The following is a 115,343-nucleotide window of genomic DNA, read 5'->3' as shown; positions in this document are numbered from 1 at the left end:
CGACGGCGGCAGTCACCGCGCTGGCGAACCGCACAGCTGCGGACGGGTCCAGGATGCCGCTGGTGGCGGTGCTGTGGGGCAAGGAGGCCGAGGGCGTCCGGCCGCTCCTGGCCGGAGCGCCCGCTGTCAGCAGCGCCCACCCCAGTCCATTGTCTGCTTCGCGCGGGTTCTTTGGCTCCCGGCCGTTCAGCCGCGTCAACCAACTGCTGCGGGAACAAGGTGCGCTGGACGTAACCTGGGAACTGCCGCCGTCGCCCTAGCTTAGGCTTGCCTTATGAGCACTGTCCCTGCCGCCACCAGCGCCACCAAGAAGAGCCGCCCCCAGGTCAACCTGAGGGTGCTGCGCAAGGAGCAGCTGTCGCCGCACATGGTCCGGATCGTGGCCGGCGGCGAGGGCTTCAGCGACTTCACGAACAACGGGTTTGTGGACCGGTACGTGAAAATCGTGTTTCCACAGCCCGGCGTCCAGTACCCCTCCCCCCTTGACCTTTGGGCCATCCGCGAAACCATGCCGCGCGAGCAGTGGCCCTTCACCCGCACCTACACGCTGCGTTGGGTGGACCCGGAGGCCCGGGAGCTCGCCATCGACTTCGTGGTCCACGGCGACGAAGGGCTCGCCGGACCGTGGGCGGCCAACGCCCAGCCGGGCGACACGCTCACCTTCACCGGCCCCGGCGGCGCCTTCAACCCCAACCCGGACGCTGACTGGTACCTCTTTGCCGGGGATGAAGCGGCCCTGCCTGCCATCGCTGCCTGCATCGAGTCGCTGCCGGCCGAGGCAACGGGGCTGGCCTTCCTGGAGGTCGGCTCCGAGGCCGATATCCAGCCCATTTCCGCCCCTGCCGGGCTGAACATCACCTGGCTGCCGCGCAACGGGGCACCGGCAGGTTCCGGCGACCTGCTGGTCAGCGCCGTGGCGGACGCCGAGTGGCCGGCCGGTACCGTGGACGTCTTTGCACACGGCGAACGCGGGTACATGAAGGCCTTGCGCGAGGTGTTCTTCAAACAGCGCGGCCTGGAGCGCCGGCAGGTGTCCCTGTCCGGATACTGGGCGCAGGGCCGCGTGGAGGATGTGTTCCAGGCCGAGAAGAAACTGCCGGTCGGCCAGATCTAGGTCCCGCAAGCTGCGGCGCCTGGGTTAGCGGCGCCGGAACCACGCTAGCGGCGGCGGGCCCGGCGGCGCTCGTTGCTGGCCAGGCTGCGGGTGAGTGGACGGGCCAGGACATCGCCCAGGACGATGCCGCCGGCCGTGCCCAGCACGATGGCCCCGGCACTGAGCATCCCTCCGGCGCCGGCCAGGATCTCGGCTTCTTCAACGGTGAGCACGTACATGGAACGGAAAATTGTGAGGCCCGGCAGCAGGATCAGCGCCGCGGGTACAGCGACCACCAGCTGTGGCGCGCCCATCCGCAGGGCCACCACCCTGGCCAGCAGGCCAATGACGACGGCCGCGATGGCCGGTGAGAACCGGTCGCCGATCCCCAGCAAACCGCAGCCGAGCAGCACCAGGTAGCCGGCCACGCCCACGGCCGCCGTGGGCAGCAGCAGCTTCCACGTGGTCTGTTCGGTGATGCCGATGGCCATCACCGCCGCGGCCACGAAGACGACAAGGACCCAGAGATCGTAGGCAGGCGGGAACGTCTGCGTGACGTCAATGCGTTGCAGCCCTGTCAGCTCCCCCACCACGAAGGCAACGGCGATTCCTGCCACGATGGCGCCGAAGGTCAGCAGCGTGGACAGGAACCGTCCCGCCGCCGTCACGGGGAAGCCGTTGATGGCGTCCTGCACGGAGGACACCAGGCGCCCGGTGGGCAGGAGGAGGAGGATGCCGCCCACCACCACGATGGACGGCGAGGCGGTCAATCCGAACTGCCACAGCAGCAGGGCCAGGATGGTGACCACGAACGAGCAACTGGCGGTGATGAAGAAGTCCGGCACCCGCCACCGGCCCAGCTGCCTGGCCAGCAGGCTGATGCCGATGTTGGCCACAAACGCGATGATCGAGGACACCGGACCGCCGCCCAGCACTCCCACGAACACGGCAGCGAAAACACCGAACGCGGCCGTGACCATCCAGCGCGGGTACGGCTTGGGGCTGGTGATGGCCTCATTGAGCCTGCGGATCGCTTCGTCGCGGCCTACGCCGCCGGCCACGATGTCCGTGACCAGCTGGTGCACCTTCGCCAGGCCTGCGTAGTTGTTGGTCCAGGAGCGCACCACGCGCAGCAGTGCGATGGGGGTCTGGTCCTTGGGCGCGTAGTTGATGCCGACGGACTGGTTAGTGATGTCCACCTCGATGTTCTTCAACCCCAGGGCGGCAGTGACGGCAATGATGCTGGTTTCCACTTCCAGGGCGCCGGCACCGTAGCGGAACATGGTCTCCGCGAGGTGAAGGGCGAAGTCCAGGGTCTTGCGGGCGGAGGTGTCCACGCCGCCCACCTGGATGGTGGGGTTGGCATACGGGCTGCCCGCCAGCCGGTCCACGATGCTCAGCGGGGCCGTGGGCGGGTTTTCGCCCTGGACCAGGCGGCGCAGCATGCGCCGGGCAGCGGCGTCCTGCCGGATCTGTGCAGGGGTCAGCGGTTCCGTCTTGGGCAGGCCTTCTGTTTTAGGCCTGGTCCGTGGCCGTTCGGGCCGGTCAGTCATGCCCGCTTCCTCCCTGGACGCGTGGTTGATGCGTGGTTGGTTGTTGGTGCGTGGTGCGCCGGTCAGGCTCCGCGCTTCAGGGGCAGCTTCCCCAGGATGGTACGGGCGGCGCCAGCGGCGGCCCTGGCTACCCGGTTCGCGTGGAAGACTGCGGGCCGCACCGGCAGGACGAAGTCGCCCACCAGCTGGATCACTTCGCCGCCGAATCCCTTCTTGAATTCGTAGCCGCCGTGGCCTTCCTCGTCCTGCCCGGAGATGCCGAAGGTGCCGTAGAAGTTGTAGCGGGGGTACCCCTTCTCCAGCGCGTGCAGCATCATCCCCCAGTACAGGGAGGTTGCACCGTTGAAGTAGATGTAGTCCTGGACGGTGCCGCCGATGACGCACACCACCTCGTCGCCGTAGCAGACGAAGTGGATGGCGGCCACGGTGGCGGTCCCTACGGAGTCGGGGAAGCGTTCGATGTCCTTCAGGCTCCGCTCGTAGCTGTCCACCAGGTCCTGGACCACTTTGAGCCGGTTGACTTTCTTTTTGCTGCCCGTTTCCTCCACCTCGCGGCGGAGGTCGGCCGCGGTGGCCGATTCCTCGGCCAGGCGCTCCGTAATGGATTTGCGGTAGGCCGGAATGTCGATCTTGGCCATCATGAGCTTGGTGAATTCGGGCGACGTGGTGCGGAGCAGGTGCTCGTAGTAGGCGCGTTCGCGGTAGACAAAGCCCTTTTCGTCACCGGCGCGGCTCACGGCGCCGTAAAAATCATCCAGTGTTTCCAGGGTGGCCTGCTCCAGGAAGACGCCGTTCTTTTCGGCTTTCCGGATGGCTTTCCGGGTCCGGTAGCTGGTGCCCATGATCAGTTCCTCGGCGTCCTGGATGCCCACGAGGTTTTTGATGAACATCCAGTTGACGTTCACGAAGTTCATGTCCAGGCCCTGGTGCTGGAATCCAATTCGCTCCAGGTCGGCCACCAGTGGGCGGTTGTCCTCGATGTCTGGGTGCTCCGCGCCGTCGGCGTCCCGGGCGATGTACCGGATGTTGGGCGAGATCCGCAGTTCGGCAGCTTTCCGCCCTGCCGCGTGCTTGCGGAGAAGTTCGACGACGGCACCCACCAGGTTCCGGTCCGTGTAGTCCATGAGGGGGCCCTTGGCGCATTCACAGACGGTGTAGCCCAGCCGGGTGGTGGTGAAGTTGAGCTTTCCGGCGGCCACGAGCTCGCCGTCGCGACGGACCCCGAAGAGCTCCACCTGCTGGCCGCGGGCACGCTGGAAGCGGGCAAAGTCGATGGACTGCAGGAAGCTGTTCTGCGGATGCTTCAGGGCGAAGGCCTCGAAGTCGGCGTCGCTGAGGTTGGCGTATTCAAGCCCGGTAGCGGCGGAAACTGTATTCAAGGGGTGACCTTCTTCTCGACTCTTCGCGGCCTTGGTTGGCCGCACTGTATTGAGGGCGTTTAGGCGGACTGTGTTCGCGGCAGGGGTGGCTTGCCTGCAGGGGTGCGCTGGATTTGCAGCCCTGGTGGCTGCGGTCAGTAGAACTGCTGGCCGGTGCGTGCGGTTTCGATCCGGCGGAACACCTTTTCTCCCCCGTTGGACCAGAGCCGGTGCCGGAGCGGGGACAGCACGTAGTCATGGCAGCCCACAAAGTCGGTGACCGTCTTGGTGAAACTGGTCTTGAACATCCCCATGCCGTACAGGTTGTGGGTCTTGTCCTTGATGCGCGCAGCCGGCGGCGTCCCGCAAAAGTCGTATTCGGTGCAGCCGAGTTCTTGCATCCGCTTGATGGCGGTCCACTGCACCAGGTGCGAATCCCCGTACTGCTTGCGGTTCTGGGTGGAGCCTCCATCCTTGTAGGTGGCCTTGGCACCGTAGTTGATGACGAACGCGCCGACGCTGGGCTTCCCGTCCTCATACGTGAAGAAGAAGTTGCCCTGGCCGCGGTTGCAGAACTCGTCCCAGAACTGTGCGTAGTAGTCGTAGCTGCGGAGGGGCATGGAGCCCTTGGCGTTGACGGTGTTCGCCATCAGGTCGTACAGGGCCCGGTAGGTTTCGGGTCCCGGCTCCTGCCGGACCACCTGGCAGCCCTCCTTCTCGGCCCGCCGGACTGCATTCCTGGCGCGGGAGGAAATGGCTTTGAACACTTCCTCTTCGGTGCCGGAGATGTCCAGCAGGGCGGTGGAGTCGTTGGACTGGATGTTGGGGGCTTTGACCAGCTTGGCCGCCTGCAGCTCCCGCTGCGCATCTCCGGAATCGATGATGTCCGGCTCCACCTTGATGGTGAAAACGTTCAGTTTGCTGCTTCGGACGAAGGCCGCGCACGCTTCGAGGGCGGCCCGCAGGTCCGCCGCGTCCGCCAGGTCAGGACCCTTGATGAGGTACCAAAGCCGTCCCAGGACAGGGAAGCGCTTTTCCAGCACCAGGTTGTAGCTGGAGTTTCCGCCGCCTTCGAGCACCAGGAACCGGACTTTCCAGCCACTGCCGTTCTTGACTGATGCATAGGCGGCCGACTGCAGCATGTTGCCGCCGTTCGGGTTGGCCGTGACGTGCTTGTCCCAGTTCTCAATTTCCTCGGCTGTGGCAAAACGTGCGGTGAATTCTCGCAAGGGGGCCGTGTCCAATCGGGTTTGTGCGCGGTTTCGGTACTTCTGGTTGCGTGCGGACATGCAGCCTCAAGTCTAAAGCCTGACGCGCTCCCGGCTTTTCCCCGACCCCGCCGGCATGGCCAGTCTCACGCTGCCGGACGCCGTCTTGACGGGCCTCGGGGCGTTCAACAAGGGTTGGGGTATGAGGCCGGACGGGGAAGAGACAACCGCTCCTGCGGGCACCGGCAGGCAGCCGTACAGCGCGGGGGTTCAGGTCGCTGCGCTTTTCGGGTTCCTGGTGGCGTCCCTGGTGGTGGCAGCGTTGGGCGGGCTGGCGTCGGCGGCCAACGTCACCGGTTGGTACGCGACTGCGGACAAGGCTCCCTGGTCCCCGCCGAACGGCGTGTTCGGTCCGGTCTGGTCTGTCCTCTACACGGCGATGGCTGTGGCTGCCTGGCTGGTGTGGCGGAAACGGACCAGCCGGACCCGGCCGGCCATGGCGGTCTATGTCCTCCAGTTGGTCCTCAACCTCGCCTGGACCCCTGCATTTTTTGCCCTGTACCCCGCCCTCGGCACGGCAGCCCTGTGGCTGGGACTGGTCGTCATCCTTGCCCTGATCGCCGCCGTCGCTGTGACGGTTTTGTATTTCGGCCCCATCAGCCGGACCGCCGGGCTGCTCCTGCTCCCCTACATTTCATGGCTGGTGTTCGCCGCCAGCCTGAACTGGTGGGCGGCAGCACACAACTAACTGCCGGCCGAACATCGGCTGCGCCCGTCAGCCTGTTCTTCCACCGCGGCGGCCGCTGTCAGCATTCGACGACGTTGACGGCGAGGCCGCCCATGGCGGTTTCCTTGTATTTGTCGCTCATGTCTTTGCCGGTTTCGCGCATGGTGATGATGACTTCGTCGAGGGAAACCCGGTGGGTGCCGTCGCCCCAGAGGGCCATTTTCGCGGCGTTGATCGCTTTCGCGGCGGCGATCGCGTTCCGTTCGATGCACGGGACCTGGACCAGCCCGCCGATCGGGTCACAGGTCAGGCCCAGGTTGTGTTCCATCGCGATTTCGGCCGCGTTTTCCACCTGCGCCGGGGTGCCGCCCATGACCTCCGCCAGGCCGGCGGCGGCCATCGAGGACGCGGACCCGACCTCGCCCTGGCAGCCGACCTCTGCCCCGGAGATCGAGGCCTGTTCCTTGTACAGCACCCCGACCGCGCCGGCGGCGAGCAGGAACCGCACCACCACACCGTCCCGGTCAGCCTGGGTGGCCTGGTCCATGCCGGGGGCGAAGTGCAGCGCGTAGTACAGCACCGCGGGGATGATCCCGGCCGCCCCGTTCGTCGGCGCGGTGACCACCCGCCCGCCGGAAGCGTTCTCCTCGTTCACCGCCAACGCCACCAAGTTAACCCACTCCTGCCAATACCGTGGATCGTGCCGGCCCGCGTCCCAGGCCGCGTCCTGGTCCTCGCTGTTGTCCTGGTCCTCCAGGCCGTCGGCGCATTCCTTCTTCAGCCGGTCGTACCAGTCCGGGGCCCGGCGGCGGACCTTCAACCCGCCCGGCAGCACCCCGTCCCGCTTCAGGGACGTGGCCACGCAGTTTTCCATCACCGACCAGATCTGCAGCAGCCCGGCCCGGATCTCCCCCTCATCCCGGGAGGCCAGCTCGTTCCTGAACATCACATCGGCGATGCCCAGCCCGGTCACCGCGCAGTGCTCCAACAGCTCAGCAGCGGTCCGGAACGGCAACGGCAACTCCTCCTTGGACGCATCCAGTTCCTGCTGCGCGGCATCCTCCCCACCCTCCCGGACGATGAACCCGCCACCGACCGAGAAGAACGTCGCCGCATGCAGCACCTCCCCGCCCGCATCAGAGACGGTGAACGTCATCCCGTTCGTATGCCGCGGCAACACCGTCAACGGCCGCAGCACCATATCCTCCACCCCGTACGGCAACGGCACACCGCCACCGGAAGCCTCCACCGCCCCGGCCAGGTTCAGGACCCCGGTCTCCGCGATCGAAGCCAGCCGCTCCTCCACCTCCGCCGGCAGGATCAACTCCGGATGAAACCCCTCCAACCCCAACAGGATCGCCGTCATCGTCCCATGCCCATGCCCCGTCGCCGCGAGGGACCCATACAAATCCACCCGCAACGACCCCACGGAACCCAGCACCCCGGACCCCACCAACTCCTCGGCAAAAACAGCAGCAGCCCGCATCGGCCCCACAGTATGCGAAGACGACGGACCAATACCGATCGAAAAAAGGTCAAAGACACCAACAGCCATGACGGGTTTTCCTAACTAGAACTGCGTTCTTGGAACTCTGGGTGGTTGGGTGGAGCGGGCAGGACATCCTCTGCGTGCTCGGTCGCGTAGACGCCCGCTAAGCGGACGTGACGCTCCCTTAGACGCACGCTGCCGGATGCCCCGCCCACTCCGAGGACACGGCACCAGAGCGCCGGGGCAGGAAGGCAACGAGCGGGCCGACAACGCTCATGAGTGCCGGGGAAAGAGAAACACGCACGTAGTCCTCACCCACTCGCGTCCTGTAAGACCTGACACTGTCCTCGCACAACCGCAACTTCCGCACGAGGGCCGGCGGAGCCGGACTTTTCGAAAGCGTGCTCCCCACCGTCTCCCTAGCCTCGCAAGCTCGGCCAGGGAACCCTGACGGCGTGGGCCCAACGCACGCGTGAAAATGTCCGGTCCGCCGGTCCCGGAGGTGACCACGGCCGAGCCCCAAGGGACTACTTGAGTCGCTTGTAGAACGGGAGGTCGACGACTTCGAAAGGCTCTGCGTTGCCGCGGAGATCGATGTCCAGGGCCGTGCCGGGTGCCGAGTGTTCGACGTCGACGTAGGCCATGGCGATGGGGTAGCCGAGGGTGGGCGACGGCTGGCCGGAGGTCACTTCGCCGACCGTGGCACCGTCCTTGAGCACGGGGTAGTGCGCGCGGCCGGCGCGGCGGCCCTGGCCTTTGAGCCCCACGAGGCGGCGGCCGGAGGTGCTGCCGGCGCCGGCCGCCTTTTTGGCTGCCAGGGCGGCTTTGCCCACGAAGTCGCCTTCCTTGGAGAGTGCGACGACGGGACCCAGGCGGGCGGCGAACGGGTCACCCTGCAGGGACAGTTCGTTGCCGTACAGTGGCATCCCTGCCTCGAGCCGGAGGGAGTCGCGGGAGGCGAGGCCGGCGGGGGTCAGTTCCGCTTCGTCGGCGATGGCGATCAGTGCCTGCCACAGCGCGGCGGCATCGTGGTTGTCCACAAAGATTTCGAACCCGTCCTCGCCGGTGTATCCGGTACGGGCGAGCAGGAGCTCCTTGCCCGCCCCGCTTACCAGGAAGGGAACCTCGACGGCGGCGTAGTACTTCAGTGCCGTCACCAGGGGGTGCTGGGCGGCCGGAACCAGGCGGAGCAGGAGTTCCTGGGCCTTGGGCCCCTGCACCGCGACCAGGGAGGTCCGCGCCGAAGCATCATCAACCACCACATCGAACCCTGCGGCACGCTCCTGCAGTGCTGCAGCCACCACGGCGGCATTGCCGGCATTGGGCACCACCAGGAAGACGTCGGTGCCGTCCTGCGAAGCGGGACGCCGATAGGTGATGAGGTCGTCGATGATCCCGCCGTCCTCATTGCAGATCAGCGAGTACTTGGCCTTGCCCACCGCCATGGCGGAGATCTTCCCCACCAGGGCGTAGTCCAGGAACGCGCCGGCGTCCCGTCCGGTCACCCAGACCTCGCCCATGTGGGAGAGGTCGAACAGGCCTGCAGCCTTGCGGACCGCGTGGTGTTCGGCCAGCTCGGAGCTGTACTTGAGCGGCATCTGCCAGCCACCGAAGTCGGTGAACGACGCGCCCAGCTTCTTGTGCTCGTCGTACAACGCTGTGTATTTCTCAGTCATGGCGGCAGGCCTCAGTTCTCGAACTCGGAGAGCGGCGGGCAGGAGCAGATCAGGTTACGGTCTCCGGCGGCGCCGTCGATCCGGCCCACCGGCGGGAAATACTTGTCCTGCTTGTGGTGGGCGGGGAACGCGGCCTGCTCGCGCGGGTAGGCACGGTCCCAGTCGGAGCTGACGACGGCGGCGGCAGTGTGGGGTGCGCGGCGCAGCGGTGAGTCGGCAACGGCAAAGTCCCCGTTGGCCACCTGGTCGATTTCCTCGCGGATCGTGATCATCGCCTCGATGAAGCGATCGATCTCGGCCAGGTCCTCGGACTCGGTGGGCTCCACCATCAGGGTTCCTGCGACCGGGAATGCCAGGGTGGGGGCGTGGAAGCCGAAGTCGATAAGGCGCTTGGCCACGTCCTCGGCGGTCACACCGGTGCGGGCGGTGAGTTCACGCAGGTCCAGGATGCACTCGTGCGCCACCAGGCCGCCCTCGCCGGTGTAGAGAACCGGGTAAAACTCGTTCAGCCTCGCGGCCACGTAGTTGGCTGCGAGGAGCGCGGACTTGGTGGCCTCGGTCAGGCCCTCGCCGCCCATCAGCTTCACGTACGCCCAGGAGATCGGCAGCACACCGGCGGAACCGAACCGGGACGCCGAGATCGCCACCCCGTGGCCTTCCTCATGGGCGGCCTTGTTGGCGTCGCCCGGCATGAATGGTGCCAGGTGTGCCTTGGCTGCGACCGGGCCCACGCCGGGTCCGCCGCCGCCGTGCGGGATGCAGAAGGTCTTGTGCAGGTTCAGGTGCGAGACGTCGCCGCCGAACTTGCCCGGCTGGGCCAGCCCGACGAGCGCGTTCAGGTTGGCGCCGTCGATGTATACCTGGCCGCCGGCGGCGTGGATGGCGTCGCACACGTCGCGGACGTCGCCGTCGTACACGCCGTGGGTGGAGGGGTAGGTGATCATGATGCAGGACAGGGCGTCCTTGTTCGCTTCGATCTTGGCCGTCAGGTCCTCGTGGTCGATGGTGCCGTCCGCTGCGGTGGCTACAACGACCACCTTCATCCCTGCCAGGACCGCGGAAGCAGCATTCGTGCCGTGGGCCGAGGCCGGGATCAGGCAGACGTTGCGCTGCTGATCGCCGCGGGAGTGGTGGTAGCCGCGGATCGCCAGCAGGCCTGCGAGCTCACCCTGGGATCCGGCGTTGGGCTGGATGGAAACCTGGTCGTACCCGGTAATGGCCGTCAGGTCCGCTTCCAGGTCGGCGATCAGTTCGCGCCAGCCAGCGGTCTGGGAGTCCGGGGCGAACGGGTGGATGGAGGCGAACTCCGGCCAGGAAATGGCCTCCATCTCGGCGGTGGCGTTCAGCTTCATGGTGCACGACCCCAGCGGGATCATGGTGCGGTCCAGGGCGAGGTCACGGTCGGAGAGCTTCCGGATGTAGCGCAGCAGCTGCGTCTCGGACCGGTGCGTGTTGAACACCGGGTGCTGCAGGTAGCCGGAGGAGCGCTCAACGGCGGCCTCCAGCCCGAAGCCCTCGCCCCCAGCAATGGAGGCGCCGAAGATGTCGGCAACCTGGGCGACGACGGCCGCCGTCGTGGTTTCATCGAGCGAGATGCCCACGGTGTCGGCGTCGACGCCGCGCAGGTTGATGCCCCGCGCTTCAGCGTCGGCAACGATGCCCGCGGCGCGCCCGGGGACGCGGACGGTTAGGGTGTCGAAGAAGCTCCCATGCAGGACCTCCACACCGGCTGCTGCCAGCGACGCCGCCAGCACCCGGGCATGGCCGTGAGTCGTTTCCGCAATGGCCTTCAGCCCGTCCGGGCCGTGGTACAGGGCGTACATGGAGGCGACGATGGCCAGCAGCGCCTGCGCCGTGCAGATGTTGGACGTGGCCTTCTCGCGGCGGATGTGCTGCTCGCGGGTCTGCAGCGCCAGGCGGTAGGCAGGAACGCCTGCGTCGTCCTTGGACACGCCCACCAGCCGGCCGGGCAGCGAACGCTCCAGCCCCTTGCGGACAGCCATGTAGGCGGCGTGCGGGCCGCCGAAGAACAGCGGCACACCGAAGCGCTGGGCGGAGCCGACGGCGATGTCCGCCCCCTGCTCGCCCGGAGGGGTGATCAGGGTCAGGGCCAGCAGGTCTGCGGCCACGGTGACCAGGGCGCCGCGTTCCTTTGCGGCGGCAATGACGCCGGACTGGTCCCATACCCGGCCGGAGGCGCCGGGCTGCTGGAGCACGATGCCGTTGATGTCGCCCTCCGGCAGGCCCTGGGAAAGGTCCGCCACTTCAACGTCGAAGCCCAGTGCCTCGGCGCGGCCCCTGACGATGGCGATGGTCTGCGGGAGGACGTCGATGTCCAGGACGGTCTTGCCATCCGCAGCGGGCTTGGCCTTGTTGGCACGGCGCATCAGCAGGACGGCCTCGGCGACGGCAGTTGCTTCATCCAGCAGCGAGGCGTTGGCGATAGGCAGGCCAACCAGGTCCTGCACCATGGTCTGGAAGTTCAGCAGGGCCTCAAGCCGGCCCTGGGAAATCTCAGGCTGGTAAGGCGTGTACGCGGTGTACCAGGCCGGGGACTCGAGGATGTTGCGGCGAATCACCGGCGGAGTGACGGTGTCGAAGTACCCCTGGCCGATCAACTGGACGGCGGTCTTGTTCTTGCCGGCGAGCTTGCGCAACTCCGTGAGGACCTCAACCTCGCTGAGGGCGTCCTGGAGGCGGAGGGCGGTTTCCTGGCGGATGACCTTGGGAACGGCCGTGTCCACCAGGGAGTCGACGGTGTCGTAGCCCACGGCTTTGAGCATGGTTTCGACGTCGGCCTGGCGGCGCGCGCCGATATGGCGGTCTACGAAGGTGGTGGAGGCTGGGGTAACCGACACGAAGGAACTCCATTTACTCAGGCGGCGCAGGGTGCGCCACAGCTATTCGGGTTCCTCCCCGCTCTGTATTGGACCTGAGAGTTTCCGCGTTGCCTGCCTGGCAGGACCCGCTTGCACCGTCGGTGAGCACAACAGTTCTTCCACTTCCCAAGGGAGGAAGGACAACTGCCTGCTGCTTTCCAGAGGCGCCTCGCCGCGGCGGTACAGGGGCCTGCGAGATTCCTGGGGAGGATTTGCTCCTACGGCGCCTGCCTGTACTTCCGGCAGAACTCTCCCGCCGCAGATCAAAGGCTATTAACTTGTTGGGTCATGACGGCCGGTGGCGGCCCTCACAACTCTCCATTGTCCTACGCCGCCGCCCCTCCCGGCAAATGGCAAATCCTACCTGCGGAGCCGCTCCAGGGCGGCGAGGAGTTCCTCCACGTCAGCGGCCGCTCCCCCCGCCGGAGCGGGCGCCACCGACAGCATGGCGTTGAAGTACAGGCCGTCACCCATATAGAGGACTGCCTTCGCCAGCCCCGGACCAACATCAGCCGCAATTTCGTCCAGCCATCGCTGCTGGATGGCCGCGAACCGGCGCCGCGTCTCTTCATGCGCCACCTCGGCAAGCCTTGTGGCGGCAACGATGGCCCTGTCCAGCGGAGTGTCTGCCCACACCGAGGAACGGATGAAGTAAGCGGCGGCGCCTTCGCCGGCTGAGGCCATGGCGTCGGCATCCTCCCGGGCCAGGCCGTCCAGCCGGTCCAGCAGAACGGCGATGAGCGCTTCCTTGTTGGGAAAGTGGTAGAGCAGGCCGCCCTTGGACACGCCGGCCTTCCGGGCGACGGCGTCAAGGGTGGCGGCGCGCTCCCCCACCTCGATCAACAGGGACTCGAAGGCATCAAGGACCGCTTCGCGGGCTACAGGCTTTCGGGGCATGCCTTCCATCATGCCCTTCCCACGGCGGTATGACGGAACCGGAAGGAGTTTTAAACTATACCGTCTGGACGGTATAGTTATTCCATGACGACTTCCACCAGCCCCGCGCCCTCACGCACGGACGGGAACGCCCCGCGGCAGCTGTGGCGCGACTGGGTGGCGCTGGGGCTGCTGATGTTTCCCGTACTCCTGGTGGCCGTGGACAACACGGCGCTGACATTCGCGCTGCCTGCCATCGCCCGCGCCCTGGAACCGTCCGGCGTGCAGCTGCTGTGGATCGTGGACGCCTATCCCCTGGTGCTGGCCGGCCTGCTGGTATCCATGGGAAGCTTCGGCGACCGGATTGGCCGGCGGCGGCTCCTGGTCATCGGCAGCATCGGTTTCGCCGCACTCTCGGCCGCCACCGCCTTCGCACCGACGCCGGAGTGGCTGATCGCCGGCCGCGCAGCCCTGGGCTTCTTCGGGGCCATGCTGATGCCGTCCACGCTGTCGCTGATCCGCAACATCTTTCCCGAGCCCAACCGCCGGCGGCTGGCAGTCGCCATCTGGGCTGCGGGATTCTCCGGCGGCGCCGCCCTCGGGCCGATTGCCGGCGGCTGGCTGGTGGAGCAATTCTGGTGGGGCGCGGTCTTCCTTGTAGCGGTACCCCTCATGGTTCCCCTGCTGGCGCTGGGGCCGGCCCTGATCCCGGAGTCCAGGGATCCCTCCCCGGGGAAGGTGGACATCCCGAGCATCCTGCTCTCCATGCTGGTCATGGTGCCCGTGGTGTACGGCATCAAGGCCGTCGCCACGGAGGGGCCGGGCGCAGCAGGGCTGGGGGCAATTGCCTTTGGCCTGGCCATGGGAGCCGTGTTCGTGCAGCGGCAGCTGCGCCTGGAGCACCCGCTGCTGGACATGTCCCTGTTCCGCAACAGGGTGTTCAGCATGGCCATAACCGCCAACATCCTGGCCCTGTTTTCCTTCAACGGGTTCATCCTGTTCCTCGCCCAGCACCTGCAGCTCCTCGAAGGAATGAGCCCCTCCGGGGCGGGAGTTGCCATGGTCCCCGCGCTGGCGGCCACAGTGGTGGCCGGCCTGGTGGTGGTGCCGCTGGTCCGCAAGGTCCGGCCCGGGTACGTGGTGGCTGCGGGGCTGGCGTTCAGCGCCGCCGGCTACAGCATGGTGACGTTCGGAAACCACGACGGCGGCCCGTCGCTGCTGCTGGCAGCCCTCCTGGTCCTGGCGCTGGGCGTGGGCACGGCGGAGACCATCTCCAACGACCTCATCCTGGGCGCCGCCCCGCCGGCGAAGTCGGGGGCGGCCGCGGCAATTTCCGAAACGGGCTACGAGGTGGGTTCCCTGCTGGGGACAGCCGTCCTGGGATCCATTTTGACCGCCTCCTACCAGCAGAACCTTCGGCTGCCTGCGGGGCTGGAGGGCATACTGCCCGGGCCCACCTTGCACAACGCCGGGGAGACACTGGCGGGCGCCGTGGAGGCGGCCAACCTGCTGCCGCCACCGCTTGCCGGCGCCCTCAGGGACGCCGCCGCTGCAGCGTTCGACTCGGGGGTGCACGTGACCGCGGCAATTGGGCTGGTACTGATGGCGACGGCGGCAGTCCTCGCGGCCGTCGTGCTGCGAAAAGTGCCAAAAGCGGCGTAGCGGACGCCCGCGGGAGTCCAGAAACGGACCGCCGGGCAGGCAAAAGCGCCCGGCGTCGAGGAGGAATACCTCGCCGCCGGGCGCTCCGTGAAACAACCGCTACTTTGAGTCTGCAGCCGTGACCTTGGCAGTGGGCTTCATGTTTTCCGCCTGCACCATCCAGGCGAACTGCTCCAGCCGGGCGATGAATTCGTGCAGGAGGTCCGCGGAGGTGGGGTCCTCCTCATCCACTTCGTCATGAACCTTGCGCATGGTGCCCACGGCAGCCTCCATGGCAGCGACGATCCGCTCGATGGCATCTTCAGTGCTGATCAGCCCTTCAGGGAACTGGGCCAGGCTGGTGGTTTCGGCAACGGTGGAGCTGCGGCCGTCCGGAAGCGCATGCAGGGCGCGCATCCGCTCGGCGGTATCGTCGGCGAACTGGCGGGCAGCGTCCACGATTTCATCCAGCTGCAGGTGGAGGTCGCGGAAGTTGGTGCCCACGATGTTCCAGTGCGCCTGCTTGCCCTGGACGTGGAGCTCGATCAGGTCCGCAAGGACAGCCTGCAGGTTGTTGGTCAATGTCGGTGAAGCTTTCATGCATCCTCCTCAAGTGGTCCAATACGCCCGACGCTACCAGCCGCGGACACCGCGGCGGCAGGCCTTCAGGCAATTCATCAGCGAGCTTACTAATTTCGAAAACGAGTCACAAACGAATGTGATTCATATTGCGTCTTGCATCACACGGTCGGCGCCCCCATACTAAATGAACGCCATTCATATAGTGACTTCCGTCTCACAGCCTTCCCAGAAAGTGGTGCCATGACAGAGACAATCCGCACCAGTACGGCCAAACCCGGCCCGCACGCCCATGCCCCATCCGCGGACGGCGTCGGCGACAAGGGTCTCAAGGGTGGGCAGCTCGGGCTCCTCGCCGTCGTCGTCCTGGGCATTTCGACCATTGCCCCCGCCTACACCCTCACCAGCGCGCTGGGTCCCACCGTCAATGAAGCCGGCCTCCAGCTGCCCGTCATCTTCCTGATCGGGTTCATCCCCATGATTCTGGTCTCGCTCGCCTACCGGGAACTCAACGCCGACTCCCCGGACAGCGGCACTACTTTCACCTGGGTGACCAAGGCCTTCGGGCCCTGGGTCGGCTGGATGGGCGGCTGGGGCCTGCTGGCGGCCAACATCATCGTGCTGTCCAACCTCGCCGGCGTCGCCGTCGACTTCTTCTACCTTTTCCTGTCCCAGCTCACCGGCTCCCCGGAGCTCGCAGACCTGGCGGACAACAAGGCCCTGAACGTCATCACCTGCTTCGTCTTCGTGGCGCTGGCCGTCTGGGTCAGCTACCGCGGCCTGCACACCACCAAGCTGGTGCAGTACAGCCTGGTGGGCTTCCAACTGCTGGTCCTCGGCCTGTTCGTGGGTATGGCGTTTGCCAACTGGTCCACCTCGGAAACGGCCATCCCGTTCAGCTGGGACTGGTTCGACGTCACCAAGATCGAAACCTTCGGCCAGGTTGCCGCCGGCATCTCCCTGTCGATCTTCGTCTACTGGGGCTGGGACGTCTGCCTCACCGTCAATGAGGAGACGGCCAACGGCAAGAAGACCGCCGGCGTGGCAGGCACCCTGACGGCCGTCATCGTCCTTGCCATCTACCTCCTGGTCAGCATCGCCACCATGATGTTCGCCGGCGTCGGAGATACCGGCAACGGCCTGAACAACGCCGAAAACCACGAGAACATCTTCACCGCGTTGGCCTCCCCCATCATGGGCCCCTTCGCCATCCTGATGTCCCTCGCCGTGCTCTCCAGCTCTGCCGCCTCCCTCCAGTCCACCTTCATGTCGCCGTCGCGGAGTCTGCTGGCCATGGCCCACTACGGTGCCCTGCCGAAGCCGTTCAGCCGGATCAGCAGGAAGTTCGCGACGCCGGGCTTCGCCACCATCGCTGCCGGGATCATCTCGGCGGGGTTCTACGCCGTAATGCACGTGGTCAGCGAGAACGTCCTGAACGACACCATCCTGGCCCTGGGCCTGATGATCTGCTTCTACTACGGCCTGACCGCACTCGCCTGCACCTGGTACTTCCGCCACAGCCTCTTCAACAGCGCACGCCACTTCCTGTTCCGGCTGGTGTGCCCGGTGGTCGGTGGCGTGGGCCTGTTCGTAGTGTTCTTCAAGACCGCCATGGACAGCCTGGCTCCGGAGTTCGGCAGCGGCTCGGAGGTCTTCGGCGTGGGCCTGGTGTTCATCCTGGGCGTCGGCATCCTGGCGCTGGGCGCCGTCGTCATGCTGGTCCTGTCCCGCACCCACCCCGGCTTCTTCCGCGGTGAAACCCTGAAGCGGGACACCCCCGCCCTGGTGGTTCCGGAGTAAGCCCCTTAGGAAAGGTGCCGTGCCCCTGATGGGGCGCGGCACCTTTTTTGTTTACGACGACGGATGGGTCACCAGAAGTGCGCCACGTCTATGACCAGCCGGGAGCCGGAGCCGGGACCGTCCAGGGTGAAGACCCGGAACGGAAGGCGGGCCCGAACGCCCAGGCCCAGGCTTGTGTATCCTTCAAAGCTTCCTGCGGAGACTACCTGGCGGAAGGTCTGGTAGCCGGAAACGTTGCTGAGTTCATTCCTGTCCGCGGGGCTGTAGGTGGCGTTGCCGTTCTCGTCATAGGAGGGCGCCTTGATGCTGATGTGCAGGCGCGCACCGCCCCGCACCGGAACGGGAAGCCCCGAGCCCTCCTGCTCGATCCGCGGCACATACTGCACGGTATAGGCGACCGCAGGGCCGTTGAGGTCCACCACCAGCCGGTCGAAACAGTAGTGCTGCCCCGTGCGGACATTGGTAACGGATGCGGTACCGGTGTCCTGCCCGGATTTTGCCAGCGAGCCCCAGGTGAGCCCGCAGTAGGGAGCCGCCGAGGCAGGTCCCTGGACCACGATTCCCAGCCCTACAGCCAGCAGGACGGCTGCGAGCCAGATGGAGAACTTTTTCATTGCTGTGCCATCCAGGATTCAAAGCCATTGGATGATTCCAGCGTAGGAGTGTTCCTTGCCGGAGACGAGGGGTCATTTTGATAACGACGGCGGCCGGAGATAGATAGCGCAGGACCAAAAAGCGCCGGCCACCCGAGGGGTGGCCGGCGCCGGGAAAACCAGGAAGTAGTTTTTAGCCTTCGCAGTCGCGGCAGTACTTCAGGCCGTTCTTTTCACGGGCAACCTGCGACCGGTGGCGGACCAGGAAGCACGACGAGCAGGTGAACTCGTCGGACTGCTCGGGAACCACAATGACGGTCAGTTCCTCGTTGGACAGGTCGGCGCCGGGCAGGTCGATACCTTCAGCGGTGTCGTTTTCGTCGACATCGATAACCGCGGTCTGCGCGTTGCCGCTCCGTGATGCCTGGAGGGCCTCGAGAGAGTCAGCGGGCGACTCTTCTTCCTGCTTGCGTGGAGCATCGTAATCGGTAGCCATAGCGTGTTCACTTTCGTTGCTGCGCAGCGCCATTTCAGGCACCTCAGTGAAGCAGTTTAGGGCATTACCACGCTAGTGGCGCAATAGTGTGTTTAACCAGACATCGTGCTGGTTTCGGGTGCTGCCAGCGCATGCTCGGAGCGGGCCTGCTCCGCGCCTGCGGACACCCCGCTCAAGGCCGGCAGCCAGCCCCAGCGGGTGGCGTCAGCCATGGCGCCGCCGGCCAGGGACTCGGAGTCATACGTGAACGTGTCCAGCAGCCAATCGCGGAGCCGGATGAGCAGGGTAGCCGTCATGCCTGCCAACGTACGCAGCGATTGTTGTGGCCACGTTTCGCGGGGGTCTCCCCCGGATTAACTTCGCTGCCGGCAGTTTCAGGCCGGCGGGGCGGTGCTGCTGCGCAGGACGAGTTCGGGCTCCACCACCAGCGTCTGCGGTCCCTCCGCACCGTCCAGTGCCCTGAGCATCAGGTCCATGCAACGCCGGCCCAGTTCTTCGAAGTCCTGCCGGACCACCGTCAAGGGCGGGCTGAAGTAGCCGGCTTCGGGCTGGTCGTCGAAGCCCACCACGGAGACGTCCTCCGGCACCTTGATTCCTGCCTCATTCAACGCCCGCAGGACCCCCAGGGCCATCTGGTCGTTGCCTACAAACAGCGCAGTGGCACGGGGGCTGGCTGCCACCTTGCGGCCTATCTCATAACCGCTGCCGGCGCTCCAGTCACCCTCGATCATGAGATCGGCGTCGAGGCCGGCCGCGTCCAGGGCGCCCCGCCAGCCATCGGCACGGGCCACCGCGTCGATCCAGTCCTGGGGCCCCGCCACGTGCCCGATACGGACGTGCCCCTGCCCGATGAGGTGCCGCACCGCCAGTTCCGCCCCACGGCGCTGGTCCACCTTGACCCCGCCAACGGCGTCAGTGCCTGTGGTCCCCACGGCCACCACAGGCACTCCGATAGGCAGTTCCGCGAGGGCGGCCGGCATCTCCAGGTGCGGAACGATCACCACGATGCCTTCCACCGACTGGTCCAGGAAGTGCCGGACGGCGGCCAGGATCGCATCGCGGTTGACCTCCCGCAAGGCAGCGACGCTGACGAAGTACCCAGCGTCCCGCGCGGCGCGTTCCACCCCGAGCAGGGTGTTGGCAGGCCCGTACTGCGACAGTTCACTGGCCAGGACCCCGATGGTCTGCGAGCGCCGGGTGACCAGGCTTCGGGCAGCGGAGTTGCGGCGGTACCCCAGCTGGGCAATCGCCGCCTCCACTTTCTCCCGGGTCCCCGCGCTCACATTCGGGTGGCAGTTGACCACCCGTGACACGGTCTGGTGCGAGACCCCGGCCAGCTCCGCCACATCCTCAAGCCTCGGCCGCCGCACCATTTCCGGTCAGATCCCCCCGGCCAGCTTGTAGTAGGCCGCGTTCCAGTTCAGGTCCTTCTTGAACTGGCGGATGGTGGTGCCTTCGTCGATGGTGAGCAGCTCCGTCTTGGCGATTTCGGCGAAGTCCTCGAACACGTCCATGCCCACCTGGGTGGAGAGGACGGTGTGGTGGGCGGCGCCGGCGGTCAGCCAGGCGGCGGCCGAGGTGGCGAAGTCGGGCTTGGGCTCCCACAGGGCGCGGGCCACGGGCAGGTTGGGCAGCGGCTGGTCAAGGGGGACGACGTCGACGGCGTTGGCCACCAGGCGGAAGCGGTCCCGCATGTCGGACAGGGCGACGACGACGCCCGGGGAGGCATCGGCGTCGAACACCAGGCGGACCGGGTCTTCCTTGCCGCCGATGCCCAGCGGGTGGATTTCCAGCCGCGGCTTCTGCGCGGTCAGGGAGGGGCAGACTTCCAGCATGTGGGCGCCGAGGATCTTCTCGGACCCCGGCTCCAGGTGGTAGGTGTAGTCCTCCATCAGCGATGCGCCACCGGGCAGGCCGGCGCCCATCACCTTGGCGGCGCGGACCAGGATGGCGGTCTTCCAGTCACCCTCGGCGCCGAAGCCGTAGCCGGCAGCCATGAGCCGCTGCACCGCCAGGCCGGGCAGCTGGCGGAGCGCACCAAGATCCTCGAAGGACGTGGTGAACGCCGCGGAGCCATTGGCTTCCAGGAAGGACCGCAGCCCCAGTTCAATCCGGGCCCCGTACCGCAGCGATTCATGCCGTGCCGCGCCTGCGCGGAGCTCCGGCACCACGTCATACAGGTCCTCGTACTCCGCCACCAGGGCGTCGACGTCGGACTCTGCAGCGCCGTGCACGGCGTCGGCGAGTTCGTTGACGGACCAGGTATTGACCGCGACGCCGAAGCGCAGCTCGGCCTCGGTCTTGTCACCTTCGGTGACGGCGACGTTGCGCATGTTGTCGCCAAAGCGGGTCAGCTTCAGCGTGCGGACGGCCGCCCAGCCCGCGGCGGCACGCTGCCAGGACCCCACCTGGCGGCCGACCTCGGGGTTGGAGACGTGCCCGACGACGGTCTTCCGGGCAATGCCCAGGCGGGACTGGATGTACCCGAACTCGCGGTCGCCGTGGGCGGCCTGGTTCAGGTTCATGAAGTCGAAGTCGATGTCCGCCCACGGCAGGTCCCGGTTGGCCTGCGTGTGCAGGTGCAACAGGGGCTTGCGCAGCAGGTCAAGTCCCTGGATCCACATCTTGGCCGGGCTGAAGGTGTGCATCCAGGCCGTCACGCCGATCACGGAATCATCCGAGTTCGCCTCCAGCGCGGTGCGGCGGATGGCGTCGGAATCGGTGAGGACCGGCTTCCACACGATCCGCACGGGCACCGCGGAAGATGCGTTGAGCTGGTTGGCGATCTCCTGTGACTGGGCGGCCACCTGCTTGAGGACCTCCTCGCCGTAAAGGTGCTGGCTGCCGGTGAGGAACCAGACCTCGTAGCCGTCGAGGGAGGTGTTTGCTGCGGTGCTCATAAATTCTCCTGGGAAAGTTTGGGGGCCCTATTGGCCGTAAACGTTCTGGTAGCGGGCGTAGAGGGAGTCGATGTGGTCCTGTTTGATGGGCAGGGGTTCGCCGAGTTGCCGGGAAATATGGACGGTACGGGCCACTTCCTCGCACATGACGGCGGCCTTCACGGCGGACCGGGCGTCCTTGCCGATGGTGAAGGGGCCATGGTTCTGCATCAGGACGGCAGGCGAATTGGAGTTCTTCAGCGTCTCCACGATGCCGTGGCCGATCGAGTCATCACCGATCAGCGCGAACGGTCCCACCGGAATCTCGCCGCCGAACTCGTCACCCATCATGGTCAGCACGCACGGGATGGCTTCTCCCCTGGCGGCCCAGGCGGTGGCGTAGGTGGAGTGGGTGTGCACTACCCCGCCCACGTCGGGCATGTGCCGGTACACGTAGGCGTGGGCGGCCGTGTCGGAGGACGGTGACAGGGGCGGGTTGCCCCAATCGACGGTCCCGCCGCCACCGACGTTGGTGCCCCGCACCGGGGTGCCGTGCAGGTCGGTGACAATCATCTGCTCCGGAGTCAGGTCCTGGTAGGAGACGCCGGAGGGCTTGATGACCATGAGGTCGGTCCCGGGTACGCGGGCTGAAACGTTGCCCGCGGTCCAGACCACCAGTTCGTACCGGGTCAGCTCGGCGTGCAGCGCGCACACTTCCTCACGGATCCGGGCAATGGTTTGCAGGATCGCCGGGGTTACACCGGTGCCGGCGGTCATGCGGACACCTCCACAGCGGGTGCCGGCGGGTTGCCGGTGCCCGGCAGGTCAGTCCGTGCCGCTTTGCGCTGGATGGCCTTGAGCCGGTGCATGACGTCGTTGCTGCCGCGGCCGAAGTAGTCGTGCAGCGCCTTGTACTCCTGGAACAGTTCGTCGTAGGCGGCCACGTTTTCCGGTATCGGGGTGTACACCTCTCCGGGTTCGGCACCCATGGCGGCGGCAGCTTCGCGGATGTCCGCGTAGGCGCCCGCGGCCACGGCGGCGTGGATGGCCGAGCCCAGCGCCGGGCCCTGCTCCGAGCCGATGGTGGACAGCTGCAGGCCGGTGGCGTCCGCGTAGATCTGCATAAGGAGTTTGTTCTTGAGCAGGCCGCCGGCCACGATGAATTCCTTGACCGGGACGCCGGCGTCGCGGAAGGCGTCCACGATGGTGCGGGTCCCGAAAGCCGTGGCTTCAAGCAGCGCCCGGTATGTGTCCTCGGGCCTGGTGGCCAAGGTCTGGCCCACCACAATCCCGGAGAGCTCGTGGTCCACCAGGACTGAGCGGTTGCCCGAGTGCCAGTCGAGGGCGATCAGGCCGTGCTCCCCGATGGCCTGCCGCGACGCGAGTTCGGTGAGGTATTCGTGGATGCCCAGGCCCGCATCCCTGGCAGCCTGGTGGTATTCGGGCGGCACGCCGTACTTGGTGAACCAGCCAAAGATGTCCCCGACGCCGGACTGTCCGGCCTCGTAGCCCCAAAGGCCCGGCACGATGCCGCCGTCCACTGCCCCGCACATCCCGGGCACTTCGCGCAGTTCCGTGCCGTTCATGACGTGGCAGGTGGAGGTGCCCATGATAGCCACCAGCTGGCCGGAGTCCACTGCTTTGGCAGCCGGGGCCGTGACGTGCGCGTCAACGTTTCCCACGGCCACGGCGATGCCCTCCGGCAGTCCGGTCCAGGCAGCAGCCTCGGCGGTAAGGGTGCCTGCGGCATCCCCCAGCCGCCCGATGGTGTGCTCCAGCTTGGAGCTGACGAAGTCTTTGAAGTCCGGGTTCAGGGCAGCAAGGAAGTCCTCGGACGGATACCGGCCGTCCTGGTAAATCCCCTTGTAACCCGCCGTGCAGGCGTTGCGGACGTACCGCCCGCACAGCTGCCAGACGATCCAGTCCGCCGCCTCAACCCAGTGGTCCATGGCGGCGTAGGCTTCCGGGTCCTCTTCCAGCAGTTGCAGGCCCTTGGCGAACTCCCACTCGGAGGAGATCAGCCCCCCATAGCGCGGAAGCCAGTCCTCACCCCGGTCGGCGGCGAGCTTGTTAATCCGGTCAGCCTGCCCCTGCGCCGCGTGGTGGCGCCAGAGCTTCACATAGGCATGCGGCCGGGTGGCGAAGCCCGGCAGTTCGTTCAGGGGGGTGCCGTCGGCCTTGACGGGCACCATGGTGCAGGCGGTGAAGTCCGTGGCAATGCCCACGACGGCGGCAGGGTCGATCCCTGCGTCAGCCACCGCGGCGGGGACAGCCCTGCGCAGGACTTCCCGGTAGTCGTTGGGCACCTGGAGTGCCCATTCGCCGGGAAGCCTTGAGGCGTGTCCATCGGATTCCGCGCCCGCTGTATCTTCGGGCAGGGAATCGGTGACCACCGCATGCGGGTACTCGTGGACAGCGCTGCCGAGTTCCCTGCCGTCGCGGACCCGCACCACCACGGCGCGGCCGGACAGGGTCCCGTAGTCCACCCCGATGACGTACTGGTCAGCGCGGGGGTCGGAGCTGGATGTGGACAAAGTCTCTGGCATGGGTTTGCCTCCGTCCGGGAGGCGGGCGGCCTCTTTACCGGGTTTGTAGGGGTTGGGGTCAAGCTGTTTTGCTGCAGCAAGTGTGAACGCTAACAACGAAGAAGTCAATGGACTCGAAAAAGTTGCGAAAATTCCCCTTCGCGCTCTTGTTAGCGTTCACAAAGCAGTCTATATTGAACCGACACATCAACAATGTGGCCAGGACCAGGGAGCTTCGGTGCTGCCTGTCCAACAACACTTCGCGGCAATGCTGCCGCGGAAGGAGAAAATGGTGAGAATCAAAAAACTCATGGGCGCGGTGGCCCTTGTCCTCGCCCTGACGGTGGGCGCCACCGGCTGTGGCTCCCGCGGCGGAGCCGCCACCGAATCCGGCAGTGCCGCCAAGCCCAGCGATTCACTGGTCGGGATCTCGATGCCCACCCAGACCTCCGAACGGTGGATTGCCGATGGCGCCAACGTGGAGAAGTCGCTGAAGGATCTTGGCTACAAGACGGACCTCCAGTTCGCCAATGACGACATCCCCACCCAGGTGTCGCAGATCGAAAACATGCTGACCAAGGGCGCCAAGGCCCTGATCATCGCCGCCATTGACGGCACCACCCTGACTGACGTCCTGGCCAAGGCCAAGGACCAGAACGTCAAGGTCATCGCGTACGACCGCCTGATCAACGGCACCCCGAACGTGGACTACTACACCACGTTCGACAACTACACCGTGGGCGTGCAGCAGGCCACCTCACTGCTGACCGGCCTGGGCCTCCTGGACGCCAGCGGCAAGAAGGTTGACGGCAAGGGCCCCTTCAACATCGAGCTTTTCGCCGGCAGCCCCGACGACAACAACGCCAACTTCTTCTGGAGCGGCGCCATGGACACCCTGAAGCCGTACATGGATGCCGGCACCCTGAAGGTCCCCAGCGGCCAGACCAAGTTTGAGCAGGCCGCGATCCTCCGCTGGCAGGCACCGGTGGCACAGAAGCGCATGGAGGACATCATCACCTCCGCCTACAGCTCGGGCACCAAGCTGAACGGCGTCCTCTCCCCGTACGACGGCCTGTCCATCGGCATCATTTCCGCCCTCACCAGCACCGGCGGCTACGCCAAGGGCAGCCTGCCGGTGGTCACCGGCCAGGATGCCGAAAAGGGCTCCGTCAAGTCCATCGTCGCCGGCGAGCAGTACTCCACCATCTTCAAGGACACCCGCCAACTCGGCGCGCAGGCCGTCAAGATGGTTGACGCCGTCCTCAAGGGCCAGGAGCCGGAAACCAATGACACCAAGACCTACAACAACAAGGTCAAGGTTGTCCCGGCGTTCCTGCTGAAGTCCGTGATCATCACCAAGGACAACTACAAGAAGGAACTGATCGACTCGGGTTACTACACCGACGCCGACGTCAAGTAGTCAGCGTCCGGGGTTGTGGCCCGGCTTCCGTCCCGGGCCACAGCCCCACCCGCGCCCTCCTGCAGCAGCAGGAAGGCAAGCTCCGAACAGTCAGTGGGAATTGACGATGAACACACCCATTCTTCAAATGCGAGGAATCACCAAGACGTTCCCCGGCGTCAAAGCGCTGCAGGACGTCACCCTGGATGTGAACCGTGGCGAGGTCCACGCCATCTGCGGGGAAAACGGAGCCGGCAAATCAACACTCATGAAAGTGTTGTCCGGCGTCTATGCACACAACACCTTCGACGGTGAGATCCTCTTCGAAAACGAACCCTGCAACTTCTCCAGCATCTCGGACAGCGAAAAACGCGGAATCGTCATCATCCACCAGGAACTGGCCCTCAGCCCGTACCTGTCGATTGCCGAGAACATCTACCTTGGCAACGAACAAGCCACCAACGGGTGGGTGGACTGGCGCAAGACCAACCTGGAGGCAGCCAAGCTGCTGGCCCGGGTAGGCCTCGACGAGAACCCTGTCACCCCTGTACAGCACATCAGCGTGGGCAAACAGCAACTGGTGGAAATCGCCAAGGCGCTGTCCAAGGAAGTGAAGCTGCTCATCCTGGACGAGCCCACGGCCGCCCTCAACGACGAGGATTCCAGCCACCTGCTGGACCTGATCCTCCACCTGAAGGGCCAGGGCGTCACCAGCATCATCATCAGCCACAAGCTCAATGAGATCCGCAAGGTCGCTGACGCCGTCACCATCATCCGCGACGGCAAAACTATTGAGACCCTGCGTCTTGACGAAGGCCAGATCACGCAGGAACGGATCATCCGCGGCATGGTGGGCCGGGACCTGGAGAGCCTGTACCCGGACCGCGAGCCGCACATTGGCGAGGAAGTCCTGCGCATCGAGGACTGGTCGGTTCGCCATCCCCAGGACCACACGCGCATGGTGGTCAACAACGCCAACCTGCACGTCCGGAAGGGCGAGGTGGTGGGACTGGCCGGGCTGATGGGCGCCGGACGCACCGAGCTTGCCATGAGCGTCTTCGGGCGCACGTACGGAACCGCCACGTCAGGCAAGGTCTACAAGTACGGCGAGGAAATCAACACTGCCACGGTGTCCGACGCCATCAGGAACGGCATTGCCTACGCCACCGAAGACCGCAAGCACTACGGCCTGAACCTCATCGAGGACATCAAGCGGAACGTCTCCCTGGCGGCGCTGCGCAAGCTCGCCAAACGCGGCTTCGTGGACAAAAACCAGGAAACCGTGGTGGCCAACGGCTACCGGAAGAGCATGAACATCAAGGCTCCGTCAGTGGCGGCCATTACCGGAAAACTCTCCGGTGGCAACCAGCAAAAGGTGGTGCTGAGCAAGTGGATGTTCTCCGATCCGGACGTGCTCATCCTCGATGAACCCACCCGGGGGATCGACGTCGGCGCCAAATACGAGATCTACACGATCATCGCGAAACTCGCGGCCGAAGGAAAAGCCGTCATCGTAATCTCCTCGGAGCTGCCTGAGCTGCTGGGCATCTGCGACCGCATCTACACGCTGGCCGCCGGCCACATCACAGGTGAAGTCCCCATTGCCGAGGCCACCCAGGAAACCCTGATGCACTACATGACCAAAGAGAAGGAATAGCGACATGTCCGCCCTCAGAGAATCGCTCGGATTCCTCACGAGCCAACTGCGCCAGGTGGGCATCTTCGTTGCCCTGATCCTGATTGTCCTGCTGTTCCAGGGACTGACCGGCGGGATCCTGCTGGAACCGCAGAACGTCACCAACCTGGTGGTCCAGAACAGCTACATCCTGATCCTGGCCATCGGCATGGTCATGGTGATCATCGCCGGCCACATCGACCTTTCGGTCGGCTCCGTGGCCGGGTTCATCGGCGCCGTTGCCGGCGTCATGATCGTCCACTGGGGCTGGCCGTGGTGGGCCGCCATCCCCGCCTGCCTGCTGGTCGGTGCCCTGGTGGGTGCCTGGCAGGGCTACTGGATCGCCTACGTGGGGATTCCGGCCTTCATCGTCACGCTGGCGGGCATGCTGATCTTCCGTGGACTGACCCTTATCACCCTGAAGAACCAGCAGATCACCCCCTTCCCGGCCGAACTTCGTGCCCTCGGCGGCGGCTTCCTTCCCGACCTCACCGGCGGCACCTCCGTGCTGGAGTGGCTCACCGTCATCCTGGGCGTCGGGGCCACGGCCGCGCTGCTGATCCAGGCGCTCAAGGAACGCCGGATCCGCCGGAAGTTCGACCTCGAGAGCGAGCCACTGGTCTGGTTTGTCATCAAGACCGCCTTCACGGCGCTGCTCATGCTCATCATCACGTTCCTGCTGGCGTCCTACCGCGGCACCCCAATTGTCCTGGTGGTCCTGGCCGCCTTGGTGATCGCCTACACGGCCCTCATGAACAACAGTGTCTTCGGGCGGCACACGTACGCCATCGGCGGCAACCTGCACGCGGCTGAACTGTCCGGCATCAAGACCAAGGCCGTGACGTTCCGGCTCTTCGTGAACATGGGCGTGCTGGCCGCGCTGGCGGGCCTCGTCTTCACCGCCCGGCTCAACTCGGCTCAGCCGGCCGGTGGAACCGGCTTCGAACTGGATTCCATCGCCGCGGCCTTCATCGGCGGCGCCGCGGTCACCGGTGGTATCGGAACCGTCGCCGGAGCCATGATCGGCGGACTCATCATGGGCGTCCTCAATAACGGCATGTCCATCCTGGGCCTGGGCACCGACTACCAGCAGCTCATCAAGGGCCTGGTGCTCCTTGTCGCCGTCGGCTTCGACATCTTCAACAAGAACCGCAGCGGTGGCGGCGGCGAAATTGGAAAGCGCTTCAAACTGAAGACCTCCTCTTCGCCCGCACAGGAAAAGCCGGCTCCGGCCAGCGAAGCAGTGGAAGCAGGCGTGAAGTAGGAGGAACCGCCACCTGCGCACCCGAAGGCTCCTGTTGCCCGGACCAAGTCCCGGCAGCGGGAGCCTTCGCTGCGTCCGGCTCCAACACGTGCCGCGCCTGTCTAGGGTGCGGCTGCCAGGCCCGTGGCCAAGTCTGCCGGCGCCCGGCGCCGTCGGCTGAGGAGCATGAAGGGTGCCGCCAGCAGCTGAACCGCACCGCCCAAAGCCAGCGATGCAGGGTAGCCATAAACGTCGGCGGCCCGGCCGAGTACCGGCTGCACCACCACTCCCCCGCTGGAGCCCATGAGCGAGGCGAAGCTGAGGACCGTTGCCCGCTGCTTCGAGGCGATCATGTCGTTGAGGTAGGCCTGGCGCACCGGCGTGCCTGCGGAGGCCACCACGGCCCACAGCGCCAGGAGCACCAATGCCAGCCAAAAGACATTGGTGGCCAGCAGCACCACCAGGACCACCGAGCTGGTGATCGTGGAGGCGATCAGCACAGTGGTGCGGCGGCGGACCAGTTTCCGGACATGGGGTGCCAGCCAGCCGCCCACGACATCCGCACCCGCCACGATGGCCGCCGCCAGGCCGGCTATGGCGTAGGCCTTGGGATCGCCAAAAAGCTGCAGCAGGTAGGGCTGGAGGGCATAGAAAACGTAGAACCCCACGCCTTCGGTGAAGGGGGCAGCCAGCATCATGAACCGCACCGGCGGGTTCCTCAGGCCGCCGTCCACGGACGCCTTCAGGACTGCGCGGGTGGCCCGCAGAGGGTGGGCCGAGCGCTCTGGTGTAAAGCCGACGTCGTGCATCAGCAGGAAGGCCACCACGAACATTGCCACCAGGACGGCGACGCGCAGGAGGAACGGCACGCCCAGGTTGGTGGCCTGGGCGATGACCCCGCCAGCTACTGATCCTGCCAGCATGGCGATGCCGGAAACGATCTGGCCGCGGCCCAGGACGGTTTCCAGGCCGCCGTCGTAACCGGAGAAGTGCAGGGCGTCCACCAGCCAGGCTTCCACTGCCCCGGAGAAGAACGTGAAGCCAAGGCCCAGAAGGGCGGACACCGCGGCCCACCACCAAAACGGCGCGGACAACTGCCACAGCAGGTAGTAGAGGTAGGTGGATCCGGCCAGGGTCACGGTGCCCAGCAGGAACGAGGTACGGCGCCCCCAGCTGTCCGCCACCACGCCCGTCGGCACCTCAAACAGGACCATCCCGGCCGTGAAGAACGCGTTGGCGGCGAACGCCTCCAGGTTGCTCAGCCCGGCATCGAGCAGGAACAGTGTGTTGATCCCCCAAATAAAGGACGCCGCAAGGGTGTTCCCCAACGTCAGCGTCAGGTAGACGGTCTGGATTTTGCGAGCTGCAGCATTCACCTGACGGCGCCCCTCGGGATTCTTCCTGCCCGGACGGGATCAGGACGGGCTGAAATTCGGGGGCACCGGATCGTGCCGCAAGTACTGCCGGCGGAACCGTCCGGTACCGGCGGTCAGTGCCCGCAGTTCCACGGCATACCGCAGGAGTTCCTGGTCCGGAACCTCCGCGCTGATCTCCGTGAGCCCCTCCCCGGATGAGGTGGTGCCGGTGAGGCGTCCCCTCCGGCCGGACAGGTCGCTCATCACGGAGCCCACGTGTTCGTCGGCAACCATGATGGATACGGAAGACACTGGTTCCAGCAGCTGGACCTTCCCGGCGGCAGCTGCCTCCCGGAGCGCCAGGGCCCCCGCCGCCTGGAACGCCGCATCGGATGAATCGACGCTGTGGGCCTTGCCGCCTGTGAGGGTCACGCGCACATCCACCACGGGGAAGCCCGCGTAGACCCCCTTCTCCATTTGCGCCCGCACCCCCTTCTCGATGGACGGGATGAACGTTCCCGGGATGACCCCGCCCACTGTCTTGTCCACGAATTCAAACCCGCCGCCGCGCTCCAGCGGTTCCACCTCGATGTCGCACACCGCGTACTGGCCGTGCCCGCCGGATTGCTTGACATGGCGGCCATGCCCCGATGCCGGGGCCGCGAAGGTTTCCCGCAGCGGCGTCACCACGTTCACGGTGTGCAGCTTCACACCCTGCTCGCGAAGCCGGTCCAGGACCACCTCGGCGTGCGCTTCGCCCATGCACCACAGCACCAGCTGGTGCGTTTCGTTATTTCGGTCCACACGGAGCGTTGGGTCTCCCGCCGCGATCCTGCCCAGGCTGCGGGCCAAGGCATCCTCGTCGCTGCGGGAGTCGGCCTCCACGGCAACCGGCAACAGAGGCTCAGGCATTTCCCACGTGGCCAGCAGCAACGGGTTTTCCCGGCTGGAAATGGTGTCCCCGGTTTCGGCGCTGCCGAGTTTCGCCAGGGCGCACATGTCCCCGGCCACGCAGTAGGGTACCGGACGCAGGGTGGCTCCCAGCGGGGAGTAGATGTGGGTGACGCGTTCGTCGGTGTCGTGGTCCTGGTGGCCGCGGTCAGCCAGGCCGTGGCCCCCTACATGGACGGGCGAGTCCTCGCGCAGCGACCCCGAGAAGACCCGCACCAGGCAGATGCGGCCCAGGAAGGGATCGTTGGAGGTGCGCACCACTTCGGCGGCGAGCGGACCCGAGGGATCGCAGGCCAGGCTTCCGGCCGGTTTGCCGGACAGGTCGGCGGCGTCCGGCAGGCTGCGTTCCACCGGAGGCGGGAACGCGCGGACCAGTAGGTCCAGCAATTCCGCCGTGCCAAGCCCGGTGACGGCAGAGGTGGGCAACACGGGAAAGAACGAGCCGCGGGCCACGGCGGTTTCCAGGTCGGCGGCCAGCACCGCTGTGTCCATGTCCTCGCCTTCCAGGTAGCGGTCCATCAGCGTCTCATCTTCGCTTTCGGCGATGATGCCCTCAATGAGCGTGCCCCTGGCACTCCCGGCATCCGTACGTTCACCGGCCGTTGCCGGACGGACTTCGGGCGCTGAATCTTCGGCGGAGTAGTCCGCCACCTCCTGCGACAGCAGGCCCAGCAGGCCGGTGATCCCGCCATCTGTCCGCACCGGGACATACAGCGGGAGCACGCCGTCGCCGAATGCCCTCTGGCAGGCGGCCAGGGCGCCGTCGTAATTTGCGCGCGGGTGGTCCACGCGGGTGATGACGACGGCGCGTGGGAGCCCCATGTGCCCGCACTCGCCCCACAGCGCGGTGGTGGTTGCATCGATTCCGTCCACGGCGGAGACCACAAAGAGGGCGGCATCCGACGCCCTGAGGCCTGCCCGCAACTCACCGATGAAGTCCGGGTAGCCCGGAGTGTCCAGGAGGTTCACCTTGACGTCGTCCACCATCAGCGGCACCAGGGACAGCGTGACCGACCGCTGCTGGTGCACGGCGGCGGGGTCCGAGTCGCTGACGGTCGACCCGTCCGCGATGGAGCCTTTGCGGGTGATCATGCCGTCGGCCGCGAGCAGGGCCTCGATCAGCATGGTTTTCCCGGCGCCGGAGTGCCCAACCAAGGCAACGTTCCGGATGCGGGCCGGGTCCTGCGCCGCGATGCCACCGGCTTGGTCGGCCCGCCTTGATTCAGGACCGTTCCTGCCGCCTGCCGCCCGCGCTGACTCCTTGGTGCTCTTCACCGACATTGGAACCTCCTGGCATCATTGCCGACCGGACCGGACGTGTCCTTTGATTCGACACCTTGGATGGCAGGACGGCAAGAGCGAAGGCTATTTGCTGCGGGCTTTGCGGGTGGCTGTGTCGTTGGCCTTCTGGAGTGCCTCCACCAGCTGGTCCTTATCCATCTTCGAGCGGCCCTTGACGTCCAACTCCTTGGCCAGCTTGTAGAGATGGTCCTTCGAGGCGTTGGCATCCACGCCGCCGGCGGTAGGTTCCGACGAGCGGATGCCCTGTTCCGCGCGCTTGTCCGACGGGCCGCGTTTTTCCTTCGGCTCCCAGTGGTCGCCCACCTTCTCGTAGCTGTGCTTCAGCGAGGCATACGCTGCACGCGCGGCCCGTTGTTCGTCCTGGTCATAGGACTCAAGGGCGGAGTCGTAGGTCTTGGCGAAGGTGTCCTGGGCTTTTTGGTCAGAACGCTGCAGGGTCGAGGGGAGCTCTTCCTTGCGGGCATGGTCGTTCTTGCCGGTCTTGGGCATGGCACCCATCCTCCTTTAGTCAGCACGCTGATCATTTGGATGGATCCAGCTTAGACCCGGAGGTTGCATGGAGCCCCCTGTCGGATTCGAACCGACGACCCCCGCTTTACAAGAGCGGTGCTCTGGCCAACTGAGCTAAGGAGGCGCGCCCCTGGGGGCATGCGCCCGTAGGCGCTAGATAAGGTTAGCCCAACTCCCGCCGGGCGTAAAAACGCCCGGGCACGGGCTGTAGATAAGGCAGGGGCCCGCCCCGGAAACGTTCCGGAACGGGCCCCTGCCAGTGCTGTCGGTTCCTAGCCCTTGGCGGCGATGGCTGCCTGCAGGAAGTCGGGGAACGGCGTCTGGGCGCTGTCTCCCTTGCCCCACTGCTTGCCGTCCACGAAGACGGTGGGCGTACCGGTAACGCCGATGGCGGACGCTTCCTTCGTCGTGAACTTCACGAACGGGCGGTAGGTCTTGTCGTCCACGCAGGAGTTGATGTCCACGCCCATGTCGGACGCCATCTTCTTCAGGTCGTTGTCGGACAAGCCTGCACTGCCTTCAGCGGGCTGCTGGGCGTACAGGGCGTTGAAGTAGTCGGCGTACTTCTCCGGGGCCGTGTTGGCCACGCAGGCTGCCGCGTTGGCAGCACGGGACGAGTAATTGGTGGTGGACCGGCTGTCCAGGAACCCGAGGGGGCGGTACTCAACGGTGATCTTGCCGTCGTTGCGCAGCGAGGTGAGCTGGTCGTTGTACCGCGTTTCGAAGTCTTTGCAGACGGGGCAGATGAAGTCGACGTAGAGGACCACCTTGACCGGCTTGCCGGCCTCCGCCTCTGCACCCGGGGCCACCACCTCGGCGGGCGGAGTCTTCGGGGCATCGCCCAGGGAAGCGGCGTCAACCGTGGCCGGCTCGGTCTTGGCAACCTGATTGTTGGCCAGCAACGTCACGCCGCCGTGGGCGTTGGCGTTGGCAGGCGTGGGTCCCTGGTCAGCGATCGGGGCGTTTCGCTGGATGTTGCCCGCAACCACCAGGCCCACCACCACCAGGATGACAACCACCGCCGCCACGATGCCCCAGCCGATCAGCAGCTTGTTGCGCTTGTCCTTCTTTGCCTGGGCTTCCCGGATCAGGCGCGCTTTTTCGCGCGCCTCCGCCGTTCGCTCAGCCTTGGACTTACGTACTTCGTTTGCGGGGCTCATGAGTTCCTTGGGTCGGTCGACGTAGGGGACCACTTCGTGGCACCCCAACATTTTAGGGGAGAAAGCTGACAGCTTGCGGGTTCAACTATTCCTTCGGCTTGACCAACGGACGAATAGCCCCGATGATTCCGTCCGGCTAGGGTGGCTTAGAGGCACAAGCAACCCCAGGGGGCCGCAATGCAAACACCCGTCCAGGAAAAACCCGCCGGCACAGCAACGGCCGGCGGATCCGGTTCCAGCCATGCCGGCCATACCAAGTACGACTTCATGGTGGTCTCCAACAGACTGCCCGTGGACCGCGTGGCGCCGGGCGACGACGCCGACGACGGCTCCGGCTGGCGCCGGTCTCCCGGCGGCCTGGTGACCGCGCTCGCGCCGATGATGACCAAGACTGACGGAGCATGGGTCGGCTGGCACGGCGCTCCGGACGAAACCGTGAAGCCGTTCAGCCACGGCGGCATGGACCTTGTCCCGGTCCAGCTCAGCACCGACGACGTGGAGCTGTACTACGAGGGCTTCTCCAACGCCACACTCTGGCCGCTGTACCACGACGTCATCGCCCCTCCGGAGTTCCACCGCACCTGGTGGGACGCCTACCGCAAGGTCAACCGCAGGTTCGCCGACGCCGTCGTCCGCCATGCCGACCAGGGTGCCACCGTCTGGGTCCAGGACTACCAGCTGCAACTGGTCCCCCGGATGCTCCGCGAAGCCCGGCCCGACCTGCGCATCGGGTTCTTCAACCACATCCCGTTTCCGCCGCCGGAAATCTTTGCCCAGCTCCCCTGGCGCCAGGCCATCATCGACGGCCTGCTCGGCGCCGACCTGGTGGGCTTCCAGCGCGTCAGCGATGCCGGCAACTTCATGCGCTCCGCCCGCCGCTTCCTGGGCGCCAGCGTCAAGCAGCAGCAGGTGCACGTCAAGGACCACAACGGCCAACTGACGCACATTGCCCGGGCGCAGGCCTTTCCCATCTCCATCGACGTCAAACAGATCAGCGAACTGGCGGCCAGGCCTGACATCATCGAACGCGCCCGGCAGATCCGGCAGGACATGGGCAACCCCAAGACCATCCTGCTCGGCGTGGACCGGCTGGATTACACCAAGGGCATCCGCCACCGCCTGAAGGCCTTCGAGGAGCTCCTGGCGGACGGCCGCCTCACCGTTGGCGATGCCACCCTGATCCAGGTGGCCTCCCCCAGCCGTGAGCGCGTGGAACAGTACCGCCTCCTCCGCGAGGAGGTTGAGGGCACGGTGGGCCACATCAACGGCACGTATGACACCCTCGAAAACACGGCGGTCCGCTACCTGCACCACAGCTACCCGGTGGAGGAAATGGTCGCGCTCTACCTGGCGGCCGACGTCATGCTGGTCACCGCCCTGCGTGACGGCATGAACCTCGTCGCCAAGGAATACGTCACGGCCCGCAACAACAACGACGGCGCCCTGGTGCTGAGCGAATTCGCCGGCGCAGCGGACCAGCTCAAGCAGGCCCTGCTGATCAACCCGCACGATATCGCGGGGCTCAAGAACACCATCATGACCGCCATCGAGCTCAGCCCCCGCGAAGCCTCACGGCGTATGCGGTCCATGCGCCGCCAGATCCTGGACCATGACGTTGACCACTGGTCCGCCGACTTCCTGCGCGCGCTGAACGAAAAGGTGGTCCGCGATGACTCCTGACAGCCGCGGCAGCAGGGCTTCGCTGGCGCTCTCGCCCGAACTACGGGAAGCCTTGCGCCGGATCGCACGGACGGAGCACTTGCTGGTAGCCATGGATTTTGACGGCACCATGGCGCCGATCGTAGACCGTGCCCAGGATGCGCGGCCGCTTCCGCGGTCAGCCGCAGCGTTCGCGGGCCTCGCCGTGCTTCCACGCACGACGACGGCACTCATCTCCGGGCGCGCCCTCGCCAGCCTGCGGGAAGTCGCCTCCCCGCCGGTGGACACGCTGCTGATCGGCAGCCATGGCGCCGAAGCGTGGCTGGGGCCGGGCTCCACCGAACTGTCGCTGGAGGAGGACCAGAAAGCGCTCCTGGAAGAAGTGCGGGCCGAGTTATCGGACATCGTTGCCCAGGCCCCCGGCACCTCCCTGGAGTACAAGCCTGCCGGCGTCGTCCTGCACACCCGCCAAGCCCGCGACGACGTGGCGGAAGACGCAGTGTCAGCCGCCACGTCCGTTCTGCAGGACCGCAAGGGCGTTTTCCTGAAGGAAGGCAAGCGCGTCCTGGAGACCTCGGTGGTCCATGCCTCCAAAGGCGAAGGCGTTGCCTTCCTCCGGCAGGCAACGGGGGCCACTGCCGTGCTGTTTGCGGGGGATGACGTCACGGACGAGGACGCCTTTGGCAGGCTCGAACCGGGCGATGTTGGGGTCAAGATCGGCCTCGATTTCACCCAGGCCCAGTACCGGGTGGAGGCACCCATCCACGTCGCGGAGCTGCTGGAGGCCTTGCTGCAGGAGCGGAGCATTGCCGTGGCGGAAGAGGACCCGCAGGCGGCCTCCGGCTAGGACACGGCCGGCAGAAGATGTGACGTTCGTAACATTTGCGCTGAAAAGAGCAACCTCTGGCATACTCTTTGTGTGATGTGGCGCACAACCAGCGTGCGGCGTCATGCAATGCTCCGCGGAAGCCGCGGAGCATTTTGCAGGAACAAAACTGAATAAAAATGAACCATTCACAACGGATCGTCCGGCACGTACCTGCCGGTGAAGGGATTGATAACTGTGGCTACAGTTACTTTTGACAACGCTACGCGTCTGTACCCGGGCACCGAAAAGCCCGCCGTCGATAAGCTCAACATCGACATCGCCGATGGCGAATTCCTGGTCCTCGTCGGACCCTCCGGTTGCGGCAAGTCCACCTCCCTGCGCATGCTTGCAGGCCTCGAGGACGTTAACGCCGGCCGCATCCTGATCGGCGACCGCGATGTCACCGATGTTCCCCCGAAGGACCGCGACATCGCGATGGTTTTCCAGAACTACGCGCTGTACCCGCACATGACTGTGGCCGACAACATGGGCTTCGCCCTCAAGATCGCCGGTGTCTCCAAGGAAGAGCGCGCCGAGCGCGTCCGCGAAGCCGCCAAGCTCCTCGACCTTGAGCAGTACCTGGACCGCAAGCCGAAGGCACTCTCCGGCGGCCAGCGCCAGCGTGTTGCCATGGGCCGCGCAATCGTCCGTAACCCGCAGGTCTTCCTCATGGATGAGCCGCTCTCCAACCTGGACGCCAAGCTCCGTGTCCAGACCCGCACCCAGATCGCCTCCCTGACCCGCCGCCTGGGTGTCACCACGGTGTACGTGACGCACGACCAGGTGGAGGCCATGACCATGGGCGACCGCGTCGCCGTGCTGAAGGACGGCCTGCTGCAGCAGGTTGACACCCCGCGCAACCTCTACGACCGCCCCAAGAACGTCTTCGTTGCCGGCTTCATTGGCTCCCCCGCCATGAACCTGCTGGAACTCCCCGTCGTAGACGGCGGCGTCCAGTTCGGCGGCACCGTCTACCCCGTGCCGCGGGACGTCCTCGAAGAGGCTCACGGCTCCACGGTCACCCTGGGCAGCCGTCCCGAGGACCTGGAAACCGCTCCGCACGGTGAAGGCCTGAAGGTTGAGGTGGACGTCGTCGAAGAACTCGGCGCCGACGCCTACGTCTACGGCCACACCAACCTTGACGGCAAGGACCACGACATCGTGGCCCGCGTCGACGGCCGCCGTCCCCCGATGAAGGGCGAGGTCATCTACGTCCGTCCGCAGTCGGGCCACGTGCACCTGTTCGACACCAAGACCGGCCTGCGCCTCGGCGACTGATAGCTGCCGCGTGGCCCTGCCCACGCAACCGACGGCGGTCCGCACCCTTCCACAGTGGTGCGGGCCGCCGTCGGCCTTTAATTGGCCGCACGGAATTTAGCCGCCCTGCCCCGAGTACGGAAGAATTGAGCCATGACCGAGGAATACAGCGCCCAGTGGCACGACGAACCCACCGACTACGCGCAGATCGGCAAGCTGCCCCGGTTCGTGGCTGCCAGTGCCGATGACAACAAGGCGGCCTCGGTAGCCTCGTCGCTGAACATCACGGCAGCGGCGGCTGATCCCGAACTGCTGGACCTGCCGTGGCATATCGCTTTGGAGGAGTGGCCGGCACAGTACCTGGCGGCGCTGCCCCGCGGTATTTCCCGGCACATCGTCCGGTTCGCCCACTTGGGCGGCTCCGTGATCGCCATCAAGGAAACCTCCGAGCACGTGGCCCGGCACGAGTACCACATGCTCCGGAAGCTGGCGCGCTTCGATGTGCCGTGCGTGGAGCCGGTTGCGGTGATCACCGGGCGCACCACCCCGGACGGACGCCCGCTCAACCCTGTCCTCGTCACCCGGCACCTGAAGTTTTCCATGCCCTACCGCGCGCTCTTTTCCCAGATGCTGCGCAAGGACACCCTCACCCGCCTCATCGACGCGCAGGCCCTCCTGCTGGTGCGGCTGCACCTCATCGGTTTTTACTGGGGCGACGTCTCGCTGTCCAACACCCTGTTCCGCCGCGACGCCGGCGCCTTCGCCGCGTACCTGGTGGACGCGGAAACCGGCGAGCTCTACCCGGACCTCTCCACCGGGCAGCGCGAGTACGACCTGGAAATCGCCCGCGTTAACATCGCCGGCGAGCTTATGGACCTGCTGGACGGCGGCCTCATCGAGGAAAAGGTGGACCCCGTGGCCACCAGCGAGCTGATCATGGACAGCTACCGGCGGCTGTGGGCTGAGCTGACCGAGAAGGAATCCTTCGAACTCGGCGAACGGTGGCGAGTGGGCGCCCGCATCCGGCGGCTGAACGAACTCGGCTTCGACGTCGAGGAGTACGCCATCAAGACCACCCAGAACGGCTCCACCATTCAGCTGCAGCCCAAGGTGGTGGACGCGGGGCACCACCAGCGGCGGCTGCTGCGGCTTACCGGCCTGGATGCCCAGGAGAACCAGGCCCGCCGCCTCCTCAACGACATGGACTCGTTCCGGGCGGACAACAACCCGGAGATGGACGAGGAATACAGCGCCCACCTATGGGTCAGCCAGATCTTCGAGCCGATCGTGCGCGCCATCCCCCGGGACCTTTCCGGCAAGCTTGAGCATGCCGAGGTGGTGCACGAGGTCCTGGAACACCGCTGGTACATGTCCGAGAAGCAGGAGCGCCACATTCCGCTGGCAGAGGCCGTTCAGTCCTACATCGACTCGATCCTGCGGCACCGGCGGGACGAGGCCGCCATCATGCTCAACCCGGACACTGAGCTGCTGAAAATCCTTGAGGTGGAGAACGAGGAGTCCCGCTACGGCGCTGACGAATCCGGGGAAGACTACCCGGACTCGGACGACTGAGTCCTAGATAGCCTTTCCGGGGTTGAGGATGCCGGCAGGATCGAACAGGTCCTTGATCCTGCGCTGGAGTTCCCGGACCGGCTCGGGCTGCTCCTGGCCCAGCCACCGCAGCTTGTACTGGCCTACGCCGTGTTCCCCCGTGATGGTGCCACCCATGGCCAGGGCCGCGGTGATCGATTCGTCCAGGGCCACCTGGAGCCGCTCCATGGCATCGGCGTCGACGTCCGTGCCCTGCCGGTCGATCCAGAATGTTGGGTGCAGGTTGCCGTCCCCTGCATGGGCCACTACTTTGAGGTGCACCTGCTGAGCGGCGGCCATGGCCTCGAGCGCGGCAACGTAATCCACCAGGCGTGACCTCGGAACAGCCACGTCTTCACCCACGCGGTACTCGTCGTCCACTTCGGTGCCCCGGCTGTGCCTCCGCAGCTCCACCAGCCGCTCCGCCTCGGCGCTGGCTTCGGTGGTCACCGCGGCGCCGCCGTCGCGCAGAACCTGGCGTACCACCTCGGCTTCCGCGGCCGCCCCGAATCCGTCCGTCTGGATCAGCAGCAGTGACTTTCCGCGCGTGCTGAGGTCGGAGCCGTGGATGTCGTCGAGCTGGGCCAGCGTCCCGCCGTCCAGCAGTTCCATGATGGCGGGCTGGACGCGCGCCCTGCCCACGGCCAGGACCCCTGCGGCGGCCATGCGGAAGTCCGGGTAGAACGCGGCCACGGTGTGGACTTCCCGGGGCAGGTACTTCAGCCGCACGGTGATTCCGACGACGATGCCCAGCGTCCCCTCGGACCCCACGAAGAGGCCCGTTAGGTCGTAACCCGCCACGCCTTTGAAGGTCTGGTGGCCGGTATGGATGAGCGATCCGTCGGCCAAAACCACGTCCACGGCAAGGACCGAATCCCTGGTGACCCCATACTTGGCGCAGCGAAGGCCGCCTGCGTTGGTGGCCACATTGCCGCCGATGGTGGAGCTTCGGAAGCTTGCTGGATCCGGAGCGTACATGAGTCCGTGCTCTGCGGCTGCTTCGTTGAGGACGGCGTTGACCACGCCGGGCTCCACGACGGCTGTTTCGTCGTCGGGATTCAGCGCGAGGATCCGGTCCATCCGCTCCAGGGACAGGATGATGCAGTTGTTCGTGGCGTGGGCGCCGCCGGACACGCCGGTACCGGCGCCTCGCGGGACGATGGGTATGCCGCTGTCGGCGCACGCCTTCACCACGGATTGAACGTCGGCCACCGATTCCGGGAACACCACGGCCAGGGGCAGCTGAAAGTCGATGACGGGCGCCTGGTCGATCGCGTACCGGCGAAGTGACACCTCGCTCACGTCCAGCTGGTCCGGGGCCAGGACGGCCTCCAGCTCGTCAACGATGCTTCCCACAAAGCCTCCATCCGTCGTCGGACATTTTCTCCCAGTCTAGGGCGTGATTTATGCGGGGCCCCGGCGCACTGCCGCAACCGCTTCCAGTCCTGTTCCCCTATGGACAGAGACGACCCCGTGCTGCGTGAGGAAACAATGATGGAAGCGTTTTCATTAAATCGCTCCACGCAGTTATGCTGACTTCCATGTCCGTCGAAACTGTGATCCACGACACTTCTGTCTCCGCTGGCCCACTCACCCTCATCCACGCCGCCGACCCCGCTCCGGGCTGGTGGCGGTCTGCCGTGATCTACCAGGTGTACCCACGGTCATTTCGGGACCTGAACGGCGACGGCGTGGGCGACCTGGCGGGAATCACCGAGGAACTGCCGCACCTTGCGGACCTGGGCGTCGACGCCGTCTGGCTGTCCCCCTTTTTCCGCTCCCCGCAACGCGATGCCGGTTACGACGTCAGCGACTACTGCGACGTGGACCCAATTTTCGGCACGCTCGGCGATTTCGACGTCATGATGGCTGAATCGCACAGGCTCGGCCTGCGGGTGATCGTGGATCTGGTGCCAAACCATTGCTCGGACCAACACCCCGCTTTCCAGGCAGCCCTTGCAGCACCTGATGGGAGCCCGGAGCGGGACATGTTCATCTTCCGCGACGGGACAGGACCGGACGGACAGGAACCGCCAAACAACTGGCAGTCCCACTTTGGCGGGCCCGCCTGGACACGCGTGCCGGCCCCTGACGGACAACCGGGCCAGTGGTACCTGCACCTTTTTGATTCCTCCCAGCCGGACTTCAACTGGGACAACCCCGCCGTCCACGCAGAGTTCGAGAGGGTGCTCCGCTTCTGGCTGGACCGCGGCGTCTCGGGCTTCCGAGTGGACGTGGCCCATGCCCTGGTCAAAGCGCCGGGCCTTCCGGCATGGGGCGGACGCGCTGATGGCGGCAGCAGCGAGGGGTACCCCGGCCACGAGGCACCGATGTTCGGGCAACCCGGCGTCCACGACATCTACCGGAAATGGCGGTTGCTCTTGGACGAATACGGACCGGACCGGATTCTCTGCGCCGAGGCAAGCGTCGACCTGCAGCGGCTGGCGCACTGGGTGCGGCCCGACGAGATGCACCAGGCATTCAACTTCCCTTATCTCCACGCGGGCCTGGATGTCTACCGGCTGCGTTCTGTCATCACCGACTCGCTGACGGTCCTTGACGGCGTTGGGGCCCCGAGTACCTGGGTGCTTTCCAACCACGACGTGGTTCGCCATGCCACCCGTTTTGGCTACAACGGGCAGGGTCCGCGGGACGGGGACGGCATAGGTTCCGCTGACCCGCAGCCGGACGAAGCCCTTGGCCGCCGCCGCGCGGCCGCGGCCTCACTGTTCATGCTGGGGCTGCCCGGCGCCGCATACCTTTACCAGGGGGAAGAGCTGGGACTGCCGGACGGCATCGACATTCCGGGCCACCTCCGCCAGGATCCGACATTTGGCCGTACCGGGGGTCAGCGGCTTGGCCGTGACGGTTGCCGGGTGCCGCTGCCCTGGCGGGCCGGGGACCCGCACTTGGGCTTTGGTGCGGGGGAAGATCCGTGGCTTCCCATTCCCTCCTCGTTTGAAACGCTGGCGCGGGATCTCCAGGCGGAATCGCCGTCGTCGCACCTCTCGCTGTACCGTGACGCCCTGGCATGCCGCCGGCAGCTGAACTTGGGCAGGGGATCATTGTCCTGGGCAGAAGACTGGTGCACGGGGTCGTCCCTGGGCTACCTGAACGGCACTACGCTGGTCCTCATGAACCTGAACCATGAGCCGTTGGACATGCCGGCGGGCCACGTACTGATCCGCAGCCTTCCCACAGAGACCGCCCATGCCCTTGCCTCCGGCGAGACGGCATGGATAGAGCTTGGACCGGACCTCATCACAGCAGACTGACCATGGCGGGTATCAAGGAAGTTGCCAGCCGGGCCGGCCTGTCAGTGGCCACCGTGTCCAGGGCGCTGAGCGGTAAATCCAACGTCTCGGCCAGGAGCCGCCGTCTTGCCCAGGACGCGGCCAAGGAACTGGGATTTGTCCCGTCGTACCACGCGTCCAGCCTCGCGTCCGGTCGCAATCACAACATTGGGCTGGTGGTCCCCAATGTCCAGCGATGGTACTTCTCTTCCGTCTTGGAAGGCGTGTCGGAGACCCTGCTGGACGCCGGCTACGACCTAACCCTCTACAATGTGGGCGAACAGCCGGAGCGACGCAGCAGCATCCTGAATGACTTCCTCCTGCGGAAGCGCCTGGATGCCGTCATCGCCGTGGCGTTGGTGCTCAGCGAAGACGAGATCGGCCAACTGCTGGCGGTACACCGCCCCATCGTGGGAATCGGTGGCGCGCTGCGGGGAGCCTCTACGATCAGGATTGACGACGAGGGGCTGGCCGCGCTGGCCACCCGCCACCTGATTGGGCTGGGACACAGCAGAATCGCCCACATTACGGGATACGGAGAGCTGAACCGCGACTTCAAGCTCCCCCAGCTGCGCCAGAAGGGCTTCGCCTCAGCCATGGCTGAAGCCGGGCTGACCGTACGGCCGGAGTGGAAAGCCACCGCCGACTTCACCATCCAGGGCGCCTATGCCGCGGGCCGCAGGCTGTTGGGCACCAGTTCCGAACGCCCTACAGCAGTCTTCGCGGCCTCTGACGAGATGGCCGTAGGCATCATGCTTGCGGCCCGCGACTTTGGACTGCAGGTACCGCAGGACCTCTCTGTCGTGGGGATCGACGGTCACGAGCTCGCCGAGACGTTTGGACTCACCACTATCAATCAGGATCCGCGGGGGCAGGGCCGCTTGGCGGCTGCCACTGCCTTGGCTTTGCTGGAAAAGCCAAGCGGGAATTCCGACGACGGCACCGCAGCGGCTGCAGCACAAGACCAGGAGTTCCCCACCGAGTTCGTGATCCGGAACAGTACCGCCGTCCCGCCACACGAGCCTATGCGGCGCGCATAAGCAGGAAGTTCAGGCTTCGCTGCCCATAAACCGGGCAAACTTCTCAAGGATCAGCGGCCAGGCCTCCACATATTCCTGGCGTACTGCGGCAGGGTCCTCCGCGCCCTCCCAGCCCTCGTGGAAAACCCGGACCTCGGTACCCGCTTCCACCGCCCGGAATACAACCAGGAGCTCGGTGGACCAAAGGGCTGTGGTGCCGGGGTGCCAAGTAGCGTGGAAGGACAGGGGCGGCTGCCAGTCGTCGAGGGTTCCCCAGATGGAGGTGCGTCCATCGTCCGCCGTTTCGAGGATCAGGTTCTCCTCAAACTCCACGTAGGAAGCGGCGCCGTACACCCCGTGCTGTTCCAAGGGCCACCACAGGTGGGTGTGGTCGGTGAAGCCGGCGAAGGCGCGGGCGACTGGCCCTGGAACAACCACGGTGTTTACCACTGGTTCCAGGGGATCAGCTGCCGGCTGCCCGGCTTCTTCGAAAGGGTGCTGGGCGTGGCTGAAGATGCTGCTCATGAGGGACCATCCTACCCGGGGGCATTGTGCCAGCCACCCTGTCCGTGCCTGATAGGACTCAACGAGCTTGTGGCTGGGTGCGTCTGTGGTGGTTAAAGTAGTAGGGCCCTGACGTTCGTTGTCAGGGCCCTACTGTAATGATGTTCCGGCGGTGACCTACTCTCCCACACCCTCCCGGGTGCAGTACCATCGGCGCTGTGGGTCTTAGCTTCCGGGTTCGGAATGGGACCGGGCGTTTCCCCCACGCTATGACCGCCGTAACCCTTTCACCCGCTCCCCCGCGAAAACGCTCCGGGGGTGGGAAGATTAGTGGTTACAACATCCCTGCCCGTGAGGGCAGGTAGTGGTGTTATTCAATTGTTGGTTCCGCCAATAAGCCCGATGTTTGGGGGTTGTTGGTTGGGAACCACATAGTGGACGCAAGCAGAATGTTTTTCTGTGTGGTGTAAGTTGTTGGCCTATTAGTACCGGTCAGCTTCACGAGTCGTTAGTCCTCGCTTCCACATCCGGCCTATCAACCCAGTGGTCTGGCTGGGGGCCTCTCACACATAAATGTGTATGGAAATCTCATCTTGAAGCGAGCTTCCCGCTTAGATGCTTTCAGCGGTTATCCCATCCGAACGTAGCTAATCAGCGGTGCACTTGGCAGTACAACTGACACACCAGAGGTTCGTCCGTCCCGGTCCTCTCGTACTAAGGACAGCCCTTCTCAAATTTCCTGCGCGCGCAGCGGATAGGGACCGAACTGTCTCACGACGTTCTAAACCCAGCTCGCGTACCGCTTTAATGGGCGAACAGCCCAACCCTTGGGACCTACTCCAGCCCCAGGATGCGACGAGCCGACATCGAGGTGCCAAACCATGCCGTCGATATGGACTCTTGGGCAAGATCAGCCTGTTATCCCCGAGGTACCTTTTATCCGTTGAGCGACGGCCATTCCACAATGTACCGCCGGATCACTAGTCCCGACTTTCGTCCCTGCTCGAGATGTCTCTCTCACAGTCAAGCTCCCTTGTGCACTTACACTCGACACCTGATTGCCAACCAGGCTGAGGGAACCTTTGGGCGCCTCCGTTACTTTTTAGGAGGCAACCGCCCCAGTTAAACTACCCATCAGGCACTGTCCCTGACCCGGATTACGGGCCGAAGTTAGATGTCCAAAGTGACCAGAGTGGTATTTCAACGATGACTCCACCCGAACTGGCGTCCGGGCTTCAACGTCTCCCACCTATCCTACACAAGCCACTCCGAACACCAATACCAAACTATAGTAAAGGTCTCGGGGTCTTTCCGTCCTGCTGCGCGTAACGAGCATCTTTACTCGTACTGCAATTTCGCCGAGTTTATGGTTGAGACAGCGGGGAAGTCGTTACTCCATTCGTGCAGGTCGGAACTTACCCGACAAGGAATTTCGCTACCTTAGGATGGTTATAGTTACCACCGCCGTTTACTGGGGCTTAAATTCTCAGCTTCGCCTTGCGGCTAACCGGTCCTCTTAACCTTCCAGCACCGGGCAGGAGTCAGTCCGTATACATCGTCTTGCGACTTCGCACGGACCTGTGTTTTTAGTAAACAGTCGCTTCCCCCTGGTCTCTGCGGCCCCGATCCCCTCCCACCAGCAAGTGGTGTTCAAGGTTGGGGCCCCCCTTCTCCCGAAGTTACGGGGGCATTTTGCCGAGTTCCTTAACCATAATTCTCTCGATCGCCTTGGTATTCTCTACCTGATCACCTGTGTCGGTTTGGGGTACGGGCGGCTAAAACCTCGCGTCGATGCTTTTCTCGGCAGCATAGGATCACCAAATCCCCCCATACGGGGGTCCCATCAGATCTCAGGCACATGAACGGCGGATTTGCCTACCATTCGCCCTACATCCTTAGACCGGGACAACCATCGCCCGGCTCGGCTACCTTCCTGCGTCACACCTGTTAATACGCTTGCCTCCCGGGATCAGGTCCTGCGCTCCACCAAAACCCTCACACCACAAGGGTGATCGGGCAGGTTTCGGGCAGTTAGTATCCCCCGCTCAGCATGGGCGGTTTTTCGCCGGTACGGGAATATCAACCCGTTGTCCATCGACTACGCCTGTCGGCCTCGCCTTAGGTCCCGACTTACCCAGGGCAGATTAGCTTGACCCTGGAACCCTTGATCATTCGGCGGACGGGTTTCTCACCCGTCTTTCGCTACTCATGCCTGCATTCTCACTCGTGTAGGCTCCACCACTGGTTTACACCGCAGCTTCACCGCCCACACGACGCTCCCCTACCCATCCACACTCCTGAACCACGAAGGCTAGGACAATATGTGAATGCCACAACTTCGGCGGTGTACTTGAGCCCCGCTACATTGTCGGCGCGGAATCACTTGACCAGTGAGCTATTACGCACTCTTTTAAGGGTGGCTGCTTCTAAGCCAACCTCCTGGTTGTCTGGGCAACTCCACATCCTTTCCCACTTAGCACACGCTTAGGGGCCTTAGTTGGTGGTCTGGGCTGTTTCCCTCTCGACTATGAAGCTTATCCCCCACAGTCTCACTGCTGCGCTCTCACTTACCGGCATTCGGAGTTTGGCTGACGTCAGTAACCTTGTAGGGCCCATTAGCCATCCAGTAGCTCTACCTCCAGCAAGAAACACGCAACGCTGCACCTAAATGCATTTCGGGGAGAACCAGCTATCACGAAGTTTGATTGGCCTTTCACCCCTACCCACAGCTCATCCCCTCCATTTTCAACTGAAGTGGGTTCGGTCCTCCACGACGTCTTACCGTCGCTTCAACCTGGCCATGGGTAGATCACTTCGCTTCGGGTCTAGATCACGCCACTCACACGCCCTATTCAGACTCGCTTTCGCTACGGCTGCCCCACACGGGTTAACCTCGCGACGTAACACTAACTCGCAGGCTCATTCTTCAAAAGGCACGCCGTCACAACTACAAGGCTGCTCCGACGGATTGTAAGCACACGGTTTCAGGTACTGTTTCACTCCCCTCCCGGGGTACTTTTCACCTTTCCCTCACGGTACTGGTCCGCTATCGGTCATTAGGGAGTATTTAGGCTTATCAGGTGGTCCTGACAGATTCGCACGGGATTTCTCGGGCCCCGTACTACTTGGGATACTCTCACAGGCGGTACAAACACATTACGGTTACGGGACTAACACCCTCTCTGGCCGGCCTTTCAAAACCGTTCACCTATGCGCGCACATCACACCCCACCAGCCCGGCAGAACTGGTATGGAAAGTCCCACAACCCCGACCATGCAACGCCCGCCGGCTATCACACATGGAACGGTTTAGCCTGATCCGCGTTCGCTCGCCACTACTAACGGAATCACTATTGTTTTCTCTTCCTGCGGGTACTGAGATGTTTCACTTCCCCGCGTTCCCCCCACGCACCCTATGTGTTCAGGTACGGGTCACCAAGTCACTCGCGCGCTTGGCGGGGTTTCCCCATTCGGACACCCTGGGATCACAGTCCGGTTATCGACTCCCCCAGGCTTATCGCAGATTCCTACGTCCTTCTTCGGCTCCTAATGCCAAGGCATCCACCGTGTGCTCTTAAAAACTTGACCACAAAGATCAAAAACAAGCTCACTCGAGAGAACCACAGAAACTGTCCCGCGCACCCAAAAGCACACGAACCAGATCCAGGTTCTAATATCTTGGAAATTGCTTCTTATACAAGATGCTCGCGTCCACTATGTAGTTCTCAAACAACAACCCCACACCACACACCCCACACACAAACACGTGCGCGGAACGACATGGCAGGGAAACCAGAAACAAACACTCCCGAAGGCCTAAACCCCCGGTCCTGTTGCCTCAGGACCCAACAGTGTGCCAAACACTACCCGGCAACCCAGCCCGGCCGCTTTCCAGAACAACAACCCCACAAAGGAGAAGGTTCGTACTCACTGACCGGTCCGTGCCACCAGGCACCTATTTGTTGATATTCCACCCATGAGCACCCGCCGCAGGACAATCGCCTGCGCAACGGGCTTGCTTCCTGACAACCCCAACCCCACCGCATACACGATGAGTGGCTGGCTGTAGGCGCTCCTTAGAAAGGAGGTGATCCAGCCGCACCTTCCGGTACGGCTACCTTGTTACGACTTAGTCCCAATCGCCAGTCCCACCTTCGACAGCTCCCTCCCACAAGGGGTTAGGCCACCGGCTTCGGGTGTTACCAACTTTCGTGACTTGACGGGCGGTGTGTACAAGGCCCGGGAACGTATTCACCGCAGCGTTGCTGATCTGCGATTACTAGCGACTCCGACTTCATGGGGTCGAGTTGCAGACCCCAATCCGAACTGAGACCGGCTTTTTGGGATTAGCTCCACCTCACAGTATCGCAACCCTTTGTACCGGCCATTGTAGCATGCGTGAAGCCCAAGACATAAGGGGCATGATGATTTGACGTCGTCCCCACCTTCCTCCGAGTTGACCCCGGCAGTCTCCCATGAGTCCCCGGCACTACCCGCTGGCAACATGGAACGAGGGTTGCGCTCGTTGCGGGACTTAACCCAACATCTCACGACACGAGCTGACGACAACCATGCACCACCTGTAAACCAACCCCAAAGGGGAAGAACTGTTTCCAGCCCGGTCTGGTTCATGTCAAGCCTTGGTAAGGTTCTTCGCGTTGCATCGAATTAATCCGCATGCTCCGCCGCTTGTGCGGGCCCCCGTCAATTCCTTTGAGTTTTAGCCTTGCGGCCGTACTCCCCAGGCGGGGCACTTAATGCGTTAGCTACGGCGCGGAAAACGTGGAATGTCCCCCACACCTAGTGCCCAACGTTTACGGCATGGACTACCAGGGTATCTAATCCTGTTCGCTCCCCATGCTTTCGCTCCTCAGCGTCAGTTAATGCCCAGAGACCTGCCTTCGCCATCGGTGTTCCTCCTGATATCTGCGCATTTCACCGCTACACCAGGAATTCCAGTCTCCCCTACATCACTCTAGTCTGCCCGTACCCACCGCAGATCCGGAGTTGAGCCCCGGACTTTCACGGCAGACGCGACAAACCGCCTACGAGCTCTTTACGCCCAATAATTCCGGATAACGCTTGCGCCCTACGTATTACCGCGGCTGCTGGCACGTAGTTAGCCGGCGCTTCTTCTGCAGGTACCGTCACCTTACGGCTTCTTCCCTACTGAAAGAGGTTTACAACCCGAAGGCCGTCATCCCTCACGCGGCGTCGCTGCATCAGGCTTGCGCCCATTGTGCAATATTCCCCACTGCTGCCTCCCGTAGGAGTCTGGGCCGTGTCTCAGTCCCAGTGTGGCCGGTCACCCTCTCAGGCCGGCTACCCGTCGTCGCCTTGGTAGGCCATTACCCCACCAACAAGCTGATAGGCCGCGAGTCCATCCAAAACCACAAAAGCTTTCCACCAACCACCATGCGATGGAAGGTCATATCCGGTATTAGACCCAGTTTCCCAGGCTTATCCCAGAGTCAAGGGCAGGTTACTCACGTGTTACTCACCCGTTCGCCACTAATCCACCAGCAAGCTGGCATCATCGTTCGACTTGCATGTGTTAAGCACGCCGCCAGCGTTCATCCTGAGCCAGGATCAAACTCTCCGTTGAAAACAAACAGACACAACCAAAACCACCGGAAATAACGGCCATCCTGGCTGCACAAAATTTGAAACCAGCTAAAAACACCAAACCAATACCACAGGGGCGGCACGATTCGGCAAATTCAACCAATTACATACATAATCGGTATCAACAAACTTGGCACACTATTGAGTTCTCAAACAACAGACACACCCGGCACCACCCAAACCAAACATTCAGGATCGCTCCGGAGCAACTTTTCAAACTTACCCGCTGACATCCTGCGTGTCAAACCGGAGTCCGCGACCATCCTCGGCATAAGCTTGAGGGGATCATGTCTTCCGTCTGACTCCGTGGAGCAGCGCGGAAATAAACTGTACCACCAGTCTTCCGGGATTGCCACTCCACTCCGGACGGGCCTCCCCTAAGCTGCCGAAAGGCCCGGAATCACGCGGATTCCGGACCTTTCGCTCGTTCAGTTCCGGGTTGCTTAGTGCCGGGGTGGATCAGTCAGCCACTGCTGCACCCGGCTTGAAGTAGGACGCCCCGAGCGGCGGCAGAGTGACGGTCAAGGTCGCCGGCTGGCCATCCTGTCCGTGATCCGTCGCCTTCAGTTCGCCTTCGTTCAGCACGCCGGAGCCCCCGTACGTGGTGTGGTCCGTGTTCAGGACCTCCGTCCAGGCACCGGCCGACGGGACGCCCAAGGTGTAGCCAACATGTGGTGCGCCGGAGAAGTTGATGGCGCAGACGATCGGGTTGCCGTCGGTGTCCCACCTGATGAACGACAAGACGTTCCGGTCGGCGTCGCCACCGTTGATCCACTGGAATCCGGCGGGAACGTTGTCCTGCGTGTACAGGGCCGGCGTGGACGCGTACAACTCGTTCAGGTCCTTGGTCAGCAACTGCAGTCCCCGGTGTGCCGGGATGTCCGCGAGCCACCAGTCCAGGCCGTGTTGCTCAGACCATTCGGCTTCCTGGCCGAATTCGGTGCCCATGAAGATGAGCTGCTTGCCGGGGTGCGCCCACTGGTAGGCAAAGAAGGCCCGCAAGTTGGCCAACTGCTGCCAGCGGTCGCCCGGCATCTTGCGGAGCATGGAACCCTTGCCATGGACAACCTCGTCGTGGCTGATCGGCAGCAGGAAATTCTCCGTGAAGGCATACACCAGGGAGAACGTCACGGTGCCGTGGTGCCAGCGGCGGTTGTAGGGGTCCTCGGAGATGTACTTGAGCGAATCGTGCATCCAGCCCATGTTCCACTTCAGGCCGAAGCCCAGGCCGCCGTGGCTGGTGGGGGCGGTGACGCCGGGGAAGGCAGTGGATTCTTCCGCGATCATGACAGCGCCCGGGTGGGTCTTGTACACGGTGGCGTTGACTTCCTGCAGGAAGGAGATGGCTTCCAGGTTTTCCCTGCCGCCGAAGCGGTTGGGCCGCCACTGGCCATCCTGGCGTGAGTAGTCCAGGTAGAGCATGGAGGCCACTGCGTCCACACGCAGGCCGTCAATGTGGAACTCCTCCAGCCAGTAGAGGGCGTTCGCCACCAGGAAGTTCCGGACCTCGGAGCGGCCGAAGTCGAAAATGAGGGTGCCCCAGTCGGGGTGTTCGCCCAGGGCGGGGTCGGAGTGCTCGTACAGCGCCTCCCCGTCGAACCGGGCCAGGGCCCAGGCGTCCTTGGGGAAGTGCGCGGGCACCCAGTCCAGCAGCACGCCGATGCCGGCCTGGTGGAGGGCGTCCACCAGGTAGCGGAACTCATCCGGGTGGCCGAACCTGGACGTGGGGGCGTAGTAGGACGTGACCTGGTATCCCCATGAACCGCCGAAGGGGTGCTCGGCCACAGGCATGAATTCAACGTGGGTGAACCCGAGCCACTTGACGTACTCCACCAGTTCCTTGGCGAGTTCGCGGTAGCCAAGGCCCAGCCGCCATGATCCGAGGTGCACCTCGTAGACGCTCATGGCCGAGTTGTGCGGGTCGCGCTTGCTGCGCGCTTCCATCCATTCCTGGTCCTTGAAGGCGTAGGAGGGCTCCACCACGCGGGACGCGGTCAACGGGGGGACCTCGGTGCCGAACGCCAGCGGGTCGGCTTTTTCAACCCAGTAGCCGCCCCGCGTCAGGATCTCGTACTTGTAGCAGGCGCCTGCCGTAACGCCGGGAATGAAGACTTCCCAGACACCGGAAGATCCCAGCGAGCGCATGGAATTCTCGCGGCCGTCCCACGCGTTGAAGTCGCCCTTGACGCGGACAGCCTGCGCATTGGGAGCCCAGACAGCGAAGGAAACACCGTTGACGTCCCCGAGCGAGGACTTGTAGTGCTGGACGTGGGCGCCGAGCACGGTCCACAGCTTCTCGTGCCGGCCTTCGCCGATGAGGTGCAGGTCCACTTCACCCACGGTGGGCAGGTAGCGGTACGGGTCATCAACCGTCACCGCTTCCTTGCCCGGGTAGGTGACCGAGAGCCGGTAGTCCGGAACGTGTCCCTGCTCCACCGGCTCCAGGACGGCAACCCACACGCCGTGGGCCTCATGCTGCATGGGAACTTCACCGGCCTGGGTGACCACGGTGATTGCTTCGGCGAGGTGCTTCACGGTGCGGATGGTGACATGCCCGTAGTCGTCCAGGTGCGCGCCCAGGACGGAGTGGGGGGCGTGGTGTTCACCGTTCGCGATCCTGCCCAGGGTGCCTTCATCCACGTGCAGGGGCACCCCCGGACGGTCAGTTCGTGCTGAGCCTGTCATTTCGTTACCTTCCGATGCTGCACCGGCGGACCCGCCGGCACCATTGCTGCCCAGGAGCCGCCTGGAGGCGTTTACTGGAATCGCCACCCAGTCGGGCCTGTTCCGCATTTCATAAACAACTTCGTACAGCGCCTTGTCCAGCCACAATGCCACAAACAGCGGCGAGGTCCGGTCCACCGTGCCGGGAATGACCCCGGCATACCCTGCCAGGAAAGCGTCGGCGCAGTCGTCAACCCAGTTGTCCGGGACTTGCGCGCCTTCCTGTTCGCGCTGGGCTGCTCCGGCTGCGTAGTCGAAGGACCGGAGCATCCCCACCACGTCGCGCAGGGGGACGTCCGGGACGTTCCGTTCGGCGATGGGCCGCAGCGGCTCACCCTCGAAATCCAGGATGGCCCACCGGGACTCGTCGCCGGACTGGCCGGTCACCAGGAGGATCTGGCCCAGGTGCAGGTCCCCGTGGATGCGCTGCAGCGGCCCGGCCGGAGTTTTGTCCAGGCCGGCCAGCAGGGTGTCCAGAGCATCGTCGTAAGGCCCGACGGCGGCACGGGCTTCAGCCCAGGCGGTGCGGACGCGCTGGGCAACAGCAGGTCCTGCCCCCTTGCCGGGTTCAGGCTCGGCTGATTGCCCCAGGGCCTCCGCCAGGCGCTTGTGCACCGTCGCCGTGGCCGCGCCAAGGGCCCGCGCTTCTGACGTGAAGTCCCTGCCCGAGCGCGCGGCGTCCACGGCCAGCCGCCAGGCGTCCCGGCCGCCGGCGAGGAACTCGTGGGCCACGGCGAGCTCACCTTGCACATACTTGGTACCGGTGCCGCCGGAGCCGGTGTTGCCCTGGTTTCCCTGGGCGCCTTGTCCGAGCCACTCCCCCCTGACCCAGCCAAGCGTGGCAGGGACCTCGGAGGTGCCCGCCTTGGTCAGGGCAGCACCCACCTCGATCTCGGGGTTGGTGCCGTCGGAAAGCACCCGGAAGAATTTCACCATGGCGGCCGATTCGCCGTCGTCCACCAGGACGGAACTGTTGGACTGCTCGCCGGAGAGCACTTTCACCACGCCCTTGGCCGTAGGCAGCCGGTAGGGACCATCAACCCGGAACCCCGTGGCCGTACCGCTGGCAGCCTTCTCCTGCTGCCGGATGAGCTCCAGCCACGCGCCCACGAAGTCGGGGTCGTGGACGGCGTCGTAGACCCAGGGGCGGGTGGGATCCATTCCCGCGGCATTGCCCACCAGCGCCCGCTCCATCCCGCCTGCCGGCGCCGGCCGAAAGCTCAAGGGAACCTGGACCACCGCGGTGCGCGGGCCGCCGTCGGGCCCCTGCGTGGTGATGTTCAGAAGGAACACGGCCAGCGCCGCATGGCCGCTGGGGTCCGTCAGCCCCAGGCTGCCCGCTTGGGAAACGTCGAAGTCGGGGGTCTTGACCGGAAACCACCGCTGCTGCGGCAGCCATTCCTTGAGCAGCGCGGTAAGGGCGGGAGTGAGGATTGGCTGATTCATCTCAGTTCTCTATCGACAGGATGGGCATGGCCTGGGTGTAGGGCGACGACGGGTTGGACCCCGCCGAGCGCAACCGGAGCCAGAAGAAATCGTGGCTTCCGATGGTCAGGGTGAGGCTGCCGTCGTCGCCGATGCCAGGGAAGATCTGGCCGCCGAAGACATCGCGGAGCCCCCGCCCGGCATACTCGGGGATGCGCAGCGTGGCAGCCACCGGATGCTGGGAAAGGTTGAAGGCGCAAAGGATGGTCTCGGCGTCGGCACCGGCAGGGTTGCCGGCCGGCAGTTCCCGCAGGTACGCCAGGACGGCGTCGTGGTCTGCTTCCACATGCTTGAATCCGCCCAACCCGAAGGCGGGGTGGTTCTTGCGGACGCTGAGGATCTGCCGGGTCCACCGCAGCAGGGACCCTGAATGTGCCGCCTCCGCTTCCACGTTGGCCATGGCGTAGTTGTACACCAGTGACTGGATGGGCGGCAGGTAGAGCTTGCCGGGATCCGCGTGCGAGAAACCGGCGTTCCGGTCCGGGTTCCACTGCATGGGCGTGCGGACGGCGTCGCGGTCCTCGAGCCAGATGTTGTCCCCCATGCCGATCTCGTCCCCGTAGTACAGGAACGGGCTGCCCGGAAGCGAGAGCAGGAGTGCGTTGATCAGCTCGATCTCGGCCCGTGAGTTGTCCAGCAGCGGGGCCAGCCGCCGCCGGATGCCGATATTGGCCCGCATGCGGGGATCCGGCGCGTACCACCCGAGCATCGCCGCACGCTCATCGGCGGTGACCATTTCCAGGGTCAGTTCATCGTGGTTCCGGAGGAACGTTCCCCACTGTGCGCCCTCGGGGATGTCCGGGGTGTCGCGCATTGTTTGGATGATAGGCGCTGCCTTCTGGTCCCGCAGGGCGTAATACAGGCGGGGCATGATGGGGAAGTGGAAGGCCATATGGCATTCGGGTTCCTCCGCGGTCCCGAAATACTCCACCACCTCGTTGGGCGGCTGGTTTGCTTCGGCGATGATCACTCGGCCGGGATAGTTTTCATCCACCATGGCCCGCAGGTCCCGGAGGAACTCATGCGTTGCCGGCAGGTTCTCGCAGTTGGTGCCCTCTTCCTCGTAGAGGTAGGGGATGGCATCCGCCCGGAAACCATCGATGCCCTGGTCCAGCCAGAACCGGACCACGTCGAAGACGGCGTCGATCACGGCGGGGTTTTCGAAGTTCAGGTCCGGCTGGTGGCTGAAGAACCGGTGCCAGAAGAACTGCCGCCGGATGGGATCGAACGTCCAGTTCGATTCCTCCGTGTCAACGAAGATAATGCGCGCGTCCTGGTACTTCTCGTCCGTGTCGCTCCAGACGTAGAAGTCGCCGAACGGGCCGTCCGGGTCCTTCCGGGATTCCTGGAACCAGGGGTGCTGGTCCGAGGTGTGGTTCAACGGGAGGTCGATGATTACCCGGACGCCGCGGGCGTGGGCTTCTGCCACCAGCCGCTTGAAATCGCTGATGGTGCCGAACTCGTCCAGGACGGAGTTGTAGTCGGAAATGTCATAGCCGCCATCCCGCAGCGGCGACTGGAAGAACGGGGGCAGCCAGAGGCAGTCGACGCCCAGCCACTGAAGGTAGTCCAGCCGGTCGATGAGTCCGGAGAAGTCCCCGGACCCATCGCCGTTGGCATCCGCAAAGGCCCTCACAAGTACTTCGTAGAACACTGCCTTGCGGTACCACAACGGGTCATGCTGAAGGCCGGGTGCGTTTAGCTCGAATGTGCTCTTTGGGGTGAAGTGGCCGGAACTTTGCGGATTGAAATTCACTGATGCATTCTCCTCACGCTCAGGATGTGGGCGGGCTCCACGTGCGGATCCAGGCGCACGTAGTTGTACTCGCCCCATTCCCAGCTTTGGCCGGAGATCAGGTCGTCCACGTAGAAGCCGCCGCCCGGGGTGAGGTCCTGCGGGTCCAGTTCCAGGGCTGCCAGGTCCAGGGCCACGCTGCATTCCTTGGTGACGTGCGGATCCACGTTGACCACCACGATGATGGTGTCCTTGGAACCGTCGGGAAGCGTCTTGTGCTTGGAGAAGACCACGGTGGAGTCATCGGTGCTCTGGTGCACCGTCAGGTTCTGCAGGTCCAGCAGCGCCGGGTGGTCCCGCCGGATGTGGTTAAGCCGCGTGATGTACGGGGCCAGCGAGCGCCCTGATTCGGCGGCCGCATCCCAGTCGCGTGCCTTGTATTCGAACTTCTCGTTGTCGATGTACTCCTCCGCGCCGGGCCGGGCCACGTGCTCGAACAGCTCGTAGCCGGCGTAGACGCCCCAGAGCGGGCTTCCGGTTGAGGCAAGCACCGCCCGGATCCGGAATGCCGCCGGTCCCCCATACTGCAGGAATTCGGTGAGGATGTCCGGGGTGTTGACGAAGAAGTTCGGGCGGAAGAACGCCGGGGACTCGTGGCTGACCTCGTCGAAGTATTCCTGGATTTCCTTCTTGGTGTTCCGCCACGTGAAGTAGGTGTAGGACTGCTGGAAGCCTGCCCTGCCCAGTGCGTGCATCATGGCGGGTCGTGTGAAGGCTTCGGCGAGGAACACCACGCCGGGTTCGGCTTTATTCACTTCCGCAATAAGCCATTCCCAGAACCACACGGGCTTGGTATGCGGGTTATCCACCCGGAAAATCTTTACCCCGTGGCTGACCCAAAGGAGCACAATCCGCAGAATTTCCTGGGAAAGGCCTTCCGGGTCATTGTCGAAATTGAGCGGATATATGTCCTGGTACTTCTTTGGCGGGTTTTCCGCATAGGCAATGCTGCCGTCCACCCGGGTGGTAAACCACTCCGGATGGGACTGCACCCACGGGTGGTCCGGTGCTGCCTGCAGCGCGAGGTCCAGGGCTACTTCCAGGCCCAGCTCGTTGGCCCGCGCCACGAAGGCGTCAAAATCCTCGAAGGTGCCCAGGTCGGGATGGATGGCGTCGTGGCCGCCCTCCTTGGCTCCAATGGCCCATGGCGAGCCGGGATCGTTGGGGCCTGCCACGAGGGTGTTGTTGGGGCCCTTGCGGTGCTGCAGGCCGATGGGGTGGATGGGCGGCATGTACAGGACGTCGAAGCCCATGGCCGCCACGGCGTCGAGCCGCTTTGCCGCGGTCCGGAAGTTCCCTGAGGTCCACGCGCCGGTGTTGTGGTCCTTGACGGCGCCTTCGGACCGGGGGAAAAACTCGTACCAGGCGCCGCGGCCGGCACGGTCCCGCTCCACCAGCAGGGGGTATTTCCGGGACACGGTCACCAGTTCGCGGATTGGCTGGCGGGCAACGATGTCCGCTATCTCCGCGCTGAATCCCGCCCCGAGGCGTTCCTCGGTGCTGCGGGACTGGTCCGCGAGGACGTCCGCGGCACGCTGCAGGGCCGCCCGGTCCACGTCGTCCCGGAAGTCCTCTGCGGCGGCTTCGCCAAGCAGCTTGGCACCCTCCGAAAGCATGAGTTCGACGTCGATGCCGGCGTCGATCTTGACCTCCGCGTTGTGGTGCCAGGTGCCGTAGCGGTCGTGCCAGGCTTCGATGACGAAGGACCAGTTTCCGGTTTCCGACGGCGTGAGCACGCCTTCCCAGCGGTCCGTCCCCATGCCGCGTTCCCCGCGGGGCGGCGCAAGCCGGACGCGCTGCCGCTCTGCACCGGAGGGGTCCAGGAGCACTGCGCTGACACCGAGCATGTCATGGCCTTCGCGGAAGGCGGTGGCGCCCACCACGATCGCTTCGCCGGGCAGGGCCTTGGCCGGGAACTTGCCGTCCTCGACGACAGGCTGCACGGCGGTGATGGGAAAACGTCCGAACCGCAGGCCCTCGGTGATTCGGCGCTGGGGCATTTTGGTGGATGCTGCACTGGTTCCTGAGTTAGTCGTCACAGGCTTGACGTTAGCGAGAAATGGGCAGGATTGCTAAGCCTGCTCACTAAATACGCCGTGCCGCGGCCCAATTTCTTCACGCCCCTGTCATTTACCCAAAAGAAACCGAAAGCTGGTTCCGGCCGCGCAGGTTGTCGGTTAGTGTGACGCAGGTGAAGGCAATCCGCAGGTTTACGGTCCGTACAGTCCTCCCCGAGCCCATTCGGCCGCTGGCCCGGCTGGCCAGCAATTTGCGGTGGTCCTGGCACCGCCCCACCCGGGAACTCTTCGCCGGGCTGAACCCGCGCCTGTGGGAGGAAAGCGGGCAGGACCCCATAGGTTTCCTGGGGATGGTGAGCCGTGAGGAGTTCCAGCAGCTCGCCGCGGATCAGTCTGTGGTGGAGCGGGTGCGTGCCGCCGAAAAGGACCTTGACAGGTATCTTGAGGAGCCGCGCTGGTACCAGGGACTGGGGCCCGATGCTCCGGCCTCCATTGCCTACTTCTCCCCCGAGTTCGGCATCACCGAGGTCCTTCCCCAGTATTCCGGCGGCCTGGGCATCCTTGCCGGTGACCACCTCAAGGCGGCCTCGGACCTGGGCGTCCCCCTGATCGGCGTGGGCCTGCTCTACCAGGCCGGCTATTTCAAGCAGTCCCTCTCCCGCGACGCCTGGCAGCAGGAGACCTACCCGGTCCTGGACCCGGACGGGCTGCCGCTCACCCTGCTCCGCGAGCCGTCCCCGGACGGCAACGGCAAGGCACTGGAGATCTCCCTCCCCCTGCCCAACGGCCGGCGCCTGCTGGCACACATCTGGCGGGCCGACGTCGGACGCGTACCCCTGCTCCTCCTGGACTCCAACGTTCCCGGCAACGACGATGCCGCCCGCAGCATCACCGACCGGCTGTACGGCGGCGGCGGCGATCACCGGCTGCAGCAGGAACTGCTGCTCGGCATGGGCGGGGTCAAGGCCCTGCGCGCCTTCCAGAAACTGACCGGCTGCGCGGCCCCGGAAGTGTTCCACACCAACGAGGGCCACGCCGGGTTCCTGGGCATCGAACGCATCCAGGAACTGATGTCCGGTGAGCAGGCACTGACGTTCGACGAAGCGCTGGCTGCCGGGCGTGCCTCAACCGTGTTCACCACCCACACGCCCGTCCCGGCCGGCATCGACAGGTTCGAAATCAACCAGATCAGCCACTTCTTCCAGGCCGGCCTGGCCCCCGCGGTGCCGGTGGACCGGGTCCTGGAACTCGGCCGGGAAAACTACGCGGACGGAAACCCCTCCGTCTTCAACATGGCCGTCATGGGCCTGCGCCTGGCCCAGCGCGCCAACGGCGTGGCCAAGCTCCATGGTGAAGTGTCGCGCGGCATGTTCTCCGCGCTGTGGCCCGGCTTCGACCACTCGGAGGTGCCCATCACCTCCGTGACCAACGGCGTCCACGTGCCCACGTGGGTGGACAGCCGCATCTCCAAGCTGGCCCGCGACCAGTTCGGGAGCGAGGCGGAAGCGCTGGGCAAGTGGGACCTCGCCTACAACGTCAGCGACGCCGACGTCTGGGCCCTGCGGCGGGAACTGCGGGCGGCCCTGGTGGAGGACGTCCGGCGCAGGCTGCGTGCCGCGTGGAAGAAGCGCGGTGCCGCCGATGCCGAGCTTGGCTGGACAGACAACGTCCTGGACCCGGACGTGCTCACCATCGGATTCGCCCGCCGCGTGCCCACCTACAAGCGGCTCACCCTGATGCTGCGCGAACCGGCCCGGCTCAAGGCACTGCTCCTGCACAAGGACCACCCCATCCAGTTGGTCATCGCCGGCAAGTCCCACCCCGCCGACGACGCCGGCAAGAAAATGATCCAGGACCTGGTGCGTTTCTCGGATGATCCGGAAATCAGGCACCGGATTGCGTTCCTGCCCAACTACGACATCGCCATGGCCAGGACCTTGTTCCCCGGCTGCGACGTCTGGCTGAACAACCCGCTGCGCCCTCTGGAAGCCTGTGGCACGTCAGGCATGAAGGCGGCACTGAACGGGTCGCTGAACCTGTCCGTCCTGGATGGCTGGTGGGATGAGATGTACGACGGCGAGAACGGCTGGGCCATCCCCACCGCCAACAACGACGCCTCGCCCGAGGAACGCGACGACATCGAGGCTGCCGCACTGTACGAGCTGCTGGAGACGCAGGTGGCCCCCCGCTTCTACGGCGGCACGGTCTCCGAGGGCGCCGGCGCGGCCGGCCCCTCGACCACCAGGAGCGAAACCGTGCCCACCCACTGGGTGTCCATGATCAAGCACACCCTCTCCCACCTCGGTCCGCAGGTCTCCGCCGAGCGCATGCTCCGGGACTACGTGAACATCCTGTACCGTCCCGCCGCCGACGCGGGCCGCAGCGCCACCGCCAACTCCTACGCCCAGGCCCGGGCGCTGGCGTCCTGGTCGGCGAAGGTCCGCGGAGCGTGGCCGCAGGTGCATGTGGAGCATGTGGATTCCGTGGGCGTGTCCGAGGATCCGCAGATCGGCGACACCCTGCAGGTCAACGCTTACGTGGCCCTGAACGCGCTCACCCCGGATGATGTCTGCGTGGAGGTGGCCTACGGGCGGGCGGAAGAGAACGACACCCTGGCGGACATCACCATGATGGAGCTGCAGGTGAAGGAGGACCTCGGCAACGGGCGCCACCTGTTCAGCGGTTCCCTGGTGATCGACCGCTCCGGGCCCTTCGGCTACACCGTCCGGGTCCTGCCGCGGCATGAGGCCCTTGCGTCCAAGGCCGAGCTGGGACTGATCGTCAACGCATAGCCCCCGGGTCCGATGGGTACGGTTCCTGGCAGGCAGGCCAGGAACCCACCCTAGGAGGACCAATGACCGAACGCACGGTGGCCGATGTAATCGTGGAGCGCCTCACCACGTGGGGTGTGGACCGGGTCTTCGGCTACAGCGGGGACGGCATCAACGGCTTCATGGGCGCCCTGCGCCGCAGTGAGGGACAGGTTGAGTTTGTCCAGGCGCGGCATGAGGAGTCGGCCGCGTTCATGGCTGTGGGCCACGGCAAATACACCGGCGGCGTAGGGGTGGTCACCTCCACCCAGGGCCCCGGCGCTGTCCACCTGCTCAACGGGCTGTATGACGCCAAGCTGGACGGCGTGCCGCTGGTGGCGATCGTGGGACAACAGAGCCGTACAGTGCTGGGTTCTGCCTACATGCAGGAAATCGACCTCATGGCGCTGTTCAAGGACGTTGCTTCCCAGTTCGTGCAGCAGGTCAGCGCGGCGGAGCAGGTGCCCATGGTGCTGGACCGGGCCTTCCGGACGGCGAAGGCCACCTCCTCCCCCTGCGTGGTGATCATCCCCCACGACGTGCAGTCCGAACCTGCGCCGGAGCTTGGGCAGCAGCACGGCATCGTGGTCACCGCACCGTCCTGGAGCGCCGCGGCCAAGACTCCCCGCGAAGAGGACCTCGCCGCGGCGGCCGCCCTGCTCAATTCGGCGGAACGGGTGGCACTCCTGGTGGGCCAGGGAGCCAGGCACGCACGCGACGAAGTAGTGGCGATTGCCGAGAAGCTTAGTGCGGGAATCGCCACCAGCCTGCTGGGCAAGCCTTACGTGGATGAGAGCCTGCCCATCGCGGTGGGAACGATGGGCCACCTTGGCACCACGGCCAGCGCGCACCTGCTGGGCAGCTGCGACGCCCTCCTGATCGTGGGCTCCAACGATCCCTGGACGGAGTTCTATCCGCCGCCCGGCGCCGCGCGTACCGTCCAGATCGACATTGACGAGAAGAAGATCGGCAACCGCTACCCCGTGGAGGTTGGCCTGGCAGGGGACGCCGCTTCGGCCCTTGAGGCCCTGAACCAGCGGCTGGAACACCGTCCGCGGACCCAGTGGCGCTCGGAGGTGGAGGAAGAAGTCAGCCGCTGGCGGATCCTGGCGGCAGACCGTGCCGCCGTCGCGGCCAGCCCCGTCAACCCGGAACGGGTGGTGCGGGAGCTCAACGGCCGGCTGCCCGGAGACGCCATGGTGAGTGTCGACGTCGGAAGCTGCGTCTACTGGTACGCCCGCCAACTGGTGCTGCCCCAGGGCGTCCCTGCGCACCTTTCCGGGACGCTTGCCAGCATGGGCTGCTCCATCCCGTACGGGATCGCCGCCAAGCTCGCCCACCCTGACCGTCCGCTGCTGGCCCTGGCCGGGGATGGCGCCATGCAGATGCTGGGCGTAGCGGAGCTGGTCACAGTGGCGCACCGCTGGCGCCAGTGGCAGGACCCCCGGTTCGTGGTGTGCGTGTTCAATAACCGGGAGTTGACCGAGGTCACGTGGGAGCAGCGTGAGTCGGAGGCCGAGCCGCGCTTTGCCGCGAGCCAGGAACTGCCCGATTTTCCCTTCGCCGGCTACGCCGATCTGCTCGGGCTCAAAGGCATCCGCGTGGAGGATCCTGAGCTGCTTGCGGAGGCGTGGGAGCAGGCCTTCGCGGCGGACTGCCCCGTGGTGATCGAGGTACTGACCGACCCCGAGATCCCGCTGCTGCCGCCGTTCCCGGCAGGGCGGCAGAAAGCGGACAGCATGCGCAAGGGCCTGGCAGCGGAGGACGACGGCGGCAGGGCTTCGGCACTGCTTGACACCTATGTTTCACACGAGGAGCGCCCACAGGGCTAGCTGCGGCGCGCCGCCACCAGGGCAATAAGAGCTGCTTCAGAGCAGCACGGCGGTGACGGCCAGGTCCTTGCCCGCGTAGCGTTCGGCGTCCTGCAGGATCTCGCAGATGATACCGAACGACCGGTCGCTGCGGAACGGGGCGGCCACCTGCCACAGGACCGTGACGGGCGGGTTGCCGTTCTCGGTGATGCTGTCTGCGAAGTCATGGAGCGAGTCGTTCAGGGCGTCGAGGTTCACGCCATAGTGTTCGGGGAAGTCCAGGACCTCACCGAAGGTTTCCAGGACGGCGCGCTTGCTGTCAGCGGGCGGGACCACCACGCTGCGGCGGCCGGCGTCGGCTACCTGTTCCTGCAGTTCTTCCAGGGTCCAGGTGTCGCCGGAGAAGATTCTCATGGTTGTGCTAGCTGCCTTCCGCTATGTACTTGAACGTTGAGTAGTGGTCCCCGGTGTAATACTTTTCGCCGCCGTTCCCTGCGACGATGCGCCGGGCGCCCCGGTCCGCTTCGCCGGGCGTGGGAACCGTGTATTCGCGGTAGTAGCCCCGGTCCTTGGCCGGCAGGACCTGCTCGAAGTTTCCGAATACCTGGTCATCCTGGCTGTACTGGTACGGGCCGCCCGCGCGGATCAGCGCCAGCACCCTGCGGCCCTCCAAAGGGAGCGCCGACTCCCGGATTTCCGGAAGGCTGGACGGGTTGGCCGCCCGGTGGGGCGCAGACTGCTTCGCCGCCCCTGACGCAGCCGTGCCGCCCGGAGTGGACGCCTGGCTGGATGCCGTTCCCGGCGTCGTACTTTCGGTCTGCCCGCCCAGAAGCCCTGCCCCGCCGAAGGCCACCATGGCAAGCACCACCAGGGTGGTGATGAGCAAGGGAACGATGGAGCGGTTGCGCATTCGGGGTGTACCTGCCGGCTGGTTGGCTGATTTTTGGAGGCGTCTACGTGCGGTAGATGCTGATGGAGTTGGCCTCTGCGAGGTCGGTTTCCCCCGACGGCACCTGGATGCCCTGCCGCTCTTTGTGCCGCGGCGAGGTGGTCAGCCGGAGCTCGAACAGGCTGGGGCTCCGCCTCCCTGCGTCCGGGAGCGTGACCTCCACGTCGGAGGCGCTGCCGTTGACCACCACCAGGCCGGCCAGCTCGCCGTTGTCGTCTCCCAGCAGGAGCTGCATGACCCGGCAGTGCGGATCGTTCCAGCGGTCGGCGGACATGGGCTGCCCGTCGTGGTCGAACCAGTAGAGGTAGGACTGCTCGTCCCGGACCGGGAAATCGTGTGGCTGGGCGGCCAGGAACTCCTTGCGCAACCGGATGTACCGCTTGGTGCTGCGCAGCATTTCGTGTGCTTCAGGCGACAACGTCCAGTCCAGCCAGGTGATGTGGTTGTCCTGGCAGTAGGCGTTGTTGTTGCCTTGCTGCGTCCTTGCCAGCTCGTCGCCGGCGGCGATCATGGGCACCCCCAAGGACACCATCAGCGATGCCATGAGGTTGCGCCTGGACTGGGCACGCTTCGCCAGGATCGCGCCGTTCTCGGTGGGGCCCTCCACGCCGTGGTTGTAGCTGCGGTTGTCCCCGTGGCCGTCCCTGTTTTCTTCGCCGTTGTCCTCGTTGTGCTTGCGGTCGTAGGATACGAGGTCGTTCATGGTGAAGCCGTCGTGGGCGGTGACGAAGTTGACCGACGCCAGGCGCGAGCGGCCGGAGGCCTGGAAGAGGCCTGCGGAACCGGACAGCGCGTCCGCTAGCTTGGCCATGGTTCCCCCGTGCCCGCCGGCATCAATCGCGGCACGGTCTGCCAGCCAGAAGGTCCGCACTGAATCCCGGAAGTGGTCGTTCCAGTCCACCCACCCGGGCGGGAACTGGCCGGTCTGCCAGCCGCCGTAGCCTATGTCCCAGGGTTCGGCGATCAGCTTGACCTCGGACAGGACGGGATCGGCGGCGACGCCGGTGAGGAAGGGGTGCTTGGGATCGAATTCGTTCGCGGCGTTACGGCATAACGTGACGGCCAGGTCGAAGCGGAAGCCGTCGATGTGGAACTCATCCACCCAGTACCGCAGCGAATCGGTGACCAGCTGGACCACGCGCGGGTCCGCGAAGTTGAGCGCGTTGCCGCAGCCTGTGGTGTCGACGAATTTGCCGTGCTCGTCCACCCGGTAGTAGGCGTCCTTCCCCAGTCCCTTGAAGTTCAGGACCGGCCCCTCCACGCCGCCCTCTGCGGTGTGGTTGTAGACGACGTCGAGGATGACCTCCAGCCCGGCGGCGTGCAGGGCCTTGACCATGGCTTTGAACTCGTCCTGGACCGCCTGTGCACCGGCTTCCTGGGCAGCCTGGGTGGCGTACCCGGGGTGCGGGGCAAAGAAGGCAGCGGTGTTGTACCCCCAGTAGTTGTTGAGCCCCAGGTCCTGCAGGTGCGGCTCGTCGATGTGGAAGTGGACAGGCAGCAGCTGGACAGATGTGATGCCCAGGCTGGTGAGGTGCTCCACGACGGCAGGATGCGCCAGGCCGGCGTAGGTGCCCCTCAATTCCTTCGGCACGTCCGGATGGAGCATGCTCTGGCCGCGCACATGGGCTTCGTAGACGATGGTGTTGCGCCAGGGAAGGCGCAGGAGTTCGTCCGTTCCCCAGTCGAAGTCGGTGGCGGTGCGGACGCTGGTGAGGACGCCGTCGCGCTGGTCCACTCCCCTGCCGTACGGATCGAGCAGCAGCGGCTGCCTGGCCGACCCGTTGACGCCGTTGTTGCCGGTGGGAACGGCAGGCGGTAACGGCTGGTTGTCCGACGACGGACGGAAGCCGTAGCGCGACCCGTAGGGCAGGTCCTCCACGATGCCGTGGTGGACGCCCCTGGTGATGTTGGGCAGGGTCTGGACCCGCCACTCCCCGCCCGGAGGGCAGTAGGCGATGTCCAGGCTTGGGACGGCGGGTGCCAAACAGGCAACGTTGGCCCGGCCCCCCGCATGGTGGCGGGTACCACCCGAATCAGCGCGTGGGACGCTGACACCGAGGGGAACAGCCGAGGAGGCGTCCATGGTGGATGCAGTGTCGAAGAGCGGCATGACCATCACCTAAATAGTAGCGGCCATTGGCACTTGACCTGCCCGTTCACCCCTGCGGCGCCGGGAAACCTGCCAGGGACATTGGTCCCGGAATAACTATCCTGCGGAGCGCTGGCGGGAAACCTCATACAGCGAGATGCCCACGGCCATCGAGGCGTTGAGCGACTCCATGGCCGAATCGATGGGGATGGAGACGATCTGGTCGCAGTTCTCCCGGACCAGGCGGCTCAGCCCCTTCCCCTCAGAGCCCACCACGATGCACACCGGCTCGGTGGCCAAGGTGAGGTCAGGCAGCGAAACGTCGCCGTCGCCGTCGAGCCCCAGCACGAAGATGCCCATGTTCTTGAATTGCTTCAGGGCGTTGTTCAGGTTGGAGGCGCGGGCCACGGGCACGCGGACCGCCGCACCGGCGCTGGTCTTCCAGGCCGAGGCGGTGACGCCCACGGAGCGGCGCTCTGGCACGATGACACCGTGGCCGCTGAAGGCGGAAACGGAGCGGATGATGGCGCCCAGGTTGCGGGGGTCGGTGATGCCGTCCAGGGCGACGAAGAGCGGGGCGTTGGCGATGTGCCCCTTCTTCCACTTCTCCACCGTTTCTTCGGCCAGTTCGTAGGCGTCCTGGTACTCGTAGGGCGGGATCTGCAGCACCAGGCCCTGGTGGACGGCGTCATCCGTCATACGGTCCAGCTCAGGCTTGCCGGTTTCCATCAGCGGGATGCCGCGTTCGGCGGCGAGCTTCAGGGATTCCTTGACGCGGTCGTCCATCTCGATGCGGATGGCCACGTGCAGTGCCTTGGCCGGGATGCCTGCGCGGAGCGCTTCAAGTACGGAGTTGCGTCCAGTGACCACTTCCTCGGTGGCACGCCCCTTGGGCCCGGATTTGGCGGCGCCCGCGCTGCGGGCACCGGTGCCGCGCTTTGCGGCGGAGCGTTCGGCGAGCTGCCTCGCCTTGTGGGCCTTGTGGTAAACGCGGTCCTCGGCCTTGGGCGTGGGCCCCTTTCCTTCGAGGGCCTTGCGGCCATGGCCACCGGTTCCGACGGTTGGGCCCTTCTTCGCTTTCACCGATCGGCGACCATTGTTGGCCATGATGTTCCACCCTTGATTGTGCTGACTGAGTCTGCATACCAGTCTACTGACCCGAAAAAAATCGGGGGCTGCTGGTTGCATGGGGGGGGTCAGCCGGGCTTGGTGGTGGGCCTTAGTCGCGCTTGAGGCTCCAGGTGGCGCCGTCCGGGCCGTCCTCCACCACAACGCCGGCCTGGTTCAGCGTGTCCCGGATGGCGTCGGAGGCGGTCCAGTCCTTTTCGGCGCGGGCAGCGGCACGCGCGGAGAGCTGGGCTTCCACGAGGACCTCCAGCGCCTCGGCCTCCCGAGTGCTCACGGCCGCGGACCCGGCGACCGCGTTGAGGCCCAGGACGTCAGTCATGAGGGCCACTGCGTGCATGGCGTCACGCGCGGCGATGTCGTCACCCTCGGCCAGGGCAGTGTTACCGGCCCGGACGGTCTCGTGCAGGGCCGCCAGGGCGCGGGGGACGTTGAGGTCGTCGTCCATGGCTTCGCAGAAAGCGTCGATCCCGGCGGATTGGCCGTGGTTGCCATGAGCGATACCGGCGTCGCCGCCGAAACGGGATGCAGCTTTGGCCAGGAAGCCGTCAATGCGTTCGACGGCGGCCGCGGCCTCCTGCAGCGACGTGGGCCGGTAGTCCAGCACCGAGCGGTAGTGCGCCTGGCCCAGGTAGTAGCGCACCACGCGGGGCGGGGCCAGCTCCAGCATTTCGGCCGGGCTGATGGTGTTGCCAATGGATTTGGACATCTTCTCACCCTGATACGTCACCATGCCGTTGTGCATCCAGAAGTTGGCGAACGGGTACCCGGCAGCCTGCGACTGCGCCATTTCGTTCTCGTGGTGCGGGAAGCGCAGGTCCAGTCCGCCGCCGTGGATGTCGAAAGCAGTGCCGAGGTACTTGGTGACCATGGCGGAGCACTCAAGATGCCAGCCGGGACGGCCGGCGCCCCAGGGCGATGCCCAGCTGGCGGTGGCAGGCTCGCCTTCCTTGGAACCCTTCCACAGCGCGAAGTCGCGGGGGTCCTTCTTGCCGCGGGGATCGGCGTCGGGCGCTGCCTGCATGTCGTCAATGTTCTGCCGGGTCAGTGCGCCGTACCTGTCCCAGGAGCGGACGTCGAAGTAGACATCGCCGGAATCATCCAGTGCCGGGTAGGCGTGGCCGCGGTCGATCAACTGCTGGATCAGGGCGTGCATTTCGGGGATGTGCCCTGTGGCCCTGGGTTCATAGGTGGGGCGGGAGACGCCCAGGGTGTCGTAGGCCTTCAGGAATTCGCGCTCGTAGCGGTATGCCAGCGCCCACCACTCTTCGCGGGCCACCTCCCCCGCTTCCGGGCTGAAGTCCGGTGCGAAGGAAGCCTCCGACTTGGCCAGGATCTTGTCGTCGATGTCCGTCACGTTGCGGACGACGGTGACGCGCAGGCCCCGGTACTGGAGCCAGCGGGTCAGCTGGTCGAAGGCGATGGCGGAACGGATATGTCCCACGTGCGGCATGCCCTGGACCGTGGCTCCGCAGTAATAGAGGCTGACCTTGCCCTCGACGAGGGGGACGAAGTTCCGGACTTCGGCGGAGGCTGTGTCATAGAAGCGCAAGGTCACCGATCCAGACTAGCCGATGGCTCAGGACTGCCGCGGGTACACCAGGGCGGTGGCCATTGCGGAGATACCCTCGCCGCGCCCCGTGAAGCCCAGGCCGTCGCTGGTGGTCGCCGTGACCCCCACATGCGCACCGGCAGCTTCGCTCAGGACCTTTTGGGATTCCTCCCGCCTGGGCCCGAACTTGGGCCGGTTGGCCACGAACTGCACGGCGACGTTGCCGATCTCGAAGCCGGCCGCCCGGACGATCCGCGCGGCCTCGGCGAGGAGGGTGGCCCCGGAGGCACCGGCGAACTCCGGGCGGTCGGTACCGAAGTGCGTGCCAAGGTCGCCGATGCCGGCCGCGGAGAACAGTGCGTCAGCTGCTGCATGCGCCACCGCGTCCCCGTCAGAGTGCCCGGCAAGGCCACGTTCGCCGGGCCAAAGGAGCCCGCCGAGCCAGAGCGGGCGGGGGGCGTCTTCGGGGGCGTACGCGTGGACGTCAATTCCCACGCCGGTCCGGGGAAGGACCATGTCCCGGCTCATCCTTCCACCCACCGGGCCCCGAGCGGGCCTTCCAGGAGGCCTTCGGCGAAGATCAGGTCCAGGGGCGTGGTGATCTTGAGGGACTGTGTTGACCCGCGCACCACGTGGACGGGAGCGCCCAGCATTTCAACCAGCATGGCGTCGTCGGTGACAGCCGCTGACTGTTCCTGATCCAGGGCCTGGGCCGCCTGGTGGGCCTGCACCAACGTGCCGGTCCTGAAGCCCTGGGGCGTCTGTACCGCGCGGAGTTCCTCGCGGCGGGCAGTCCCTGTTACGACCTCGGGGGCGAAGTCCGCACCCTCCCCCGTGGTGGCCGCCACGGTTTTCACGGTGTCCACGACCGGCAGCGCGGGAATCACGGCATCCGCGCCGGCGGCAAGCGCATCGGACACGCGGTGGAAAACCGACTCTGGCGTCAGTGCTCGCGCGGCATCGTGGACCAGAACGGCCTCGATGCCCTCCATCAGGGCAGCGATGCCGGCCCGGACGGAGTGCGCCCTGGTGGAGCCGCCGTCGACGAGCGTCAGGAGGGGTCCGCCGTCGGCAAGTTCCCCGCGGAAGTCGTCGCACAACTGGCGCAGGCCCTGGTCCCCTGCGGGCAAGGCGACGCACACCTGCGTGGCAACCCCGGACGCGACGATGCCGCGCAGGGCATGCATCAGGATTGGCTCGCCGCCCAACGGCACGGCCGCCTTGGGCATGCCGTAGCCAAGGCGTTGCCCTGAACCTGCGGCCACCAGGATGACGGCTGTGACCAGGCGCGGAGGTGATTCACTCATGCGGACTAGCCTACGACGCCGGCACTTGCGGCAGGTGCGCAGGCCCCGCCGGATTGGGCCAAAAAAAGAAGCCCCGGCTGCACTTGCGTGCCGCCGGGGCTCAATTCTTAGGAAGCCAGGACCTCGTCGAGAACGCTTGCTGCCTTCTCCTCGTCGGTCTTTTCAGCCAGCGCCAGTTCTGAAATCAGAATTTGGCGGGCCTTGGCCAGCATTCGCTTCTCGCCTGCGGAAAGGCCCCGGTCGTGATCCCGGCGCCACAGGTCGCGGACAACCTCTGCCACCTTGATGACGTCACCGGAAGCAAGCTTCTCCAGGTTTGCCTTGTACCTGCGTGACCAGTTGGTGGGTTCCTCGGTGAACTCAGCGCGGAGCACATCGAACACGTGCTCCAGGCCTTCCTTGCCCACGACATCCCGGACCCCAACAAGGTCAACGTTCTCTGCTGGAACTTCAATGGTCAGATCACCCTGAGCCACCTTGAGCTTGAGATACATCTTCTCTTCGCCCTTGATGGTGCGCATCTTGATTTCTTCAATCTTCGCAGCACCGTGGTGAGGGTAAACTACTGTCTCGCCGACCTCAAATACCATGTGGACATTTCCCCTTTCCCGCAGACCAGTTTATCACGATTCAGGCATATGACCGGCCGAAGAAAGGGCCTCCAACCGCGAAAATACGCGGAAAAACGGCCCAATCAACCCCCTCCACCCTCTTGACGAATGGGCGGATTAGTGCATCGCGTGAGCGCTCGCACAGGGGTTGTGACACGGCCGAATCCTCGTTTGACCCTCTTTGCGGATAGGCTATGGCTGAAAAAGACTTCAAATTTCTTGAGGAGTACGTGACGTGCGTTCCACTGCGATGAACCGGGCCCAGCGCGGCAAACTGGCACTGACGGCTGCTGCCCTTGGCGCCAGCCTGCTGACCGCGGGCTGCGGTTACATCACGCCCCAGCAGACCAGCCACCAGTACTCCGCCTCGGACGGCGTCCGCGCGGACCTGGGTCCCCTGCAGCTGCGGAACATGCTCATCGTCTCCGCCGGCGAAAATGAGCCCGGCCGCCTGATCGGCGCCGTCTACAACTCCTCCTCCAAGGACGTAAAGCTCACCGTCAATGGCGCCAAGGGCTCGCAGACCCAGGTTCCAGTGAAGGCCAACTCCTACACGCTGCTCAACGAGAACTCTGATCCCGCCATCCTGAGCACCACCGGCGGCAAGCCCGGCTCCCTGGTGGACGTCAAGGTCAGCGAGGACGGCACCAACGTCAGCAACACTGTCAAGATTCCCGTCCTGGACGCCACCTTGCAGGAGTACAAGGACTACATCCCCACCCCGAGCTCCTCGGCGACGCCTTCCTCATCAGCAAGCGCAAGCTCGTCGGCCAGCGCCAGCTCATCCGCAGGCGCAAGCTCTTCGGCAGGGACAAGCTCCTCCGCCAGCGCCACTCCGAGCGCTACGGCAACCGCCACCAGCCGCTAAGCGGTCACCGGCCCCGGGAGGCCGGCAGGCATAACAAAAGGGAGGAGCCCCACGGCTCCTCCCTTTTGTTATGCCGCCGTCCGGCCGGTTTAGGGTTCGAACTTGTAACCGAGGCCGCGGACCGTCACCAAATAGCGCGGGGCAGAGGGATCGGGCTCGATCTTGCCGCGGAGGCGCTTCACGTGTACATCCAGGGTCTTGGTGTCACCCACATAGTCGGAGCCCCACACACGGTCGATCAGCTGGCCCCTGGTCAGCACCCTGCCCGAGTTGCGCAGAAGCATCTCCAGGAGCTCGAATTCCTTCAACGGAAGCAGGACCTGCTCGCCGTCAACGCTCACCACGTGCCGCTCAATATCCATGCGGACGGGCCCGGCCTGGACCGTGGACGAGATCAGCTCCTCCGGTTCACCCTGGCGACGCAGCACGGCCCTGACCCGGGCCACCAGTTCGCGGGACGAGTAGGGCTTGGTCACGTAATCGTCCGCGCCGAGCTCAAGGCCTACTACCTTGTCGATCTCGGAGTCCTTGGCGGTCAGCATGATCACGGGGACGCTTGAACGCTGGCGCAGCTGCCGGCACACCTCGGTGCCGGAGAGGCCCGGAAGCTGAAGGTCGAGCAGCACAAGGTCGGCGCCGTTGCGGTCAAATTCGGTGATGGCGTCGAGGCCGTTGTCCACCACCTCCACCTCGAACCCTTCTTTACCCAGCAAATAGGACAAGGGATCGCTGAACGATTCCTCATCCTCCACAATCAAAATCCTGCTCAAGCGTTAGCTCCTTGTTCTGTAGCGCCCGGTTCTGTTGCGCCGGCAGCGCGGGGTACTTGGGTGAGAGATGGTTGCCCGGACGTCTCCCGAACCTGCCCCGGCGCCACTGCCGGTGCCCCGGGAACTGAAGGCTCGGCGTCGCCCTCCTGCCCTTCCATTTCGGGCAGCCGGAGGGTGAAGGTGGAGCCCTGCCCGGGCTGGGACCACAGCGTCACTTCACCGCCATGGTTGGAAGCCACGTGCTTGACGATGCTCAGGCCCAGGCCGGTACCTCCTGTCTGGCGGGACCGGGCCGCGTCCACCCGGTAGAAGCGCTCGAAGACACGTTCCTGCTCCTCGGGGCTGAGGCCCTCCCCTTGGTCGGTCACGGAAATTGACACAAGGCCTTCCCTGGAGCGCACGCCGATCCCCACGCGGGTATTGGGGGGTGAATAGCGGATGGCGTTGTCGATGAGATTCCGCAGCGCAGTAACCAAAAGGTCCTGGTCGCCGAACACCTTGCCATCGGTGCGCCCGCCCACCACGATGCTGATGTTCTTGCTCTCGGCGGGAAGCTGCGACCGGTCCACGGCCTCGGCGATGACAGCGTTGATGTCGACAGGTCCGCCCTGCTGCGTCACGCTGGCGCCCTGCAGGCGGGAAAGTTCAATGATGTCCTGGACCAGGGCTGCGAGCCGTGCCGACTCCTTGTGCATGCGCTTGGCAAAGCGGCGGACGGCTTCTTCGTCATCGGCGGAAGATTCGAGCGCCTCGGCCAGCAGCGAGATGGCACCCACCGGGGTTTTCAGCTCGTGCGATACGTTGGCGACAAAGTCATTGCGGATCTCTTCGGTGCGGGTGATCTCGGTGCGGTCATCGGCGAGGAGGAGGATGTATTCCTCGCCCAGCATGGCTGCCCGGACCTGCACGATGATGGTTCCCTGCCCCAGCGGCCCCCGCGGAAGCTCCAACTGCTTTTCGAGGATGACGCCGTCCCGCCGGACCCCGGCGGTCATCTCCAGGAGTTCCTTGTGGACCACAGTGTGTCCGCGGACCAGTCCGTAAGCGTAGGCTGCGGGGCTTGCGCGCACCACCCCGTCCACGTCGTCCAGCACCACAAAGGCACGTCCGACGACGGCGAGCACCTCCGCTGCACCGGCCGGAAGGGCAAGCTCCTCGGGTTCGACGTCCAGCAGCTCGCGCTGCTTCTCGCTGACCCGGTAGGCAAGCACGCCGAACGTGCCAAGCGCCAGGCCGATAAGGCCGGCAACCAGACCAATGAGCATAGGATCCACAGCTCCACTTTATGCTCTTGCCTGGAGCGGCCTGCCGCCTTATTGCCCATCCGGTGAACGGTTCAACTAACGTTCATCTGTGTGGGCATAATCGTTTACCGGGCGATGCCAGAGTTGGTGGTTAGAGTGCCCAACGGCGACACGATTCCTGCTGCCCTGGAGCGGCCGGCGGGAGTTCCAAGGAAAGGACGCCTACGTGCGTAAGGTTTTTCAGGAAGAGCTTACCCAAGTCGGTGACCAGCTGGTGGAGATTTCCCGGCTGGTCAGCGAAGCGATGGCCAAGGCCACTACCTCCTTCCAGGTAGCGGACGTGGATCTCGCCCAGGACGTCATCGCAGCCGATGCGCGCATTGACTTCCTGCAGAACAGCCTGGATGAGCGGGCAATCGACATTCTGGCGCTGCAGGGCCCCGTCGCCAGCGACCTGCGCATGATCGTGGGTTCCCTCCGGATGAGCGCCTCCCTGGAGCGGATGGGCGATCTGGCCCGCCACATCGCCCAGCTGGCCCGCCTCCGCTACCCCTCCATGGTGATTCCGGAGTCCATGACGGACACGTTCAACCGGATGGCCGAACTGGACCAGGAAATCGCGGACAAGCTGACGGTACTGCTGGAGAGCCGCGACCTTGAGGTGGCCCGGGACATCCTTAAGGCCAACACCGCCATCAATGATCTGCACCTGAGCGTGTTCAAGGCCATCGCGGCTCCCGACTGGTCCGGGTCGCCCGCCACCACCGTGGACGTAGCCCTTGCCAGCCGTTACTTCGAGCGGTTCGCGGACCACGGCGTTTCCGTCGCCCAGAAGGTGACCTACCTGGTCACAGGCGCGTGGCAGCCGAACGCCACCGAGCACAGCTAAGCCAAGTAGAACAACGACGGCGGGCTGGTCACCTGAGGTGGCCAGCCCGCCGTCGTCGTTTCACCTTTGACGCAGCGCGTTCTTCGGCCGGAGTGCGTCTAAGGGTGGGCCCACTACGTCAGGGTTCCCTGGCCGAGCTTGCGAGGTCAGGGAGACGTTGGGGCAAACGACCGAGCACCCGGCGGAGAACGCGAAGTCTTATTTCTTGCCCTGGTTGGCAACGGCCAGGATGGCCTGCTCTGCGGCCTCGGGATCGAGGTAGGTGCCGCCCGGCTTGATCGGCTGGAAGTCCTCGTCGAGGTCGTACACCAGCGGGATGCCGGTGGGGATGTTCAGGCCGGCGATGGCCTCGTCGCTGATGCCGTCCAGGTGCTTGACCAGAGCCCGGAGCGAGTTGCCGTGTGCGGTGACCAGGACGGTCTTGCCGGCCTTGAGGTCTTCCTTGATGTCCGATTCCCAGTAGGGCAGGAGCCGCACCAGGACGTCCTTCAGGCACTCGGTGCGCGGGAGGGCATCGCCCAGGTCCGCGTAGCGGGGATCGTGCGCCTGCGAGAACTCGGAGTCATCGGACAGCGGCGGCGGCGGGGTGTCGTAGGAGCGGCGCCATTCCATGAACTGCTCCTCGCCGAACTCGGCCAGGGTCTGGGCCTTGTCCTTGCCCTGCAGCGCACCGTAGTGGCGTTCGTTCAGGCGCCAGTCGCGCTTGACCGGGATCCAGCCGCGGTCCGCCTTGTCCAGGGCGATATTGGCCGTGTTGATGGCCCGCTTCAGCAGGGAGGTGTAGAGCACGTCCGGGAGGATGTTGTTCTCTACCAGCAGCTCACCTCCGCGCGCTGCTTCCGCGCGGCCCTGGTCGTTCAGGTCAACGTCCACCCAGCCGGTGAACAGGTTCTTGGCGTTCCATTCGCTGTGGCCGTGGCGCAGCAGAATCAGCTTGTAAGTCATGATTTTCATCCTAGCCGAGCAGTGTTGCCGCCCGCCCAGCGTTACAAGGCGGCCCCACGATGGCGGCCAGCGAAGATAGGGTTGTGCGGTGGTTCAAAAGGCTGAACGGGTCAATGCCCCGCAACTTTCCGGCAGGTCCGCCGTCGCCAGGCAGGGGCGGCCGGTGGGCAACGTGACCCGCGGCACCACCAATCCCAACCGGATGCGCCGCGTGGACCGCTGGCTGGCCGGACCGCAGGCCTGGCGGCTGAGGAGGGCATCCGAGCCGCTCGTGGTGGACCTGGGCTATGGCGCAACGCCGGCAACCGCCGTCGAACTTTATGAAAGGCTCGCCGTGGTCCGGCCTGACGTGCGCGTCTGCGGCATTGAAATTGAGCCGGAGCGCGTCCGGGCGGCGATTCCGCTGCAGCGTCCCGGACTGACGTTCCACGTGGGCGGCTTTGAATTGCCTGTTCCCGGGCGCCCCGTCCTGGTCCGGGCCTTCAACGTCCTGCGGCAGTACGAAGAGGCTGACGTAGCGGGGATTTGGCGGCTGGTGCAGGACCGGTTGGCGCCTGGCGGCCTGTTCGTCGACGGCACGTGTGATGAGATCGGGCGGCGCGTGACCTGGGTGGCGCTGGACCGGGACCGCCCGCTGTCCCTCAGCATCTCCGTCCGATTCGGGAGCTTCGACCTGCCATCCGACGTCGCCGAACGGCTTCCCAAAGCCCTGATTCACCGCAACGTCCCCGGCGAACCTGTTCACACTTTCATGCAGGCGATGGACCGGGCTTGGCTTGGGAGCGCGGCGCTGGCCCCTTTTGGCAACAGGCAGCGCTGGGTAGGCATGTGCAGGAGCCTGCGCACCGCAGGGTGGCCGATCCAGGACGGACCGGGCAGGTGGCGGCTGGGTGAGCTGACGGTGGACTGGGAGTCCGTGGCGCCGTTACATGCGGCCGGGTGATGAACGGGCCCAGGCCGGCAGGGTCACCAGGGGCCGTAGGGACCCATGTTGCGGCTGCCGCCCCGGCCGGCGTCCTTCACTGCAGGCCGGACGTCGGCCAGGTAGACGGAGGCTGCTACGACAGCGGCGAGCCCGAACAGGCCGAGGGTGCTGAAGATGCCTCCACCAGCGCCCAGCAGCGAGATCAGGCCCACGGCGGTTGCACCACCGGTGAGGGCAAGCCAGAAGGTCTTGGTCCGCTTGCCGGTGGCTTCGAAGGCGTTGGGCCGGTGGCGGAGGCAGTCCACAAAAGCCCACAGTTCAAGCCCCAAGGCCACCAGGCCAAGGATGAAGAACACTGCCTGCTCCACGTACGCAATGATTATTCGACCGTCCACAATCCCAGCCTAGCCGCCAAGAGTGTCCAGCGCCTGCTTAAGGTCAGCCCACAGGTCCTCAACGTTTTCCACCCCGACGCTCAGGCGCACCAGGTTCTCCGGCACGCTGGTGGGTTCGGCCGAGTGCCGGCGCCGGCGCTCGATGAGGGACTCCACCCCGCCAAGGGACGTCGCCGGCAGCCAGAGTTCCAGGGCCTGCACCAGTTTGTCGGCGGCATCAGCACCGCTAAGGCCTGCGGCAGGCGCCACCTGGATGCAGATGATGGAGCCGAATCCCTTCATCTGCTCCTTGGCGCGGACGTGCCCGGGGTCGGTGCTGAGGCCGGGGAACCGGATCGATTCGATGGCGGGGTGCGCGGCAAGGCGTTCCGCCAGGACCATGGCTGACTCCTGGGACCGCTCTACGCGCAGCGCAAGGGTCCGCAGGCCGCGCAACGCCAGCCATGCTTCAAAGGGACCGGCGATGGCGCCGTGGATGATGCGGTGGTGGAGGAGCGTGGCGCGGATGTCGGGATTGGAGGTGACCAGCGCGCCGAGGACGACGTCGGAGTGCCCGGCCAGGTACTTGGTCACCGAGTGGAGGACGACGTCGGATCCCAGCAACAGGGGCTGCTGGACCAAGGGGGTGGAGAAGGTGTTGTCCGCAACGACGATTGCGCCGGCGGCGTGGGCGGCCTCTGCGACCGCGGACATATCGGCGATTCCGAGCATGGGGTTGGTGGGGCTTTCGAGCCACAGCATGGCCGCCGCCTTCGCGGACGGTCCCGTGGGTGCCAGTGCTTCCCTGACGGCATCGGTATCGGCGATGTCCACGGTCCGGAGCTCGATGAAGCCTTTTTGGGCCAGTTCCGAGGCCATCACCAGCGAACCGGAGTAGCTGTGGTTGGGCATGACCAGCACGCCCCCTGCGGGAATCAGCGACAGCGCAGAACTAACCGCCGCAAGCCCCGATGCGTACAGCAGGCCGGGAAGCCCGGATCCTTCAAGCTGGCCCAGCGCCTCTTCGAAAGGGTCCCAGGTGGGGTTGGAATAGCGGCCATACCCCCGGTCGCCGTCGCCGAGGGGGCCGGTACCGAAGTAAGTGGAGGAAAGGGTGATGGGAGGATTGACCGGCTGGTCCCTTTCCCGCGGCGGCCGACCCGCTGCCACCACCACGGTCTCGGGTGACAAGGACGCGGTCTGGTGCTCGGAAAGACTCATGGTGCAAAGCGTACTGTTCCCGCTTGATCTGCCGCCAAGCGGTGACGTTTTGTGGACGGCGGCCCCTACACCCGTCCTGCACAGGCGCCGGCTGGAGGCCGGAAATGTCCCCATGCCTCGGTAGGCTTAAGAAGTGAACAACCAAAGGGCCGGATTATTCATCGCATTCGAAGGTGGCGATGGCGCCGGCAAGTCCACCCAGGCGGCCCGTCTCGCGGCCGCGTTGGAATCCCAGGGCCATACAGTGCTGCGCACCCGTGAACCCGGCGGAACCCCCATCGGGGAAAAATTGCGCTCGCTGGTGCTGGACCACGGCAATGGCGAGATTGACGCCCACACGGAAGCGCTCATCTTTGCCGCGTCCCGTGCCGCCCACGCCGCCCAGGTCATCCGACCGGCACTTGGCCGCGGCGAGATCGTGCTGACTGACCGCTACATCGACTCCTCGGTCGCCTACCAGGGGGCCGGCCGAAACCTTGGACAGGACAACGTCCAGTCCCTCAACCAGTGGGCCACCTCGGGCCTGCAGCCACACCTCACGGTCCTCCTGGACGTGGACCCCCGGCTTGGCCGCGAGCGCCGGACCGCCGGGCAGGCAGCTGAGGACCGCCTCGAATCCGAGGCTGACGAATTCCATACCCGAATCCGGGGAGCCTTCCTGGACCTCGCCGCGGGCCGCCCCGAGTCCTACCTGGTACTCCCTGCCCAGCTGCCGGCCGACGACCTGGCGGCCCGGATCCTCGCCCGGGTGGAAACCCTGCTTGATGCGCCCACCCCGGCGGCAGGGCACGCTCCCGTGCCGCAACTGGCGGTACCTGAAGCAGCGACGGACGGCGGTGGGGCGTGACCGTTTGGGATGACCTCCAGGGCCAGCCCGCCGTCGTCGAACAACTGCGCCAGGCCGCAAGCGGCGAAAGCCTGACGCACGCCTGGCTGTTCACGGGGCCGCCGGGCTCCGGCCGCTCCAACGCCGCCAAGGCCTTCGCCGCCGCACTGAACTGCGACCAGGAGGACGTCAGCCTCCGTGGCTGCGGGCAGTGCCAGGCGTGCCACACGATCCTGGGCGAAACCCATTCGGATGTTACGTTCGTGCGCACCGAAAAGGTCACCATCACCATTGATGAGGCCCGGGAACTGGTGGCGGCGGCAGGCAACCGGCCATCATCAGGGCGCTGGCGGATCATCGTCGTGGAGGACGCCGACCGCATGGCCGAGCGGACCACCAACGTACTGCTCAAGGCCATCGAGGAACCCACGCCGCGGACTATCTGGATGCTTTGCGCGCCGTCCCCCGCCGACGTCCTGGTCACCATCCGCTCCCGCTGCCGGAGTGTAGCTTTACGGCTGCCGCCGGCCTCGGACGTTGCAGCCCTGCTGGTGCGGCGTGACGGCGTGGACCCTGCCCTTGCGGAGCAGGCAGCCCGGGCAGCGCAGAGCCATGTGGGTATTGCCCGCCGGCTGGCCAGGGATCCAGCGGCAAGGGAACGCCGGCTGGAAACGGTCCGTTTTCCGCTCGGCCTCCGCGGCGTCACAGCGGCGGTCATGATGGCGGACAAGCTGGTGAAGATCGCCACCGCCGAGGCCAACAGCTCCAACGAGGAACGGGACGCAGCGGAAAAGGCCGCCCTCCTCGCAACGCTGGGAGCGCCCGAATCGGGCACGCTGCCCCCGGCCATGCGCGGCCAGCTGAAGCAACTCGAGGACGACCAGAAACGGCGGGCCAAGAGATCCATTACGGACTCCCTGGACCGTACGCTCACCGATTTACTGTCCTTCTACCGGGACGTGCTGATCATCCAGCTGGGGAACGCGGTGGAACTGGTCAACGTTGAGCTGAGGAGTGAGCTGGAAGAGTTCGCCGCCCGCAGCACTCCTGAAACCACCCTGGCCCGCATGGATGCCATCAACAAAGCCCGCGAACGCATCACCACCACCAACGTTGCCCCGCTGCTGACCATCGAGTCCATGGCGGCCAGCTTGATCCAGCCCTCCAAGGAGACCCGATGACTGCCCGCCCCCTGTCCGCACGCCACAGGTCCCTGGCGGTCGCCGTCCGCGCCGCGGGAGCAATGGCCCTGGCCATGGTCCTGGCCTCGTGCAGTCTGCTCAACGGCGGCGACAAGAACCCGCCGGAGGCGGCCACGGCCAAAGCCGACCCCTCGATCGTGGCTTCGGCCCCCGCGGGACTGGAAAAGTTTTACTCCCAGGAAGTCGTGTGGCAGCCCTGCGAAGGGGAATTCCAGTGTGCCAAGGTGACGGTGCCCATGGACTATGCCAATCCGGGCGGCGACACTATCCAGCTTGCCGCTTTGCGGGCGCCCAGCACAGGCAAGAAGACCGGCAGCCTCCTGGTCAATCCCGGCGGTCCGGGTGCCTCCGGGTACGACTTCGTCAAGGACGCGGCCGCAACCCACTTCTCAGCCGGTGTACGCAACGCCTATGACCTCGTCGGCTTTGATCCGCGAGGCGTCAAGCGCTCCGCTCCCGTAACCTGCATGACCGACGCGGAACGTGATGCGGCCCGGGCCAAGATCTATGCCCTCGAAACCGACGCCGGACTCAAAACGGCGCTGGCTGACAACAAAGCGATCGCTGACCAGTGTGCGGCGCAAACCGGCCCGGTCCTGGGCCACATCGACACCGTCAGCGCCGCCAAGGACCTGGACGTACTCCGGGCCGTGGTGAACGACTCCAAGCTGAACTACCTTGGCTACTCCTACGGCACCTTCCTGGGCTCCACCTACGCATCGCTCTTCCCTGACAACGTGGGCCGCATGGTCCTCGATGGGGCTTTGGACCCGTCCATCAGCAACGAGGACCTGACCAGCGGCCAGGCCCGGGCCTTCGAAAAAGCACTGCACAGCTACGTCGCCAGTTGCCAGAAGCAGGGCAAGTGCCCCTTGAGCGGTGATGTCGACTCCGGAGTGCAGCAGATCCGGGACCTGATCAACGCCGTGCAGCAGACGCCCCGCACTGCCAAGGACGGGCGCTTGGTCAACGCCACCATGTTCGTCAGCGGCCTGATCACCCCGCTCTACAACGACCAAAGCTGGCCGGCCCTCACGCAGGCGCTGGAGGCGGCGATGTCCGGAGACGTCAGCCTCATGCTCCGGCTGGCCGATCTGGGCGCCGACCGCGGCTCCGACGGGAAATACACCTCCAATTCAACGTTCGCCTTCAACGCGATCAACTGCCTGGACTACCCCATGGTTTCGGACGCTGCAGGTATGCGGGCCGAAGAGAAGCGGCTGGAACAGGACTCGCCCACCCTTGGCTACTTCTTTGCCTACGGCGGCACCACCTGCGCAGACTGGCCCTACAAGAACGTCCGCACCCCGGCGCCGGTCGAATACACCGGGGACTCTCCGATCGTGGTCATCGGTACCACGGGTGACCCCGCTACCCCCGTTGACTGGGCAGCCTCACTCCGCAAGCAACTGGGCAACGCCTCCCTGCTGACGTGGAGGGGCGAAGGACACACCGCCTACGGGCGGGCAAACAGCTGCCTCGAGGATTCGGTGGACAACTACCTGGTGAACGGCAAGGTTCCGGCCGACAATACGGTCTGCTGATCGCTCCGGGAGCCGCCGCACCTCCCATTTTGACCGGGGCGCGGAGACTCCATTACAGTTGACTCTTGCATGAGGCGCCCGGTTCCGCCGGGGATTTCGTGCGGTGCTTCCTTAGCTCAGTCGGTAGAGCGTTTCACTCGTAATGAAAAGGTCATCAGTTCGATTCTGATAGGAAGCTCGGGATAAACCCCGGACAGCCCCTGGTTCCAGGGGTTTCCGGGGTTTTTCGCTGGTTAAGCGGTTGGCGTTTGCTGTTCGCGGGGCCCACTGATGGTCCCGCACGGACCCCTTGAAAAACTGCAGGTCACGGTCAGTTACCGGGCTCATCCATCTTCGAGCGGATAAAGTCCTGGTCCTCGCGGGACATCGGGGCCTCTCCGTGCATCCCGGTGGGAAGGTTCTCCCCCGTCTCCTTCGAGATCACAGCCGTGATGGTTCTTGGGAGGATCTGGCATCCCGGATTGTCCATGAACCACTTCCGGGTGGCCGGATCGAGCCGGCCCCAGCGATCTTTGAGATTCATTTCCTGCGCTGCCTCCTTGCTCTCCTCCCGGTGCGAAAGTCGCCCGGGAGCGGGCGCCGTGCCCATTTCAACCCACAAGTAAACCCGGCCCCTAAAAAGGCCCACAGGGGCTAAAGTCCCGGTATTTGCAGCTTTCCGGCGCGGGGCACTTGGTGGAAACAGCCGATTGCGGAACCAGTGCCGTTAAGAAAGCGACAAGATACTCCCGCCAAACCATTCGCGGCACCGCGGCGGTGTTAACCTCGCGGCTTACGGGCGTCGGCTTCCCCAGCCCTGGAGTGAGGCCCGTGTCGGGACCAGCAGAGGGGAGAAACCCGTGACTGCCTCTATCCAGCACTCCATACCGGAAAGCGTTCCCCGCCCTTCGCAGGACGCGGCGCCACGGAGCCCTTTGATCCGTTGGTTGCTTGAAAACCGCGTCCAGCAACCGGAAGGCTTCGAAGCCCCGGAACACGACGACGGACAACAACGCTGGTGGAAGGTCATGTGCCTCACCGGCGTCGACTACTTCTCCACACTGTCCTATTTGCCGGGAATCGCCGCCCTTGCTGCCGGCGCGTTGTCTCCGCTGGCCACACTGCTCATTGTCGCCCTGACGCTTTTCGGCATGCTGCCCATGTATCGCAGGGTGGCCGCTGAAAGCCCCCACGGCCAAGGCTCAGTGGCCATGCTTGAAAAGCTCCTGCCCTTCTGGCGCGGCAAGGTCTTCGTCCTGGTACTGCTCGGGTTTGTAGCTACGTCCTGGATCATTACCATTACGCTTTCTGCGGCCGACGCCACGGTCCACCTGCTCGAAAATCCCTTCCTTCCGTCCGTCCTCAAAGGACAGGCGGTACCCATTACCGTCCTCCTGCTGGTCATCCTGGGCGGGGTGTTCCTGCTCGGGTTCTCGGAGGCCGTAGCGGTCGCAATACCCCTGGTGGGGGTCTTCCTGCTGCTGAATGCCGTGGTCATCGGTTCAGGCATCGCCGATATCTTCGCCGATCCGGGACTGTTGAATTCATGGAGCGGGTCACTGACGGCCCAGGGAACAGGTCTGGGCGGCATCGCAGGCCCGGCCCTCCTGGCCTTCCCCCTGCTGGTCCTGGGACTGTCGGGATTCGAAACAGGCGTCAGCATGATGCCATTGATCGCATCCCGGGGCGCCACCGGCGAAGACAAGCTGAATGGGCGCATCCGAAATACACGCAAGCTGCTCACCACTGCGGCGCTGATCATGAGCGTCTACCTCATCGGCAGCAGTTTCGTGACCACCGTCCTCATCCCCGCCGAAGCATTCCAGCCGGGCGGGGCAGCCAATGGCCGTGCCCTCGCATACCTCGCCCACGAACGCCTGGGCAGCGTGTTCGGATCCGCATATGACATCAGCAGCATCCTTATCCTCTGGTTCGCCGGGGCGTCGGCAATGGCCGGGCTCATCAACATCGTCCCGCGCTATCTGCCGTCATATGGCATGGCGCCTGAATGGACCCGTGCTGTCAGGCCGGTGGTGCTGGTCTACACCACGGTCAGCATCCACATCACAGTAGGATTCCGGGCGGATGTAAACGCCCAGGCCGGTGCGTACGCAACAGGAATCCTGGTGATGATGGTGTCCGCAGCCATAGCTGTGCTGATCTCGGCCATCCAGCGGAAACACGCCGGAGCCGTAACAGGCTTCACCCTGCTGACGCTGGTGATGCTCTATGCACTGGGCGCCAACGTAATCGAGAAGCCGGACGGCATCACCATCTCCGCCTTCTTCATCCTCGGCATCATCACCGTGTCACTCGTATCAAGGGTCAGCAGGACCACCGAACTCCGCGTGGACAGTATCGAATTCGATGCAACTGCACGCCGCTTCATCAAGGACTCCCTGGACTACGACGGGCGCCTGACCCTGATAGCCAACAAACCGCAGGCGCGTGACGTCGCCGAGTATGACCGGAAATCGGCCGACCAGCAGGACAGCAACCCAACTCCCTGGACCGCCGACGTGATCTTCCTTGAAATCGACGTCACCGATCCCTCGGGCTTCAGCAAGGTACTGGTTGTCAGGGGCGTCGAGGTGGGTGACCACCGCGTTCTGCGTGTACAGAGTCCCGCCGCGCCGAATGCCATCGCAGCCATCCTGCTGGCACTGCGGGACGCCACCGGTGTCATTCCGCAGGGCTACTTCGAGTGGTCCGAAGGAAACCCGCTGGCGCACCTGATGCGGTACCTGCTCCTCGGCCAGGGCGACACTCCCCCTGTGGTACGCGAAATCATCCGCCGAAACGAACCCGATCCCCGGCGCCGTCCCGGCATCCACGTCGGATACCGGTGCACTGCACCCTCCTACCGCCCTTTGTTACGACCGACGCCCCGTTGGGCGGCGGGGTTCAGGAAACGGCAAGTCCGGCAAGGTATCCTCCCGTCATGACTCCCCGCATCCAGGCCGCTGTTCCGCGCGCTGCAGCCTGCACCGCTGCGTCCTGGCAGGGGTCGTAGCAGTGGAACCGAACGCGCCCCGTCACCTTGGCCAGGACGGCAAGGGCCCCGGCCGGAGGGCCGTCCTGCTGGCAGCAGTGCTCACCTTGTCGTCCGCCGTCCCGGACCTGCAGCCGCATCCGAAGCAGGCGGCCGGAACGCAGAGCGAAAGCGCGGCGCCCGATATAGCCCCGCCCGGCGATCTTTCCCCTCCAGTGATACACACAGGCCCGGACGGTGACGAGCCTGCACCGGCCACGCCAACGCCGACGCCTGTCCCCTCACGCCCGCAGATCGTCGAAACCTACGGTAAGCACCAGGCCCGCTATTGGGGCCTGGAGGCTCCAGGCGTGCTGACGCGGCTGCCGCCCGGCCAACAAGGCATCGCCCTCACCTTCGACTTTTGCGGCGGCTCCGGCGGCAACGGCTACGACCAGGCCCTTCTGGACACCCTGCGCCAGCGCCACGTGCCCGCCACCCTCTTCCTTAACTCGAGGTGGATCACGGCCAACCCCGCCATGGCCCGGCAGTTGGCAGCCGATCCGCTTTTCGAAGTTGCCAACCACGGCACGTCGCATAAGCCGCTGTCCACCACCGGCAACTCCGCCTATGGAATCCCGGGCACAAAGAACGCCGGCGAGGTCTACGACGAAATCATGCCGAATGACGGTCTCCTTGCCGGCCTGACGGGCAAGCGTCCCAGATACTTCCGCCCGGGCACCGCGTACATGGACGACGTCGCTATGGACATCCTCGGTACATTGGGTGTGAAAGCGGCCGGCTTCAGCATCAATGGCGACGGCGGCGCAACGTTTCCCTCCGCCGTCGTAGCCAAAGAAGTGGGAAAGGCCCGGGCGGGCGACGTGGTGATCTGCCACGGCAACCACCCCAACGGCGGAACGGCCGAAGGCGTAAAACAGGCGTTGGACAAGCTGCTGGCAGCCGGAATGTCCTTCACCCACCTACCCTGAGAGCTCATGCCCGATGCCGGTGGCGGCCTGCCTGCTGATCCGATACGTTGACAGGGAAGCCCTGCCCACCACCGCGCGGCTGGACCGCGGTCCGGCCGCAGCCAGACGTTAGGAATTCCCATGCCGGAACAGCACAACACGCCCGCAATCGGGTGGGTCCCTGCCTGGGCGGATCTTCTGGGACGCACTGCCGAGGCAGCCGATGCAGGATTCGTTGTCGGGGGCGAACCCGGACAGGTGGCCGAAGGTCAGGAGTACGTTGCACTCTGGCCGGGCCAGAACGCGGAGGAGTTCGCCGCCAAGGCAGCTGGCGAAGGGGGCCGCCTGACCCTGCTTTGCGCTGACGCCGGCAGTGCTGATGGTTTGGCCCCAGGCGGCCTCACCCGGGCGTCCGAGAGGGTTCTGCTCATGGCACCCACGGCCGAATTGAACACGGATGTGGAGCTGCCTGAGAACTCCCAAGTGGCCTTGGCCCCCATGGAGACCTACGACGCCGTCGAAATAACGGTCTTTGACCGCCCGGTGGCCCGGGGACGTGTCCAGGTGCGGGACGACTTCGCCACCGTGGCCATCACGGAAGTTCCCGAGGGTCCGGAGAAGGAGATGTTCGAGCGCGGATTGTTCGCAGCCATGGCCGAGGAGGCTTTCCTCCACGGCGCGGAGTACCTGCACATGGTTGTTGAGCCGGATGCTGCCGGCCACTTCGAGGAGTCCGGGTGGACCGAAGCGGGCCGCCTGGTGGGTTTCGACAAGAACTAACGACGGCGGCTTGGCCCACCAGCCTCTTCCTGCGGGCAATATCCACTTCTAATATCGACTCATGGTTTTACCTCGGGGAGCCGTGCTCCGCGACCGGCGTGGTGATGCGCTGCGGGTATGGTGGGACGCCTTCCGGGTGCACCGGCGGGGTCCGGAAGCGGTCCGCGCCCGCCAGCGGGAGCGGCTGGCCGATCAGGTGGCCTTTGCACGCGAACACTCGCCGTTTTACCGGGAGCTGTACCAGGCGCTGCCGGGACGGGTCGACGACCCCGCGGTATTGCCCGTAACGGACAAGCGGCAAATGATGGCCCGGTTCGATGACGCCCTCACGGATCCGGCGGTCACACGCGCGGGCGTGGAGGCATTCGTGGCGGATCCGGCCCGGATTGGGGAGCGGTTCGCCGGCGAGTACCTGGTGGCCACCACGGCCGGCACCACGGGAACCCGTGGCTTGTTCGTGCTGGATGACCGCTACTGGGCGGTGACGTCGGGCATGATGGCCCAGCTAAGCGCAGGCTGGCTGTCGCCGGCCCAGCTGGTGCGGCTGATGGTCCGTGGCGGCCGCTTTGCCACGGTTGTCGCAACCGGCGGCCACTTCCTTTCCGTAGCAGCCGGGACCCGGGAGCGGCGGGAAAAGCCGCGGCGCCACCGCCGGCTGAGGATCTTTTCCGTCCATCGGCCACTGCCGGAGCTGGTGGCCGGCCTTAACCTGGTGCGGCCGGTTTTGCTGGGAGGCTACGCGAGCATCCTTCGCCTGCTGGCAACTGAGCAGGAAAGCGGACGGCTGCGCCTGCACCCCACTCTGGTGGTCAGCACGGCCGAGGGCCTCCCGCCGGGAGAGCGTGAGCGCATCCAACGGGCTTTCTCGGCCCCCGCGCGGGAGGTTTACGGGTGCACCGAGTCCAGCTACGCAGCGGCCAGCTGCGAAGAGGGCTGGCTGCACCTTCTTGAGGACTGGGTAATCCTGGAACCTGTCGATGCCGACCACCGCCCTGTTCCACCAGGAGTGGTCTCACACACGGTACTGATGACCAACCTGGCAAACCGGGTCCAGCCCATCCTCCGCTATGACGTAGGTGACCGGGTGCTGGTGAAGCCCGACGCGTGCGAGTGCGGCAACCCGGCCCCGGCCTTGAAGGTGGAAGGCCGCGCCTCTGACGTGCTTACCTTCCCCGCCGCCGACCGCCAGGGCCGTATCGCAGTGCCCCCGCTGGCCCTGGGCACCGTTATCGACAGGACACCGGGAGTGGAACTGTTCCAGATAGTCCAGTCGGCTCCCGCCCTGCTATCGGTGCGGCTGCTTCCCGAACCGGGCACGGACCCGGATCAGGTGCGAAGGTCAGTAGTGGAAGGGCTGGCAGCACTGCTCACCGGACTCGGCCTGGCCCACATCGCAGTGGAGGCTGACGCAGAACCTCCCCAGCAGTCGGCGGGCGGGAAGTTCCGCACGGTCATTCCGCTGCCGCCCACCAACACCCAGGAATTCCCGTCACCGTGACAAGCGCAAGAGACGCCGCGGGCAGCGTGGGAAGCCAGGAACTGCAGGTGCGGTTCGAGCGCTTCCAGGCCAGGTTCCCCATCCGTTCCGTGCAGGTGGGGCCGGCGGCATGGAACTACCTGGATACCGGCGGGCAGGGGCCGGTGCTGCTGATGCTCCCGGGTGGAACCTACCGCCCGGACAACTATTTTCAGCTCATCGAGGACCTCGCCCGGGACCACCGCATCCTTGCCCCCGCCTACCCGGCAGTCCATCCGTTGCCCTTGGTGGCGGCCGGCCTGACGGAGCTGCTCGACTATGCAGGGGTTGGGAGCGCCACGGTGTGCGGGTGGTCCTACGGCGGCTATGTGGCCCAGGTCTTTGCCAAGGAGGCTCCAAGCCGGGTGCGGAACCTGGTGCTGGCGGAGACCGGCACCAGGCACATCTTCGGCCTGACCACCATGCGCGTCTTCGCCGCGGTGTTCGCACGCCTGCCCTTGCGCGCCAAGCAGTCGTTCACCCGGCGGCTGTGGCGGCGCTGGTCCAGCGCCGTGCCTGAAAGCCGGGAATTCTGGGACCGCCGGTTGGAGGAGGAACTTCAGCAGATAAGCAACCTCCAGCACACCGCCGGGGTGGCCAACATGATCGACTTCATGGCGCACTACACCCCCTCCCCCGGGTGGCTCGCACCGTGGAAGGGGCGTGTGCTGATCCTGCAGTCCGCAGGCGACGAAGCTTTTTCAGCCGACCGGCAGGCTGAACTGCGGGCGGCCTACCCCGACGCCGTAGTGCGCACCATCACCGGCGGCCACACGGCCCTGTTCAGCAATCCGGGCTGGTTTACCGGGCACATCCGGGATTTTGACGGCTAGTCCGGCCTGCCCACCACCACCTGTGCCGGGCTGTGGGTCACGTAGCCATTGGCCCAGGAGAACAAGGCCCGGACTTTCTGCTGGAAGCCGGGCAGCAGGGCAAGGTGCACCGCCAGCCACGAAACGAACGCCAGCGGGCCCTGCAGTTGCAGTCGCCGGCGGCCCAGTTCCGCTACGGCTGCGCCGCGTCCCACCATGGCCATGTAGCCCTTGTCCCAGTAGCGGAAGGGCTCCCGGAGACCGCCGGTAAGGTCTGCGTAGATGTTGCGGGCCGCCCACTTGCCCGATTGCTGTGCCACGGACCCAAGCTGCGGGAGCTTGTTTCCGTCAGCATCGGTGATGTTGGCCGAATCACCCAGGACGTAGACACCTTCGAGGTCGGGGGCCGTCAGGTCAGGCTGTACGTCCACCCGGCCGCCCCTGCCCTGCTTCAGGCCGGACTCCGTAATGATCCGGCCGGCCTGCAGTCCGCCGGCCCATACGACGATGCGTGCAGGGATGACCGTCCCGTCCTTGAGGGTAACCCCGTCCGGCCGGACTTCACCCACCGCGGTGCCCATGTGCAGCTGAACACCCAGCTTGGTCAGCCGGTCCCGCGCGTACGCCTGGGACTTTTCAGAAAAAGCAGCCAGCACGTTGGGAACCATGTCCACCAGGTGCACGTGGCACCGGGCGGCCAGCCCCGGCGAGAAGTACTTCGGCACAAGGTACTTGACGTTTTCCGCAAGTGCGCCGGCGGTCTCCACCCCGGTTGGGCCACCGCCCACCACGATCACGTCGGCGTCTGCCGAGGGTTCCCGGTCAGCCTCGTCCATCACTGCTGTTATCGCGGCGCTGAGCCGCGTTGCGTCCGCCACCGAGTACAGCGGGTAGGCGTGCTCATCAGCGCCCGGCGTATTGAAGAAGTTGGGCACCGCGCCAGTGGCAATGACCAGGGCCCGCGACCGGTAATTGGCGCCGTCCGCGGTGGTGACGGTGCGGCTGGCCGCGTCGATGGCGGTCACCTCCGCCGTCAGGACACGGACATTGTTGATCCTGCGGAACTCGGACCGGAGCGGCCGGGTGACCGCAGAGACGCCAATCTGGGATGCAGCCACCTGGTAGAGGAGCGGCTGGAACTGCTGGTAGTTGTTGGCATCGAGCAGCAACACCCGGACGCCCTTGCGGCCTAACTCCTCAGCCGCCGTCTTTCCGGCAAAACCGCCGCCAACCACGATGACCTGATATGAATCGTCCATTCGTGCAACATACCCCTCCCGGCGGGCGAGTAACAGGGTGCCCGGCCGCTGCGTTATGGCGGACATCTTGTCCCGGGCCGGGCAGGCAACCTTCAAAACCCTGCCCTCCCGGCACCTAGGATGGCGGCATGGAAGACGAAGCCCTGGCGGACATCGCGGACAGGCTCTATGCCGGGACGCTGGACGGCTTCGTCGCGGCCCGGGCGGCCGCCGCCCAGGAGGTTGCCCGCCTGGACAAAGGCCTGGCTGCAGCGGTCCGCGGCCTGCCCAAGCCGTCCGTAGCCGCGTGGGCCCTGAACATGCTTGCTCGGCACCGGCCGGACGTGTTGGACGGTCTCGCCGATCTCGGGACGCGCATGCAGGCCGCGCAGGAGTCGCTGGATGCTCCTGCCCTCCGCGAACTGGGCCGGGAGCGGCGCACCATGCTGGCTGACGCCGTCGACATTGCCCGTTCTGTTGCCCGGGAGCAGGGCCGTTCGCTCAGTGACGTGATGGCCTCGGACGTGGAGGAGACCCTCCGGGCCCTGACGGCGGACCGGGGTGCGGCCAACGCCGTCGGCAGTGGCCGGCTGCTGAAGGTCCTGTCCGCCGACGGCGTCAACGACGTCGACCTGGAGGGGGCGGTGGCCCTCCCCGGGCTGCTTCCCGCGGCTCCGTCCAGCCGCCCCGTGAGCACTCCCCCCTCTGCACCGAAGGCACAGGCCGCAGCAGCAGCGAAAAAACGGACGACGCCGGAAGCCGCCTCCCAGCCAAAGCCCACCAGGCCACGGCTCGAGGCAGTGCGGCAGACCCCACGGCCAGCCTCGCCACCGGTGCTGGAAAAGGCAAAAGCGGCCCTGGCCGAAGCCCAGTCCGCCGAAGATGAGGCGGCACGCCGGGCCGGCGAACTGCAGGACCAGGAGGAGCAGGCCAGGGCGGAAATCGCGGAACTGCAGCAGGAAACGGTTGAGCTGCGCAGCCGGCTTAAAGCCGCCGAAGACCGCCTGGAGCGCTCGCGCAAGCGCCTTGCGGCGACGTCCGCGGAAGCAAAGCAGGCGGCGCGGGCGGCGGACAAGGCCAGCCGCACCGCTGTGCTGGCACAGGAACGGGTGCTCCGGCTGGGCAGTGACTGAGGCGCGGAAAAAGCCCATGGCCGCTCCCTCTCCCGCAGGCCGTTCGCGGGACCTACTCTGGAGCTATGGATGCCGCAGCAGCCCATGCCTTTGCCATTCCGTCGGCAGCAGTACACCGCCCCACCACGGCCCTCGAGGACGCCATCACCCTCGCGGCCGGCATCTGGCTCCTCATTGGAACCTATGTTGATGGCTGGGCCCACAACAACCTCCGCAACCTGGAGACGTTCTTCACGCCATGGCACGCCGTCCTGTACTCGGGCTTCGCTGCCTGTGCCATCTGGATCGCCTCCCTGACGTGGCGCCGGCACGTCACCGGCACGCGGTGGGTTGAAGCCGTGCCCGCGGGCTACGGGGCTGCGGCGGCCGGCGTCGCCATCTTCCTGGCCTCGGGAATGGGAGACTTCGCGTGGCATTCGGTGCTGGGCATTGAGCAGAACATCAGCGCGCTGTTCAGCCCGTCCCATCTTGGACTTGCCACGGGCGGATTCCTTATCCTCGGTGCCCCGTTCTCGGCAGCATGGCAGTCACCGGTGCGCCGGTGGCCCCGGCTGGTGCCGGCGTTCGTCAGCGCCATGCTCGCCGGGATGGTCGCTGCGTTTATCCTCCAGGAATTCGCCGTCTTTGCCCGCCACGGGCTCGTCCAGACCTACACCACCGCTGCGGGAACGCCGCCCGCGGTGACGGCCCCCACGTCGGCCGGCATCATGATCGCCCTGGCGACTTTCCTGGTCTCGACGGTGGTGCTCTTTGTTCCCGTCCTGTTACTGTCGCTGCGGTGGCGCCTGCACCCCGTGATCCCCGCGGCGATGACCCTTGTCCCTTCGGCAGCCCTCCAGGTCATGGTGGCGCTGCGGGACGCCTGGCTGGTGCCGGTGGCCCTTGCCGGCGCGGTCCTGGTGGGAGCGGTGTGGGCGGTGGTGCGGCCGGCGCCGGACCGTCCCGGCAGGCTCATGGCTGTGGCAGGCCTCACCCCAGTCGTTTTTTGGGCACCCTATTTCGCCGGCGCGGCGCTCCGGGACGGCTCCCTGAGCTTCTCCCCCGAGATCTGGAGCGGAACGCTCGTCTGGACCGGGCTGGGAATGCTGGCACTGGCGTCTCTCATGTTGAAGGTTCGGGCCGGGACCGGCGCCGACGGAGATCCAGGGACCGGATAGGGGCCCGTCAGGGGCGTCGAATCTGCAGCGGGACCGGCCTCCATCCACAACACGCGGAGGACGGTTCCTCAGAATGTCAGACCCCGGTTGCACACTGGATTCATGGAAAACCAAGCTGTACAGGAATTTCACGTCACGTACTTCGACGCCGACTGTGGCCGGGCCCAGTCAGAGGTCTTCGAGACGCTCGCAGAGGCTGAGCGCTTCGCCTGCCGGCACTGCCACGGCGAGGACAACTGGGCCGTGGTGGACGCCGTCGTGGTGGAGCATATCCAGGTCGCTGCCTAGGAGTCCCACCAAAACGGTGCCCGGGAAAGCCGCGTCGCTGCCAGTGGTTAAAGGCGTCAGCCCGCGCTGCCAGGCATTTGCCGGCAGCGCGGGCTGACGTTGTTTGACGGGAGCCTGCAGGCCACGGTGGGTCCGGCTCCCCGCGTCGCGGGTTAGGCGAAGTCGGAGACCGCGGGATCGGCTCCGATGCGGCCTTCGCCGCTGGCGGTGCGGTCCAGCTTGTTGATGGCCTCAACATCCTCGGCGTCCAGGGACACCTCAAGGGCTGCGAAGTTCTCCTTGATGCGTGACTCGGTCACGGACTTGGGAATAACCACGTTGCCGATCGCCAGGTGCCACGCGATGACCACCTGCGCGGGGGTGGCCTGGTGCTTGTCGGCGATGGACGCGATGGTGGGGTCCTTCAGCAACTCGCCGCCCTGGCCCAGCGGAGACCATGCCTGGGTGAGGATGCCCTTGGAGGCTCCGAACTCACGCAGTTCACCCTGGTTGAAGTAGGGGTGCAGTTCGATCTGGTGGATTGCCGGGACCACGCCCGTCTCGTCGATGATGCGCTGCAGGCCCTCGACGGTGAAGTTGGATACGCCGATGGACTTGACCCGGCCGCGCTTCTGAAGCTCGATCAGCGCCTTCCAGGTGTCAACGTACTTGTCCTGCTTGGGCTGCATCCAGTGGATCAGGTAGAGGTCCAGCGTCTCCAGGCCAAGCCGGTCCATGGACTCCTCGAAGGCGGCGAGGGTTGACTCGTAGCCCTGGTCCGCGTTCCACAGCTTGGTGGTGATGAAGATCTGCTCCGGGGAGAGGCCGGAACCGGCGATGGCGCGGCCCACGCCAGCCTCGTTGCCATAGATCTTGGCCGTATCGATGTGGCGGAAGCCGGCTTCGAAGGCCTGGCGGACAACCTTTTCAGCCACGTCGTCCTCAACCTGCCACACACCGTAGCCGAGCTGGGGAATCGTGTTTCCGTCGTTGAAAGTCAAGGTAGGTGAAAGAGTCATGCTTTCATCCTGCCAAAACAGGGCCCGGGAATGCGCTCGATCCGCGCCTTGTCAGCCAGTCGCGTAACCCCAAAATTCCCAAGCAAATCGGGAATATTTCACTCAGCTGCCAAACGCCGTCCGCTGGCTATTCCCCGCGAAGCTGCCTCTCGGCGTCCTCAACCTGCTGGAAGACGGCCTCGGCACGGCGCCGCACGGACGCTGCTCCTACGGGCACGGGGCCGACGGCGAGCCGAAGCATCGCTGCAGCTTCGGCCGTGGTGGCCAGCGAGTTTCCGGCCTTGGAGAGCGACCGATGCACGTTGGCCAGAGCAGCAGGTATGTCCAAACCGTCACTGGGCGAACGCAGCTGCGCTTCCATGCAGACCGCACGCACCCGTTGCAGGAGGGCGGCAAGTTCGTTCGCTATCTCCACCAGCTCGGCGTACAGCTGGTCATCCTCCACGCCCTCGAGCACCTGGTGGAAGCGGTCCAGTCCCCGGTGGAAGCGGTCGTGGGCGCGGCGCCACAACCCCTTGCCCAGTTCCGCATCATCCTTGCGCCCCTGCCGGGCGGCGCTGAAAAAGCCCAAGCGGAACCTACAGGTACTGGCCGGGACCGTGGTCCGGTTCGTCACGCCCGCTGGCCGGGGACGGAGCTCCAGGGCGGGCGCCCGCCGGTGCCCGCTGGGGCTCGCCGTTCTCACCAATCACGACGCCGGGCGCGATCATGGTGCCGGGCGGCAGCTGGCGCAGCTGCATCTGCGCGGCGGCCTGCTGCTGGGCGGCGTGCTGGGCCGCGATGGCGGTCTGGATACCGTGGAAGAGGCCCTCGAGCCAGCCGACCAGCTGGGCCTGGGCGATCCGGAGTTCGGCGTCCGAGGGCGTGGCTTCGTCGGAGAACGGCAGGCTGATCCTGTCCAGTTCCGCCACGAGCTCCGGCGCCAGGCCGTCCTCGAGCTCCTTGATGGAGCGTTCGTGGATGGCAGCGAGCCGGCCACGTGCAGCGTCGTCCAGCGGCGCAGACTTCACCTCTTCAAGGAGCTGGCGGATCATGGTGCCGATCCGCATCACCTTGGCCGGCTCGTCCACCAGGTCCTGCAGGCTGCTGCCCCGGGGCTTGCCGTCCCCGGCGGACGGATCCTGCACGGATTCCTGTGCGTCGTCAACGGGGGTGCCTTCTACCGGGAGGTCCTCAGCTGCCTGAGTGTCTTTGGGATCGCTCATGCGTTCATACTCTCATGGCCTATCCGCCCGGGGCCCGCCAGGAAGCCTCCTGGCGGGCTTGTCCGCTGCCGGCACAATCAGCAGCACCTGCCCTGCGGGTTGCTGTCCTGGCGGTCCGTCCGGTCCCGCCAGAACTCCCGCTCGGTCAGGGGTGCCTCCTGGTGCCCTGCGGCCCTGTGGTGTTCCAGGTACTTGGCGTAGGCGTCAGCGCCCATCACGCCGCCCAGGTAGCGGGCGAACCCGCGGAACCCGCTGGCCACCAGGGCGATGCCGCTGCTCATCAGTGCCCGGCCCGTTCCAGCCGGGCGTCGGCGGGCACTTTCTCCCACTCGGCCGCCAGTTCACGTTCGGCGGTGGTGGGAACCAGCCCCGCAGGGGCGAAGACGCGCGACGGCACGAACGGGTCCTCGTTGTCCGTGGTGGCTGTCCCGGCCGCCCTGTCACGGAAGGCCTTGACCGTGGCGAGTACCGCCGTCGCAATCACGATGATGCTGAGCACCACGAAGATCACGGACAACCAGCCCTGGATGGCGGTGTTGCGGACTACAGCTTCCATGGCGGCCACGCTCTTGGCGGTGCCGAACTCGGTCTTGCCGTCCGCCAGCGCCTTGCTGAAGGCAGCGTTGTTCGCGAAATATCCCACCGCCGGGACGGGCGAGAAGATCTTCTGGTAGCTGGCCGTGATGGTCACCACCGCGGCGAACGCCAGCGGAAGGGCCACGATCCACAGGTATTTGAAGGTACCCCGCTTGGCGACGATGGCCAGGCACACGGCCAGTGCGATGGCGGCCAGCAGCTGGTTGGCGATGCCGAAGAGCGGGAACAGGGTGTTGATGCCGCCCAGCGGATCGGTAACGCCCATCAGCAGCACGGCGCCCCAGGCAAGGACCATGATGGCGGTGCAGAGCCAGGCACCGGGCCGCCAGGAGGCTTCCTTGAACTTCGGGATAAAGTTGCCGATCGAGTCCTGCAGCATGAACCGGGCAACGCGGGTGCCGGCGTCCACGGCGGTGAGGATGAAGAGTGCCTCGAACATGATGGCGAAGTGGTACCAGAAGCCCATCAGCGCCGTACCGCCGACGAACTGGTGCATGATGTGGGCCAGGCCCACGGCGAGCGTGGGGGCGCCGCCGGTACGGGACACGATGCTCTGCTCGCCGACGTTCCGGGCCGTCTCTGCCAGCAGGTCGGGGCTGATATTGACCCCGGCCAGGCCCAGGCTGTTGACCCAAGTGGCCGCGGTTTCGACGGTTCCGCCGGTCAGGGCAGTGGGGGCGTTCATGGCGAAGTAGAGGCCACGGTCGATCGAGATGGCGGCGACCAGGGCCATGATGGCCACGAATGACTCCATCAGCATGCCGCCGTAGCCGATGTACCGGGTCTGCCGTTCCTTTTCCACCAACTTGGGGGTGGTGCCGGAGGAGATCAGGGCGTGGAACCCGGACAGGGCGCCACAGGCGATGGTGACGAACAGGAAGGGGAACAGGGCCCCGGAGAAGACAGGCCCGTTCTCCCGGCCGGCGAACTCGCTGAAGGCCGGGACGGTGACTTCGGGCCGGACCACGATGATGGCCAGCGCCAGCATCACTATCACGCCGATCTTCATGAAGGTGGAGAGGTAGTCGCGCGGGGCGAGCAGCAGCCACACCGGCAGGATGGCGGCGATGAAACCGTAAATGATCAGGCCCCAGGCGATGGTCACCTTGTCCAGGTGGAACACGGCTGCGCCCCATTCGGTCTGCGCCACGAGGCCGCCGCCGATGATGGCGGCCATCAGCAGGACGAAGCCGATGATGGAGACCTCCATGACCTTGCCGGGGCGCAGGTAGCGAAGGTAGACGCCCATGAACAGGGCGATGGGGATGGTCATGCCTACGGAGAACACGCCCCACGGGCTTTCACCCAGGGCGTTGACGACGACGAGCGCCAGGATAGCCACGATGATCACCATGATGAGCAGGGTGGCAATGAGGGCCGCGGTGCCGCCGATGACGCCGAGTTCCTCGCGGGCCATCTGGCCCAGGGAGCGGCCGCCGCGGCGCATGGAGAAGAACATCACCAGGTAATCCTGGACGGCGCCGGCGAGGACGACGCCGACGATGATCCAGATGGTGCCGGGAAGGTAGCCCATCTGGGCTGCGATGACCGGGCCCACCAGCGGGCCGGCGCCGGCGATGGCGGCGAAGTGGTGGCCGAACAGCACGTTGCGGTCCGTGCGGACGTAGTCCTTGCCGTCGGCCTTGTACTCGGCCGGGGTGGCGCGGCGGTCGTCAGGTTTGGTGATGTACCGCTCGATCACCTTCGAGTAGAAGCGGTAGCCGATGAGGTACGTGCACACGGAGGCGAAGACGAACCAGATGGCATTGACGGTTTCACCGCGGACGATCGCCAGCATGAACCACGCGACGCCGCCCAGCAGGGCGATGGCGGCCCAGAGTGCGATCTTTGCCGGCGTCCATTTCCGGTCCTCGGCCTCGAGCCGGGCCTCATCCACGGCGGGCGGGGGAAGATCCGGGTCTGTGGCCAGTCCGCCCTCCGCCCGGGATCCGTTCTTCCGTTGGTCAGGCACTCCGGCCATGTCTCCTCCTTGAGAGTTATCCCACTTCTGCTACTGGCACCCTACCAACGCCGTCCCTCCACAAAGCGGCCGACGGCGGCGCGGCGCCGGCCCGTGCGGCGAGCGGCGGCAGGCCGGCGACGAACGAACGGACGGACGCCGGCTACAGCAGGCCCCGCCGCGACAGCGGCAGGCCCGAGGGCGTAAAAGCCCAGGCAAGCACCGCGCCCGTCATCGGGACCGCCAGCACGAGGGCAAGCAGGTGCAGCCAGGGCACCTCGAGCGCTGTCCGCATGTCAGTGGACAGGACGAGCAGGACGGCGGGCACCGATCCTGCCAGCGTTCCCAGGACGATGCCTGCCCCACTGGTAAAGAGGGCCTGCGAGCCGGCCAAAGCCTTGCGCAGCCGTGGCGATGCTCCAACCCCGGCGAGGGTGGCGTGGTCCGTTCGGGCGTCGGCCAGGGACAGTCCGGTGGTGATGCCCGCGGCGCTGAACGTGATGAGCGCAGCAGCGGCCACAATGGACCAGGTCATCCACTGATTGCCCTGCGAGATGCCCGGTTCCGCGCGGAAGGGCACCCCGGGCTGCCGGTAAACTGCCGCGGCAGCCGCCGAGGCGGCATCGGCTTCCGCTTCGGAGGGGTATTTCGCAAGCTGGACCAAAAGTCCGGCCGGTGCGGGGCGCAGGTCAAGGCGCGTGGCCGTTTCCGGTGAGACAACCCCGTAATACGGGACGGGCACGGCCGGTTCAAGCACTGCTGCGGCGAGCGAATCGCTCCTGACCGTCGCGTGGACGGAAGCCGGCCCGACCGCCGACGGTATTTGGGTCCGCACATCCTGTGCCTGCAGCAGCACTTTCCCCTCCGCGACGAACACGGGGTTGGTCACCACCATTCCGCCGGCATTCAGCACCGCGAGCGCTTCGTCGGTGGGTTCACGGCCCAGCACCGCACGCACGTCGTCCGCACCGCCTACCAGGATGGCCCGGTCCGAGGGTTGTTCGCCTACCAGGGAACCCCGGCAGCGCCAGTCTCCGGGATCAGTCATCCGCCCCTGGGGTGTTCGGGGGCATTCGTTGGCCGCGGGCTTGGCCAGCGCGTACATGAGGCAGCTTGACGTTTCCGTCCGGGCAGGCAACGTTGGAGCTGCCGGACCATCGGGGCAGTTCAGCAAGCCCTGCGGAGCCGTGAGGGGGTGAGTCCACTCCACCGTGCCGAGCGCGGCGGCGACGGCAGCCGAGAGCGCTGCCGGATCCGCATGGACGGACGGTTGCCTGGTCCCGTCGGCCGCGAAGGGCTGGTCCACGGTCAGCGGCAGGTACGCCTGGTTTTCCAGGGCGCCCCAGTAATGCGATTCCCGCATTCCAGCCAGTTGACTGGCGGACAGCACCAGGGCGGCACTGGCAAGCGTGGCAGCAGCCAGGACGGCGGCGACGGCGGGAACACTGCGGGCCAGGTTCCGGGCCGAATCCCGGGCGGCCATGCGAAGGGACAAGGACAGCCGCTGGGTCCGTGAGGTGAGCCGTTTGACCAGCCATCCCGTCAGGAGCACCAGGCCGGTTACCGCGAGCACGGCGCCCGCGATCAGCAGCGTGACCACCAGCGGCAATTGCTCCGCCCGCCGGTCGGGGTCCCGGGTCGAATTGCCCAGAAGCCAGCCGGCGGCCAGCAGCCCCGTGGCAAGTGCGAGTGTTCCCACGCCGGCCACTGTGGTGCGCCAGCCTTTGGGCGCCGGTGCCCGTCCGGATTTGAGCGCCCCCAGCACCGCCCGCCGGGACACTTGGTGCGCCGGCACCATCGCCGCGATGATGCAGGCAGCCAAGCCCATGACCATGGCCACCGCGGTCAGCAGGACATCCGGATGCAGGCCGGCCAGCCTGACGGAGCCGGTGGAACGGACCACGGTGACGACGGCGGCAGCGCCTCCCAGCCCCACCCCGGCTCCTGCGGCAACAGCGAGGGTGCCAAGCCACAGCCCACCCGAGGTGACGACGGCGCCTATAGTGGAACTTTCCGCTCCGGCGGATGCCAGCAGTGCCAGCTCACGCACCTGCCGCTTGGCGCCGACAGCGAAGGCGGCCCCGGCAAGTAACCCGACTTCCAGCAACGCGAGTGCCCCGAGCAGGCCGAACGTCGCGTACCTGGCCACAGCGGCCGACGAGTTGTCCCACGGCTTTGAACCTGCCACCACGCGCTGCTCGGGAGGCGGCGGATTCAGCACTACGCTGCGCGAGAGCACTCCCACGCCTTTGCTGTTCGCTTCCCTGATTTGCTGCCATGTCACCGGTTCAGGTCCCACGAGGTAATAGGACGCGGACCCGGGGCTCGGCGGCCCCGGGGACATACCCTCTGGGACCTGGCCGGCCTGCAGGTAAAGGAAGCTGTTGCCGTCCGAGGCAGCGGAATCCCGGACCGTGCCGACCGGGACGAAGGTTCCGGCCGACGTCGTAAATTCCTGTCCAAAGGCGAGCTTGAACCGTTTCATCAGCCCGGGCGATGCCAGGACCTCCGTGGCGGTTTGCGGTGCCCGCCCGTCAAGGAGGCGGTATTTGCCGGCAAACGCCGGATTGAGGGCGTCCACTTCGGAGCCTTGCAAGGTCACCCGTGCTTCGCCCACACCGGCACTGAGTTGAAGCATCCGCTGCGGCAGGACGTCATAGCCCTTGGGAAGCGCGTCGAAAGGGTCCATCCGCTGGAAATCCGGGTCACTCCGGCCCGAGCTGGAGGCCACCATGGCGTCGTTGAGCGGGTCCTGGAGTGACTCGGAGTTTGGGACCGGCAGGGTGCTGAACCGGGCCTGCGTCGCTCCAAGTTCGTAGTCCACGATTTCCCCGGGCGTGCGCTGGGAGCTCTGGTAGAGCGTGGCGGCGCCGGTCATGCCCGCCACCGGCAGCATGATCAGCAGGACGATCAGGAGCGAGCGTCCCTTATGGCGGGCGATGTCGCGGCGGGCCAGCCGCAAGGCAACCCGGCGGCCGCTCCGGCGGCCCTGGGGCGCGGGAGCGAGGTCAAGCGGCATCAGAGTCCGGCCTGCGTGAGGAGCATCGTGGGGTCGTGCATGGCTGCCGCCTGGTCAATGATGCGTCCATCGCGCAGGAAGACCACCCGGTCCGCCCAGGCCGCGTGCCTGGCCTCGTGCGTGACGAGCATAACGGCGGCACCGGCGTCGGCGCGGGACCGCAGGACCTCCATGACTCCCTGCCCCGTGGTCGAATCGAGCGCGCCGGTGGGTTCGTCGGCCAGGATCAGCCGCCGCTGGCCCACGATGGCGCGGGCAATGGCCACGCGCTGCTGCTGGCCGCCGGACATCTGGTCCATGAACCGGTCCGCGAGTTCAGGGATGCCCACTTGCCGAAGCGCGTCGGCAGCCTGGCGGTGCGCCTTCCGGGCCGATGTTCCGTCCAGCTCCAGGGGCAGCGCCACGTTTTCCGCGGCGGTCAGCGTGGGGACGAGGTTGAAGTCCTGGAACACGTAGCCGACGGCCCGGCGGCGCAGGCGGGCAAGGTCATTCAGGCCCAGCCCGGCCAGGGGCGTGGACTCGACGAAGACAGCGCCCGACGTCGGCCGGTCCAGTCCGCCGGCAAGGGCCAGGAGCGAGGACTTGCCGGAGCCCGACGGACCCATCACTGCGACGAACTCCCCCGCGCAGATGGTGAGGTCGACGCCGCGGAGTGCCGCGACCGCCGTCGCGCCTTCCCCGAAAGTCCTACCAACCTTGGCGAGTTCAAGGACCTGCTGCGGCCCCTGCACGCTCACCGGCGGCTGTCCGCGTTGAGCGGGGCGTCTTCCGTGGCCCCGTTGGACAGTTTCCGGGCCGGCCCCGTGGCGGAGGCCTGTGCCTGCTGGACCATCCTGGCCTCGCAGAGGTCCAGCCAGCGGACCTCCGCCTCGGTCTGGAAAATCAGCGAATCCAGGACCAGGAGCCAGGCGGTGTCGCCGGCCCTCTGGTTGGCCGCGGTGTCACGGCGCGCCTTGGTGTAGTCCTGAAGGGCCCGGATGGATGCCACCCGCTGGGCCTGGATGATCGCCTGCACGTCCACGCCGGGCAGCGTGACGGCGAGGGCGAGCTTGATGGCCAGCTCATTCCGCGGCGGGTTGTTCCGCTCCACCGGAGCCGCGAACCAGCTGCGCACCTCCGCTTTTCCGGCGGGGGTGATGCTGTACACCACGTGCCCTTCGCCGTCGTCGCCTTCCTTGGCCACCAGGGCATCGCGTTCCAGCCGGTCCAGGGTGGTGTACACCTGTCCGATGTTCAGGGGCCAGGTGGCTCCGGTGCGGTTCTCGAACTCGACCCGAAGCTGGTAGCCGTAACGCGGCTGGTCCTGCAGCAGGGCGAGGAGGCTGTGGCGTATCGACATGGTGCTCCCCCGGGCTGGTCATTGTCGGTATGCACAGGCCCCCAAGACCTGTGCATACCGCGTATGGTCAGCGTAACGCCCAAGACTTCCGGGCGCAATACCGGGTATGCAACGGGAGTTGCTACATGACCAGCAGGACCTTGCCCACGTGGTCGCCGCTGTCAAAGTAGCGGTGGGCCGCACTGACCTGGTCCAGCGGGAAGGTTTTGGCAACGAGCGGGCGTATCCTTCCATCGGCCACCAGCGGCCACACGGCGTCACGGACGGCGGTCATGATGGCGCCCTTTTCCGCCACCGGACGCGGCCGCAGGGCTGTAGCCACCACGGCAGCCCGCTTCTTCAGCAGCAGCCCCAGGTCCAACTCGCCCTTGGCCCCGCCCTGCAGGCCGATCACCACCAGGCGGCCATAGTCCGCCAGGGCATCCACATTCTGCTGGAGGTACTTGGCCCCCACCACATCCAGGATGACGTCCGCGCCCTTGCCGTCATTTTGCCGCCGAAGGCTCTCCGGGAAGTCTTCCTCTTTGTAATTGATGGCGATGTCCGCCCCGAGGAACGCTTTGGCAGTGCTGACCTTTTCCTCGGTGCCGGCCGTCGTGGCCACCTTGGCACCGAACGCCTTGGCCAGCTGGATGGCCATGGTGCCGATCCCTCCGGTGGCACCGTGGATGAGGACCGTTTCGCCCGGCTGCAGCTGCGCCGTCATGATCAGGTTGGAGTAAACCGTGGCGGCCACCTCAGGGAGGGCTGCCGCCGTGACCAGGTCCACCCCCTCAGGCACGCGCAGCACCTGCTCGGCCGGAACGGCCACCTGTTGCGCATAGCCACCGCCGGCCAGCAGGGCCACCACCTTGTCCCCCAGCGAGAACGGCTTGCTGACGCCGGGGCCGAAGCCGGCGATCCTGCCGGAAACCTCCAGCCCGGGAACTTCGGAGGCGCCGGGCGGCGGCGGGTAGAACCCGCGGCGCTGCTGCACATCGGCGCGGTTGAGGCCGGCCGCCACCACATCAATCAGCACTTCACCCTGGCCGGGCACGGGGGCATCCACGTCCCGGACTTCCAGCACCTCCGGGCCGCCCGGCTCCGAAATGTAGACGGCTTTCATGGACCTCTCCCGTTCCTGACTCAAATCCTGGCTGCAACCAGTGTGCACCGGGCACCTTCTCCGGCCTGTTTTGTTGCAGGCAAGTGCCTATGAAACACTACTAGCTGAGGAAGGTTGTCCGAGCGGCCGAAGGAGCTGGTCTTGAAAACCAGTGTGCGGTAACCCCGTACCAAGAGTTCGAATCTCTTACCTTCCGCAAGGGAACCCCTGGCAGCCGGAAACGGCCGCCAGGGGTTTTTGCTTTTAACCCCACTGCTTCGGCGCCAGCGGGCGCGACTGCGGATGATCCCTGTTGCCGGGACGTAAATTCTTTGGACTAACCCCTGCCAAAGCACCGCCGGAAGGCTACCCGCCGGTATCGTTTGTGATTGCCGGCACACCTGCGTGTTTGCCGGCATCATCACTCCCGCCAACAGCATTTCCGGTACGGGTTGGGGAAGCCAGTACCGGAAGGCGGGGCGTTCCGCTGGGGAACGTCCCGCCGAATGCACGCGCCAGCCACCTTGCGTTCATTCAGTGCTGCTGTCATGAGCCGGACCACCCACTTGACCAGGAGCCGGACTGCGCACCTGGTCCGACCGGTACAACCGGACGCACCCTCCCGGGCCACCCACCCGGGACACCTCAATGAAAGTAAGAGCGGATGCATCAAAAAACATGGAAGTTGACGCTGGGCACAGCGTTGTCGGCGGGGCTTATCGCAACCCCGCTGGCAGCTGTGCCGGCGATTGCGGACAACACAGCCGCGGAGGTCTCAGCCGCGGCCGGCACCTCCCCCGTTGTGATCAACGAGGCCTACCTGAGCGGCGGCAGCAGCGGCGCCGCCTACAAGAACAAATTCGTGGAGCTTTACAACACCTCCGACGCTCCGGTGTCCCTTGACGGCTGGTCCGTGCAGTACCGCTCCGGCAGCGGCACGGCGGCGCCAAGCGGGGTGGCCGCCCTCGCGGGATCCATCCCGGCCAAGGGCTACTACCTGGTGCAGGGCGGCAGCAACGGCGCCAACGGCGCCGACCTGCCCAAGCCCGACCTCGTGGCCGGCGCCCTGAACTTCGCCGGCGCCTCCGGCACCATCGTGCTCGCCAAGCAGCCCACCGCCGTCGGACTTCCCACCGGCTCAGTGGTGGAAACCGCAGGCGTAGCCGACCTCCTGGGCTACGGAACCTCGAACACCTTTGAGACCCAGGCCGCCACGGCGCCCGCCTCGAACACCGATGTGAAGAGCCTCAACAGGAGCGCCGGCGCGGACAGCAACAACAACACCGCAGACTTCACCCTCAGCGCCGCCATCACGCCGACGTCCACCGGCGGTGCTGCTCCCGCGCCGAACCCCACGCCGGCCCCTGACCCAGTTGCCAGAACCATCGCCGAAATCCAGGGCACCGGGACGGAAAGCCCGTTGACAGGCGCAGCCGTCACCACCCAGGGCAAGGTCACTGCAGCGTTCCCCACCGGCGGCCTCAATGGTTACTACATCCAGACCCCGGGCACCGGCGGCGACCTCACGGCCACCAACCATGCCGCATCCGACGGCATCTTTGTCTACTCCCCTGCCACGGTGGGTTCGGTGCAGGCAGGCGACTACGTCCAGGTGACCGGCACCGTGGCAGAGTACTACGGGATGACCCAGCTCAACGTCACGGCGGCAGCGGGCCTTACCAAGCTGACCGACGCCGCACCCGAGGTCAAGCCCACCATCTTCACCCTCCCCGCCACGGAAACCTTCCGCGAGTCGCTGGAAGGCATGCTGCTGGCGCCGCAGGGCCCCCTGACGGTGAGCGACAACTACAGCCTGAACCAGTACGGCGAGATCGGCCTCGCAGGCGGGACCACCCCGCTCGAGCAGCCCACCGCCGTGGCACCGTACGGCTCGGCGGAGTACACCGCCGTCGCGGCGGAGAACGCGGCACGCGGCATCAAGCTGGACGACGGTGCCAGCACCAACTTCCTCAAGGACGCCACCACCAAGGCCGAGGTCCTGCCGTACCTCACCACCACGGACCCCGTGCGGGTGGGCTCGCCTGTCAGCTTCACCACCAACGTGGTGCTCGGCTACGCCAACAACTCCTGGAAGCTGCAGCCCCTGACCCACCTGACCGAGGCCAACAAGTCCACGGTCCAGCCGGCCAGCTTCGGCGCCACCCGCACCGCGGCTCCCGCAGCTGTGGGCGGCAACCTGAAGATCGCCTCCTTCAACGTGCTGAACTACTTCCCCACTACGGGCGACACCCTGTCCGGGTGCACCTTTTACGAGGACCGGGCCGGCAACCCGATCACCGTCCGCGGCGGCTGCAACGCCCGCGGTGCGGCCAACGCCGAGAACTTGAAGCGCCAGCAGGACAAGATCGTTGCCGCCATCAGCAAGTCCGGCGCCGACGTGGTCACCCTGATGGAGGTCGAAAACTCCGCGCAGTTCGGCAAGGACCGCGACGACGCCCTGGCCAAGCTGGTCGAGGCACTGAACATTCCCACCCCCGGTATCTGGGACTACGTCCGCACGCCTGCCAACGCTCCGCCGCTGGCGGACGAGGACATGATCCGCACTGCGTTCATCTACAAGAAGGCCGCTGCAGAACCTGTCGGTGAATCGATCATCCACAACGACACCGTTGCCTTCGCCAGCGCCCGCAAACCGCTGGCCCAGGTGTTCAAGCCCGTGGGCGGCGCTGCCGGCAGCGAGTTCATTGCCATCGCCAACCACTTCAAGTCCAAGGGCTCGGCCGCAACGCCGGATGACGCGGACAAGGGCCAAGGCGCCTCCAACCTCGCCCGCACGGCCCAGGCCACGTCCCTGCTGGACTTTGCCAACTCCCTGCAGGCCACCAAGGGCACGGACAAGGTCTTCCTGATCGGCGATTTCAACTCGTACGGCAAGGAAGATCCCATCAACGTCCTGACCGGGGCCGGCTACGTCAACCAGGATGACAAGGCGAAGAACGCCGACGGCTCGGCCAAGCACTCCTACCTGTTTGGGGGCCTGGCGGGCTCCCTGGACCACATCCTGGCCTCGCCCGCCGCCAATGCGGTGGTATCCGGTGCGGACATCTGGAACATCAACTCCGTTGAATCCGTGGCCCTGGAGTACAGCCGCTACAACAGCAACATCACCAATTACTACGCCCCGGACCAGTTCCGCGCCAGCGACCACGACCCCGTGGTGGTGGGCCTGAACCTCCCCTCCATACCTGCCAGCGTTGACCTGAACTTCCTGAACATCAACGATTTCCACGGCCGGATCGACACCAACACCGTGCAGGCGGCAGGCACCATCGAGAAGCTGCGCGCTGCGGCTGCTCCCGGTGCCACGGCGTTCCTGTCCGCGGGCGACAACATCGGCGCCTCCCTGTTCGCCTCCGCGGTTGCCAAGGACCAGCCCACCATCGACGTGCTGAACGCCCTGGAGCTGAAGGCATCGGCCGTAGGCAACCACGAGTTCGACGGCGGTTGGGCGGACCTGCGCGACCGCGTCATTGCCGGCGGCACCAACGCCAAGTTCCCCTACCTGGGCGCCAACGTCTACAAGAAGGGCACCACCGAACCGGTCCTGCCGGAGTACACCGTGCTGGACATGAACGGGATCAAGGTGGCCGTGATCGGCACCGTTACCCAGGAAGTTCCGTCCCTGGTGACGCCGGCCGGCATCGGCGACCTCGACTTCGGCGACCCCGTCGAGGCGATCAACCGGGCAGCCGCGAAGATCTCGGCGGATAAGCTCGCCGACGTGATCATCGTTGAGGATCACGACGGCGCCGGCTCCGGCGTGGTGGAAGGCGCCACCCTTGAACAGGAAGTGGCAGCCGGCGGACCTTTCGCCAGGCTGGTCACCGAGACGTCCCCCGAGGTGGATGCCATCTTCACCGGCCACACGCACAAGGAATACGCCTGGGACGCCCCCGTTCCCGGCGTGGCAGGCAAGACCCGGCCCATCGTGCAGACCGGCAACTACGGCGAAAATGTGGGCCAGATCCAGCTGACCGTGGACACCGCCACCAAGGAGGTGGCCGCGTACAAGGCCGGGAACGTCAAGCGCAGCACGGATCCTGCCGCGGACCTGGTTGCCGCCTACCCGCGCGTGGCCGCCGTCGACGCCATCGTCAAGAAGGCCTTGGCAGATGCCGCCGTCGTTGGCAACCAGCCCGTCGGGTCGATTACCAAGGACATCACCACCGCGTTCACCACGGATGCCACCGGCACTGCCAAGCGCGATGACCGCGGCAGCGAATCCACCCTGGGCAACCTGGTGGCCGACTCGCTGCTTGATTCGCTGAAATCCGCCGACCTCGGCGGTGCGGAGATCGGCGTCGTGAACGCCGGCGGCCTGCGCAATGAGCTCTACTACGCACCGGACGGCACCATCACCTACGCCGAGGCCAACGCGGTGCTCCCGTTCGTGAACAACCTGTGGACCACATCCCTGACCGGTGCGCAGTTCAAGACGCTCCTGGAGCAGCAGTGGCAGACCAACCCGGACGGCTCGGTTCCCAGCCGCGCCTACCTGCAGCTGGGCCTGTCAAAGAACGTGAACTACACCTACGACGCCGCCCGCGCGGCCGGTGACCGGATCACCTCGGTGCGGGTGAACGGCGATCTGCTGGACCCGGCGAAGTCCTACCGGGTGGGCACATTCAGCTTCCTGGCAACCGGTGGGGACAACTTCCGGGTCTTCACTGAAGGCACCAACACCCGGGATTCCGGGCTGGTGGACCGGGACGCTTGGATCGGCTACCTGCAGAAGAGCAGCCCCCTCTCCCCGGATTTCGCCCGCCGTTCCGTGGCTGTCACCAACACCACGGCCGCCGGGGTCAAGCCCGGAGAGCCCATCACCCTGGCAGTATCCAAGCTGGACCTGACCTCCCTGGGCAGCCCTGTGAACACCGTGCTGGAGGCCTCACTCACTGACGCCGCCGGCACGGTGACGCCGCTCGGCACTGTTCCGGTGGCTTCCGGCGCTGCATCAGTGAACCTGGCGGTCCCTGCCGGCGCTGCGGAGGGCACCGCAACCGTGGTGCTCACCGCCGTCGAGTCCGGCACCGTGGTGAAGGTTGCCGTACTGGTTGGCGCGGACACCCCGGCGCAGCCGGTCTGCGTCCCTCCGGTCAAGCCCACCCGCCCGGCCGACGTCAGGGGCCAGGCGAACTACGGCCAGGCCATGGCCGAGTACCGGGCCTGCCTACGCGGCTAAAACAGCAGATGCGCCATCACTTTTCGTTCCTATTCCGCCGGTTTAGGGACCAAAGTGATGGCGCATCGCCGTTTAAGCCCGGTTGAGAATGGCGGCCGCGATCTCGTCGGCGTCGCGGAGGGTGCGCTGGCCACTGCGGTATGTCGGGCTGGCCGCCTGGACCGACTCGGCGGCGATTGCCGTGCCCCACTGGGCGGAGGACAACTGCAGTCCCAGTACGTACAGGTTCTGCGTTACGGATCCGTTGGCGGCCACCGGTCGGTAGGGGTGGGGCTCCACGTCCAGGCCGGTGGACTGGATGGGGGCGCCTTCCGGTGTCATCATGAGCTTGGGGCGGACCAGCCCATCAGACAGCAACTGTTCCAGCACCGGGGAGTCGTTGGCTGAGACCCGGTTGCCGGGGGCCAGGGCTTCCACCATGGTCCGGGCGGTGGCGGGCGGGCCTGCAACCCAGGGCGAGGCCGCGGTGAATACCGCCGCTTTCCGGTCCACGCCGAACTTTGGGTCGGGGCCAACAAAGCTCACGACGCCGGCACGTGCCAGGGCGGCGAGCTGTTCGGCCCGCAGCGCCGGCGGCCCGCTGGCCAGGCCCTCAACGAAGGACTCGAACCAGCCACGCAGCCCGGCGACCCACGACTCATCGGTGATGCCGCCGTCGGCCACTGCTGTCTTCAGGACCGCCCGTCCGTGGTGCAGCGCCCCAATGGCCATCTTGACGGGGTCGTCCTCCCCCAGGGCCGAGCGGCGCGCATCGTCGAGCAGGAACTCCACCACTGCCGCGTCATGCTCACCGCGGGACGCGAACGAACGGCCTGCCAGCGGAGCCGTAAGTCCAGGCAGGTCCAGGCGGTGCCGGGGCCCAACGTGGATGGCGAGGACGCTCTCCACGCTGTCCTCCCAGTTGGCAGCGCTGTGCGCGTGCGGCTGCAGCGCCTCCTCCAGCGCGGCCAGGAACGCCGGCGCGTCGGGCACCGCCCCGGGCTGCGAGCGCACCAGCGTTGAGTAGTAGGCCCACAGGGCGTCCCGGTGCAGCAACGGCCAGAGGTCGTGGTCAAAGGACGGACGGATGCCGGTCCTGGCCAGCCGCCCGATCGCTGCCTCCGTGAGGTAGCGCAGCGTGATGGACGGGGCGTAATAGCCAGGTAGGGCCGCCTTGGCCCGGTACGGGGTCCCCCGCCGGGAGGCGGCGATGATTAGCGGTTCCTGGCCGGACGGTTCGTACTCCAGGCCGCTGCCGCTGGGAACGAACTTCCCGCCGCGGCCCTCGGTGAGCTGGCCCATGGTGTCAAAGAAGTTCAGGCCCATGCCACGGACCAGGACGGGTTCGCCGGCGGGGATCCGGGCCCAGTCGACGTCCGCGGGCACGGCTGGAGGAAAATACTGCAACCCCAGCTGCGCGGCTGATGCCTGCAGTTCGCGCTGTTCCGGGTTAAGGCGGGACGGAATGTGCCCCAGCGCCAGCACCACCGAGTCGGCGCGGAGGGTCGCTCCGGTGGCCAGGCCGACGTCGTACGTTCCGTCCCCCACGGGGCGCACCGACTGTGCGGACGTTTGGTGGAATTCGACCGTGACGCCGTCGGGCGCCTTGTCCAGCAGTTCCGCGAGGGTGCTGGACAGGTAGCGTCCGTAGAGGGCGCGGCTGGGGAAGTCAGTGGATTCCAGCACCGCCAGTTCCGCCAGTTCATCGGCCGTGAGGTCAGGCAGCGGGTCCCGCTGCTGCTTGGCCCGCCACTGATCGAACGTAGTGCCGGCAACCGGCGCGGGCAGGGCCGGATCCTGGGGAATCAGGGTGGGATAGAAGGACTGGGTGTTCATGAGGAACAACCGGGACTGCCCCGGCTGCCAGACATGCCCGGGACCGGCCGGGTAGGGGTCCACGACGTCGACGTGCAGCCGCAGGGAGCTTCCCGCGGCGGCAGCGTGGGCGAGCAGCCGCTCCAGCACGCTGGTGCCACGGGGGCCGCCACCGATGATGACGGCCCGGTTGCTCTGCGATAATTCCACGGATCCAGCGTACGGGCTGAAGACGGAGCCTGCGCCCACCGTGTGACTTGCCAGCCATGGGCGATGTTGTTTGGATGGGGCGCATGACCACCACAGCAGCTGATCAAGCGCCCTTTCCCGGTCCCGGCGGGGATACTTCCGGCACCGCACCCCGGGAGACCGCACCGGAACCCGTCGACGAAAACGTGTGGCTGGAGGACATCTACGGCGAAGAGCAGCTGGCCTGGGTCAAGGAGCAAAACTCCCGCACCGAGGACCTGCTGGAGGACGGCGGCTACGCCGAACTGGAAGCCGGCATCCTTGAAGTCCTGGATTCCACCGACCGGATCGCCATGGTGGGCAAGCGAGGCGACTGGTACTACAACTTCTGGAAGGATGGCCGGAACCCCAAAGGCCTCTGGCGGCGCACCACCTGGGACAGCTACTGCACCGACACCCCGGAATGGGATGTCCTGCTTGATGTGGATGAGCTGTCCCGCGCCGAAGGCGTGGAGTGGGTGTTCCACGGCGCAACCTTCCTGCGCCCAGCGGCCGGCGAGCCCTACCGGCTGGCGCTGCTGGCCCTCTCCCCCGATGGCGGCGACGCCAACCGCTACCGCGAGTTCGACGTCGAGGCACGCGGCTTCGTTGATCCGGACGAGGGCGGGTTTGACCTCCCCACTGCCAAGGGCAACGTGTCCTGGCTGGACGAGGACACGCTGCTGGTGGCCTCCACCGCGGACGGGCTGCCCAAGACCGCGTCCTCCTACGCCCGTACGGCAGTGACGCTCAAGCGCGGCGAATCCCTTGCCACAGCGCCGCGCCTTTTTGAGGTACCCGAAGACCACATGATGGCCGTAGCCGCGCACGACTCCACGCCCGGCTTTGAGCGGACCTTCGCCGTGGACTACATCGACTTCTTCAACCGCACCAACTTTGTGCTGCGGGACGGATCCTGGATGGCCATTGACGTCCCCACCGACGTCAACGTCAGCGCGCACCGGGAATGGCTGCTTTTCCGCCCGCAGCAGGACTGGGTGCTGGACGGCAACACCTACCCGTCCGGGTCCCTGCTGGCCGCCAGCTTCGAGGACTACCTCGGCGGCACCCGCCGGCTGACCGTCCTGTTCACCCCGGACGCCCACACCTCGCTGCAGTCCTGGAGCTGGACCCGGAACTTCCTGCTGCTCAACCTGCTCAAGGACGTTTCCTCAGAAATCCGGGTACTCGATCCGTCCCGGGCCAGCGGCACCGACGGTGGCTGGGCCGCCACTCCCCTGGACGCCTGCCCGCCGTTGCACGATGTCAACGCCTACGCCGTGGACGACGAGGATGAGGCACCGGCCGACGGCGGGGCCGGCGACGATTTTTGGCTCATCGCCACCGGCTTCACCACCCCCACCACGCTGATGCGCGGCACGCTGGAGCGGGACGGCGCTGATCAATCCGGCGTGGGGACGCGTGGCGTGGTGAGCCGGCACGCAACGGTCAAGAGTTCGCCGTCATTCTTTGCCGACGGTGACTATGAGGTGGAGCAGCACTTCGCCGTGTCCGACGACGGCACCCGGGTCCCGTACTTCCAGGTGGCGCCGCGGGGGCTGGCTTTGGACGGGCAGAACCCCACGCAGCTGTCCGGCTACGGCGGGTTTGAGGTTTCACGGACACCCGCTTACAGCGGCACCGTGGGCAGGGCGTGGCTGGAGCGGCGGACCACGCTGTCGGACGGAAGCGACGGGAAGGCCCCGCACTCGCGCGGCGGGGTCTACGTGGTGGCAAACATCCGCGGCGGCGGCGAGTACGGGCCGGCATGGCACCGCGCCGCGCTGAAGGAAAACCGGCACCGGGCCTATGAGGACTTCGCAGCCGTGGCCCGCGACCTCATTTCGCGCGGCGTCACCTCGCCCCGGCGGCTGGGCTGCGTGGGCGGCTCCAACGGCGGCCTGCTGGTGGGGAACATGCTCACCCGCTACCCGGAACTGTTCAGGGCCGTCTCCTGCGGGGTGCCCCTGCTTGACATGCGGCGCTACACCAAGCTTTCCGCCGGGCATTCATGGATTGCCGAGTACGGAGATCCTGATGTTCCCGAACAGTGGGAGTACATCAGGACGTTCTCGCCCTACCACCTGCTCAAGGACGCCGTGGAGTACCCGGAAACCTTCATCTGGACAGCCACCTCGGACGACCGCGTGGGTCCTGTCCAAGCGCGCAAAATGGCCGCCCGGATGCTGGCCATGGGGATCCCGAACGTGTGGTTCCACGAGGCCCTGGAAGGCGGCCATGCGGGCGCATCGGACAACCGGCAGGCCGCCGCGCTGCAGGCCCGCAGCCAGCATTTCCTGTGGAAGGCGCTGGCAGGCTGAACGCTTTGCATTCTGCCCTGACGGTCCGGCGGGCAGGCGCCGGCGACATTGAGCGGCTTTCCCAGGTGCATGTCCTCTGCTGGCAGGAAACGTACCGGGGGATGCTGTCCGACGCCTTCCTGGCTGCAGTGGATCCGGCGGGCCGGCTGCGGCTGTGGCGCCACCTGCTGGACCGCCCGGAGCCTGCCGAGGCCTGGGTGGCGTGCGACGGCGGGACAGTCGTTGGGTTCGCCGGCGCCCGCCGGTTGCCTGCCCCCGGTTCCCCGGAAGGCCACCCGCCGCCGTCGTCCGGAGACCTGGAACTCTGGGGCCTCTATCTACTGGCCTCACACCAGGGCCTTGGGCTGGGCGGCCGTTTGCTGGAGGCGGCCATCGGCACCAGCGCGGCGAGCCTGTGGGTGGCGGCCGGCAACAGCAGGGCCATCGGCTTCTACCGGCGTTTCGGCTTTGAACCCGACGGGGCCGAGGACGTCCTGGCTGACTGGGAGAACCTGCCCGAGATCCGCATGGTTCGCCCGGCCCAACATTTCCTGTAAGGGCAGCACGCCTGCAGTACCGGGCTCGGTCAATGGCGGGAACCGTTTTGCGCTGCATGGCCGGATCTGCGTATCCTTGGTGGGCTAGCAATAGCAATTGGAGACGTGCCAGAGCGGCCGAATGGACTTCACTGCTAATGAAGGGTCGGGGTTAAACTCGACCGGGGGTTCAAATCCCCCCGTCTCCGCGTTTGGCCCCGGTCCTCGGACCGGGGCCTTTTGCGTTAACCGGCACTTTCCGGGAACGCGCTGTCCAGCACACGGACGTGCAGGGCGCCAGTTGATGCCGCGGTGGCAGGATTAGCCCATGGCGGCACGCAGCAACCCACAGCAGCCGGACGGCACCCGTTCAGGATGGAACCCTCGCCTGGCGCTCCTGGTGGCGGCGACCTTCTTCATGGAATTCCTGGACGGCACGGTCCTCACTACTGCCATTCCCAGCATCGCGGCGGACTTCGCCATCCCCGCTGCCGACGTCAACATCACCATGACGGCCTACCTCCTGACAGTGGCTGTTGGAATTCCGATCAGCGGCTGGCTGGCTGAACGGTTCGGTGCCAGGCGGATCTTCTGTGCCGCCATCGCCGTGTTCACCGTCGCTTCGCTGGCCTGCGCCCTGAGCCAGGACCTGGCCACGCTGACCCTGAGCCGCATCGCCCAAGGAGCCGGCGGGGCCATGATGGTCCCGGTGGGAACCCTGGTGGTCCTGCGCGGTACCCCGAAGTCCGAGCTGCTTCGGGCCACCGCATTCCTGGTGTGGCCGGGGCTCCTCGCACCGGTCCTTGCGCCGCTGGTGGGCGGCGCGCTCACCACCTACCTGTCATGGCACTGGATCTTCCTGGTGAACCTCCCCCTCGGCGCAGCAGCGTTTGCCGCTGCCCTGCGCCTGGTTCCGGTAACGCCGGGAGATCCCGGCCGACGGCTGGACTGGACCGGCATGGCGCTGACCACCGTCGGGGTGGGTGCCTTGGTGGCCGGCCTGGAGCTGGCCAGCAGCCATCCGGAGCTGCCCTGGGCCGGAATCAGCGCGCTGGCCGGAGCCGCAGCACTAACCGCCGCCGTGCTCTGGATGCGCCGGGCCCCCCACCCCCTGTTCAATCTCCAGGTTTTCCACGCCCGGACGTTCCGGGCCATGGCCACCGGCGGGTTCATGTACCGGGTGACCATCAGCTCGGTCCCGTTCCTGCTGCCGCTGATGTTCCAGACGGGGTTCGGCTGGTCACCGCTGCAGGCTGGTGCCATGGTGGCAGCGGTATTCGTCGGAAACATCGGGATCAAGCCCGCCACCACCCCGCTGATCCGGAAGTTCGGGTTCAAGGCAATGCTGGTGTTCGCTTCCGTGGCATCAGCCATCACCTTCGCCCTCTGCGCCTTCCTGACGGCGGAGACTCCGGAAGCACTGATGTTCGTACTGCTGGTATGCAGCGGCGCCTTCCGCTCCATCGGCTTTTCGGCGTACGCGTCGGTCCAGTACGCGGACATCCCGCCGGCACAACTCACGTCCGCCAATACGGTTTCAGCCACGATCGTGCAATTGGGCACCGGTTCGGGCATCGCCCTCGCAGCCCTGCTCATCCGAACCTTCAACGGCCCGGCGCTGGTCCCACAGGATCCGGCCGGGCCCTTCCGTGGCGCGTTCCTGGCAATGGCCGTCCTGATGCTCGCCAGCACGGCGGACAGCCTGCTGCTCCCCCGGCACGCCGGGGCGGCAGTGAGCCAGCGGGACCAGTCCCCCAAACCCGGTACCGGCGCAGACGGGGCCGCGCAGCCAACCGCCTCCGGCACCGACGCCGTGTCCAAGCCTGCCCAAGCCGGCAGCACCCAGCCCGCGGTCAGCCTGCCTGCGCCAGAACCAGGGGAAGCACCGCACCCGCCCCGGCCTGCCGGAGGGCGCGCCCCGCGACGGTAAGGGTCCACCGGCTGTCGGCAAGGTCATCGATCAGCATCACGCTCTGGCCCTGGACCGACTGCAGGGCTGCGCCAAGTTCAGGACCCACCACCAACCGGTCCCAAACCCCTGCCAGCCTGTAGGCGCTGTTGCCGCCGCGGCCGCCGGTAGGCCCACCGTGCGCCAACTGCAGCTCGCCCAGGTAGGGGATGCGCCCAATATCGGAGATTCCCCGGGCCAGTGAGCCCACCAGCTGCGGCTTGCTCCGCGACGGGACACCAATAATGGCGGCAGGCCGGCCCGCCCCACTCCAACCCGGGTTCCGGCTGTCCCCGGTTCCCCATTCCCGCAGGACCTGCACACATGCCTGGAGCATCGCAGGGTCCACCGGCCGGTCCTCCGCACCGGCGGCAAACAGCTCCCGCAGGGCACCGCCCCACCCAAGATCCGTCAGCCGGGCCAGGACGCGTCCCTCCGCCAGGCCTTCGCCCGGCTTGAGTTTGCCTTTCACCGGAACTCCCAAACGGTCCATGCCGCTGGGCCACTGCAGCCGCGGTTCCAGGACGCCTCCTGCCCTGCTCAAGGTCTGGCCTGCCGCCGCTGTAGCGTCCGCGGCAACGTCTGCCGGGAACCAGCGGCCCGCACAGTTGTCACAGCGGCCGCAGGGACGGGCTGTCTCGTCATCCAGGACGGAGGTGATGTATTCCATCCGGCAGCCTGCGGTGTCCTGATAGATCACCATGGAGTCCTGCTCGTCCACGCGGGCCTCGGCGATGCGGCTGTACCGCTCCGCGTCGTAAACCCACGGCTGGCCCGTGGACCGCCAGCCTCCGCCGACCCGTTCAACAGCGCCGTCCACTGACAGTACCTTCAGCAGCAGATCCAGCGGCGTGCGGCGAAGGTCCACCCTGGCCTCCAGGGCCACCGTTGACAGCGCGGTACCGGCCTCGGCCAGCGCCGTCAGCACGGCCGCTGCCTTCTCCTCCGACGGCATGGACGCGGTGGCGAAGTATTGCCAGATTTCCCGGTCCTCGGAGCCTGGCAGCAGCAGGACATCGGCGTTGGCAGCGCCACGGCCGGCGCGGCCCACCTGCTGGTAGTACGCCACCGGCGAGGACGGCGCGCCGAGGTGGACGACGAAGCCAAGGTCCGGCTTGTCGAAGCCCATGCCGAGGGCGGAAGTGGCCACCAGCGCCTTGACCTGGTTGTCCTTCAACAGCTGCTCTGCCCGTTCCCGGTCCGCCGGATCGGTCCGCCCGGTATAGGCAAGCACATTGTGTCCTGCCTCGGACAGCAGCCTGGCGGTGTCCTCCGCAGCGGAAACGGTCAGGGTGTAGATGATGCCGCTGCCGGGAAGATCGGCCAGGTGGGTCAGCAGCCATCCCAGGCGCGCCTTGGAGTCCGGCAGCGACAGGACCCCCAGCCGCAGCGAGTCACGGCCCAGGGAGCCGCGGATGGTCAGGACCCCCGCACCGAGCTGCTCTTCGATATCGTGCACCACCCGGGAGTTGGCCGTGGCGGTGGTGGCCAGGACCGGCACCGAATCCGGCAGCCGCGTGATGAGGTCCGCGATGCGGCGGTAATCGGGACGGAAGTCGTGGCCCCAGTCGGAAATGCAGTGGGCCTCGTCGATGACCAGCAGCCCGGTGCGGCGGAGGAGTTCGGGCAACTGGGTCTCCCGGAATGCCGGGTTGGTGAGCCGTTCCGGGGAGACCAGGAGGACATCAACCTCATCGGCGGCCAGCTGCTCGCGGACGGTATCCCACTCCAACTGGTTGGCGGAGTTGATGGCCACGGCGCGAACCCCCGCCCGGGCGGCAGCGGCCACCTGGTCGCGCATCAGGGCAAGCAGGGGCGAAACGATCAGGGTGGGCCCGGCTCCGCGGCGCCGCAGCAGGAGGGACGCCACGAAGTACACGGCTGACTTGCCCCAGCCGGTGCGCTGGACCACCAAAGCTCGCCGCCCGCCGTCGACCAATGCCTCGATGGCCTCGAACTGGCCCTCGTGGAAGACGGCGCCCGGGTTGCCCACCAGCCCGCGAAGCACCTCAAGCGCCTCGGCATGCGTGGCGGTCCCGGGCGCGTCCGGACCTGCCGTGGCAACTGCGGCGGCGGAAACTGGGGAAGCGTACTGGTTATTGGCCATTGATTCAGTATCCCAGCACCCTCCGACACCCCGCACAGCGTCGCGCCGCCATGTGGAAACGGGCCCGGCACCCGCTACAAAGCAGAGCTGTTACGCAAGTTCTGCCAAAGTCCCCTTGGCCACATGCGCCGCACACGTAAGATAAAGCCCGTGACTAGCGAACAGACAACGACATTTGATCTCTCGGCCTCCTTCAAGGCCTACGACGTCCGTGGGATCGTAGGCGAGTCGATCACCGCCGAAATCGTCGAAGCCGTGGGTGCCGCGTTCGTGGATGTCCTGCAGCTTGAGGGCGAGACCATCGTGGTGGGCGG

The 115,343-nt window shown here is 65.9% G+C and carries 85 protein-coding genes, 4 tRNA genes, 3 rRNA genes and 1 riboswitch (2 of these 93 cut by a window edge); of the genes, 38 read left to right on the top strand and 54 right to left on the bottom strand.

Translation table 11 applies throughout. The features are described 5' to 3' along the window. Both JCQ34_RS03735 and JCQ34_RS03730 read left to right on the top strand, forming a co-directional pair. Nucleotides 1-260, top strand: the final stretch of a protein-coding gene (locus JCQ34_RS03735; RefSeq protein WP_286401971.1) for a uracil-DNA glycosylase. 511 nt of this gene lie to the left of the window's left edge; 260 of the gene's 771 nt are visible here — the last part of the coding sequence; the start codon falls outside the window, past its left edge; it ends in the stop codon at nt 258-260. Between the two features lie 14 nt (nt 261-274). Beyond that, entirely contained in the window at nt 275-1,114 is an 840-nt protein-coding gene (locus JCQ34_RS03730) for a siderophore-interacting protein (RefSeq protein ID WP_286401968.1), read from the top strand. 44 nt (nt 1,115-1,158) lie between these two features. On the opposite strand, the gene JCQ34_RS03725 is transcribed toward JCQ34_RS03730, so the two are convergent. The 3 genes from JCQ34_RS03725 to JCQ34_RS03715 all read right to left on the bottom strand — a co-directional run bounded on the left by JCQ34_RS03725 (nt 1,159) and on the right by JCQ34_RS03715 (nt 5,293). Continuing rightward, nucleotides 1,159-2,646, bottom strand: coding sequence for a threonine/serine ThrE exporter family protein (locus JCQ34_RS03725; protein WP_286401966.1), 1,488 nt, complete (start codon nt 2,644-2,646; stop codon nt 1,159-1,161). 62 nt (nt 2,647-2,708) lie between these two features. Continuing rightward, the gene (locus JCQ34_RS03720; RefSeq protein ID WP_286401963.1) at nt 2,709-4,025 is read right to left on the bottom strand and encodes a peptidoglycan bridge formation glycyltransferase FemA/FemB family protein; all 1,317 of its coding nucleotides are present in this window, start codon (nt 4,023-4,025) and stop codon (nt 2,709-2,711) included. Between the two features lie 134 nt (nt 4,026-4,159). Further along, complete coding sequence (locus JCQ34_RS03715) at nt 4,160-5,293, bottom strand: lipid II:glycine glycyltransferase FemX (RefSeq protein WP_286401960.1); 1,134 nt, start codon at nt 5,291-5,293, stop codon at nt 4,160-4,162. Nucleotides 5,294-5,414: 121 nt separating this feature from the next. On the opposite strand from JCQ34_RS03715, the gene JCQ34_RS03710 reads away from it, so the two are divergent. Next, nucleotides 5,415-5,960 carry a TspO/MBR family protein gene (locus JCQ34_RS03710; protein WP_286401958.1) on the top strand — a complete coding sequence of 182 codons (546 nt, stop codon included), beginning with the start codon at nt 5,415-5,417 and terminating at the stop codon, nt 5,958-5,960. 58 nt (nt 5,961-6,018) lie between these two features. On the opposite strand, the gene JCQ34_RS03705 is transcribed toward JCQ34_RS03710, so the two are convergent. From JCQ34_RS03705 to JCQ34_RS03690, 4 genes are all read right to left on the bottom strand, one after another. Beyond that, nucleotides 6,019-7,494 (bottom strand): L-serine ammonia-lyase, encoded by a 1,476-nt coding sequence (locus tag JCQ34_RS03705; RefSeq protein ID WP_286401955.1) that lies wholly within the window; start codon nt 7,492-7,494, stop codon nt 6,019-6,021. A 461-nt stretch (nt 7,495-7,955) separates the two neighbouring features. Continuing rightward, nucleotides 7,956-9,104: a glycine cleavage system aminomethyltransferase GcvT gene (gene gcvT, locus JCQ34_RS03700; RefSeq protein WP_286401953.1), complete on the bottom strand. Its 1,149-nt coding sequence runs from the start codon at nt 9,102-9,104 to the stop codon at nt 7,956-7,958. An 11-nt stretch (nt 9,105-9,115) separates the two neighbouring features. After that, nucleotides 9,116-11,962: an aminomethyl-transferring glycine dehydrogenase gene (gcvP, locus tag JCQ34_RS03695; RefSeq protein WP_286401950.1), complete on the bottom strand. Its 2,847-nt coding sequence runs from the start codon at nt 11,960-11,962 to the stop codon at nt 9,116-9,118. A gap of 189 nt (nt 11,963-12,151) precedes the next feature. Next, nucleotides 12,152-12,249, bottom strand: a riboswitch (glycine riboswitch). A gap of 94 nt (nt 12,250-12,343) precedes the next feature. Continuing rightward, nucleotides 12,344-12,880 (bottom strand): TetR/AcrR family transcriptional regulator, encoded by a 537-nt coding sequence (locus JCQ34_RS03690; protein ID WP_286401949.1) that lies wholly within the window; start codon nt 12,878-12,880, stop codon nt 12,344-12,346. Between the two features lie 84 nt (nt 12,881-12,964). On the opposite strand from JCQ34_RS03690, the gene JCQ34_RS03685 reads away from it, so the two are divergent. Further along, nucleotides 12,965-14,521, top strand: a complete 1,557-nt coding sequence (locus tag JCQ34_RS03685; protein ID WP_286401947.1) for an MFS transporter — start codon at nt 12,965-12,967, stop codon at nt 14,519-14,521. Nucleotides 14,522-14,620: 99 nt separating this feature from the next. Here the strand turns inward: JCQ34_RS03685 and JCQ34_RS03680 are convergent, their stop codons facing one another. Beyond that, nucleotides 14,621-15,100 carry a Dps family protein gene (locus JCQ34_RS03680; protein ID WP_142131093.1) on the bottom strand — a complete coding sequence of 160 codons (480 nt, stop codon included), beginning with the start codon at nt 15,098-15,100 and terminating at the stop codon, nt 14,621-14,623. A gap of 222 nt (nt 15,101-15,322) precedes the next feature. Between JCQ34_RS03680 and JCQ34_RS03675 the strand changes: the two genes are divergently transcribed. Next, nucleotides 15,323-16,879: an APC family permease gene (locus JCQ34_RS03675; protein WP_286401942.1), complete on the top strand. Its 1,557-nt coding sequence runs from the start codon at nt 15,323-15,325 to the stop codon at nt 16,877-16,879. A 68-nt stretch (nt 16,880-16,947) separates the two neighbouring features. On the opposite strand, the gene JCQ34_RS03670 is transcribed toward JCQ34_RS03675, so the two are convergent. The 7 genes from JCQ34_RS03670 to araB form a co-directional block, all read right to left on the bottom strand. Next, nucleotides 16,948-17,493, bottom strand: coding sequence for an AMIN-like domain-containing (lipo)protein (locus JCQ34_RS03670; protein WP_286401939.1), 546 nt, complete (start codon nt 17,491-17,493; stop codon nt 16,948-16,950). 172 nt (nt 17,494-17,665) lie between these two features. Beyond that, nucleotides 17,666-17,968, bottom strand: a complete 303-nt coding sequence (locus tag JCQ34_RS03665; protein ID WP_142131097.1) for a DUF4193 domain-containing protein — start codon at nt 17,966-17,968, stop codon at nt 17,666-17,668. Between the two features lie 92 nt (nt 17,969-18,060). Next, nucleotides 18,061-18,264, bottom strand: coding sequence for a hypothetical protein (locus JCQ34_RS03660; protein ID WP_286401935.1), 204 nt, complete (start codon nt 18,262-18,264; stop codon nt 18,061-18,063). Nucleotides 18,265-18,342: 78 nt separating this feature from the next. Next, nucleotides 18,343-19,341 carry a LacI family DNA-binding transcriptional regulator gene (locus JCQ34_RS03655; protein WP_286401932.1) on the bottom strand — a complete coding sequence of 333 codons (999 nt, stop codon included), beginning with the start codon at nt 19,339-19,341 and terminating at the stop codon, nt 18,343-18,345. 6 nt (nt 19,342-19,347) lie between these two features. After that, the gene (gene araA / locus JCQ34_RS03650; protein ID WP_286401930.1) at nt 19,348-20,868 is read right to left on the bottom strand and encodes an L-arabinose isomerase; all 1,521 of its coding nucleotides are present in this window, start codon (nt 20,866-20,868) and stop codon (nt 19,348-19,350) included. Between the two features lie 27 nt (nt 20,869-20,895). After that, nucleotides 20,896-21,624 carry an L-ribulose-5-phosphate 4-epimerase gene (locus tag JCQ34_RS03645; protein WP_286401927.1) on the bottom strand — a complete coding sequence of 243 codons (729 nt, stop codon included), beginning with the start codon at nt 21,622-21,624 and terminating at the stop codon, nt 20,896-20,898. Then, nucleotides 21,621-23,393: a ribulokinase gene (gene araB, locus JCQ34_RS03640; RefSeq protein WP_286401924.1), complete on the bottom strand. Its 1,773-nt coding sequence runs from the start codon at nt 23,391-23,393 to the stop codon at nt 21,621-21,623. The genes JCQ34_RS03645 and araB overlap by 4 nt, the downstream gene beginning before the upstream one ends. A gap of 268 nt (nt 23,394-23,661) precedes the next feature. Between araB and chvE the strand changes: the two genes are divergently transcribed. The 3 genes from chvE (at nt 23,662) to mmsB (ending at nt 27,710) form a co-directional block, all read left to right on the top strand. After that, the gene (chvE, locus tag JCQ34_RS03635; protein ID WP_350310804.1) at nt 23,662-24,792 is read left to right on the top strand and encodes a multiple monosaccharide ABC transporter substrate-binding protein; all 1,131 of its coding nucleotides are present in this window, start codon (nt 23,662-23,664) and stop codon (nt 24,790-24,792) included. A 106-nt stretch (nt 24,793-24,898) separates the two neighbouring features. Beyond that, nucleotides 24,899-26,428 carry a multiple monosaccharide ABC transporter ATP-binding protein gene (mmsA, locus tag JCQ34_RS03630; RefSeq protein WP_286401921.1) on the top strand — a complete coding sequence of 510 codons (1,530 nt, stop codon included), beginning with the start codon at nt 24,899-24,901 and terminating at the stop codon, nt 26,426-26,428. A 4-nt stretch (nt 26,429-26,432) separates the two neighbouring features. Next, the gene (mmsB, locus tag JCQ34_RS03625; RefSeq protein WP_286401919.1) at nt 26,433-27,710 is read left to right on the top strand and encodes a multiple monosaccharide ABC transporter permease; all 1,278 of its coding nucleotides are present in this window, start codon (nt 26,433-26,435) and stop codon (nt 27,708-27,710) included. Between the two features lie 101 nt (nt 27,711-27,811). On the opposite strand, the gene JCQ34_RS03620 is transcribed toward mmsB, so the two are convergent. The 5 genes from JCQ34_RS03620 to JCQ34_RS03600 form a co-directional block, all read right to left on the bottom strand. Continuing rightward, on the bottom strand, nt 27,812-29,065 hold the full coding sequence (locus tag JCQ34_RS03620; RefSeq protein ID WP_286401917.1) for an MFS transporter: 1,254 nt from the start codon (nt 29,063-29,065) through the stop codon (nt 27,812-27,814). Nucleotides 29,066-29,104: 39 nt separating this feature from the next. After that, nucleotides 29,105-31,276, bottom strand: coding sequence for an elongation factor G-like protein EF-G2 (locus JCQ34_RS03615; RefSeq protein ID WP_286401914.1), 2,172 nt, complete (start codon nt 31,274-31,276; stop codon nt 29,105-29,107). An 84-nt stretch (nt 31,277-31,360) separates the two neighbouring features. Further along, nucleotides 31,361-31,786 carry a ChaB family protein gene (locus JCQ34_RS03610; protein WP_286401911.1) on the bottom strand — a complete coding sequence of 142 codons (426 nt, stop codon included), beginning with the start codon at nt 31,784-31,786 and terminating at the stop codon, nt 31,361-31,363. A 68-nt stretch (nt 31,787-31,854) separates the two neighbouring features. Beyond that, a tRNA-Thr gene (locus JCQ34_RS03605) sits at nt 31,855-31,931 on the bottom strand. Nucleotides 31,932-32,079: 148 nt separating this feature from the next. Further along, a complete protein-coding gene (locus JCQ34_RS03600; protein WP_286401908.1) occupies nt 32,080-32,967 on the bottom strand; it encodes a DsbA family protein in 888 nt (295 codons plus the stop codon). A gap of 177 nt (nt 32,968-33,144) precedes the next feature. On the opposite strand from JCQ34_RS03600, the gene JCQ34_RS03595 reads away from it, so the two are divergent. The 4 genes from JCQ34_RS03595 to JCQ34_RS03580 all read left to right on the top strand — a co-directional run bounded on the left by JCQ34_RS03595 (nt 33,145) and on the right by JCQ34_RS03580 (nt 38,323). Next, the gene (locus JCQ34_RS03595) at nt 33,145-34,647 is read left to right on the top strand and encodes an alpha,alpha-trehalose-phosphate synthase (UDP-forming) (protein WP_286401905.1); all 1,503 of its coding nucleotides are present in this window, start codon (nt 33,145-33,147) and stop codon (nt 34,645-34,647) included. Beyond that, complete coding sequence (gene otsB / locus JCQ34_RS03590; protein WP_286401903.1) at nt 34,637-35,473, top strand: trehalose-phosphatase; 837 nt, start codon at nt 34,637-34,639, stop codon at nt 35,471-35,473. Before JCQ34_RS03595 ends, otsB begins: the two co-directional genes overlap by 11 nt. Nucleotides 35,474-35,689: 216 nt before the next feature. Next, nucleotides 35,690-36,772, top strand: coding sequence for an ABC transporter ATP-binding protein (locus tag JCQ34_RS03585; protein WP_142131111.1), 1,083 nt, complete (start codon nt 35,690-35,692; stop codon nt 36,770-36,772). Nucleotides 36,773-36,904: 132 nt separating this feature from the next. After that, complete coding sequence (locus tag JCQ34_RS03580; protein WP_286401898.1) at nt 36,905-38,323, top strand: DUF4032 domain-containing protein; 1,419 nt, start codon at nt 36,905-36,907, stop codon at nt 38,321-38,323. 3 nt (nt 38,324-38,326) lie between these two features. Here JCQ34_RS03580 and JCQ34_RS03575 read toward each other — a convergent pair whose 3' ends face one another. Beyond that, entirely contained in the window at nt 38,327-39,697 is a 1,371-nt protein-coding gene (locus JCQ34_RS03575) for an FAD-binding oxidoreductase (RefSeq protein WP_286401897.1), read from the bottom strand. 173 nt (nt 39,698-39,870) lie between these two features. On the opposite strand from JCQ34_RS03575, the gene JCQ34_RS03570 reads away from it, so the two are divergent. Next, entirely contained in the window at nt 39,871-41,616 is a 1,746-nt protein-coding gene (locus JCQ34_RS03570; protein WP_434738929.1) for a glycoside hydrolase family 13 protein, read from the top strand. A gap of 2 nt (nt 41,617-41,618) precedes the next feature. Next, nucleotides 41,619-42,674 (top strand): LacI family DNA-binding transcriptional regulator, encoded by a 1,056-nt coding sequence (locus JCQ34_RS03565; RefSeq protein ID WP_286401892.1) that lies wholly within the window; start codon nt 41,619-41,621, stop codon nt 42,672-42,674. Nucleotides 42,675-42,683: 9 nt separating this feature from the next. Here the strand turns inward: JCQ34_RS03565 and JCQ34_RS03560 are convergent, their stop codons facing one another. From JCQ34_RS03560 to JCQ34_RS03530, 7 genes are all read right to left on the bottom strand, one after another. Further along, on the bottom strand, nt 42,684-43,178 hold the full coding sequence (locus JCQ34_RS03560; RefSeq protein WP_286401890.1) for a hypothetical protein: 495 nt from the start codon (nt 43,176-43,178) through the stop codon (nt 42,684-42,686). A 143-nt stretch (nt 43,179-43,321) separates the two neighbouring features. Beyond that, nucleotides 43,322-43,438, bottom strand: a 5S ribosomal RNA gene (gene rrf / locus JCQ34_RS03555). Between the two features lie 180 nt (nt 43,439-43,618). Beyond that, nucleotides 43,619-46,745, bottom strand: a 23S ribosomal RNA gene (locus JCQ34_RS03550). A 492-nt stretch (nt 46,746-47,237) separates the two neighbouring features. Then, nucleotides 47,238-48,762, bottom strand: a 16S ribosomal RNA gene (locus tag JCQ34_RS03545). The 16S, 23S and 5S rRNA genes sit together here, the layout of an rRNA operon. Before the next feature lie 479 nt (nt 48,763-49,241). Further along, nucleotides 49,242-52,952, bottom strand: coding sequence for a 1,4-alpha-glucan branching enzyme (locus tag JCQ34_RS03540; protein WP_286401887.1), 3,711 nt, complete (start codon nt 52,950-52,952; stop codon nt 49,242-49,244). Between the two features lies 1 nt (nt 52,953). Continuing rightward, complete coding sequence (gene treS, locus JCQ34_RS03535; RefSeq protein WP_286401885.1) at nt 52,954-54,747, bottom strand: maltose alpha-D-glucosyltransferase; 1,794 nt, start codon at nt 54,745-54,747, stop codon at nt 52,954-52,956. Continuing rightward, on the bottom strand, nt 54,744-56,786 hold the full coding sequence (locus JCQ34_RS03530; protein ID WP_286401882.1) for an alpha-1,4-glucan--maltose-1-phosphate maltosyltransferase: 2,043 nt from the start codon (nt 56,784-56,786) through the stop codon (nt 54,744-54,746). Before JCQ34_RS03530 ends, treS begins: the two co-directional genes overlap by 4 nt. A 191-nt stretch (nt 56,787-56,977) precedes the next feature. Between JCQ34_RS03530 and glgP the strand changes: the two genes are divergently transcribed. Both glgP and JCQ34_RS03520 read left to right on the top strand, forming a co-directional pair. Continuing rightward, nucleotides 56,978-59,596, top strand: a complete 2,619-nt coding sequence (glgP, locus tag JCQ34_RS03525) for an alpha-glucan family phosphorylase (RefSeq protein ID WP_286401879.1) — start codon at nt 56,978-56,980, stop codon at nt 59,594-59,596. 62 nt (nt 59,597-59,658) lie between these two features. Further along, nucleotides 59,659-61,446: a thiamine pyrophosphate-requiring protein gene (locus JCQ34_RS03520; RefSeq protein WP_286401877.1), complete on the top strand. Its 1,788-nt coding sequence runs from the start codon at nt 59,659-59,661 to the stop codon at nt 61,444-61,446. A gap of 36 nt (nt 61,447-61,482) precedes the next feature. Here the strand turns inward: JCQ34_RS03520 and JCQ34_RS03515 are convergent, their stop codons facing one another. The 8 genes from JCQ34_RS03515 to JCQ34_RS03480 form a co-directional block, all read right to left on the bottom strand. Beyond that, nucleotides 61,483-61,839: a barstar family protein gene (locus tag JCQ34_RS03515; RefSeq protein ID WP_286401874.1), complete on the bottom strand. Its 357-nt coding sequence runs from the start codon at nt 61,837-61,839 to the stop codon at nt 61,483-61,485. A 7-nt stretch (nt 61,840-61,846) separates the two neighbouring features. Next, on the bottom strand, nt 61,847-62,335 hold the full coding sequence (locus tag JCQ34_RS03510; RefSeq protein WP_286401872.1) for a ribonuclease domain-containing protein: 489 nt from the start codon (nt 62,333-62,335) through the stop codon (nt 61,847-61,849). A 43-nt stretch (nt 62,336-62,378) separates the two neighbouring features. After that, on the bottom strand, nt 62,379-64,490 hold the full coding sequence (gene glgX, locus JCQ34_RS03505; protein ID WP_286401869.1) for a glycogen debranching protein GlgX: 2,112 nt from the start codon (nt 64,488-64,490) through the stop codon (nt 62,379-62,381). Between the two features lie 90 nt (nt 64,491-64,580). Further along, nucleotides 64,581-65,570, bottom strand: coding sequence for a 23S rRNA (guanosine(2251)-2'-O)-methyltransferase RlmB (gene rlmB / locus JCQ34_RS03500; protein WP_286401866.1), 990 nt, complete (start codon nt 65,568-65,570; stop codon nt 64,581-64,583). A 112-nt stretch (nt 65,571-65,682) separates the two neighbouring features. After that, nucleotides 65,683-67,146 carry a cysteine--tRNA ligase gene (gene cysS, locus JCQ34_RS03495; protein ID WP_286401863.1) on the bottom strand — a complete coding sequence of 488 codons (1,464 nt, stop codon included), beginning with the start codon at nt 67,144-67,146 and terminating at the stop codon, nt 65,683-65,685. A 21-nt stretch (nt 67,147-67,167) separates the two neighbouring features. Next, nucleotides 67,168-67,656, bottom strand: a complete 489-nt coding sequence (ispF, locus tag JCQ34_RS03490) for a 2-C-methyl-D-erythritol 2,4-cyclodiphosphate synthase (protein ID WP_286401860.1) — start codon at nt 67,654-67,656, stop codon at nt 67,168-67,170. 8 nt (nt 67,657-67,664) lie between these two features. Continuing rightward, nucleotides 67,665-68,447 carry a 2-C-methyl-D-erythritol 4-phosphate cytidylyltransferase gene (gene ispD, locus JCQ34_RS03485; RefSeq protein ID WP_286401859.1) on the bottom strand — a complete coding sequence of 261 codons (783 nt, stop codon included), beginning with the start codon at nt 68,445-68,447 and terminating at the stop codon, nt 67,665-67,667. A gap of 107 nt (nt 68,448-68,554) precedes the next feature. Continuing rightward, nucleotides 68,555-69,037 carry a CarD family transcriptional regulator gene (locus JCQ34_RS03480; protein WP_011690592.1) on the bottom strand — a complete coding sequence of 161 codons (483 nt, stop codon included), beginning with the start codon at nt 69,035-69,037 and terminating at the stop codon, nt 68,555-68,557. Between the two features lie 271 nt (nt 69,038-69,308). Here JCQ34_RS03480 and JCQ34_RS03475 point away from each other — a divergent pair, with 271 nt between their 5' ends. Continuing rightward, nucleotides 69,309-69,926 carry a hypothetical protein gene (locus tag JCQ34_RS03475; protein ID WP_286404289.1) on the top strand — a complete coding sequence of 206 codons (618 nt, stop codon included), beginning with the start codon at nt 69,309-69,311 and terminating at the stop codon, nt 69,924-69,926. A gap of 89 nt (nt 69,927-70,015) precedes the next feature. Here JCQ34_RS03475 and JCQ34_RS03470 read toward each other — a convergent pair whose 3' ends face one another. Both JCQ34_RS03470 and JCQ34_RS03465 read right to left on the bottom strand, forming a co-directional pair. Beyond that, nucleotides 70,016-70,696 (bottom strand): response regulator transcription factor, encoded by a 681-nt coding sequence (locus JCQ34_RS03470; protein WP_079598280.1) that lies wholly within the window; start codon nt 70,694-70,696, stop codon nt 70,016-70,018. Beyond that, nucleotides 70,693-71,961, bottom strand: a complete 1,269-nt coding sequence (locus tag JCQ34_RS03465; protein WP_286404286.1) for a sensor histidine kinase — start codon at nt 71,959-71,961, stop codon at nt 70,693-70,695. The genes JCQ34_RS03470 and JCQ34_RS03465 overlap by 4 nt, the downstream gene beginning before the upstream one ends. A gap of 205 nt (nt 71,962-72,166) precedes the next feature. On the opposite strand from JCQ34_RS03465, the gene phoU reads away from it, so the two are divergent. Further along, the gene (gene phoU, locus JCQ34_RS03460; RefSeq protein WP_286401856.1) at nt 72,167-72,829 is read left to right on the top strand and encodes a phosphate signaling complex protein PhoU; all 663 of its coding nucleotides are present in this window, start codon (nt 72,167-72,169) and stop codon (nt 72,827-72,829) included. A 198-nt stretch (nt 72,830-73,027) separates the two neighbouring features. Here the strand turns inward: phoU and JCQ34_RS03455 are convergent, their stop codons facing one another. Next, entirely contained in the window at nt 73,028-73,774 is a 747-nt protein-coding gene (locus tag JCQ34_RS03455; RefSeq protein ID WP_286401855.1) for a phosphoglyceromutase, read from the bottom strand. An 88-nt stretch (nt 73,775-73,862) separates the two neighbouring features. On the opposite strand from JCQ34_RS03455, the gene JCQ34_RS03450 reads away from it, so the two are divergent. Further along, nucleotides 73,863-74,717 (top strand): class I SAM-dependent methyltransferase, encoded by an 855-nt coding sequence (locus tag JCQ34_RS03450; RefSeq protein WP_286401853.1) that lies wholly within the window; start codon nt 73,863-73,865, stop codon nt 74,715-74,717. Between the two features lie 23 nt (nt 74,718-74,740). Here JCQ34_RS03450 and JCQ34_RS03445 read toward each other — a convergent pair whose 3' ends face one another. Next, the gene (locus JCQ34_RS03445) at nt 74,741-75,094 is read right to left on the bottom strand and encodes a DUF2516 family protein (protein WP_286401851.1); all 354 of its coding nucleotides are present in this window, start codon (nt 75,092-75,094) and stop codon (nt 74,741-74,743) included. A gap of 9 nt (nt 75,095-75,103) precedes the next feature. After that, nucleotides 75,104-76,294 carry a trans-sulfuration enzyme family protein gene (locus JCQ34_RS03440; RefSeq protein ID WP_286401849.1) on the bottom strand — a complete coding sequence of 397 codons (1,191 nt, stop codon included), beginning with the start codon at nt 76,292-76,294 and terminating at the stop codon, nt 75,104-75,106. Between the two features lie 133 nt (nt 76,295-76,427). On the opposite strand from JCQ34_RS03440, the gene tmk reads away from it, so the two are divergent. The 4 genes from tmk (at nt 76,428) to JCQ34_RS03420 (ending at nt 80,044) form a co-directional block, all read left to right on the top strand. Further along, nucleotides 76,428-77,141, top strand: coding sequence for a dTMP kinase (gene tmk, locus JCQ34_RS03435; RefSeq protein WP_286401847.1), 714 nt, complete (start codon nt 76,428-76,430; stop codon nt 77,139-77,141). Beyond that, nucleotides 77,138-78,301, top strand: a complete 1,164-nt coding sequence (locus tag JCQ34_RS03430) for a DNA polymerase III subunit delta' (protein WP_286401845.1) — start codon at nt 77,138-77,140, stop codon at nt 78,299-78,301. Before tmk ends, JCQ34_RS03430 begins: the two co-directional genes overlap by 4 nt. Next, a complete protein-coding gene (locus JCQ34_RS03425; RefSeq protein ID WP_286401843.1) occupies nt 78,298-79,866 on the top strand; it encodes an alpha/beta hydrolase in 1,569 nt (522 codons plus the stop codon). The genes JCQ34_RS03430 and JCQ34_RS03425 overlap by 4 nt, the downstream gene beginning before the upstream one ends. A 105-nt stretch (nt 79,867-79,971) precedes the next feature. Continuing rightward, nucleotides 79,972-80,044: transfer RNA gene (locus JCQ34_RS03420), tRNA-Thr, on the top strand. A 132-nt stretch (nt 80,045-80,176) separates the two neighbouring features. Here JCQ34_RS03420 and JCQ34_RS03415 read toward each other — a convergent pair. Beyond that, a complete protein-coding gene (locus JCQ34_RS03415; protein ID WP_286401841.1) occupies nt 80,177-80,389 on the bottom strand; it encodes a hypothetical protein in 213 nt (70 codons plus the stop codon). Nucleotides 80,390-80,705: 316 nt separating this feature from the next. Between JCQ34_RS03415 and JCQ34_RS03410 the strand changes: the two genes are divergently transcribed. From JCQ34_RS03410 to JCQ34_RS03390, 5 genes are all read left to right on the top strand, one after another. After that, entirely contained in the window at nt 80,706-82,790 is a 2,085-nt protein-coding gene (locus JCQ34_RS03410) for an amino acid transporter (RefSeq protein WP_434738928.1), read from the top strand. 70 nt (nt 82,791-82,860) lie between these two features. Further along, nucleotides 82,861-83,808 carry a polysaccharide deacetylase family protein gene (locus JCQ34_RS03405; RefSeq protein ID WP_286401836.1) on the top strand — a complete coding sequence of 316 codons (948 nt, stop codon included), beginning with the start codon at nt 82,861-82,863 and terminating at the stop codon, nt 83,806-83,808. A 120-nt stretch (nt 83,809-83,928) separates the two neighbouring features. Continuing rightward, nucleotides 83,929-84,567, top strand: coding sequence for a hypothetical protein (locus JCQ34_RS03400; RefSeq protein ID WP_286401833.1), 639 nt, complete (start codon nt 83,929-83,931; stop codon nt 84,565-84,567). Nucleotides 84,568-84,628: 61 nt separating this feature from the next. Then, entirely contained in the window at nt 84,629-86,065 is a 1,437-nt protein-coding gene (locus JCQ34_RS03395) for a phenylacetate--CoA ligase family protein (protein ID WP_286401831.1), read from the top strand. Beyond that, complete coding sequence (locus tag JCQ34_RS03390) at nt 86,062-86,916, top strand: alpha/beta fold hydrolase (protein WP_286401828.1); 855 nt, start codon at nt 86,062-86,064, stop codon at nt 86,914-86,916. The genes JCQ34_RS03395 and JCQ34_RS03390 overlap by 4 nt, the downstream gene beginning before the upstream one ends. Here the strand turns inward: JCQ34_RS03390 and JCQ34_RS03385 are convergent. Further along, the gene (locus JCQ34_RS03385) at nt 86,913-88,154 is read right to left on the bottom strand and encodes an NAD(P)/FAD-dependent oxidoreductase (protein WP_286401824.1); all 1,242 of its coding nucleotides are present in this window, start codon (nt 88,152-88,154) and stop codon (nt 86,913-86,915) included. The genes JCQ34_RS03390 and JCQ34_RS03385 overlap by 4 nt on opposite strands. Before the next feature lie 128 nt (nt 88,155-88,282). Here JCQ34_RS03385 and JCQ34_RS03380 point away from each other — a divergent pair, with 128 nt between their 5' ends. The 3 genes from JCQ34_RS03380 to JCQ34_RS03370 all read left to right on the top strand — a co-directional run bounded on the left by JCQ34_RS03380 (nt 88,283) and on the right by JCQ34_RS03370 (nt 90,711). Then, the gene (locus JCQ34_RS03380) at nt 88,283-89,266 is read left to right on the top strand and encodes a hypothetical protein (RefSeq protein ID WP_286401821.1); all 984 of its coding nucleotides are present in this window, start codon (nt 88,283-88,285) and stop codon (nt 89,264-89,266) included. 65 nt (nt 89,267-89,331) lie between these two features. Beyond that, nucleotides 89,332-90,423, top strand: coding sequence for a hypothetical protein (locus tag JCQ34_RS03375; RefSeq protein ID WP_286401818.1), 1,092 nt, complete (start codon nt 89,332-89,334; stop codon nt 90,421-90,423). A 102-nt stretch (nt 90,424-90,525) separates the two neighbouring features. Continuing rightward, nucleotides 90,526-90,711: a hypothetical protein gene (locus JCQ34_RS03370; RefSeq protein WP_286401816.1), complete on the top strand. Its 186-nt coding sequence runs from the start codon at nt 90,526-90,528 to the stop codon at nt 90,709-90,711. Nucleotides 90,712-90,863: 152 nt separating this feature from the next. Here JCQ34_RS03370 and JCQ34_RS03365 read toward each other — a convergent pair whose 3' ends face one another. The 9 genes from JCQ34_RS03365 to JCQ34_RS03325 form a co-directional block, all read right to left on the bottom strand. Next, nucleotides 90,864-91,709, bottom strand: a complete 846-nt coding sequence (locus JCQ34_RS03365) for an aldo/keto reductase (protein ID WP_286401813.1) — start codon at nt 91,707-91,709, stop codon at nt 90,864-90,866. A 127-nt stretch (nt 91,710-91,836) separates the two neighbouring features. Next, nucleotides 91,837-92,280, bottom strand: coding sequence for a hypothetical protein (locus JCQ34_RS03360; RefSeq protein ID WP_286401811.1), 444 nt, complete (start codon nt 92,278-92,280; stop codon nt 91,837-91,839). 7 nt (nt 92,281-92,287) lie between these two features. Beyond that, complete coding sequence (locus JCQ34_RS03355) at nt 92,288-92,914, bottom strand: bacterial proteasome activator family protein (protein ID WP_286401808.1); 627 nt, start codon at nt 92,912-92,914, stop codon at nt 92,288-92,290. A 77-nt stretch (nt 92,915-92,991) separates the two neighbouring features. Continuing rightward, complete coding sequence (locus JCQ34_RS03350; RefSeq protein WP_286401805.1) at nt 92,992-93,195, bottom strand: YbdD/YjiX family protein; 204 nt, start codon at nt 93,193-93,195, stop codon at nt 92,992-92,994. Next, complete coding sequence (locus JCQ34_RS03345; protein ID WP_286401802.1) at nt 93,195-95,492, bottom strand: carbon starvation CstA family protein; 2,298 nt, start codon at nt 95,490-95,492, stop codon at nt 93,195-93,197. The genes JCQ34_RS03350 and JCQ34_RS03345 overlap by 1 nt, the downstream gene beginning before the upstream one ends. A 142-nt stretch (nt 95,493-95,634) precedes the next feature. Next, on the bottom strand, nt 95,635-98,490 hold the full coding sequence (locus tag JCQ34_RS03340) for a hypothetical protein (protein ID WP_286401799.1): 2,856 nt from the start codon (nt 98,488-98,490) through the stop codon (nt 95,635-95,637). Then, entirely contained in the window at nt 98,490-99,227 is a 738-nt protein-coding gene (locus JCQ34_RS03335) for an ABC transporter ATP-binding protein (protein ID WP_286401796.1), read from the bottom strand. Before JCQ34_RS03335 ends, JCQ34_RS03340 begins: the two co-directional genes overlap by 1 nt. Beyond that, complete coding sequence (locus JCQ34_RS03330) at nt 99,224-99,829, bottom strand: PadR family transcriptional regulator (protein WP_286401793.1); 606 nt, start codon at nt 99,827-99,829, stop codon at nt 99,224-99,226. The genes JCQ34_RS03335 and JCQ34_RS03330 overlap by 4 nt, the downstream gene beginning before the upstream one ends. Before the next feature lie 121 nt (nt 99,830-99,950). Then, nucleotides 99,951-100,934 (bottom strand): NAD(P)H-quinone oxidoreductase, encoded by a 984-nt coding sequence (locus tag JCQ34_RS03325; protein WP_286401791.1) that lies wholly within the window; start codon nt 100,932-100,934, stop codon nt 99,951-99,953. A gap of 108 nt (nt 100,935-101,042) precedes the next feature. On the opposite strand from JCQ34_RS03325, the gene JCQ34_RS03320 reads away from it, so the two are divergent. Both JCQ34_RS03320 and JCQ34_RS03315 read left to right on the top strand, forming a co-directional pair. Further along, nucleotides 101,043-101,130 (top strand) — tRNA-Ser (locus tag JCQ34_RS03320). Between the two features lie 447 nt (nt 101,131-101,577). After that, nucleotides 101,578-106,116 carry an ExeM/NucH family extracellular endonuclease gene (locus tag JCQ34_RS03315; RefSeq protein ID WP_286401789.1) on the top strand — a complete coding sequence of 1,513 codons (4,539 nt, stop codon included), beginning with the start codon at nt 101,578-101,580 and terminating at the stop codon, nt 106,114-106,116. Between the two features lie 72 nt (nt 106,117-106,188). Here the strand turns inward: JCQ34_RS03315 and JCQ34_RS03310 are convergent, their stop codons facing one another. Then, on the bottom strand, nt 106,189-108,120 hold the full coding sequence (locus JCQ34_RS03310) for an FAD/NAD(P)-binding protein (protein ID WP_286401787.1): 1,932 nt from the start codon (nt 108,118-108,120) through the stop codon (nt 106,189-106,191). An 83-nt stretch (nt 108,121-108,203) separates the two neighbouring features. Between JCQ34_RS03310 and JCQ34_RS03305 the strand changes: the two genes are divergently transcribed. The 4 genes from JCQ34_RS03305 (at nt 108,204) to JCQ34_RS03290 (ending at nt 112,904) form a co-directional block, all read left to right on the top strand. Beyond that, on the top strand, nt 108,204-110,459 hold the full coding sequence (locus tag JCQ34_RS03305; RefSeq protein ID WP_286401784.1) for a prolyl oligopeptidase family serine peptidase: 2,256 nt from the start codon (nt 108,204-108,206) through the stop codon (nt 110,457-110,459). A gap of 5 nt (nt 110,460-110,464) precedes the next feature. After that, the gene (locus JCQ34_RS03300) at nt 110,465-110,995 is read left to right on the top strand and encodes a GNAT family N-acetyltransferase (RefSeq protein WP_286401782.1); all 531 of its coding nucleotides are present in this window, start codon (nt 110,465-110,467) and stop codon (nt 110,993-110,995) included. 99 nt (nt 110,996-111,094) lie between these two features. Continuing rightward, nucleotides 111,095-111,183: transfer RNA gene (locus JCQ34_RS03295), tRNA-Ser, on the top strand. A 119-nt stretch (nt 111,184-111,302) separates the two neighbouring features. Beyond that, nucleotides 111,303-112,904, top strand: a complete 1,602-nt coding sequence (locus JCQ34_RS03290) for an MFS transporter (RefSeq protein ID WP_286401780.1) — start codon at nt 111,303-111,305, stop codon at nt 112,902-112,904. Here the strand turns inward: JCQ34_RS03290 and JCQ34_RS03285 are convergent. Further along, nucleotides 112,828-115,029 (bottom strand): RecQ family ATP-dependent DNA helicase, encoded by a 2,202-nt coding sequence (locus tag JCQ34_RS03285; protein WP_286401778.1) that lies wholly within the window; start codon nt 115,027-115,029, stop codon nt 112,828-112,830. The genes JCQ34_RS03290 and JCQ34_RS03285 overlap by 77 nt on opposite strands. Before the next feature lie 150 nt (nt 115,030-115,179). Here JCQ34_RS03285 and JCQ34_RS03280 point away from each other — a divergent pair, with 150 nt between their 5' ends. Further along, on the top strand, nt 115,180-115,343 hold the 5' end (the start) of the coding sequence (locus JCQ34_RS03280) for a phosphomannomutase/phosphoglucomutase (protein WP_286401776.1). 1,255 nt of this gene lie beyond the right edge of the window; only the first 164 of its 1,419 coding nucleotides appear in the window; the start codon lies at nt 115,180-115,182; the stop codon falls past the right edge of the window.

The organism is Pseudarthrobacter defluvii, assembly GCF_030323865.1.
GTDB lineage: Bacteria > Actinomycetota > Actinomycetes > Actinomycetales > Micrococcaceae > Arthrobacter > Arthrobacter sedimenti.
The sequence above is the reverse complement of the archived record's forward strand: the minus strand, read 5'-3'. Positions and strand labels throughout refer to the sequence as shown.

Bases quoted from the DNA above. Each gene is read 5' to 3' on its own strand.
- JCQ34_RS03730 (WP_286401968.1), top strand. From the start codon at position 275: ATGAGCACTGTCCCTGCCGCCACCAGCGCCACCAAGAAGAGCCGCCCC.
- JCQ34_RS03725 (WP_286401966.1), bottom strand. From the start codon at position 2,646: ATGACTGACCGGCCCGAACGGCCACGGACCAGGCCTAAAACAGAAGGC.
- JCQ34_RS03715 (WP_286401960.1), bottom strand. From the start codon at position 5,293: ATGTCCGCACGCAACCAGAAGTACCGAAACCGCGCACAAACCCGATTG.
- JCQ34_RS03710 (WP_286401958.1), top strand. From the start codon at position 5,415: ATGAGGCCGGACGGGGAAGAGACAACCGCTCCTGCGGGCACCGGCAGG.
- JCQ34_RS03705 (WP_286401955.1), bottom strand. From the start codon at position 7,494: ATGGCTGTTGGTGTCTTTGACCTTTTTTCGATCGGTATTGGTCCGTCG.
- gcvT (WP_286401953.1), bottom strand. From the start codon at position 9,104: ATGACTGAGAAATACACAGCGTTGTACGACGAGCACAAGAAGCTGGGC.
- JCQ34_RS03690 (WP_286401949.1), bottom strand. From the start codon at position 12,880: ATGCCCCGAAAGCCTGTAGCCCGCGAAGCGGTCCTTGATGCCTTCGAG.
- JCQ34_RS03685 (WP_286401947.1), top strand. From the start codon at position 12,965: ATGACGACTTCCACCAGCCCCGCGCCCTCACGCACGGACGGGAACGCC.
- JCQ34_RS03680 (WP_142131093.1), bottom strand. From the start codon at position 15,100: ATGAAAGCTTCACCGACATTGACCAACAACCTGCAGGCTGTCCTTGCG.
- JCQ34_RS03675 (WP_286401942.1), top strand. From the start codon at position 15,323: ATGACAGAGACAATCCGCACCAGTACGGCCAAACCCGGCCCGCACGCC.
- JCQ34_RS03670 (WP_286401939.1), bottom strand. From the start codon at position 17,493: ATGAAAAAGTTCTCCATCTGGCTCGCAGCCGTCCTGCTGGCTGTAGGG.
- JCQ34_RS03665 (WP_142131097.1), bottom strand. From the start codon at position 17,968: ATGGCTACCGATTACGATGCTCCACGCAAGCAGGAAGAAGAGTCGCCC.
- JCQ34_RS03660 (WP_286401935.1), bottom strand. From the start codon at position 18,264: ATGACGGCTACCCTGCTCATCCGGCTCCGCGATTGGCTGCTGGACACG.
- JCQ34_RS03655 (WP_286401932.1), bottom strand. From the start codon at position 19,341: ATGGTGCGGCGGCCGAGGCTTGAGGATGTGGCGGAGCTGGCCGGGGTC.
- araA (WP_286401930.1), bottom strand. From the start codon at position 20,868: ATGAGCACCGCAGCAAACACCTCCCTCGACGGCTACGAGGTCTGGTTC.
- JCQ34_RS03645 (WP_286401927.1), bottom strand. From the start codon at position 21,624: ATGACCGCCGGCACCGGTGTAACCCCGGCGATCCTGCAAACCATTGCC.
- araB (WP_286401924.1), bottom strand. From the start codon at position 23,393: ATGCCAGAGACTTTGTCCACATCCAGCTCCGACCCCCGCGCTGACCAG.
- chvE (WP_350310804.1), top strand. From the start codon at position 23,662: ATGGTGAGAATCAAAAAACTCATGGGCGCGGTGGCCCTTGTCCTCGCC.
- mmsA (WP_286401921.1), top strand. From the start codon at position 24,899: ATGAACACACCCATTCTTCAAATGCGAGGAATCACCAAGACGTTCCCC.
- mmsB (WP_286401919.1), top strand. From the start codon at position 26,433: ATGTCCGCCCTCAGAGAATCGCTCGGATTCCTCACGAGCCAACTGCGC.
- JCQ34_RS03615 (WP_286401914.1), bottom strand. From the start codon at position 31,276: ATGTCGGTGAAGAGCACCAAGGAGTCAGCGCGGGCGGCAGGCGGCAGG.
- JCQ34_RS03610 (WP_286401911.1), bottom strand. From the start codon at position 31,786: ATGCCCAAGACCGGCAAGAACGACCATGCCCGCAAGGAAGAGCTCCCC.
- JCQ34_RS03600 (WP_286401908.1), bottom strand. From the start codon at position 32,967: ATGAGCCCCGCAAACGAAGTACGTAAGTCCAAGGCTGAGCGAACGGCG.
- JCQ34_RS03595 (WP_286401905.1), top strand. From the start codon at position 33,145: ATGCAAACACCCGTCCAGGAAAAACCCGCCGGCACAGCAACGGCCGGC.
- otsB (WP_286401903.1), top strand. From the start codon at position 34,637: ATGACTCCTGACAGCCGCGGCAGCAGGGCTTCGCTGGCGCTCTCGCCC.
- JCQ34_RS03580 (WP_286401898.1), top strand. From the start codon at position 36,905: ATGACCGAGGAATACAGCGCCCAGTGGCACGACGAACCCACCGACTAC.
- JCQ34_RS03570 (WP_434738929.1), top strand. From the start codon at position 39,871: ATGCTGACTTCCATGTCCGTCGAAACTGTGATCCACGACACTTCTGTC.
- JCQ34_RS03565 (WP_286401892.1), top strand. From the start codon at position 41,619: ATGGCGGGTATCAAGGAAGTTGCCAGCCGGGCCGGCCTGTCAGTGGCC.
- JCQ34_RS03560 (WP_286401890.1), bottom strand. From the start codon at position 43,178: ATGAGCAGCATCTTCAGCCACGCCCAGCACCCTTTCGAAGAAGCCGGG.
- JCQ34_RS03540 (WP_286401887.1), bottom strand. From the start codon at position 52,952: ATGAATCAGCCAATCCTCACTCCCGCCCTTACCGCGCTGCTCAAGGAA.
- JCQ34_RS03530 (WP_286401882.1), bottom strand. From the start codon at position 56,786: ATGCCCCAGCGCCGAATCACCGAGGGCCTGCGGTTCGGACGTTTTCCC.
- JCQ34_RS03520 (WP_286401877.1), top strand. From the start codon at position 59,659: ATGACCGAACGCACGGTGGCCGATGTAATCGTGGAGCGCCTCACCACG.
- JCQ34_RS03515 (WP_286401874.1), bottom strand. From the start codon at position 61,839: ATGAGAATCTTCTCCGGCGACACCTGGACCCTGGAAGAACTGCAGGAA.
- JCQ34_RS03510 (WP_286401872.1), bottom strand. From the start codon at position 62,335: ATGCGCAACCGCTCCATCGTTCCCTTGCTCATCACCACCCTGGTGGTG.
- glgX (WP_286401869.1), bottom strand. From the start codon at position 64,490: ATGGTCATGCCGCTCTTCGACACTGCATCCACCATGGACGCCTCCTCG.
- rlmB (WP_286401866.1), bottom strand. From the start codon at position 65,570: ATGGCCAACAATGGTCGCCGATCGGTGAAAGCGAAGAAGGGCCCAACC.
- ispF (WP_286401860.1), bottom strand. From the start codon at position 67,656: ATGGTCCTTCCCCGGACCGGCGTGGGAATTGACGTCCACGCGTACGCC.
- ispD (WP_286401859.1), bottom strand. From the start codon at position 68,447: ATGAGTGAATCACCTCCGCGCCTGGTCACAGCCGTCATCCTGGTGGCC.
- JCQ34_RS03480 (WP_011690592.1), bottom strand. From the start codon at position 69,037: ATGGTATTTGAGGTCGGCGAGACAGTAGTTTACCCTCACCACGGTGCT.
- JCQ34_RS03475 (WP_286404289.1), top strand. From the start codon at position 69,309: ATGAACCGGGCCCAGCGCGGCAAACTGGCACTGACGGCTGCTGCCCTT.
- JCQ34_RS03465 (WP_286404286.1), bottom strand. From the start codon at position 71,961: ATGCTCATTGGTCTGGTTGCCGGCCTTATCGGCCTGGCGCTTGGCACG.
- JCQ34_RS03455 (WP_286401855.1), bottom strand. From the start codon at position 73,774: ATGACTTACAAGCTGATTCTGCTGCGCCACGGCCACAGCGAATGGAAC.
- JCQ34_RS03440 (WP_286401849.1), bottom strand. From the start codon at position 76,294: ATGAGTCTTTCCGAGCACCAGACCGCGTCCTTGTCACCCGAGACCGTG.
- JCQ34_RS03425 (WP_286401843.1), top strand. From the start codon at position 78,298: ATGACTGCCCGCCCCCTGTCCGCACGCCACAGGTCCCTGGCGGTCGCC.
- JCQ34_RS03415 (WP_286401841.1), bottom strand. From the start codon at position 80,389: ATGAATCTCAAAGATCGCTGGGGCCGGCTCGATCCGGCCACCCGGAAG.
- JCQ34_RS03400 (WP_286401833.1), top strand. From the start codon at position 83,929: ATGCCGGAACAGCACAACACGCCCGCAATCGGGTGGGTCCCTGCCTGG.
- JCQ34_RS03395 (WP_286401831.1), top strand. From the start codon at position 84,629: ATGGTTTTACCTCGGGGAGCCGTGCTCCGCGACCGGCGTGGTGATGCG.
- JCQ34_RS03385 (WP_286401824.1), bottom strand. From the start codon at position 88,154: ATGGACGATTCATATCAGGTCATCGTGGTTGGCGGCGGTTTTGCCGGA.
- JCQ34_RS03380 (WP_286401821.1), top strand. From the start codon at position 88,283: ATGGAAGACGAAGCCCTGGCGGACATCGCGGACAGGCTCTATGCCGGG.
- JCQ34_RS03375 (WP_286401818.1), top strand. From the start codon at position 89,332: ATGGATGCCGCAGCAGCCCATGCCTTTGCCATTCCGTCGGCAGCAGTA.
- JCQ34_RS03370 (WP_286401816.1), top strand. From the start codon at position 90,526: ATGGAAAACCAAGCTGTACAGGAATTTCACGTCACGTACTTCGACGCC.
- JCQ34_RS03365 (WP_286401813.1), bottom strand. From the start codon at position 91,709: ATGACTCTTTCACCTACCTTGACTTTCAACGACGGAAACACGATTCCC.
- JCQ34_RS03355 (WP_286401808.1), bottom strand. From the start codon at position 92,914: ATGAGCGATCCCAAAGACACTCAGGCAGCTGAGGACCTCCCGGTAGAA.
- JCQ34_RS03350 (WP_286401805.1), bottom strand. From the start codon at position 93,195: ATGAGCAGCGGCATCGCCCTGGTGGCCAGCGGGTTCCGCGGGTTCGCC.
- JCQ34_RS03345 (WP_286401802.1), bottom strand. From the start codon at position 95,492: ATGGCCGGAGTGCCTGACCAACGGAAGAACGGATCCCGGGCGGAGGGC.
- JCQ34_RS03340 (WP_286401799.1), bottom strand. From the start codon at position 98,490: ATGCCGCTTGACCTCGCTCCCGCGCCCCAGGGCCGCCGGAGCGGCCGC.
- JCQ34_RS03330 (WP_286401793.1), bottom strand. From the start codon at position 99,829: ATGTCGATACGCCACAGCCTCCTCGCCCTGCTGCAGGACCAGCCGCGT.
- JCQ34_RS03325 (WP_286401791.1), bottom strand. From the start codon at position 100,934: ATGAAAGCCGTCTACATTTCGGAGCCGGGCGGCCCGGAGGTGCTGGAA.
- JCQ34_RS03315 (WP_286401789.1), top strand. From the start codon at position 101,578: ATGCATCAAAAAACATGGAAGTTGACGCTGGGCACAGCGTTGTCGGCG.
- JCQ34_RS03305 (WP_286401784.1), top strand. From the start codon at position 108,204: ATGACCACCACAGCAGCTGATCAAGCGCCCTTTCCCGGTCCCGGCGGG.
- JCQ34_RS03290 (WP_286401780.1), top strand. From the start codon at position 111,303: ATGGCGGCACGCAGCAACCCACAGCAGCCGGACGGCACCCGTTCAGGA.
- JCQ34_RS03285 (WP_286401778.1), bottom strand. From the start codon at position 115,029: ATGGCCAATAACCAGTACGCTTCCCCAGTTTCCGCCGCCGCAGTTGCC.